At 62.8% G+C, this 91,754-nt stretch carries 82 protein-coding genes and 2 tRNA genes; 31 read left to right on the top strand and 53 right to left on the bottom strand.

What is annotated here, in order from left to right; all coding sequences use genetic code 11:
• The first annotated feature begins 203 nt into the window (after window positions 1–203).
• Window positions 204–1,124, top strand: a complete 921-nt coding sequence (locus U5A65_RS36380; protein WP_321916236.1) for a LysR family transcriptional regulator — start codon at window positions 204–206, stop codon at window positions 1,122–1,124.
• 25 nt (window positions 1,125–1,149) lie between these two features.
• On the opposite strand, the gene U5A65_RS36385 is transcribed toward U5A65_RS36380, so the two are convergent.
• The 3 genes from U5A65_RS36385 to ssuD form a co-directional block, all read right to left on the bottom strand.
• Window positions 1,150–2,475 carry a type II toxin-antitoxin system HipA family toxin gene (locus U5A65_RS36385; protein WP_321938625.1) on the bottom strand — a complete coding sequence of 442 codons (1,326 nt, stop codon included), beginning with the start codon at window positions 2,473–2,475 and terminating at the stop codon, window positions 1,150–1,152.
• 2 nt (window positions 2,476–2,477) lie between these two features.
• Entirely contained in the window at window positions 2,478–2,723 is a 246-nt protein-coding gene (locus U5A65_RS36390) for a helix-turn-helix transcriptional regulator (protein WP_321916234.1), read from the bottom strand.
• 175 nt (window positions 2,724–2,898) lie between these two features.
• Entirely contained in the window at window positions 2,899–4,017 is a 1,119-nt protein-coding gene (ssuD, locus tag U5A65_RS36395; RefSeq protein WP_321938627.1) for an FMNH2-dependent alkanesulfonate monooxygenase, read from the bottom strand.
• 235 nt (window positions 4,018–4,252) lie between these two features.
• Here ssuD and U5A65_RS36400 point away from each other — a divergent pair, with 235 nt between their 5' ends.
• Window positions 4,253–4,630 carry a DUF427 domain-containing protein gene (locus tag U5A65_RS36400; protein ID WP_321916232.1) on the top strand — a complete coding sequence of 126 codons (378 nt, stop codon included), beginning with the start codon at window positions 4,253–4,255 and terminating at the stop codon, window positions 4,628–4,630.
• A 233-nt stretch (window positions 4,631–4,863) separates the two neighbouring features.
• Entirely contained in the window at window positions 4,864–6,366 is a 1,503-nt protein-coding gene (locus U5A65_RS36405; protein WP_321949263.1) for a GGDEF domain-containing protein, read from the top strand.
• A gap of 248 nt (window positions 6,367–6,614) precedes the next feature.
• Here the strand turns inward: U5A65_RS36405 and U5A65_RS36410 are convergent, their stop codons facing one another.
• From U5A65_RS36410 to U5A65_RS36460, 11 genes are all read right to left on the bottom strand, one after another.
• Window positions 6,615–6,893 (bottom strand): HU family DNA-binding protein, encoded by a 279-nt coding sequence (locus U5A65_RS36410; protein ID WP_028207645.1) that lies wholly within the window; start codon window positions 6,891–6,893, stop codon window positions 6,615–6,617.
• 532 nt (window positions 6,894–7,425) lie between these two features.
• Window positions 7,426–7,983 carry an XRE family transcriptional regulator gene (locus U5A65_RS36415; RefSeq protein WP_321949264.1) on the bottom strand — a complete coding sequence of 186 codons (558 nt, stop codon included), beginning with the start codon at window positions 7,981–7,983 and terminating at the stop codon, window positions 7,426–7,428.
• 13 nt (window positions 7,984–7,996) lie between these two features.
• Window positions 7,997–9,292: an FAD-binding oxidoreductase gene (locus tag U5A65_RS36420; protein ID WP_321949265.1), complete on the bottom strand. Its 1,296-nt coding sequence runs from the start codon at window positions 9,290–9,292 to the stop codon at window positions 7,997–7,999.
• 170 nt (window positions 9,293–9,462) lie between these two features.
• A complete protein-coding gene (locus tag U5A65_RS36425; RefSeq protein ID WP_321949266.1) occupies window positions 9,463–10,143 on the bottom strand; it encodes a response regulator in 681 nt (226 codons plus the stop codon).
• Entirely contained in the window at window positions 10,136–11,596 is a 1,461-nt protein-coding gene (locus U5A65_RS36430; protein ID WP_321949267.1) for an ATP-binding protein, read from the bottom strand. Before U5A65_RS36430 ends, U5A65_RS36425 begins: the two co-directional genes overlap by 8 nt.
• 106 nt (window positions 11,597–11,702) lie before the next feature.
• Complete coding sequence (locus tag U5A65_RS36435; protein ID WP_321949268.1) at window positions 11,703–13,181, bottom strand: efflux transporter outer membrane subunit; 1,479 nt, start codon at window positions 13,179–13,181, stop codon at window positions 11,703–11,705.
• Window positions 13,178–16,435 (bottom strand): efflux RND transporter permease subunit, encoded by a 3,258-nt coding sequence (locus U5A65_RS36440; RefSeq protein WP_415766284.1) that lies wholly within the window; start codon window positions 16,433–16,435, stop codon window positions 13,178–13,180. The genes U5A65_RS36435 and U5A65_RS36440 overlap by 4 nt, the downstream gene beginning before the upstream one ends.
• A gap of 17 nt (window positions 16,436–16,452) precedes the next feature.
• Window positions 16,453–17,526, bottom strand: coding sequence for an efflux RND transporter periplasmic adaptor subunit (locus tag U5A65_RS36445; RefSeq protein ID WP_321949270.1), 1,074 nt, complete (start codon window positions 17,524–17,526; stop codon window positions 16,453–16,455).
• A 240-nt stretch (window positions 17,527–17,766) separates the two neighbouring features.
• The gene (locus U5A65_RS36450; RefSeq protein WP_321949271.1) at window positions 17,767–18,387 is read right to left on the bottom strand and encodes an O-methyltransferase; all 621 of its coding nucleotides are present in this window, start codon (window positions 18,385–18,387) and stop codon (window positions 17,767–17,769) included.
• A 30-nt stretch (window positions 18,388–18,417) separates the two neighbouring features.
• On the bottom strand, window positions 18,418–19,410 hold the full coding sequence (locus U5A65_RS36455; RefSeq protein ID WP_321949272.1) for a zinc-binding dehydrogenase: 993 nt from the start codon (window positions 19,408–19,410) through the stop codon (window positions 18,418–18,420).
• A gap of 11 nt (window positions 19,411–19,421) precedes the next feature.
• Window positions 19,422–19,925, bottom strand: a complete 504-nt coding sequence (locus U5A65_RS36460; RefSeq protein WP_321916221.1) for a lactoylglutathione lyase family protein — start codon at window positions 19,923–19,925, stop codon at window positions 19,422–19,424.
• Between the two features lie 94 nt (window positions 19,926–20,019).
• Here U5A65_RS36460 and U5A65_RS36465 point away from each other — a divergent pair, with 94 nt between their 5' ends.
• Window positions 20,020–20,907 (top strand): LysR family transcriptional regulator, encoded by an 888-nt coding sequence (locus U5A65_RS36465; RefSeq protein WP_321949273.1) that lies wholly within the window; start codon window positions 20,020–20,022, stop codon window positions 20,905–20,907.
• A 130-nt stretch (window positions 20,908–21,037) separates the two neighbouring features.
• Here the strand turns inward: U5A65_RS36465 and U5A65_RS36470 are convergent, their stop codons facing one another.
• From U5A65_RS36470 to U5A65_RS36505, 8 genes are all read right to left on the bottom strand, one after another.
• A complete protein-coding gene (locus U5A65_RS36470; RefSeq protein WP_321949274.1) occupies window positions 21,038–21,694 on the bottom strand; it encodes a cytochrome c in 657 nt (218 codons plus the stop codon).
• Between the two features lie 11 nt (window positions 21,695–21,705).
• The gene (locus U5A65_RS36475; protein WP_321916219.1) at window positions 21,706–23,643 is read right to left on the bottom strand and encodes a thiamine pyrophosphate-binding protein; all 1,938 of its coding nucleotides are present in this window, start codon (window positions 23,641–23,643) and stop codon (window positions 21,706–21,708) included.
• Window positions 23,644–23,704: 61 nt separating this feature from the next.
• Window positions 23,705–24,388 carry a 4-carboxy-4-hydroxy-2-oxoadipate aldolase/oxaloacetate decarboxylase gene (ligK, locus tag U5A65_RS36480; RefSeq protein ID WP_321916218.1) on the bottom strand — a complete coding sequence of 228 codons (684 nt, stop codon included), beginning with the start codon at window positions 24,386–24,388 and terminating at the stop codon, window positions 23,705–23,707.
• A 2-nt stretch (window positions 24,389–24,390) separates the two neighbouring features.
• Window positions 24,391–25,416, bottom strand: coding sequence for an amidohydrolase family protein (locus U5A65_RS36485; RefSeq protein ID WP_321949275.1), 1,026 nt, complete (start codon window positions 25,414–25,416; stop codon window positions 24,391–24,393).
• A gap of 62 nt (window positions 25,417–25,478) precedes the next feature.
• Window positions 25,479–26,510 (bottom strand): porin, encoded by a 1,032-nt coding sequence (locus tag U5A65_RS36490; protein ID WP_321916216.1) that lies wholly within the window; start codon window positions 26,508–26,510, stop codon window positions 25,479–25,481.
• Between the two features lie 166 nt (window positions 26,511–26,676).
• The gene (dctA, locus tag U5A65_RS36495) at window positions 26,677–28,044 is read right to left on the bottom strand and encodes a C4-dicarboxylate transporter DctA (RefSeq protein ID WP_321916215.1); all 1,368 of its coding nucleotides are present in this window, start codon (window positions 28,042–28,044) and stop codon (window positions 26,677–26,679) included.
• A 68-nt stretch (window positions 28,045–28,112) separates the two neighbouring features.
• Window positions 28,113–29,024 carry a hypothetical protein gene (locus U5A65_RS36500; protein WP_321949276.1) on the bottom strand — a complete coding sequence of 304 codons (912 nt, stop codon included), beginning with the start codon at window positions 29,022–29,024 and terminating at the stop codon, window positions 28,113–28,115.
• Between the two features lie 35 nt (window positions 29,025–29,059).
• The gene (locus tag U5A65_RS36505; RefSeq protein ID WP_321949277.1) at window positions 29,060–29,911 is read right to left on the bottom strand and encodes an amidohydrolase family protein; all 852 of its coding nucleotides are present in this window, start codon (window positions 29,909–29,911) and stop codon (window positions 29,060–29,062) included.
• Between the two features lie 142 nt (window positions 29,912–30,053).
• Between U5A65_RS36505 and U5A65_RS36510 the strand changes: the two genes are divergently transcribed.
• Window positions 30,054–31,283, top strand: a complete 1,230-nt coding sequence (locus U5A65_RS36510) for a LysR family transcriptional regulator (protein WP_321938644.1) — start codon at window positions 30,054–30,056, stop codon at window positions 31,281–31,283.
• A 72-nt stretch (window positions 31,284–31,355) separates the two neighbouring features.
• Here U5A65_RS36510 and U5A65_RS36515 read toward each other — a convergent pair whose 3' ends face one another.
• Together U5A65_RS36515 and U5A65_RS36520 are read right to left on the bottom strand one after the other, a co-directional pair.
• The gene (locus tag U5A65_RS36515; RefSeq protein ID WP_321949278.1) at window positions 31,356–32,066 is read right to left on the bottom strand and encodes an SDR family oxidoreductase; all 711 of its coding nucleotides are present in this window, start codon (window positions 32,064–32,066) and stop codon (window positions 31,356–31,358) included.
• Between the two features lie 104 nt (window positions 32,067–32,170).
• Window positions 32,171–32,920 carry an SDR family oxidoreductase gene (locus U5A65_RS36520; RefSeq protein WP_321949279.1) on the bottom strand — a complete coding sequence of 250 codons (750 nt, stop codon included), beginning with the start codon at window positions 32,918–32,920 and terminating at the stop codon, window positions 32,171–32,173.
• Window positions 32,921–33,110: 190 nt separating this feature from the next.
• Here U5A65_RS36520 and U5A65_RS36525 point away from each other — a divergent pair, with 190 nt between their 5' ends.
• Both U5A65_RS36525 and U5A65_RS36530 read left to right on the top strand, forming a co-directional pair.
• Complete coding sequence (locus U5A65_RS36525; protein ID WP_321949280.1) at window positions 33,111–34,637, top strand: PLP-dependent aminotransferase family protein; 1,527 nt, start codon at window positions 33,111–33,113, stop codon at window positions 34,635–34,637.
• Between the two features lie 98 nt (window positions 34,638–34,735).
• A complete protein-coding gene (locus U5A65_RS36530; RefSeq protein WP_321916208.1) occupies window positions 34,736–35,719 on the top strand; it encodes a nitronate monooxygenase in 984 nt (327 codons plus the stop codon).
• Window positions 35,720–35,826: 107 nt separating this feature from the next.
• Here U5A65_RS36530 and U5A65_RS36535 read toward each other — a convergent pair whose 3' ends face one another.
• Window positions 35,827–35,976, bottom strand: a complete 150-nt coding sequence (locus U5A65_RS36535; RefSeq protein WP_321916207.1) for a hypothetical protein — start codon at window positions 35,974–35,976, stop codon at window positions 35,827–35,829.
• 36 nt (window positions 35,977–36,012) lie between these two features.
• Complete coding sequence (locus U5A65_RS36540) at window positions 36,013–36,312, bottom strand: hypothetical protein (RefSeq protein WP_321916206.1); 300 nt, start codon at window positions 36,310–36,312, stop codon at window positions 36,013–36,015.
• Window positions 36,313–36,725: 413 nt separating this feature from the next.
• Here U5A65_RS36540 and U5A65_RS36545 point away from each other — a divergent pair, with 413 nt between their 5' ends.
• A complete protein-coding gene (locus tag U5A65_RS36545; RefSeq protein ID WP_321916241.1) occupies window positions 36,726–37,316 on the top strand; it encodes a YSC84-related protein in 591 nt (196 codons plus the stop codon).
• A 258-nt stretch (window positions 37,317–37,574) separates the two neighbouring features.
• Here the strand turns inward: U5A65_RS36545 and U5A65_RS36550 are convergent, their stop codons facing one another.
• Window positions 37,575–38,108 carry an EF-hand domain-containing protein gene (locus U5A65_RS36550; protein ID WP_321949281.1) on the bottom strand — a complete coding sequence of 178 codons (534 nt, stop codon included), beginning with the start codon at window positions 38,106–38,108 and terminating at the stop codon, window positions 37,575–37,577.
• 533 nt (window positions 38,109–38,641) lie between these two features.
• Between U5A65_RS36550 and U5A65_RS36555 the strand changes: the two genes are divergently transcribed.
• Complete coding sequence (locus U5A65_RS36555) at window positions 38,642–39,064, top strand: SRPBCC family protein (protein ID WP_321916204.1); 423 nt, start codon at window positions 38,642–38,644, stop codon at window positions 39,062–39,064.
• Window positions 39,065–39,077: 13 nt separating this feature from the next.
• On the opposite strand, the gene U5A65_RS36560 is transcribed toward U5A65_RS36555, so the two are convergent.
• Window positions 39,078–39,698, bottom strand: coding sequence for an HAD family hydrolase (locus tag U5A65_RS36560; protein ID WP_415766267.1), 621 nt, complete (start codon window positions 39,696–39,698; stop codon window positions 39,078–39,080).
• Window positions 39,699–40,235: 537 nt separating this feature from the next.
• Here U5A65_RS36560 and U5A65_RS41035 point away from each other — a divergent pair.
• The 4 genes from U5A65_RS41035 to U5A65_RS36580 all read left to right on the top strand — a co-directional run bounded on the left by U5A65_RS41035 (window position 40,236) and on the right by U5A65_RS36580 (window position 45,460).
• The gene (locus tag U5A65_RS41035; protein ID WP_415766269.1) at window positions 40,236–40,907 is read left to right on the top strand and encodes a hypothetical protein; all 672 of its coding nucleotides are present in this window, start codon (window positions 40,236–40,238) and stop codon (window positions 40,905–40,907) included.
• Between the two features lie 276 nt (window positions 40,908–41,183).
• Window positions 41,184–42,362, top strand: a complete 1,179-nt coding sequence (locus tag U5A65_RS36570) for a DUF4382 domain-containing protein (RefSeq protein WP_321949303.1) — start codon at window positions 41,184–41,186, stop codon at window positions 42,360–42,362.
• A 714-nt stretch (window positions 42,363–43,076) separates the two neighbouring features.
• Window positions 43,077–44,489 (top strand): hypothetical protein, encoded by a 1,413-nt coding sequence (locus U5A65_RS36575; RefSeq protein WP_321916202.1) that lies wholly within the window; start codon window positions 43,077–43,079, stop codon window positions 44,487–44,489.
• Entirely contained in the window at window positions 44,486–45,460 is a 975-nt protein-coding gene (locus U5A65_RS36580; protein ID WP_321949283.1) for an alpha/beta hydrolase, read from the top strand. Before U5A65_RS36575 ends, U5A65_RS36580 begins: the two co-directional genes overlap by 4 nt.
• 79 nt (window positions 45,461–45,539) lie before the next feature.
• Here U5A65_RS36580 and U5A65_RS36585 read toward each other — a convergent pair whose 3' ends face one another.
• From U5A65_RS36585 to U5A65_RS36600, 4 genes are all read right to left on the bottom strand, one after another.
• A complete protein-coding gene (locus tag U5A65_RS36585) occupies window positions 45,540–45,899 on the bottom strand; it encodes a hypothetical protein (protein ID WP_321916200.1) in 360 nt (119 codons plus the stop codon).
• Between the two features lie 304 nt (window positions 45,900–46,203).
• On the bottom strand, window positions 46,204–46,914 hold the full coding sequence (locus tag U5A65_RS36590; RefSeq protein ID WP_321916199.1) for an amino acid ABC transporter permease: 711 nt from the start codon (window positions 46,912–46,914) through the stop codon (window positions 46,204–46,206).
• Window positions 46,911–47,642: an amino acid ABC transporter permease gene (locus tag U5A65_RS36595; RefSeq protein WP_321916198.1), complete on the bottom strand. Its 732-nt coding sequence runs from the start codon at window positions 47,640–47,642 to the stop codon at window positions 46,911–46,913. The genes U5A65_RS36590 and U5A65_RS36595 overlap by 4 nt, the downstream gene beginning before the upstream one ends.
• A 16-nt stretch (window positions 47,643–47,658) precedes the next feature.
• The gene (locus U5A65_RS36600; protein ID WP_321949284.1) at window positions 47,659–48,492 is read right to left on the bottom strand and encodes an ABC transporter substrate-binding protein; all 834 of its coding nucleotides are present in this window, start codon (window positions 48,490–48,492) and stop codon (window positions 47,659–47,661) included.
• 473 nt (window positions 48,493–48,965) lie between these two features.
• On the opposite strand from U5A65_RS36600, the gene U5A65_RS36605 reads away from it, so the two are divergent.
• Window positions 48,966–49,475 (top strand): hypothetical protein, encoded by a 510-nt coding sequence (locus U5A65_RS36605; RefSeq protein WP_321916196.1) that lies wholly within the window; start codon window positions 48,966–48,968, stop codon window positions 49,473–49,475.
• A 33-nt stretch (window positions 49,476–49,508) separates the two neighbouring features.
• On the opposite strand, the gene U5A65_RS36610 is transcribed toward U5A65_RS36605, so the two are convergent.
• Complete coding sequence (locus U5A65_RS36610; protein WP_415766272.1) at window positions 49,509–50,252, bottom strand: pyridoxamine 5'-phosphate oxidase family protein; 744 nt, start codon at window positions 50,250–50,252, stop codon at window positions 49,509–49,511.
• Window positions 50,253–50,434: 182 nt separating this feature from the next.
• Between U5A65_RS36610 and U5A65_RS36615 the strand changes: the two genes are divergently transcribed.
• Together U5A65_RS36615 and U5A65_RS36620 are read left to right on the top strand one after the other, a co-directional pair.
• A tRNA-Asn gene (locus U5A65_RS36615) sits at window positions 50,435–50,510 on the top strand.
• Between the two features lie 5 nt (window positions 50,511–50,515).
• A tRNA-Gly gene (locus U5A65_RS36620) sits at window positions 50,516–50,591 on the top strand.
• Window positions 50,592–50,689: 98 nt separating this feature from the next.
• On the opposite strand, the gene U5A65_RS36625 is transcribed toward U5A65_RS36620, so the two are convergent.
• Complete coding sequence (locus U5A65_RS36625; RefSeq protein WP_321949285.1) at window positions 50,690–50,992, bottom strand: hypothetical protein; 303 nt, start codon at window positions 50,990–50,992, stop codon at window positions 50,690–50,692.
• 163 nt (window positions 50,993–51,155) lie between these two features.
• On the opposite strand from U5A65_RS36625, the gene U5A65_RS36630 reads away from it, so the two are divergent.
• Window positions 51,156–52,463 (top strand): MFS transporter, encoded by a 1,308-nt coding sequence (locus U5A65_RS36630; RefSeq protein WP_321949286.1) that lies wholly within the window; start codon window positions 51,156–51,158, stop codon window positions 52,461–52,463.
• 240 nt (window positions 52,464–52,703) lie between these two features.
• Entirely contained in the window at window positions 52,704–53,078 is a 375-nt protein-coding gene (locus U5A65_RS36635) for a response regulator (protein ID WP_321938662.1), read from the top strand.
• On the opposite strand, the gene U5A65_RS36640 is transcribed toward U5A65_RS36635, so the two are convergent.
• Genes U5A65_RS36640 through U5A65_RS36655 form a run of 4 tightly spaced genes read right to left on the bottom strand, consistent with a single transcriptional unit; the run spans window position 53,075 to window position 65,572 of the window.
• Window positions 53,075–58,240, bottom strand: a complete 5,166-nt coding sequence (locus U5A65_RS36640; RefSeq protein ID WP_321949287.1) for an AAA family ATPase — start codon at window positions 58,238–58,240, stop codon at window positions 53,075–53,077. The genes U5A65_RS36635 and U5A65_RS36640 overlap by 4 nt on opposite strands.
• Window positions 58,237–64,236: an AAA family ATPase gene (locus tag U5A65_RS36645; protein WP_321949288.1), complete on the bottom strand. Its 6,000-nt coding sequence runs from the start codon at window positions 64,234–64,236 to the stop codon at window positions 58,237–58,239. The genes U5A65_RS36640 and U5A65_RS36645 overlap by 4 nt, the downstream gene beginning before the upstream one ends.
• 60 nt (window positions 64,237–64,296) lie before the next feature.
• Window positions 64,297–64,953, bottom strand: coding sequence for a response regulator transcription factor (locus tag U5A65_RS36650; RefSeq protein WP_321916189.1), 657 nt, complete (start codon window positions 64,951–64,953; stop codon window positions 64,297–64,299).
• Between the two features lie 46 nt (window positions 64,954–64,999).
• Window positions 65,000–65,572 carry a response regulator transcription factor gene (locus tag U5A65_RS36655; protein ID WP_321949304.1) on the bottom strand — a complete coding sequence of 191 codons (573 nt, stop codon included), beginning with the start codon at window positions 65,570–65,572 and terminating at the stop codon, window positions 65,000–65,002.
• Here U5A65_RS36655 and U5A65_RS36660 point away from each other — a divergent pair.
• The 3 genes from U5A65_RS36660 to U5A65_RS36670 all read left to right on the top strand — a co-directional run bounded on the left by U5A65_RS36660 (window position 65,561) and on the right by U5A65_RS36670 (window position 66,899).
• Window positions 65,561–65,791: a hypothetical protein gene (locus U5A65_RS36660; RefSeq protein ID WP_321938699.1), complete on the top strand. Its 231-nt coding sequence runs from the start codon at window positions 65,561–65,563 to the stop codon at window positions 65,789–65,791. The two genes, U5A65_RS36655 and U5A65_RS36660, sit on opposite strands and share 12 nt — an antisense overlap.
• Before the next feature lie 200 nt (window positions 65,792–65,991).
• The gene (locus U5A65_RS36665; protein ID WP_321916188.1) at window positions 65,992–66,366 is read left to right on the top strand and encodes a response regulator transcription factor; all 375 of its coding nucleotides are present in this window, start codon (window positions 65,992–65,994) and stop codon (window positions 66,364–66,366) included.
• A 170-nt stretch (window positions 66,367–66,536) separates the two neighbouring features.
• Window positions 66,537–66,899 (top strand): BON domain-containing protein, encoded by a 363-nt coding sequence (locus U5A65_RS36670; protein WP_321949289.1) that lies wholly within the window; start codon window positions 66,537–66,539, stop codon window positions 66,897–66,899.
• Between the two features lie 87 nt (window positions 66,900–66,986).
• Here the strand turns inward: U5A65_RS36670 and U5A65_RS36675 are convergent, their stop codons facing one another.
• Window positions 66,987–68,255 (bottom strand): condensation domain-containing protein, encoded by a 1,269-nt coding sequence (locus U5A65_RS36675; RefSeq protein ID WP_321949290.1) that lies wholly within the window; start codon window positions 68,253–68,255, stop codon window positions 66,987–66,989.
• 89 nt (window positions 68,256–68,344) lie between these two features.
• Between U5A65_RS36675 and U5A65_RS36680 the strand changes: the two genes are divergently transcribed.
• The 4 genes from U5A65_RS36680 (at window position 68,345) to U5A65_RS36695 (ending at window position 70,790) form a co-directional block, all read left to right on the top strand.
• Window positions 68,345–68,611: a hypothetical protein gene (locus U5A65_RS36680; RefSeq protein ID WP_321949291.1), complete on the top strand. Its 267-nt coding sequence runs from the start codon at window positions 68,345–68,347 to the stop codon at window positions 68,609–68,611.
• 14 nt (window positions 68,612–68,625) lie between these two features.
• The gene (locus tag U5A65_RS36685) at window positions 68,626–69,177 is read left to right on the top strand and encodes an RNA polymerase sigma factor (protein ID WP_321916185.1); all 552 of its coding nucleotides are present in this window, start codon (window positions 68,626–68,628) and stop codon (window positions 69,175–69,177) included.
• A complete protein-coding gene (locus tag U5A65_RS36690; RefSeq protein WP_321916184.1) occupies window positions 69,174–70,112 on the top strand; it encodes an anti-sigma factor in 939 nt (312 codons plus the stop codon). Before U5A65_RS36685 ends, U5A65_RS36690 begins: the two co-directional genes overlap by 4 nt.
• A 228-nt stretch (window positions 70,113–70,340) precedes the next feature.
• Window positions 70,341–70,790 (top strand): universal stress protein, encoded by a 450-nt coding sequence (locus tag U5A65_RS36695; protein WP_321916183.1) that lies wholly within the window; start codon window positions 70,341–70,343, stop codon window positions 70,788–70,790.
• 47 nt (window positions 70,791–70,837) lie between these two features.
• Here the strand turns inward: U5A65_RS36695 and U5A65_RS36700 are convergent, their stop codons facing one another.
• Both U5A65_RS36700 and U5A65_RS36705 read right to left on the bottom strand, forming a co-directional pair.
• Window positions 70,838–71,881 (bottom strand): sensor histidine kinase, encoded by a 1,044-nt coding sequence (locus U5A65_RS36700; RefSeq protein ID WP_321949292.1) that lies wholly within the window; start codon window positions 71,879–71,881, stop codon window positions 70,838–70,840.
• A gap of 261 nt (window positions 71,882–72,142) precedes the next feature.
• Window positions 72,143–73,423, bottom strand: a complete 1,281-nt coding sequence (locus U5A65_RS36705) for an epoxide hydrolase (protein ID WP_321949293.1) — start codon at window positions 73,421–73,423, stop codon at window positions 72,143–72,145.
• Between the two features lie 337 nt (window positions 73,424–73,760).
• Here U5A65_RS36705 and U5A65_RS36710 point away from each other — a divergent pair, with 337 nt between their 5' ends.
• The gene (locus tag U5A65_RS36710; protein ID WP_321949294.1) at window positions 73,761–74,552 is read left to right on the top strand and encodes a response regulator; all 792 of its coding nucleotides are present in this window, start codon (window positions 73,761–73,763) and stop codon (window positions 74,550–74,552) included.
• A 299-nt stretch (window positions 74,553–74,851) separates the two neighbouring features.
• Window positions 74,852–76,054: a cytochrome P450 gene (locus tag U5A65_RS36715; RefSeq protein ID WP_321949295.1), complete on the top strand. Its 1,203-nt coding sequence runs from the start codon at window positions 74,852–74,854 to the stop codon at window positions 76,052–76,054.
• A gap of 32 nt (window positions 76,055–76,086) precedes the next feature.
• On the opposite strand, the gene U5A65_RS36720 is transcribed toward U5A65_RS36715, so the two are convergent.
• The 9 genes from U5A65_RS36720 to U5A65_RS36760 all read right to left on the bottom strand — a co-directional run bounded on the left by U5A65_RS36720 (window position 76,087) and on the right by U5A65_RS36760 (window position 85,009).
• Window positions 76,087–76,920, bottom strand: a complete 834-nt coding sequence (locus U5A65_RS36720) for an alpha/beta hydrolase (protein ID WP_321949296.1) — start codon at window positions 76,918–76,920, stop codon at window positions 76,087–76,089.
• A gap of 183 nt (window positions 76,921–77,103) precedes the next feature.
• A complete protein-coding gene (locus U5A65_RS36725; protein ID WP_321916177.1) occupies window positions 77,104–78,120 on the bottom strand; it encodes an alpha/beta hydrolase in 1,017 nt (338 codons plus the stop codon).
• 244 nt (window positions 78,121–78,364) lie between these two features.
• Entirely contained in the window at window positions 78,365–79,012 is a 648-nt protein-coding gene (locus U5A65_RS36730; RefSeq protein ID WP_321949305.1) for a response regulator transcription factor, read from the bottom strand.
• A gap of 77 nt (window positions 79,013–79,089) precedes the next feature.
• The gene (locus U5A65_RS36735) at window positions 79,090–79,461 is read right to left on the bottom strand and encodes a response regulator (protein ID WP_321916176.1); all 372 of its coding nucleotides are present in this window, start codon (window positions 79,459–79,461) and stop codon (window positions 79,090–79,092) included.
• A 130-nt stretch (window positions 79,462–79,591) separates the two neighbouring features.
• Window positions 79,592–80,323, bottom strand: coding sequence for a response regulator transcription factor (locus tag U5A65_RS36740; protein ID WP_321949297.1), 732 nt, complete (start codon window positions 80,321–80,323; stop codon window positions 79,592–79,594).
• Window positions 80,324–80,467: 144 nt separating this feature from the next.
• Window positions 80,468–82,705, bottom strand: a complete 2,238-nt coding sequence (locus U5A65_RS36745) for a PAS domain-containing protein (RefSeq protein WP_321949298.1) — start codon at window positions 82,703–82,705, stop codon at window positions 80,468–80,470.
• Between the two features lie 233 nt (window positions 82,706–82,938).
• On the bottom strand, window positions 82,939–83,406 hold the full coding sequence (locus U5A65_RS36750) for a RidA family protein (RefSeq protein ID WP_321949299.1): 468 nt from the start codon (window positions 83,404–83,406) through the stop codon (window positions 82,939–82,941).
• Between the two features lie 130 nt (window positions 83,407–83,536).
• Window positions 83,537–84,205 (bottom strand): response regulator transcription factor, encoded by a 669-nt coding sequence (locus U5A65_RS36755; protein ID WP_321916172.1) that lies wholly within the window; start codon window positions 84,203–84,205, stop codon window positions 83,537–83,539.
• 333 nt (window positions 84,206–84,538) lie between these two features.
• On the bottom strand, window positions 84,539–85,009 hold the full coding sequence (locus U5A65_RS36760) for a DUF3331 domain-containing protein (RefSeq protein ID WP_321916171.1): 471 nt from the start codon (window positions 85,007–85,009) through the stop codon (window positions 84,539–84,541).
• A gap of 418 nt (window positions 85,010–85,427) precedes the next feature.
• On the opposite strand from U5A65_RS36760, the gene U5A65_RS36765 reads away from it, so the two are divergent.
• From U5A65_RS36765 to U5A65_RS36775, 3 genes are all read left to right on the top strand, one after another.
• A complete protein-coding gene (locus U5A65_RS36765) occupies window positions 85,428–86,519 on the top strand; it encodes a catalase family peroxidase (RefSeq protein ID WP_321949300.1) in 1,092 nt (363 codons plus the stop codon).
• A gap of 184 nt (window positions 86,520–86,703) precedes the next feature.
• Window positions 86,704–87,249: an RNA polymerase sigma factor gene (locus tag U5A65_RS36770; protein ID WP_321916169.1), complete on the top strand. Its 546-nt coding sequence runs from the start codon at window positions 86,704–86,706 to the stop codon at window positions 87,247–87,249.
• Window positions 87,246–88,151: an anti-sigma factor gene (locus U5A65_RS36775; RefSeq protein ID WP_321949301.1), complete on the top strand. Its 906-nt coding sequence runs from the start codon at window positions 87,246–87,248 to the stop codon at window positions 88,149–88,151. Before U5A65_RS36770 ends, U5A65_RS36775 begins: the two co-directional genes overlap by 4 nt.
• Before the next feature lie 51 nt (window positions 88,152–88,202).
• On the opposite strand, the gene U5A65_RS36780 is transcribed toward U5A65_RS36775, so the two are convergent.
• Entirely contained in the window at window positions 88,203–88,706 is a 504-nt protein-coding gene (locus U5A65_RS36780; RefSeq protein WP_321938690.1) for a DUF3455 domain-containing protein, read from the bottom strand.
• Window positions 88,707–88,999: 293 nt separating this feature from the next.
• Between U5A65_RS36780 and U5A65_RS36785 the strand changes: the two genes are divergently transcribed.
• A complete protein-coding gene (locus tag U5A65_RS36785) occupies window positions 89,000–89,353 on the top strand; it encodes a BON domain-containing protein (protein ID WP_321949302.1) in 354 nt (117 codons plus the stop codon).
• A 75-nt stretch (window positions 89,354–89,428) separates the two neighbouring features.
• On the opposite strand, the gene U5A65_RS36790 is transcribed toward U5A65_RS36785, so the two are convergent.
• Window positions 89,429–90,442, bottom strand: a complete 1,014-nt coding sequence (locus tag U5A65_RS36790) for a lysylphosphatidylglycerol synthase domain-containing protein (protein WP_321916165.1) — start codon at window positions 90,440–90,442, stop codon at window positions 89,429–89,431.
• Between the two features lie 58 nt (window positions 90,443–90,500).
• A partial coding sequence (hpnI, locus tag U5A65_RS36795; protein ID WP_415766282.1) for a bacteriohopanetetrol glucosamine biosynthesis glycosyltransferase HpnI occupies window positions 90,501–91,754 on the bottom strand: 1,254 nt, incomplete at its 5' end.

Genomic DNA, 91,754 nt, shown 5'->3' on the forward strand with positions numbered 1-91,754 from the left:
GGAAGTCATGTCGGATGCTGCGTAAGTGAAGAAGGTATGGTCGTTTTATACACGCCGCGCCTGAGCAAGATCCAATACTATTTGCGTCCAATTCCATACCTTTATAATATGGAGAACCCGCAATCCCTGATAAATCGGCCGATATTGCGGTGCATCATATTTTCAGAGTATTGAAAATTGGATGCTTCTTCCGGGAACAGACCATGGATCTTCGCCAGCTTCGTTACTTCGTAGCCGTTGTCCGCGAGCGCAATTTCACGCGTGCGGCGGAACAGCTTTGCATCGCTCAACCGCCCCTGAGCCGGCAGATTCAACTGCTCGAACAGGAGATCGGCGTGCCTCTGCTGATTCGCAATACGAGGCCCGTGCGCACGACCGATGCGGGGCGTCTCGTCTACGAGCAGGCCATGCAGATCCTTGGGCGCGTCGAACAACTGCAAGCGACCGCCAAGCACGTGGGGCTGCATCACCGCACCGTGCTGTCGATCGGCTTTGTCGCCTCCGTTCTCTACTCAGGGCTGCCGCCATTGATGCGCAAGCTGCGCCAGAATGCGCCGGAACTCGACATCCAGATGGTCGAACTCATGTCGGTGCAGCAGGTCGAGGCCTTGAAGGAAGGCCGCATCGACATCGGCTTCGGACGCGTGCGCCACAGCGACCCCAACGTGGCCGGCATCATCCTGCGCGAAGAGCCGCTGGCCGTGGTGGTGCCGACCGGCAGCGAGATGGCACAGGAGTCGACGCCGATTCCCATCGAACAACTGGCCGGGCAAAAGCTGATTGTTTATCCCAAGGAGCCTCGCCCCAGTTTCGCCGACCAGGTGCTCAGCATCTTGCACGGCGACGGCGTGCAACCAGGCGAAGTGCTGGAGGTGCGGGAGATCCAGACGGCGCTCGGCCTCGTCGCGGCCGAGTTCGGCATATGCGTGATCCCGGCTTCGGCGCGGCAATTGCGCCAGGACGTGCACTACCGGCTGATAGACAGCGACCACGCGACTTCGCCGATCATCCTGAATCATCGTGTGAACGACAATTCGGTCTACGTCGATCTCGTGAAGCAACTGGTCAAGGAAATGTATGCCGAGCCACAAACGTGGCTGCCGGCGAAGAAAAAGAACGCGTGAACTGGGTGCGCCGTTTTTTGCGCCGTTATTGCGCCGCGAGCCGCTCCGCGGAAAAACGCAGGCCGTCGAACAGACGCGCGGCTACCCGCTCGGGAAAGCCTTCAGGCAACGCGCCCGCGACTTCTTCTATTGCACCGGGCGTACGCGCCAGCACGCGCTCGATCAACGGCCCGGCGTCCGGCCCGTAGTGGCACAGGCGCGCGGTAGCGTCGAAATGCGTGCGCTTCACGTCGCGCATGCGATAGTGGCGCGCCCGGCCCCACACCGCCATGGCGAGCGACGCCTTGTGCCACGACCATTGATTGCCGCCGTCGCCCTCCACGGGCCAGATCGACATGACGTCATAGAGCGGCGCGAGCTGAAAGCGCCCTGCAGGCAGCAGGCGGATGCTGAAATTCTTCGCGTGTCCGTCTGGTGCCGCGAGCATCCAGAAGACGATTTGCGCAGTGAGAAACGTTTCGAGGTCCTCCCGCGCCTGCTGCGACTGGCGCAACAGACCCGCAATCTCGCGCACGCCGGGACCGCCATGCGCTTCGTACTTGCGATGCGGCGGCACGCCGAGCGCCTGGCAGAAGTCCTCCTGCGGCAGGCGCAGCAAGCCGCCCGTGCGCGAACGCGTACGATCGAAGCGCTCGACACACAGCACCTTCTGCGCGCCGAACCTGAGGATCTGCGCCTGTGAAGCGGGCAAACCGTAGGCCCTCAGCAGTGCCAGGCAAAGCCATTCGTTTTCGACCGAGGTATTGAAATCCACCTTGCGATGGCCGATCAGCCCCAGCGGCAGCTTGAAAATGTGCGTAGTGGGCGTGGCGCCACGCGGCAGCAGCCACTTGCCGCGGTGGCGCAAGAGCGCGGTCTTCTCCTGCGCGCCCGCCAGCGAAATGCGCAGATCGTCGGCCTCCAGCGCGCCACCGGGCAGCGCACCGGCCGTTTCGAGCAGCAGGCGTTCGATGACGGCATCGCTTAACGCCGTGCCTTCAATGCGGTCGACGCGGCCCGGCATTTCGTCCTCGCCCAGCAGTTGCACCGCGCCCACGCAATCGCGCCCGATGGCCTTGAGCAGGTCGAAGGCGTCGAGCGTATCCGTGCGAAAACGCGCGGCGATGCGGCGACGGATAGGCTCGCTGTCGGGCAGGAGATTGTCGAAGTAGTACTGCACGCGCTCGCCGCGCAATGGCACATCGCCAATGCCGAATGGCAGCGAGAGCGAAAGCGGACGGCCCAGGGCCGAGCGCTTCCAGGCGTCGTCATAGCGCAGTTCGGTGTCGCCGGAGGGCGTCATGACCCACGTGCCCACACGCTCGCCGTTGGCCCAGACCGATAGCGCGCGCGAATGCGATTTGCGGCCCATCGTCACCACTCCGGCGTGCCGGCCGCCGCGTCGCGCGACTGCACGCAGAGTTCCAGCCCGTAGAGCGCGAAAAGCGCGAGCATCTGCTCGAGCGAAAGGCTGGCGGCGCCCGTGGTTTCGAGCGCGGAGAGGCGCGGCTGGCCGATGCCGAGATTCGCCGCGGCCTGCGCCTGGGTCATGCCGCGCGCCTTGCGCGCCGATTGCAGAATTTCGCCAAGCCCGCCGGGTGTCTGGACGATGATGTTCATGACGTATTCCTGTGAGGCATAAACCGATTATATGCCTGTGGGGAATATTTCGCCAATATCACTCACACGAATAAAACCGAATTATCGCTCACACGAATAATTGGCCGGTGGACCTCCGGTATGCGACCCGGTCGCCGCGCACGGCGGCCCTCACGCACGCGGCGTCCTGCGCCCGCTAGCGCGCGCGCACGTCGAACGCGCCGCCCGTCAAGGCCTGATCGCGTAACGTCACCGGTTTCTTGCCCGGCAGCAGCGGGAACACCAGTTCGGCAAAGCGGATCGACTCCTCGAGGTGCGGATAGCCGGAGAGCACGAAGCTGTCCGCGCCGGCGTCCACGTATTCCTTAAGGCGCGCCGCCACGGTTTGCGGGTCGCCCACCAGCGCCGTACCCGCGCCGCCGCGCACGAGGCCCACGCCGGCCCACAGGTTCGGGCTGATCTCGAGCTTGTCGCGGCTGCCGCCGTGCAGCTCGGCCATGCGGCGCTGCCCCACCGAATCCATGCGCGCGTAGTTTTCCTGGGCGCGGCGGATATCGTCGTCGTCAAGCTTGCTGATGAGGCGCTCAGCGGCGGCCCAAGCCTCGTCGTTGGTCTCGCGCACGATCACGTGCAGGCGCACGCCCAGCTTGAGCGTGCGCCCGTGGCGCGCCGCCCGCGCGCGGATATCGGCGAACTTCTGCGCCACGGCCTCGGGCGGTTCGCCCCACGTGAGATAGGCATCCACATGCTTTGCCGCCAGTTCGTGCGCCGCCGGCGACGAGCCGCCGAAATACAGCGGCGGATGCGGCGTCTGGACCGGCGCGTGAAAGTTCTGCGCGCCCTGCACGCGCAAATGCTTGCCCTCGAAGTTCACCGTCTCGCCGCGCAGCAGGTCGCGCCAGATCGTGAGGAATTCGTCGGCGGCTTCGTAGCGCTCGTCATGCCCGAGGAACACGCCGTCTGCCGCGAGTTCGGTGGCGTCGCCGCCCGGCACGACGTTGAGCAGCAAACGGCCGTTCAGCGCCTGGTCGAGCGTGGCCGCCTGGCGCGCCGAAGCGGTGGGACCGCCAAGCGACGTGCGCAGCGCGACGAGCAGCTTGATGCGCTGCGTGACGGGCGCAAGGCTCGCCGCTGTCACCCACGGGTCGAGGCAACTGCTGCCGGTGGGAATAAGGAGACCGTCGTAGCCGAGTTCTTCGGCGGTAACGGCAATCTGGCGCATATAGGCGTTGGTCGGCGCACGGCCGAAATCGGATTTGCCGAGGTAGCGGGTGTCGCCGGAAGTCGGCAAGAACCAGAAAATATCGAGGCTCATCAGTGATCCTGCTGCGGGTAAATAAAGGCGCGGCTGGTGACTTGAAGCGCGCAGGCTGGCGGCGCAATCGCGTGACTATCGCCGCCTGTGCGTCGAATTCAGTCGCGCCCTCATTGAAACAGCCTGCAGCGCTTTCCCCTACCAGTTAATCTGCAATTGCATATCATGTATTCGGCTAAACGCCGGCCTCTTCAACCCTTCCCCCCGTTCCACACCTTGCGCGAGGAACCCAGTCATGGACACACGGACCGTCAAGATTCCCGGGCCCGATCATCCGATCACGGTCGAACCGGCGCGCACGCGCGTGGTGGTGAAAGCAGGCGGGCGCGTAGTGGCCGACACGCGCCGCGCGCTCACGCTGCGCGAGGCGAGCTATCCGGCGGTGTTTTACATACCGCGAGAGGACGCCGACATGTCGCTGCTCTCGCGCACGGAACATAAAAGCTGGTGCCCATACAAGGGCGAGGCTTCGTACTACTCGATCACGCCAGGCGGCGCGCGAGCCGTGAACGCGATATGGACCTATGAAACACCGCATGAAGCGGTGTCGGCGATCAAGGATCACCTTGCGTTCTACCCGGATCGCGTCGATTCGATCGAAACGTCCGATTAAGCGCGCCGGCCTTGAGATGCGAAACACATTGGCGCGCGCAGCGATCCCCTCAAGTTTTCGCCCGCGCCGGCCGTTATGCATGTTGGCTTACTGGACAACGAATCGGACACAACCGACGCCGCAGCAACGTAACATCTGCAGCGCTGATGCCCACCCGGGCCCCAAGGTGTGCCAGGATTCGGTTATTCGTGCGGCGCAGCCCGCCGCGCCCTGCTCCCTTACATCCAACCGACATGCAACAAGGCACCCCGGCCACCGCGGCCAGCTTTGCCAACATGGGCGTCGATCTGCTCGACTTCTTCGACGTGACGCCCACCTCCTTGTGGCTCGAAGACTATAGCCAGTTGCGTGCGCTCTTCGATCGCTGGCGCGCGCAAGGCGTGACCAACCTGCGCAGTTTCCTCGAAGACGATCCGCGCCGCGTGGCCGAATGCTCGGCCTGCATCCGTGTGCTCAAGGTCAACCGCCATACGCTCGATCTTTACGGTGCGCGCGACTACGAAGAACTCGCCGCGCACCTGGCGCAGGTGCTGCGCGACGACATGTTCCAGGCGCACGTGGGCGAACTCGAGCAGATGTGGGACGGCCACAGCACGTTCGAGAGCAAGAGCGTGAACTACACGCTGCGCGGCCGGCGCATGGACATCCTGTTGCGCGGCGTGATCCTGCCGGGCCACGAAGCCGACTGGAGCCGCGTGCTCGTGGCCATCGAAGACGTCTCGGCGCTCGAAGAAGCCCGTCATCGTGCGGCCGCGAGCGAGCAATACGCGCTCGGCATTTTCGAGCACGCGCCGGTTTCGCTGTGGGTCGAAAACTTCTCCGCCATTCGCGAACTGCTCAATGAAGTTCGCGAACAGGGCATCATCGACTTCCGCACCTTTACCGACGTCCACCCTGAATTCGTCGAGCGCTGCATGAGCGAGATCGAGGTGCTCGATGTGAATCACTACACGCTGGGCATGTTTCGCGCACCGGACAAAGCCACGCTGCTCGCGCGCCTGCCCGAGGTGTTCCGCGACGAAATGCGCCCGCATTTCCGCGAGCAATTGCTCGATCTATGGGAAGGCCGGCTGTTCCAGCAGCGTGAAGTGGTGAACTACGCGCTCGACGGCAGCGAAGTCAACGTGCACCTGCAGTTTTCGGTGTTTCCGGGCCACGAGGCGCAATGGGACCTCGTGCTGCTCGCGCTCACCGACATCACGGCGCGCAAGAAGGCCGAGGCCTACCTCGAATTCCTCGGCAAGCACGACGTGCTCACGAAGCTCAAGAACCGCTCGTTCTACGTGGACGAACTCAATCGTTTGCATCGCAAGGGGCCGTTCCCGGTGAGCGCGATCGTCGTCGACATGGACAACCTGAAGACGGTGAACGACCAGCTTGGCCACGCGGCCGGCGACGCGTTGCTGCGCCGCGCGGGCGAAGTGCTCGCGAAAGCGATTCAGAAGCCGTATCAGGCCGCGCGCATTGGCGGCGACGAATTTGCCGTGCTGATGCCCGGCGCCGACGCGCGCGATGCGGAAACCGTGGTGGACAGCATCACTAAACTCGTGGAGTTGAACAACCAGTTTTACGGCGGACCGAAACTGAGCTTTTCAATGGGTTTTGCGAGTTGCGAGGAAGGCGAAAGCGTGGAAGCGATGCTGCGTGAAGCCGATACGGCGATGTACGAGGCCAAGCGCCGCCGCAACGAAATGAGCCGCACGTCGATGGAAGCCGACGCAGCGCGCGATGCGTGAGCTTCGACACACGAGGCGTGAGAAACGCTTCGGATACCGTAGGAGAATCGGGGAAGAAAAAGCGGCCGGCATGTGAGCATGCCGGCTTGCCGAAGGCCTTGCGCCCTCGTCTCACACACTCGGGCGAGCGGCGTGACGCCACGTGCCCAAGCGCGTGCCACCGCCCTGGCGTGATACTGCGCCGCGCACCAGCCAATGAGCCAGCGGAGCCAGCAGCGCGCGTATCCGCCATGACGGCGGACCTGGCATCACGACGCGTTGACAGCGTCCTTGAATGCCTTGCCGGCGGTGAACTTCACCGTCTTGGCAGCGGCAATCTGGATCTCCGCGCCCGTGGCCGGGTTGCGGCCCACGCGGGCGGCACGCTGGCCAGTCGAGAACGAGCCGAAGCCGACGAGTTGCACGGAGTCACCCGAGGTGACCGCGCGCGTGACGACGTCGAGAATCGCGTCGATGGCGGCGCCCGTGGCTGCCTTGGTCTCGCCCGTGCTAGCGGCGACTGCGTCAATGAGTTCCTGTTTGTTCATCTGCTACCTGTGTTGAGTTGAGAAAACCTGCATACCCTACCTCACGCGGGCAAAACAGGCAAATCGCGTTGCATATGGAAACGCCTCGATCGCCCGCCCGGCACGTGTTTTGCGGTTGCCGCGCATGAGGGCGAAAGCCGAATCAATAGCACAACGCGGAGTCACTGTGTAGACAAAATTACGTTAAAAATTGGCAAAAATGCACAAAAACGACATTACGGCGGTTTTAAGCGGGTTTATACAGGAACGATTCGTGCAGATGGCCGCTGGCGGATAACGAAAATCAGCGATATTTCCGATTTTGACCAGGTCAGAAAAAAATGCCTCGCCGGAGCAGCCGCCGGTCATACTTCCCCTGCGGGAACGCCGCCAGCAAGGTTCCGGGCACCCGGCCGAATCGCATCCTGTCTTTCAATTGCGCAACGTCAGGCAGCATAAACGCCTTTCGCCCGGCGTGTCGTCAACGCGTAACTTTACGGCATAATCAATCGATATATTGCTCAGTCATGCTGATTATCTATCGAGTCGCCGCTCAGGTGAAAACCCATAGCACGCGCGCGGGCGCATCGGCGAGATTGGCATAACGGAAACGGCAGCGCGCCGGTAGCTGAAAGCTGTCGTTGGCCCGCAACGTCACGGGGTCTTCGTTGTCCTCCAGCCAGATCGTCAGCTCGCCTTCGAGCACGAAGCCGCCCTGCTCGTCGCTGTCGTCCACGGGGCGCTCGCCGCTTGTCGCGCCGGGGTCGAGCCGGCTCTCCAGCATCGAGAAACCCGACGACATGCTGGGCGAAACAAGCACGTCCGTAATGCCGCCGCCATAGTAGAGCGTGCGCCGCTCGCCTGGCCTCGTGACCCACGGCAACTCGCGCGGCATGCTCACGTTGTAGAAGTACGTAGTAGGCGTTTGCAGCGCCTCGCCGATAGCGGTGAGATCCGCCACCGTGGGCCGCGAGAGACCGCGTTCGACCTGCGAAAGAAAGCCCACCGAACGGCCGATTTTTCGTGCGAGATCGGTGAGCGTCACCTTCTTGTGTTTGCGCAGATCGCGAATGAGGATCGCGAGGCCTTCTATTTCGTCCTGCCGGTCCATGCGTTTCTCTCTGTCACACGACGTCGCGCAGGCGGTACCACAACTTGCCGAGCGCTTCGAGCGGCGCGGCGAAGCGCTCGCCGCCCGGAAAACGCGGATTATGAATGCGCTCATAGAGCGAAAGCAAGCGCGGCTCGCCGAGGATGGCGTCGGCAACGGCGCGCGCCGCCGCGAGCGTCGGCAGGATGCCGTGCCCGGAAAAGCCCTGCAGCCAGTAGCGATTGCGTGCGTGACCAACGTCGGGCGTGCGGCGAATGCTGATGTCGATATGACCACCCCACGCGTAGTCGAATTCGACGCCGCGCAACTGCGGGAACGCGCGCTCGAGGCTCGGGCGGATCGCCGCGCCAATGTCCTTCGGGATGCCGCCAAGGTAGGTGCACGCACCGCCAAAAAGCAGGCGATGGTCCGGGCTCAGCCGAAAGTAGTCCGGCACGAACTGATTGTCGATCACGCAACTGTTGCGCGGTAGCAGCAAGCGAGCAAGCTCAGGATCGAGCCTGCGCGTGGCGACCTGCCAGGTGCCCACGGGCAGCACGCGCCCCGCGAGATCGCTATCGAGCCGGTCGATGTAGGCGTTGCAGGCGAGCACCAGCGTGCCGGCGCGCACCGTGCCTTCCCGTGTGGTCGCCACATAGCCGCTCGGCGTTTCGCGATACGCGAGCACACGGCTTTGCTCGAAGATGGCGCCGCCCGCGCGCTCGATGGCGTCCGCGAGGCCAAGCGCAAGCTTGAGCGGATCGAGATGCCCCGCCTCGGGATCGTAGAGCGCCGCGCGATAACGGCGGCTGCCGATCCACTCCGGCATCTCCGCTTCAGGTATGAACCGCAGGCGCTCGTAGCCCCACTTTTGCGCGGCCTCGTCGCGCGCGGCTTCCAGCATCGCGACACGCGAGCGCCGGACTGCCGCCCACAGGCTGCCTGGCCGGTAGTCGATGTCGAAGCCGTGCCGCGCGGGCAACTCGCGCACTTCGGCGGCGGCCCAGCGCATGCTCTCCCACAACTCTCGCGCGCCCGCCAAGCCCAGCGCCTGTTCGAACGGGGGCATGTCGCATGACCAGCCGAGCAGCGCCTGACCGCCGTTGCGCCCCGAGGCGGCCCACGCCACACGGCTCGCCTCGACGAGCGCCACGCGCCGCCCGGCCAGCGCCAGACGCAACGCCGTGTGCAGCCCGCTGAAGCCCGCGCCGATGATCAGGACGTCCGCACTGTAGTCGCCCGCCAGCGCGGGGCGCTCGGGCAGCGCGCCGCTTTCGGCGTAGTGACGTGCGTAATAGCTTTCGATATGGCGGGTCGATTCGGCGAACATGGGGCGCGTACGTGAAATTTATCATGCTGAATTTCATGAAAAATTATCATGGCAATTTCATGCACGCAACCTGGGTGTAGTGCGCACTGCGGTAGTCGCCCGGGTCCGGAGAAAGTCCGGCGAACTTCGGCTGCGCTCCCTTCCGCACGATTGACCGGTGCGGGCGCACCCTACAATGCCAGGCGAAAACCCGCGCCGTACACGGACTGGATCACGTCTTCGCCAGGCGCAACCGCCTCGAACTTGCGGCGGATCTTCTTGACGTGGCTGTCGATCGTCCGATCCTCTACGATGCGGCCGTCCGGATAAAGCCGGTCCATCAGCACGTCGCGCGAAAACACCCGGCCTGGCCGCCCCGCGAGCGTCTTGAGCAGCCGGAATTCGATCGGCGTGAATTCGATCGCCACGCCGCGAAACGTCGCCTGAAAACGTTCTTCGTCGAGCGTGAGCGGCACGCTCTCGGGAAAGCGTTCGAAGCGCGCGCGGCGCAGGATCGCCTTCACGCGCGCGACCAGTTCGAGCAAGCTGAAGGGCTTGCAGATATAGTCGTCCGCGCCGAGTTCGAGGCCGATCAAACGATCGACCTCTTCGACCTGCGCCGTCACCATGATGATCGGCACGTCACTATAGGTCCGCAAATCACGGCAGATATCGCGCCCGTCGCGGCCGGGCAGCATCAGGTCCAGCACGATCAGACCCGGCATCTGCCGCGCCACTTCGTTCGCCACCGCGCGCCCGTCGCTCACGCAACGCGTCGTGAAGCCGGCCGCCTGCAAAAAATCCGCCATCACACTCGCGAGCTTCGGCTCATCTTCGACGATGAGAATGTCGATTGGCGTTTCGTTACTCATGATCAAGTCGGTTCCTGATGCTGTCCTTCAGGCGCGGTAATTCGATGGCAATGCGCAAGCCGCCCAGCGGCGCGTGCGCGGCTTCGATACGGCCGTTGTGCGCCTCGACAATGCCGCGGCAGATCGGCAGGCCGAGACCCGCGCCGCCGGTCGCGCGGCTACGCGACGCCTCGACGCGATAGAAACGCTCGAAGAGCGACGGCAGCGTCGCATCGGGTACGCCCGCGCCGCTGTCGTCGAAATCGATACGCACCGTGTGTGCATCTTCGCGGGCTGTCACGTAGACGAAGGCGCCCACATCGACATAGCGCACCGCGTTTTCGAGAATATTGGTGAAGACCTGCTGCAGCCGCCGCTCGTCGCCGCGCACCCACAACGGCGCATCCGGCAGATCGGTGCGCAGGAGGAGACCCGCATCGTCGAGCCGCCGTGCGCTACGGCGCAACACCGATCTCAGCGTTTCGCACACGTCGATCCGCTCGTGGTGATAGCGCAGCGCGCCGACATCGGCGAGCGAAAGATCGTAGAGGTCGTCCACGAGGCGGCTCAGGCGCTTGACCTCTCCGCCGAGTGATCGCACGGCCTCCACGCTCACGGGCCGCACGCCCACTTCGATCGCTTCGATCTCGCCGCTCATTACCGCGAGCGGCGTACGCAGTTCGTGCGAGATATCGGCGACCAGCGCGGAGCGCATGCGCTCGGTGCTTTCCAGCGTTTGCGCAAGATGATTGAAATCGTGTTCGAGCTGACCGATGTCGCCACTGGAGACTGTCGGTACGCGCGCGCTCAGATCGCCGCCCGCAAGCGTGTGCGTCGCGTTCGCGATGCGGCGCAGCGGCGACGCGAGTGCGCGCGCCATCCACAAGGTCGTGAGCACCGCCAGCAGCGTGGCCACAATCGTGATGATCCAGCTCGACTCGCGCTGCGTCTTCTGGAAGCGCAGGTCGCCCGCTTCCGTGGCGCGCTCGAACGGCACCATCAGCAGCCAGCCAACGGTCTTGCCATTGACGACGATGGGACGGCGCGGCGAAGCCGCCGCGAAGGCCGGATTGCCGAACACATACGCGCCGTTCGCATCGAGCAGGGTAAAACGCGTGTTGGTGCCGATCAGCGACGACACCGGAAGGCGCGGCAGTGGCGCGCGACTCGAAACCGGATACGATGCCGGCGCATACGGCCGCATGATCTCGTGCCAGAGGCTGCGATTCTGCAGCAGAAAATCCCAGCTGCCGTGGTCGCGATACGCCGCGGCCAGCGGTCCGACACTCGACTCGAGCCGCTTGATTTCCTGCTGTTCGAGATAGCCGAGGAAGCCGCGCTCGAAGCTCAGCCGCGCGCCCACCGTCATCGCGCCGATCACGAGCACGTTGACGACGAGCATGGCGGCAAACAGCTTGCCGGTGAGGCTCGCCCGGCGAATCGCGCGCATCACGCGTGTCAGTGCTTGCGGCATGACATCGACTCCTGGCGCATGACCTTGCTACCCCACCGTTCTTTCTGGAAACGTCCGGACATCATATCTACCTCGGCAGACGCCACTCAGTGCGTCTTCATGCTCCTTAGTGCTGGCCCGCAGCGGCCGTCGCGTCACCGGAATCCGCGGGATCGAGACCACCGCCCAACGCCGCGTAAAGCGTGATGAGACTGGTTTGCGCCGAAAGCTGCGTGGCAACCAGCGATTGCTGCGCAGAATACAGCAAGCGCTGTTGCGTCAGCGCGTCGATCAGGCTGTCGCCGCCCTGCTGGTAAAGCGCCATCGTCAGGTCGTAGGCGTGCTGATCGGCCTTCACTGTGCGCGTCTGGGCGTCGAGCTGTTCGTCGATGGTCTCGCGCGTGGCCAGCGCGTTCGCCACTTCCTCGAAGGCGGTTTGAATCGTCTTCTCGTAGGTCGCGATATCGATTTTCACGGTCACCTTGGCGGCGTCGAGCGTGGCGCGATTCTCGCCGGCATTGAAGATTGGAATGACCGCCGAAGGCTCGAACGACCAGCTGCGATTGCCGCCCGTGAAAAGCTGCGCCAGCGCGGGACTTTCGAAACCCAGCGCGGCAGTCAGGCTGATGGTCGGGAAAAAGTTCGCGCGCGCGGCGCCAATGTCGGCGTTATCGGCCTTCAACGTGTGTTCGGCAGCCAGCACGTCGGGGCGACGTTGCAGCACGGACGATGGGATGCCCGCGGGAATTGTCGTGATGCTGGAGACCGGATCGACCTGCGCATCCGGCAGATCGGCGTCCGGCACACGTGCGCCCACGACGAGTTCGAGCGCGTTGCGCGCCTGTGCCGCCGTGGTCTGCGCCTGCGCGACTGAGTTGCGCGCGGATTGCAGACTTGCCTGCGCCTGCTCGACGTCGAGCGCGCTCGCCGCACCGAGTGCATGCTCGCGATCCACCAGATCGAACGTGCGCTGCTGGCTCGTCAAGGTTTCCTGTGCGATCACCAGCAGGCGTTTGTCCGAGGCCAGCGTCAGCCAGTCGCTCGCCACATCCGAAACCAGGCTGATCTGCGTGCTGCGGCGTGTTTCGATCGACGAGAGGTAGGTCTCCAACGCTGCCTTGCTCAGATTGCGCACGCGTCCGAACAGATCGAGTTCGTACGAGGTAAAGCCCAGACTCGCGCTGTAGATGTGCGAGGTCTTGCCCGTCGCGCCGCTCGTCGTGGCCGACTCGCCGGATTGCGCCCGGCTCACGGAGGTGGGCGTGCGGCCAGCGTCTTCGGAGCCGCCAAGGTCGATTTCCGGAAACAGCGAAGCCCGCTCGATCCGGTACTCCGCGCGCTCCTTTTCGATGTCGAGAATTGCGATACGCAGGTCGCGGTTGTTCGTCAGCGCGAGCGCGATCGTGCGTTGCAGGCGCGGATTGACGAAGAACGTACGCCAGCCGATATCGGCAGCGGCCGTGCCGGACGCTGGCGCAGAGGCTGCCTCCGGCCACGCCGCCGCGACCGGCGCGGCGGGCCGCTGATACGAGGGCGACAGGTCGATACACGCGCTCAGCGCCGCGGCGGCCGCGCCGGCCAGCATCCAGTGGACTGCGCGCTTCATGCCTCACCTCCGTTCACCGACAACGCATATGCCTCGCTCTCTGCGGTTTCCTGCGCAGCGTGCTCCGGGACGCCCGCCTGAGCTTGCGCGCCCGTCGAACCCGAATCGCCTTCGGGCGCACCGGCCCCGCCACGACCACCCGGACCACCGCGGCCGCCTGGCGAGCCGCCCTTGCCGCTCAGCTTGCGCACCATGAAATACGACAGCGGCGTGAAGAAAATGGCGAGTACCGTGCCAACCAGTGTCCCGCCGAACACACCCGTGCCGATCGACTGGCGCGCGGCCGCGCCCGCACCGGTCGCCACGACCAGCGGCGCGACGCCGAGCAGAAACGCCAGCGAGGTCATGATGATCGGCCGAATCCGCAATGCGACCGCCTGCTCGACGGCCTTGAGCGTGCTGGCGCCCTGCTTTTCGAGCATCGTGGCGAATTCAACGATCAGAATCGCGTTTTTCGACGACAGGCCCACCGTCACGAGCAGCCCCACCTGGAAGTAAACATCGTTGGACAGACCGCGCAGCGTCGTGCCGAGCGCCGCGCCAAACACCCCGAGCGGCACGATCAGCAGCACGGCCAGCGGCACCGACCAGCTTTCATAGAGCGCTGCGAGACACAGGAATACGAACAGCACGGAAACCGCGTAAAGATACGGCGCCTGCCCGCCTGACAACTGCTCCTGATACGACAGCCCCGTCCACGCGAACGAGATACCCTTGGGCAGTTTGGCCACGAGATCCGCCATGGTTTTCATCGCCTGACCGGAACTCACGCCGGGCGCCGGATCGCCGACAATCTCGAACGACGATTCGGCGTTGTAGCGGTCGAGTTCGGGCGGCCCGAAGGTCCAGTGCGAAGTCGCGAACGCGGAGAACGGCACCATCGTGCCCGACGCATTGCGCACGTACCATTGTTCCAGCGACTCCGGCGTCATGCGAAAAGGCGCGTCGCCCTGCACGTAGACCTTCTTGATGCGCTGGTTATCGAGGAATTCGTCGACATATTCGCCACCCAGCGCGTCTTCGATCGTCGTGTTGACGTCGCTGAGCGTGAGTCCCATTGCGCTCGCCTTGTGGTCGTCGATGTCGAGCGACAGTTGCGGCGTGTCGGCCAGACCGTTGAAGCGCACCTGACGCACAACGCCGCTTTGATTCGCCATCCTGATGAGCTTGTCGCGCGCGGCGGCCAGCGCCGTGTGACCAAGACCGCCTTCATCGACGAGCTGCATATCGAAGCCCGAACTGATACCCAGCCCGCGCACCGTCGGCGGTTGCAGCACGAACACCTTGGCGTCGCGAATCTGCTGCGACAGATCGCGCGAAGCCTTGGCGACGAAGCCCTGCGCCGTGTCGTTGACCGCTGTGCGCTGGCTCCAGTCCTTGAGCTTCACCCACATCATGCCGACGTTCTGGCCGTTACTGCCGACCGCGTAACCGGCGACGTTGAACACCTCGGACACGGCCGGCTGTTTGAGCAGATAGTCTTCGACTTTCGCCATCGTCGCTTCAGTGCGCTCGCGCGTTGCGCCAACGGGCGCGGTCACCGTCACCATCAGCACGCCTTGATCCTCGGTCGGCAGAAACGACGTCGGCAACCGCACGAACAGCAGCCCAGCGCCCACAACGAGCAACGCGTAGACGATAATCGCGGGCTTGCGATGGTGGAGCATCTTGTCGACGGCGCGGCGGTACTTGCTCGTCGAGGCGTCGAAGCCGCGATTGAAGCTGCTGAAGAACCGGCCCTTGGGCTTCTCGTGCCCGTCTTTCAGAATCGTTGCGCACAGCGCGGGCGTGAACGTCAACGCCACCACCACGGAAAGCGCCATCGCCGAAACCACGGACACCGAAAACTGACGATAAATGATGCCGGTCGAGCCGCCGAAGAACGCCATCGGCAACAGCACGGCGGAGAGCACCATCGCAATGGCGACCAGCGCGCTGCTGATTTCCGTCATCGACTTCTTCGTCGCGTCGCGCGGCGAGAGGTGCTCTTCTGTCATGAGGCGCTCGACGTTCTCGACCACGACGATCGCGTCGTCCACCAGCAGGCCGATCGCGAGCACCACGCCGAACATCGTCAGCATGTTGATCGAATAACCCAGCACGTCCAGGATGCCGAAGGTGCCGAGCAGCACGACCGGCACCGCAATGGCCGGAATCAGCGTGGTGCGCAGGTTCTGCAGGAACAGGAACATGATCGCGACCACGAGCACGATGGCCTCGGCGAGCGTCTTCACCACTTCCTCGATGGAGGTCTTGATGAACGGCACCATCTCGTAGGGATATTCGACCTTCAGCCCCGCCGGAAAGCTTGCTGCGCGCTTGCTCAGGAAGGCGTGCACTTCCTTGTCGACCTGCACTTCGTTCGCACCCGGCGCGAGTTGCAGACCCAGACCCGAAGCAGGCTTGTTGTTGAAGTTGGTTTCCACCGTGTAGGCCTGCGGGCCGAGCGAGACGCGCGCGACGTCGCCAAGCAGCACCTGCGAGCCATTGGTCCCGGTCTTGAGCACGATGTCCCGGAACTGCTGTGCGGTCGTCAGGCGGCTGCGCGCCGTGATCGTCGCGTCGAGTTCCTGGCCCTTGACCGCCGGCGTATTGCCGACTTCGCCCGCCGCCACGTCGGTGTTCTGCGCGTCGATCGCCGTGACGACGTCGGAGGGCATCAGCGCGTACTTTTGCAGCTTGTTCGGATCGAGCCAGATCCGCATCGCGTATTCGTACCCGAACTGCTGCGCCTGGCCGACGCCCGGCAGGCGCTCGATCTGCTCTTCGAGGTTGCTGTACAGGTAGTCGGCAATGGCCGCCTTGCTCATCTTGCCGTCCTCGGACACGAGGTTGAAGACGAGGAAGGTATCGGGCGACGCCTTGCGCACCGTCACGCCGCTTTCCTGCACCTCTTCCGGCAGCAGCGCATTGGCCGATTGGAGCTGGTCCTGCACCTGCACCTGCGCGGTGTCCGGATTCGTGCCCGCCGAGAACGTCAGCTTGATCGAGATATTGCCCTCGGAGTTCGCTGACGAGGACATGTACATCAGATTGTCGAGCCCGACCATCTGCTGTTCGATGACCTGCACGACCGCGTCCTGATTGGTCTGCGCAGACGCGCCGTTATAGGTCGCGGTGATCTGGATGGTCGGCGGGGCGATGTCCGGATACTGGTCGAGCGGCAATTGCGTGATCGCAAACGCGCCGGCCAACGACACCAGAATCGCGAGCACCCACGCAAAAACCGGCCGATCGATAAAGAAATGAGCGATACGCATGCTTTCGCTCCTCAGTTCGCCACGGGCGTGGACGCCGCGTCGGCCGCGGCTTCCTGACTGGATTCGGATGCCTCAACCGCCTTCACCGTATCGCCGACGCTCACGAACTGCGACCCGGCGACGACGATGCGCTCGCCCGCCGCGAGGCCGCCCGTCACGACCCACTCGTTGTTGTTCGCCGTGCCCGCGAGCATCAGCGTACGCTGCTCGATCCTGTTCTCGCCGTCGACGATCAGCGCCGTCGCGTTGCCGCGCTGATCGTGGGCCACCGCCTGTTGCGGCACGAGGATTGCGTTTTCGTTGATGCCCTGATCGATGACGGCGTGCAGATATTCGCCCGGCAACAGCAGCTTTTCCGGATTCGGCACGATCACGCGCAACGTCACGGTGCCCGTGGTTTCATCGACGCCCACGCCCGCGAATTGCAGCGTGCCTTCGTGTGCGTAGGCGGTGCCGTCCTCCAGCGTGATCCTGACTTTGGCGTTGCCGTTCGCGTCGGTCTTGTAGGCGCCGCTCGCGAGCTTTTTGCGCAGCGCGAGCACGTCCGTACTGGACTCGGTGACGTCGAGATACATCGGGTCGTAGGCGTAGATGGTCGCCAGCGCCGTGGTCTGGTCCGCCGTCACCAGCGCGCCGGGCGTATAGGTCGACGCGCTGATCGTGCCCGTCACGGGCGCCGTCACGCGCGTGTAGTTGAGATTGATGCGCGCGCTTTCCAGCGCGGCCTTGTCCTCGTCGATCGTCGCCTCGTCCTGCTTGAGCGTCGCTTCCGCGTCTTCGAGCGTTTCCTTGCTGATCGCGTCGATGGCGGCCAGAGAGCGGTCGCGCTCGGCGATCGGCCGAGCCGACAGCAGTGCCGCCTGCGCTTTTTCGAGGTTGGCCTTGTCGGCGTCGTAGGTCGCCTGATACGGCGCGGGATCGATCTGATAGAGCACCTGGCCTTCGTGCACCACGCTGCCTTCGGTGAACAGACGCTTCTGGATCACGCCGGTCACTTGAGGCGTGACCGGCGAGGTCAGGAACGACGTCGCACGCCCTGGCAGCGACGCAGACTGCGCAAAAGGCACGGTTTTGACCGTTTCCACGGACACCGTCTGAACTTTTTTCTGAGCGCTCTTTTGCTCGTGCGAACACGCCGCCAACGCACAAGCCAGAAACAGAACGCTGGTCCAACGAGGCACGGAAAGCAGGATTTGCATAGGAAAGGCCTTAATACCGAGAGCGCGGTCCACGCCCGATTGCGGCATTATGCAAATCAAATTCGCAAGAAATTAGGAACGGCGGAGAACGGGTCCGATCGCTACATCGAGGCATGCCGGCTATCGTCAGAAGCCGGCTTCGTAGCGGCTGACCTCCATGCCGGTGCCCACAGGCAGCAGCACGCTGCGCATGCCGGGCTTCGCGCGAATTGCCTGCCCGTAGGCGCGCACGTCCTCGGACCCGGGGCGCAGCATGTTGTCCGCGACGACGATCGCGCCGGGATTGAGCTTCGGATAGAACGCTTCGAGGCAAGGCACGTAGAGATCCTTCCACAGGTCCACGAACACGAAGTCGACCTTACCCGCAAGCTCGCCGATCAGCTGCACGGCGTCGCCGATCCGGAAGTCGATCCAGTCCGCGAGCCCCGCTTTCGCCGCCATGTCCTGGGCGTAGTGCGACTTGTAGTCGTGCAGCTCCATCGTGATGAGCCGGCCACCGCTGGCGCGCGCCGCTTCGGCCAGCCAGATGCCGGAATACCCGAACGAGGTGCCGAGTTCGAGGATGACGGGTTCAGCAAGACTCTTCGCGAGAATGTTGAGCAGTTGCCCGGCTTCCGGCGAAACGGCCCGCATGCGCTGGTCGTGACCACCGTCGCGCCCGCCGGGCGCTTCGACTCGCGGCTGGCTGCGCTCTTGCTGCATACGGGCGTGGTACAGCGCCAGAACTTCTGTGACTCGAACATCCATCGAATTCTCCTTGCGGTCGAGTGATGGCGACTACGACACGCGGATCACCGGTTTACCGGAGAAATTCCGGTTCCTCAGCGTATCGAGCAGTTGGGCCAGCTCGTCGAACTTGTGCACGACGCGCCCCTGTGGCTGCATGCGTCCCTCGGACACTTCACCCAGCATCCGTTCGCCCGCGCGCCGTAACTGCAACCATGCACCGTCGTCGCCATGCACGTGCAGCGCACCCAACGCCACTTCGTGCATCGACAACGTCAAACCGAATGGCTCGCACGGCCATTGCGGCACGCGGTCCTGGATGCAGACCAGATGACCGTTGGCCCGCAGCGCGGCCGCCATACGCGTGGCGTGATCGCCGCTGACCGTGTCGAGGACTGCGAAATAACGCCGCCCCCCCGTCCATGCTTCGCCGTCGGGGAGCGGCCCGTCGACGCAATCTTTCGCCCCGAGCGCAAGCAGACGGTCCCGATGCCGAGCATTGGCCATGGCGGTCACGGCAAAGCCACGCGCGGCGGCGAGTTGAATCACGTACTGTCCGACCGCGCCGCCTGCACCGCTCACGAGCAGCGGCTGCCCGGGCTTCACCGGCACCTTGTCGATCGCGAGCCAGGCGGTCAGCGCCGGACAGGGGAAGCTCGCTGCCGTTTCGAAGTCGAGCGCATGGGGGAGACACAGTAGCGCTCGCGCGTCCACCAGCGTGTGCTCCGCGAAGCTGCCGTCGCGATGCAGACTCGTGTGATAGGCCACGCGTTGGCCGAGTCGGTCAGCGCTGACGCCCTCGCCGAGCGCCACCACTTCGCCAGCGCCATCGACGCCCGGCACGTGGCCTGCCTGCCAGTTCACGAGCGCGCCGCCCAGCACTTTCCAGTCGACCGGATTCAGCCCGATCGCAGCATTACGCACGAGGACCTGGCCCGCCGCAGGAACCGGCACAGGAACCCGCGCCAGTTTCAGGCCCAGCGGCTCCGGGCTGGTGTGCCAGGTCCACGCCCGGTGCTCCGCGCGTTGCGTCGCGCCATGCATGCCCGGCCCTGTCATTGCTGGTAGGCGCCGGCCGAGTAGGTCAACTCGTAGCTATGGCTGTAGATTTCCAGGATGTTGCCGAACGGGTCTTCCATGTAGACCATCCGGTAGGGCTTCTCGCCCGGGAAATATTCGCGCACCGGCATGCGCTGCTTGCCGCCGGCGGCGACGATCTTTGCGGCCAGCCCCTCCACATCCGGGTCCTGAACGCAGAAATGAAAGACGCCCGTCTTCCAGTACTCGAAGTTGTTCTCAGGCTTCTGCGCGTTGCGGAACTCGAAGATTTCCACGCCGATACGGTCCCCCGTCGAAAGGTGCGCAATGCGGAACGAACCCCAGCCCGCACCAAACACGTCGGTGCACATCACGCCGATCGCACTGTCGTCCTCCGTGATCGTGGTCGGCGGCATGATCAGATACCACCCCATGACATCGGTATAGAAGCGGACGGCGGCGTCGAGGTCGGTCACGGAAAGACCAATGTGGGAAAAACTGCGCGGATAGGGTCGAGACATGATCAAAGCTCCTGAAACGTCGATCCCACAAGCGTAGCCCCTGTCCGCTAAAATCTGCTCTAATGCATTCTTATCGATTGGATAAGAATTCGTTATGCTCAACCCCCAATGGCTGCGCTCGTTCGCTTGCGTGGCGGAACTGGGCGGCTTCACGCGCGCCGCCAACCAGCTGGGACTGACGCAGGCAGCCGTCAGCCAGCACGTGCAGCACCTCGAGGCACAATTGGGACCGCTGCTGATCCGGCGCGGTCGCCAGTTCGAACTGATGCCGGCCGGGGCCGCGCTGCTCGACTACTACAACGAGGTCGAAGCGTCACATAAGCGTCTGCAGGCGCGGCTGTCCGACGCCACGGTCGACAGCGGCGAAGTCAGCCTCATCACGCCGGGCAGCGTGGGACTGGCGCTTTATCCGTTGCTGCTCGATTTGCAACGGGCCCATCCGGGCCTCGTGATCCGCCATCGGTTCGCGCCCGATCCCGAAACGCGCGAAGCGGTGCTCGACAAGCGATACGAACTCGGCCTCGTCACGCTCCGGCCCGACGACGCACGCCTTGCCGCCGAACCCTTCGCCGAGGAGCCGCTCGAGCTCGTGGTTCCTGCCGGTGAGGACGTGAAAGGCTGGGCGGATCTCGAGCGGCTGGGCTTTATCGATCATCCGGACGGACAAGCCATGGCCACACGACACCTGGCCCGCCACTTTCCCGCCAATCCGGGTGTGCTGAGCCTGCCGCAGCATGGGTTCAGCAACCAGATCTCGTTGATCCTCGAACCTGTCGCGCGCGGACTGGGATTTACGGTGATTCCCCGGCACGCGCGTGAAGCGTTCGCACAGGCAGGCGCCATTCGCGTGATCGAATGTGGCGCGCCAGTCGTCGATACCTTGTGGCTGATCCATCGTGCCGAGTGGCCGCTCTCGTCCCGTGCGATCTGGGTGCTGAACGAAATTCGTAGAATGCCGACGTTTCGCGCCGGGTCGTCATAGATTGATCTGTGCACAAAATTCGCATGTCGAATTAATGTGCATCGTGAATGCGGTCACGATGCGCGAACGGTGGGAAACACGGTCAGTTCCACGTGCTGACCGATCGCGCATATTCCCGATACGGGGCACCTTATTGCGAGCCCTTCAAGGACGCCACATAACGTGCGACCTCCCGCACATCTCCAGCATTGAGAGGCGCGGGAAACAATGTGGGCATGATGCCGGTTGGTTCCCGAATACGCGCTTCGATATCCGATATTTGAAAGCGGCTCGAAATGCCGATCAGCGCAGGACCGATTCCGCCCTCTCCGCTCTGGCCATGGCACGCGGCACAATTCGCTGCATAGATCGATGGGCCTCGCTCAGACGGCTTGGCAACCGATGCTTCGCTGCTGGGGTGGCTTCCTAAAGACGCTCCGTTGCTCAATAACGCAATGCTGTCGGCAGGCGGATTCTGCGGCACCGACGCGAGATACGCGTGAATGCGTGCAATATCGTCATCGGAGAGAATCTTTGCGCTGAAGACCGGCATCTGGCCTTTGGGATTGCGCACATAAGCCTGCATGGCCGACAGCGGTATCGGATGCGGCGCCAGCGCAGGTCCGGTCGTGATACTGCCTTGCCCGAACATGCCGTGGCATTCGTAGCAGCCCTTCTGCATGTATAGCGCGCGCCCGGCCTCGATTTCGGCATTCGCATCGGCGCGCGACGCAATCGGCCATGCGCAGCCAATCGCTGCTGCAAGTGTCATTGCCGCGCGCACGGTTGAACGGTCATGCACTTTCATCGGCACCTCGGTTATCTGGGTTGAGTCAGCACATCGACGAGTGCAGGCTTGCCGCTTTTGACCTGTTCCATCGCGCGTGCGAGTGCCGGTCCGAGATCGGCGGGCTCCGATATCGGGCCCTCGGCCCACATGCCCATGCTTCGCGCCATTGCGGCGTAGTCGATTGGCGGATCGTGAAGCACGGTGCCGATGGTCCCTCTTTCCGGATGCCTGTCGCGGCGGCTCGCCATGCGCTGGATATGCATGGTCTCCTGATGCCAGGCGCGATTGTTGTGCATCACGGTGAGCAACGGAAGGCGATGATGCGCTGCCGTCCAGAGGGCACCCGGCAGCACCATCAAATCGCCGTCGGTCTGGATATTGACCGCGATACGGCCAGCGTCGCGATGCGCGAGCGCTGCGCCGACGGCGGCGGGTGCGCCATAGCCAACGCCGTAGCCGCCGCCGGAACCGATGAACTGCCAGGTCTTCGTGAAATCCCATAGCCGTTGCGGCCACATGCTGATCGGGTTGGGCGGCGAGACCATTGCCCAGTCCTCATGCCGGATCACATTCCACACCTCCTGACACAGCCGGGCGGTGCTGATGGGGCTGCCATCCCATGCGCGCGTCGCGGCCTCGCGTGCATCATTGCGCATCTTTTCAAACGCCAGTTTCAGTGGCTGTTCGCGTGCGGCGGCGGCGCTGCGTTGCGCCGGTGTCATCGCAGCGAGGACGGCGCGCAACAATCCGGGCAACGACGCTTGCGCGTCACCGGCTATGGGTAACGTGGCCGCGAAATAGCGCTCTGCGTCCTGCATGTTCGACTTGCCGTACAGGTAGGCCGTGGAAATGCTGATGACCTGGGTGTCGCCCTTCGTGCGCGGCTTCGAGGGGCGGCTAATGGTGTCGGGCACCGTTGCCGTCAATCCCCAGACATCGGCGACTTCCAGCGCAAGAATGACGTCCGCCTGAGCGAGCAGCCGCGCCTGATGCGACGAATGATTGAGGTAGTGGTTGGTCGGGAAATTCATGCGCCCGAGCAGATCGATCACGGGTGCGTTCAGCGCCTGGGCGATCTGGACGAGCGTGTCCATCGCGTCCTGCGTTCTGACCGCCCGATCGGCCACGATGACCGGCGCTTTCGCGCCGCACAGGAGCGACGCGGCCGCCGCGAGCGCATCCGGGCTGCCAACGGGTGGCGTGGCTTCGCGCAGCGGCGGTACGCGCATATCGCGCGGATCGGCAATGGGCTGCTCCTGGAGTTCGGTATCGGCGACGATCAACACGGGCTCCATCGGCGGCGTGACGGACATCGTGTAAGCGCGCATGAACGACTCGGCGTAGTGCTGGAGCGACACGGGGTAATCGTCCCACTTCGTATAGTCGCGCACGAGCGCGCCAAGGTCCTGCGCCGTGTGATACCACTCCACGCCAGGGCGGCGCTTCGTGGCGTCGGCAATATTGCCCGCGAGCACCATTATGGGCACACGGTCGCACCACGCGTTGTAGATCGCCATCGAGGCGTGCTGCAACCCGACCGTGCTATGGACGAGGCACGCCATGGGCTTGCCCGCGACTTTCGCGTAACCATGCGCGATCGCCGCGGACGCCTCCTCGTGCGTACACACGATCAATTGCGGATGCGTGTCGCCCGCGTAGTTGACGATCGACTCGTGGATGCCGCGAAAGGTCGATCCCGGCATGGCCGCCACATAGTCGATACCGGCGATGCGCAGCAAATCCACCATGAAATCCGAGCCCGGATTGCCGATGTGCGCGGAATCGGCGGCGGGCGCTTCGTCGAGCGAAGGCGCCAGTGTCTCGGCCGCGGCCAGCGCAGCGTGCGGGCGCTCCACCGCCGGGGCCTTGTCTGCCGCGGACTGCGCAGCGCTGGCGCCAGGCTTTGCCAGCACGGCAGCCGTGCCCGTAACGATTGCCTCTTTCAGAAACTTGCGTCGGCCAGTCATGTTCCTGCTTCCTTTTTCTTGTTCGTCACGGCGGATCTGATGCGCCTGCTGGCCGTGCGGGTCAGTCGATGTAGCGCAGCCCCAGTTTTTCCAGCGGCTCGCGCATCTGGTATAGGTCGAGTCCCAGTACACCGGAGGCGAGCAGAGCGCGCTTCTGACCTTCGTTCGCCTCGCGCCTGCTTGCGTTCTCGAGCGTTTGCGCCGCCATGGCTTGCGGCACCACGACCACGCCGTCGTGATCCGCCACGACGACATCGCCGGGCGTGACCAGCGCGCCCGCGCAAACCACCGGCACATTGACCGAACCCAGCGTGGCCTTGATCGTGCCTTTCGACGAGATCGCACGGCTCCACACCGGGAAGCGCATGTCGGTCAGCACGTTGACATCGCGCACGCCCGCATCGATGACGAGTCCGCGCGCGCCACGCGCCTTGAAACTGGTGGCGAGCAGATCGCCAAAATAGCCGTCCGTACAATCGGCACTCAGCGCGGCCACCACGATGTCGCCAGGCCGAATCTGTTCGGCGGCCACATGCAGCATCCAGTTGTCGCCGGGATGCAGCAGCACGGTGACGGCGGTGCCCGACGCGCTCGCGCCGGGATAAATCGGCCGCATATAAGGCTTGAGCAGGCCGCTGCGGCCCATCGCTTCGTGCACCGTGGCGCTGCCGAGCGCGCCAAGCGCCTCGGCGGCACGGCTGTCCGCACGCGTGATGTTGCGATACACCACTCCGGGTTCATACATGGTCAACGTCCTTGGGCAGTGAGGGCGGCGTCCAGCCGCGGATAGACACGGCGTGCATTGCCTTCGTAAATCTTGAAGCGCTGATCGGGTGTCATGTCGGCGGCTTCGATATAGCGTTTCGTGTCGTCGAAATAGTGCTGCGTGTATGGGTCGATGCCGCGCACGGCACCGATCATTTCACTCGCGAACAGGATGTTGTCGACGGGAATCACTTCGGTTAGCAAATTGATTCCGGGCTGGTGATAGACACAGGTATCGAAAAACACGTTGTTGAGCAGATGCGCTTCCAGCGGCGGCTTTTTCATTTCCTGCGCGAGGCCGCGAAAACGGCCCCAGTGATACGGCACCGCACCGCCGCCATGCGGAATGATGAAACGCAGCGTGGGAAAGTCGTTAAACAGGTCCGACGTCAGGCATTGCATGAATGCCGTCGTATCCGCGTTGAGATAGTGCGCACCGGTGGTGTGAAAACACGCGTTGCAGCTCGTGCTCACGTGAATCATGGCCGGAATGTCGTACTCGACCATCTTCTCGTAGATGGGGTACCAGTAGCGGTCGGAGAGCGGCGGGCTCGTCCAGTGCCCGCCGGAAGGATCGGGGTTCAGGTTGATCGCGACGTTGCCGTATTGCTCGACACATTTCACGAGTTCGGGAATGCATGTCGCCGTATCCACACCGGGACTTTGCGGCAACATCGCGGCGGGAATGAAATGCCGCGGAAACAACTCGCTCACGCGATAGCACAACTCGTAGCAGATCGCCGCCCAGGTGCTCGACACCTCGAAGTCGCCGACGTGATGCGCCATGAAGCTCGCGCGCGGGCTGAACACGGTGAGATCGAGCCCGCGTTCGCGCATCAGCCGCAACTGGTTGGTTTCGATCGAGTCGCGCAGTTCGTCGTCGCTGATATGCAGCTCGGAGGGACTCGGGCCGCGCGACGATTGACCGATCGCCGCGATCTGCTTGTTGCGCCAGGCTTCCAGCGCTTTGGGCGCGGTCGTGTAGTGGCCGTGGATGTCGATGATCATGATGGGTTCCTGGGAAATTCGGCGCGTGCGTGTCTTACACGCGCCCTGCTGTGTCACTGCGGCTAGAACAGCACGTCCAGGCCAACGGTCACGGCGGTCTGGCTCGACGCGCCGGCCGGGTTCAACGTGCTGACCACCGCGTGCTTGTACGACGTGTAGTCGATTGCGCTGTAAAGCGTCGTGCGCTTGGAGAGCAAATAGGCGAGCGAAATGATCGAAATGCCGCGGCGGCTCGCCTTGTCGGTCGACACGGTGGTCTGGTAGTAGCCGCCATCGAAAATCAGGTTCGGCAAGATCGTCCAGGACAGACCGCCGAACGCGTTGTTTGTCACCTGGTGCGGTGCGGCGGGGTTTTGCAGGTCCTCGGACATGAAGCCGCCCGACACCCGAACCGGACCGATGCTGTAGGCCACGCCGCCCATGTAGTAGCTGTCCGGAACATAAGCCGTGCCGGTCAGAATGCTGCGATGTCCGTACACGCCGCCCACGCTAACCGGGCCCGCGCTATAACTCATGCCGACCGAGCGCGTTGCGCCGCTGGCGAAATTTCCCGCCACGCCGCCAAACGAATTGTCTACCTCGAACAACAGCGGCCCGAAGTCGTTCTTGTACTTGATGGCGTTGTTGTTGCGCGTGCCGTCCGACGCCTGGGTCAGCGGCAGGATCGGCGTGTAGTGAAAGCCGAACGGGTCGTAAATGCTGATGATGTCGTGCGAAATCGTGTACTGGCGCCCGAGGTCGATCGACCCGTATTTTCTGTTTCCGATGCCAACATAGGACTGGCGATTGAACAAGGTGTTAGTCGTGTTGTCCAGTTGTCCATTGCCAAGGTTGAAGCCGCTTTCCAGCCGGAAGTGAGCATTCCACCCGTCACCCAGGTCTTCCGTGCCCAGGAATCCCAGTTTGTTCGAACTGTAGTAGCCGTTCGAATTCATGGTCACCACCGTGCCACCGCCCTTTACCGCGTTCGTCTGGTAACGCACGCCGCCGTCTGCCGTGCCATAAATCTGGACACTGCTCTGTGCATAAGCGGGCACCGCGCCGGCGGCCAGTGACAGTCCAACCCCAACGCTTCTCCACGCGGCTATTTTCATCGTATGTCTCCAAGATTGTGATTTTTTTGCATCGCATGAGATACGCAAGATCTCCCATACGATTCGTATAACTAACTACATAACATGACTTCAACCCTTCGTGACGGTGACTTCGCGCTGGCGGGATCGGGTCGCCGGTTCCGCCAGCGCACGCGCTCACATGCGGCTAATTGCCCGCGTGACCGCTGCTGGTCTGATTGAGGCGTCCCGACGAGGCGACAACGGGTTTGAAGCCTGTTTTCAGTTCCCGGCGCAGTGCGACGCGGTCCAGCGCTTTTTCCCAGTTCGCGACAACGATAGTCGCCACGGTATTGCCGACGATGTTGGTGAACACAAACCCGCTGGAAAGCGCCTTATGGATGCCGAGAATCAATGCGATGGATTCGACCGGAATGGTGTTCGATGCGGTAAGCGTCGCTGCGAGCACCGCAATGGCCGCACCGGACACGCCTGCCGCCCCCTTCGACGTGAGCAGCAACACTGCGAGCAGGACGAGCTGATCGTGCCAGCTCATCGGCGTATTGGTAGCCTGCGCGAGGAACACCGCCGCGGCGGCGAAATACAGGCACGTGCCGTCGTGATTGAACGTGTATGCCGTCGGCAGAACCAGACCGACCACCGACTTCTCGCAGCCGAGGCGCTCGAGCTTGTCGATCAGTTGCGGGAACACGGTTTCCGACGAACTCGTACCGATCACGAGCAGCAACTCCGCGCCGATATAGCGCATCAGCCGCAGCAGGCTGAAGCCATTGACCTTCGCGATCGGCCAGAGAATGAGCAGAATGAACAGCGCACAGGTCAGATAGAACTCGAGCACGAGTTTGCCGAGCGAGATCAGCGTGCCGAATCCGAATTTGCTGACCGTGAATGCGATCGCACCGAACGCGGCGAGCGGCGCGATCTTCATCGTCAGCCCGATGATCCAGAAGAGCGCGCCCGACACCGACTCGATCAGATTCAGCGCGGGCTGCGCACGTTCGCCGATTGCGGCCAGCCCGAACGCGAACAGCACCGAGAAGAACAGCACCTGCAGCACGTCGCCACCGGCGAACGCGCTGATCGCCGTGTGCGGAATCACGTTGAGCAGAAATTCGCTGGTCGTGACGACGTGATGCGCCTTGGCAACGTAGGTATCGACAGCGGCCGAGTGAATGCCGTGCAAGTCCACATTCATGCCCACGCCGGGCTTGAGCACATTGACGACCACGAGGCCCAGCACCAGTGCGAGCGAGGTCACCACTTCGAAGTAGAAGAGGGCCTTGATCGCAACACGGCCGACCTTCTTGAAGTCATTCACGCCCGCAATGCCGCTGCATACGGTACAGAAAATGATCGGGCCGATCAGCATCTGGATGATGCGGATAAAGGCGTCGCCTACGGGTTGCAGATTGATGCCGAACTTCGGGAAGAAGTACCCCGTGGCCACACCCAGCGCCATACCGGCCAGCACCTGGAACGACAGGTCGAGATAGAACGGACGACGTTCCCTGGATTCCCCCGTTTTCGCGGCGGTGGATTTGCCCGGCAGGCTCATGGTGTCTCCTTGACAGACTGCGGCGAATTCAGATTCGCTCAAAACTCGTGAAGCGGACGAACGGCGCATTAGTACGCGGCGTCGCCCAGAATGGCCAGACTGTCGGCAAATATTTCATCGACGGTCAGCTTGCGCGGCAGCAGCCCCTGCTGCTCGCAAAACCCAAGGGTTTCTTCGAGCGGCCCGCGCAGTGCGTCATAGCCGAACAGCAGCTTGTCGGCTTTCCCGGCGTTATCTGCAGCGACCGATTCCTTGCCGCGCTTGAGCAGGTCGTACACCGCACGAACGGCTTGCGGGTTCGACTCCGCCAGCGCACGCGTCACCACGACCACGTGATTGATCGGCACATAGCGGTGAAGCCCGTACCACTCGAGGTCGGCTGCCGCCGCGTTGTCGATCAGCGGCTTGAATTCCGGTCCTTCCGGCAGATCGTTGCCGAGGATCGCTGCGTCGATCTCGCCCGCACGAAGCATCGGCAACAACTGCTTGCCCGCTTCGGCGCGGCGCACAAAGGCGGGATCAGCATACTCTTCCAGATGCCCGCCCTCGATTGTCACCCATTCGATCTTCTCGAGCGGCACGCCGTACCTTTCACCGAGAATGGCGCGCACCCACATGCCCGTGGTCTGCGCATAGGTACGCACACCGATGCGCTTCCCTGCGAGTTGGGCGATGTCCGGTTTGGCCCGCTGCGCATCGTAAATGAGGCAGCCTTGCTGGAAACGCGCGGCCACCACGGCGGGCAGCAGCACAACCGGTTTGCCGTACGCTTTCGCCTGAAGATAGGTGACGATGGCCAATTCGCTGACATCGAACACCTGGCGGCGCGCCATCGGTGCGAACGCGCGGTGAATGGGCTCGACGTCCTCGAAACGAAGGTCGACGGCCGGATCGGTCAATTCGCCCGCTTTCAGCGCTCGCGTATGCGGATAGGTTTTCAGCGCGGCCTTCAAGACCAGCGGTTGCGTTGGAGTGCTCACGATCGGGTATTCCTGTTGCAAACGAAATCGGCGAATCAAGCGGCGAGCGCCGGATAGACGGTTCGCGCCGTGCCGCCGAAAATCGCCTCCTGCGCGTCGGCGGGCAGCATGGAGAGGCTCTCGCGAGCTTGGGCGAGCAGCTCCGGCAGCGCGCCTTCGGCGGCCGGAAAATTCGAACCCCACGCAATGCGGCTCGCACCGAATGCGTCGAGCACGCGCGGGAAAAACGCGGCCGGCGTGGAGGCGCCACGGCCCGCTTCGGCGATCGTGCGGTTCGTGAGCTTCAGGTACACGCCGTGATGCGAGGCGAGGCTGAAGAGCGGCGCGGCGGCTTCATAGGGCGGGCCCCCGGCGAGTTCGGGGCGCGCGAGGTGGTCGAGCAGCACGCGGATGTCCGGAAAGCGCGCGAGCATGTTCAGCAGCGCCGGAATGCCTTGCGCGGTCATTTGCAGGCAAATCGACACGTTGTGACGCTGCGCGTAGTCCCAAACCGGGAACGAGCGCTCGTCGTCCAGCCACCCCGCCTGCCCCGGCATCGTGCTGCCGGTCGTGAAAAGACGCAGACCGGAGAGACCCGCGTCGAGCCAGCGCTGCATCTGGGCGACGGCGTCGCTCGCCAGCACGTCGATCGAAAATACGCCGGCGAAACGGTCCGGATGGCTGCGCACCGCCTCGACCACATAACTATTGTCGTTGCCGTAGACCGTCGACGCTTGCACCACCACGGCGCGGTCGATGCCCGCTTCGTCCATCGATGCGAGCAGACCTTCAAAGCTGACTGGGCGCTTCGCCGACCACTCGGACTGGTGGCCGCCGACCGGCGCGAGCGGATAGCGTTGTTTATCCGGGGAAATTGCGTGCGTGTGCGTGTCGATGACGACGGACATGAAGTGCTCCTGACTGGAAATGCCCTGCTGAATTGAACGTAACTGTAATCGCGATCGGGTCCGAGACCTCAATTGGAAGTAAGGCCCAGCTCATAAATTTGCGTTAAGCTAAGGGTTTTGGATTGGTGTATCGGGAGGCGCGATGGGGGCGGACGGACAGGCATCATCGGACGATGATCTGGCGCGTTTAAGGCGTCTTTTTCTGTTCGATGCGGTGTGCGAAGCCGGTGGAATCGGACAGGCTGCAGTGCGCGCGGGACGCACCCAGCCGGCGGTCAGCATGGCGATCAACAAGCTCGAGACAAGCTTTGGCGGTCAACTGTTCGAACGCGGCTTCGGCGGCAGCGAGTTGACCGGCGAGGGCCTCATCGTGCAGCGGCGCGTGCGCCGCATGCTCGATCAGATGGAGCGCGCCGTGATGAACCTGACCGATGAGCCGCAGGCGAACGCAGCAAAGATCTGCCGCCGCCTGACCGACGCGCAGGTCCGCTGCCACATCGCGATCGCCGAAGCGGGTTCGGCAGCCGAGGCCGCGCTGTCACTGGGGATCTCGCAGCCCGCGGTGCATCGGGCCGCGCGGCAAATCGAGCAGAACGTCGGCGTGGCGCTTTACCGGCGGCGCGTGCATAGCGTGTCGGCGAACCCCGCGGGCATCGAGTTCGCCCGCTGTTTGAGCCTTGCGCTCTATGAAGTCGCACAGGCGGTGGACGAACTGGCGTACGCCCGCGGGCAACTGACCGGCAAGGTCGCGATTGGCGTCTTGCCGTTGTTGCCGCCGCGCCTCGTTGCACGGGCCATCCAGAGGCTGCGCGAGCGTTACCCCGCCGCACGCGTCACGGTCGAAGAAAGCTCCCACGCACAATTGCTGCGCGAACTGCGCGGCGGCGGGATCGACATTATCGTGGGCGGGCTGCGCGAGCCCCGCCTCGCGGGGTCGGTGCAGGAAACGGAGCTCTTTGCGGACCCCTATGTGGTAGCCGTGCGCAAGGGGCACCGGCTGGCGCGGCGCAAGACCGTTGCCCTGGCCGATCTCGCCGACCACGACTGGGTCATGCCGCAGCACAACGTACCGCGCCGCGCGGTGATCGATTCGATCTTTGCGCAGTTGCCGGTCAAGCCGCCTCCGGTGCTCGAAACGAGTTCGCTCGCCATGATGCTGGCCATGCTCATGGAAAGCGATTGCCTGACGCTGCTCTCGCGCGCGCAGATTCGCGACGCTTACCCGGGGCGCGAGTTGGTCGCGCTGGACCTGGCGTTGCCGGGAGCAAGCCGCGAGGTCGGCTATACGGTGCGCACCGACTGGCTCGGCACGGCCGTCCAGCAGACTTTCGTCGAAGTGCTGCGCGCGGAGAGCGAGAGCGAACTGGGCTGACTTTGGCGGCGTCACGACAATTGATCAGCAGGCCGTATCGAAAAGCGGCACCGGCTTGCGAGCCCGTAGACTTCAGTGGCCTGCGCTCTGGCCGCCGTCGACGTGCAGAATTTCGCCCGTGATGAACGGTGCACGATCAAGGAAGAGAATCGCATCGGCGATATCGCTCATCTCGCCCATGCGCCCCAGTGGATGAAAGGCGCCCAGTGCCACATGGGTTTGCGGTGCGTGCATCGGCGACTTGATGATCCCCGGTGCGACTGCGTTCACGCGTATCCCTTTCTTCGCATACTCGATCGCCAGCGACTTTGTGGCCGCGTTCAGACCGCCTTTCGTCAGCGCTGCCAGCACCGAATACACGCCGCTGTGCGCTGCATCGACGACGCTGGCGGTCACGCTGACCACATGGCCGCCAGAATGCCTCTCCATTTCAGCAATGGCGAGTTGTGTAATGTGATAGAAGCCCGCCATATTCACGTTCATCACCGCAGCGTAGTCTTCGGCAGTGTGTTCGGTGAACGGTTTGCCGATGTATATGCCAGCGTTGTTGACCAGCGTGTCGATCCGTCCAAACCGGGCGATGCCCTCGGAAATCACGCGTTGGGCGGTTGCCGGGTCACCGATATCGCCCGCGACGCTCAAAATGTCGGGGTCGTGCGACGGCTTGATCGAGCGTGCGGTCGCGACAATGCGATAGTCAAGCTTGCGAAACGCCTTGACGACTTCAGCGCCTATGCCTTGTGAGGCGCCGGTCACGACGACAACTTTTCTTGATGTGCTCATGCTTCACCCAAAGCTTATTCTCCTGGCTTCGACGCCTGTCGATTCGACGGTCCCGGCCAAGGCAGTTGCGAACATGTTGATTCAGGTTTTGTGTCGCCCCGAAATCAACCCTGGTTATGCGCCAGCCACTGGTCCAGACTCAGACGGCCAATTCGCGCGTCGCCGAGCGGGACTAGCGACTGCTCCTCGACGCGACCGCCGTAATACAGCGCATCCTGATCCGTCATCACTGGGCGCGGGTCGCCAACCGACTTCAAATAGCGTCTGACGATCCCGGCGAACGGCTCACGGTCCGGGCCCGCAATATCGATCGTGCCGTTCAGCGGCACGGCAAGCGCGACCTGCGCGAGGGCCGCCGCGACGTCATCCGCGGCTATCGGCTGAAACAGTCCGTCGCCAACACGCACCGTCCCGCCTTCGGTGCCGAAATCCGCAATGGCGCCGATGAATTCCATGAACTGGGTCGCGCGCACGATCGTGTAGGGCACGCCCGCCGCTTCAACCCCCTCTTCCTGCGCGACCTTGGCGACGAAATACGCGTTCTCCGGTGTGCGGTCGCAGCCGACGATGGAAAGCGCGACGTGATGGCGTACCCCTGCGGCCACTTCGGCTTTGCCGAGGTTGCGCGTCGCGGTACGGAAGAAGTCGAGCACCGCCTGAGGCTCCCACGAAGGCGCATTCGCCACATCCACGACGACGTCCGCGCCTGCCAGCGCGTTGCTCAAGCCCTCGCCCGTCACGGCGTTCACGCCGCTACGCGGCGACGCAGCGAGCGCTTCGTGACCCGCCTCGCGAAGCAGCGTGACGACACGCGAGCCGATCAGGCCGGAACCACCGATTACGACGATCTTCATGACACATTCTCCAGATGAGAGTCAGTCGACACGCGAAAGAGCGGCTGGCGGGTGTCGAATCGCGTGAAGGACACGCCGCCATCGCATCGCGTGAGGCTATTGTGGGAAAATCATGAACTACCGAAAAGTGCCAAGAAATGGCGAGTGGACCAGGACATCCCGATTCCGCTCCGCTCGCCGGCAAACCTTCATGACCGCGCCGCCCACCGCATTCACCGTCGACATCGATCGGCAACTGCAGTTGCCGGTCTACCAGCAGATCTGCGCGCGCTTCAGAACCGCGATCGCCGCAGGGCATCTGCGTCCAGGCGATCGCGTGCCCGCGCTGCGCAGCCTCGCCACGCAGCTGAACACGGCGCGCGGCACGGTCGAGCTGGCCTATACGATCCTGGTCGACGAGGGCTACCTCCAGATGCGTGGTGCGGCCGGCACGTTCGTATCGCCCTCGCTGCCGCCATCGGTAACGCGCTCGCGTGCGCAAGGCGCGAAGGATTCGAGCGGGACGCAAAGTATCAAGCGCGCCATCACACCTCAAACATCAGGCGAATCGCGCGGCGTTCAACCTCCGCCGCGCCAGCTTGCCATTGCGGCCGCGATGAGTGGCGAGCCCCGGCCATTGCAACCGGGGCTGCCCGCGCTCGACGCGTTTCCGGTCAAGGCATGGAACCGGCTCGTTGCGCATCGCGCTCGCAGCGGCGAGCGCGCGATGCTCGCCTACCCGGACCCAGCCGGCTACCGGCCGCTGCGCGAACACATCGCCACGTATCTCGGGCTGTCGCGCGGCGTAACCTGCCTGCCGGACCAGGTGTTCGTCACCAGCGGCTACCGTGCAACGCTCGAACTCGTGTTGCGCAGTCTCGCCCGCCCGAATGACAGCGTCTGGTACGAAGACCCAGGCTATCTTCTCGCGCGCGGTTTTCTGGCCGAAACCGGCGTACAGCTTGTCGCGGTGCCGGTCGATGACGAAGGGATCGACGTCGAGCGCGGCACACAACTGGCCGCGCAGGCGCGCTTCGCGCTGGTCACGCCGTCGCACCAGAGCCCGCTCGGACACACGTTGTCGCTCGCCCGTCGTATGGCGCTGCTGGACTGGGCTGAGCAGGCATCTAGCTGGATCGTCGAAGACGACTACGACAGTGAGTTCCGCTATCTGGGCCGGCCGTTGCCGGCTTTGAAGAGCCTCGACCGGCACGATCATGTGATCTATTGCGGCACATTCAGCAAGGTGATGTTTCCCGGCTTGCGGCTGGCCTACGCGGTGGTGCCGGAGCGGGCCGTCGAGCGTGTCGGGCGCGTGGCTCGCAGCATGAACGCTGGTTCGCCAACGTTGTTGCAGGCCGCTTTGGCGGACTTCATCGAGCAGGGGCGTTTTGCACGGCATCTGAAGCGCATGCGTGCGTTATACGCCGAGCGGCGCGTGCTGATCGTGCGCGCACTGGAGCGGGCATTCGGCGAACGGCTGATCGTCGAATTGCCGCCAGGGGGAATCCAGTTCGCGGCGCAGTTCGCCGAAGGCCCTGATGGCCCGGTCGACGACGTCGCCGTTGCTGCGCGCGCCCGCGAAGCAGGACTGGCCGTACTGCCGCTTTCGATCTGGTACGCGAACGGCCGCACGCGGCGCTCGCCGCGCGGCCTTGTGATGGGCTTCGCAAACATCGCCGATCCGGGTGAAGCGGCCAGTCTCGCGCGGACGTTGCGCGCGTGTCTGGACGGCTAACGAGTGGGTAGCGCCGGCTAGTCGCCTGACCTTGACGCTTGAAGCTTCGATGTTCCACCATTGACAGGAGCCGCTTCCTCATCGATGTGGGGTGCTATATGTCAATCGCCACCGCAGTGACAGAACGTCTGGGAATTCGACACCCCGTTCTGCTGGCGCCAATGGACCTCGTTGCCAACGCGCGTCTAACCGCGGCGGTCAGCGCTGCCGGCGGGCTGGGGATTCTGGGCGGCGCGTATGGAGATGAGGTGTGGCTACGCCGGGAACTGGAGTCGCTACGGCACATCGGGACGCGCTTCGGTGTTGGCTTCATTACGTGGAGCCTCGCGAAAAGTCCGCATCTGCTTGAGCTTGCCCTGGAACACAAGCCCTTGGCGGTCGTGCTCTCCTTCGGGGACCCGGCGCCCTTTGCGGCAAAGATCAAGGGAGCCGGCTCCATCCTCATCTGCCAGGTTCAGTCGTTGGCCTATGCAAAGGAGGCATTCGCGGCGGGCGCGGACATCCTCGTTGCACAGGGCACGGAAGGCGGTGGTCACGGAGCTTCGCGTGGCCTGTTCTCGCTTGTGCCGGAAATTGTCGACGCGCTTGGCACGACGATTCCCGTTGTAGCTGCAGGTGGCATTGCTGACGGGCGGGGCCTCGCGGCCGCGCTAGCCCTTGGCGCGTCAGGCGTGCTGATGGGTACGCGCTTCTATGCAACCCGGGAGTCCGCAGGAAAAGATGCTGCGAAAGCGAGAATTCTCGCCGCGACTGGCGACGACACCTTGCGAAGCATCGTATTCGACGTTTCCCGTCGCAACGTTTGGCCCGCTCCGTTTACCGGCCGGTGCCTCCGCAATGGGCATCTGGATCGCTGGTATGGCCGGGAGATTGAGCTGCTGCGTCACCTCGACGAGGAGTCAGCGAAATACGCGAACGCCCGCGAGGCTGGGGATTTCGACATCGCCGCCGTGATTGCAGGCGAAAGTGCCGGGTTGATTCAGGATATCCCGACTGCCCAGGAGGTCGTCGAGAGGACCGTGCGAGAGGCTTCGGCAATTCTTGCGAATGGCGTTCACCGGATTCGTTTGGACCAGGATTGAGGCGTTGGCCATTGCGGTCGCCGGGTAGCACGACAGCTCAGCCGCTTCAACGTCTCACCGCCTTTGTCAACAGGCGCCCCCTCCTCGATACCACCAGGCGCACTCTGCTACGTCGCCTTCTTGACATCGTCGCTCGACGGATTTGTCAGGATGGCGCTCGCAATCACGTGAACAAGATGATCCCCCCGTGGCGCGAATGCGGGTTGGCCGACGACCCAGCCGAGCACCGGCATCAGGGCGGGGTCGACATGACCCATTCGCCTTCCCGCAAACGCGACATCGGCTCGAAACGATCAATGCAGGGTCTGGACGCTGCTGACGGCCTCCCCATCGGCGTCATCGGACGCGGCTTGATCGAGGATTGCGCACCTAAAGTCGAACTTGACGCGAAGGATCGCCGATTCAACACGAGCGTCGCCGCGATAGCCCTTCAGGCGAGTATCGATCGCCTCCTCGACGGCGAGGATCGCCTGCTCGATGCTCTCAGGGTCATCGCTATCGAAACCGACCTCAATCTCAATGCTCTCCAGTAGATTCAGCGCTGTTGCCATGTCCTCGGAAGCGACGAATAGCGTCTCGGCGTTTTCTCTCATCTTCCCTCCCCGTTGGGTTGTCTTGAGTCTTCAGACAAGTGCGAGTTGCACGGCTATCGTTGCATATCCGGAGCAAGCCTGCAGGGCGACCGAGGCGGGTGTTGCGTTCGAAACAACGGGAGGGTTGCCGAACGTTGTGAAGCGAATAGAATTGAATGTTCCAGCTCGATCCATGGTCGTTGCGCTCGACCCGAAGCCGTCGTTCGCCGAAATCCGTGACAAGACCGTTCTGTTCGGCGCAGGCCGCTAGCCGCCGGTCAACCAGCGAGCTTCGCGTGACTCGTTTCCCGACCAAAAATGACGAGCCGGTTCCACCATGTCATGCTCTCGACATAGCCAACGCATGGATTGCTTGCACCACGCCGGATGATTGCCGGAGGCAGCGAATTCGACCGTAACCCTTGTTGGAGGTGATGATGCGCAGACGTTCTGTTCTGAAGACCGGTGCTGCAACGCTAGCCATTGCGGGACTGTCGCTGACCCGATTCCCGGCGGCAATGACTGAGGCCGTTGCCGCAGAGTCCAATGCAGCGAAGCGTCACGAAATCGACGCGAAGGTCAACGCGACACTGTCGAGGCTGTACGAGACAGTCAAAGGCTCAAAGGAACTTGTCGCCAAGGCGGATGGCGTACTTGTCTTCCCGGCTGTGATCAAGGCTGGGTTCGTCGCCGGGGGAGAATACGGTCAAGGCGCTTTGCGGGTGGGCGGGAAAACGGTTGGCTACTACAGCACCGCGGCGGGCTCATTCGGCTTGCAGGCAGGTGCGCAATCCAAGGCTGTCATCTTCCTTTTCATGACCCATGATTCGCTTAACAGCTTCCGCAACTCGAAAGGCTGGTCAGTCGGTGGCGAAGGATCGGTTGCGCTGCTGAAGGTTGGAGCAAACGGCCAGATCGATACGACAACGGCTAGCGCACCGGTTCAAGCCATTGTGATGACCAACGCCGGGCTGATGGGCGATGTGTCGCTGTCCGGCACCAAGGTCTCCCGGCTGAAAATCTGAAGTCGCTCGCATCGTCCTTGAGGCCGCAACTACCCGTGCGGCCTTATCGGGTCGGCGTGGTGCGTCGCCGTCGGCCCGCGTTCGCCCAGTTACCGACGTTGACAAGCGCTTGAATCTGCATTGAAGCACAACAAGGCGCGATCGTCGTTAGTCGGCAATGATTTTACGGTTGGATTTAAGGCTGCGCCGGCTCGAACGGCATCGCAATGTCTATTGCGGCGCGATCCGGGTTGGTATGCGGCCGGCGCGTTTTTGTGGCTAGCCGAGATTTTTCCAGAACGTTTCGGCCAGGCTCAGTCCGGCACTCAGGAAATTATCGGTTTTGGTTTGATCCAGATTGCCGTCTGCATCGCGTGTATAGGAATCCAGAAGATCGTTGAACACCTGGCTTCCGCTCGAAATGCTCTTGCTCACGCCCGTCACGAACTCGGTAAGCGATACCTGACCGTCATCGGACGTGTCGAAGCTGCTAAAAAGCTGCTTTGCGTCGTCGGCCCCTACGCCGGCGCGCGAAAGTTGAGCCTGGAATTCGTCGAGCGACAGGGCATCGTCGTTGTTCTTGTCGCCCTGCACGAACATCTGGGGCGCCCATGCAACCGCGAGCGGCGTCGCGCGCAGTGTCTGCGTTTCAGCCGCGCCGGTGCTCGTATTGATGGCCGTGACCGTTTTCTGGGTCGAAAAGCTGTTGAGCGTGGCACGATCGGGGGAGTCCGACGAAGCTGACTGCTTTTGCGCGAAGCTGGAATAAGCGTCGTAAGCAGAAGTCGAACCGTTCACTGAGGACATGGACATCACAGAATCCTTTGACGAATTGTGTTTGGTGGGCCGCAAAATGTCGTACGGCCGTGCAGACATTCATTCTGGATTACGGTTGCATTTCATCTGACTTTAGACGTTGTACAAATCTGTACAAATCTCTACAAAGGCACACGCGATCGACACATGAGGTCGGCGCGCGATGCGACCAGGAGGCGTCATTCACCAGCGCCGTCGCCCAGCGACACAGATGTCCGCTCCGCATCAAGCAAGCGACCGAACCATTTGCGACGGTGAACTACAGCACGTGCCTATCGATTCGCCGGTTGTATGATTCCTGCCTCACTGCCGACAGCGGCCAGTCCAGTTATTTCTGACTGTTTGTGCAAGGTTGATGGTTACTTGCACAACGGTATAACGCGCCGCGGCCACGACGGCGGATTGCCAATGCGCGGTATCGGACTCGGCCGGCGGGAACTTTCATTTCGCAATCCTGGCCATTGCAATGTTGACGACGTATCTTTTCAAAGAATAATATGCGCACATATTATTCTTTGAACGGAGCTGGCATGTGGTCAGTCGAGGTCACGGGTGAATGTACAGCGACACCAGCAAAGGTTTTTGGCGTCCTGGCGGAACCGGAGAAGTGGTCGGAGTGGAACAAAGGTGTCCTTAGCATCGAAATGCACGGACCGTTCCAGGCTGGCACAACTGCGGTGATGGTCTTGCCAGACCTGACGAGGTTGCCGTTCCGCTTCGGGTGGGTTGAGGCTGACAAGGGTTTCGAGGATATCACTGAAGTACCCGACGCTGGCGTGGTGGTTCGTGTTCGTCACGAGCTATCGCCGACCGAACGCGGCACCCGGATCACGTATCGCTGCGAGGTCGATGGCCCTGAACCCGTAGCCCGTGAGGTGGGCACCCTTGTTACGTCTGATTTCGCCGATGTCATCGCCGCCCTTGGTTTGCGGGCAGAGCAACCAGGTGAGTGAGGTCCGCTGGACCTCATGCCGCGCAAATTAGCCCACGAAGTGCCAAAGCGTCGGCAAGTGAACGATGACCAGTAAAGTGATGAGCGTTAAGGCCGGCTAGCCCGGCGCCTGCAATATTGTCCGGAAGGTCGTCGACGAAAAGCGTTTCGTGCGGCAAAGCACGAAGCTTCTCGAGACATCGACGGAATACCTCGACGTCCGGCTTTGCGGCCGAGAACGATGCAGATGCGTACACGTGATTGCCAAATACGCTGGCGATTTCCGGGCAAAGGTACTCGATGTTTGACGACACGATCTCCGGATTATTTGTCAATACGGCGATCTGACAACGATTCGCTGCTTCCTTTGCCAATTTCAAGACCTCGTAATTGGGCGACATCGCTGCCTTGCGGGCGCTCAACCAGTCCTTCTCCGAGATCTCGCACCCAGGCAGTTTTCCCGTCGCAAACAGGTATTCGGCATCGGTCACCGCGCCAGCGTCGGCCTTTGCTTCGAGCCCGGAATCCCAGATCGCATTCGCAACCTCTCGCTCGGTTCGGCCGGAGAGCGCGGCCAACCTGCGGACCCGCAACGATCTGTCGTAGTGACAGAGAACGTCGTCCATGTCGAACAACGCCAGGGAGATTGAATTCATTGGATTGTGGATATCAGGCGTTCAGGGCCTGCGGGACGTTCCCGTATCAGCAAGCTGTCGAACTTACAACAGCAGCCCCCTAGTTGGCAATGGCGTCTGCACCTGTCGCGACATGTTGCACAGTCCTGCACGGTGGAAACCCGGTGCTTCGTAGCGGATCGTCAATTCAAGGAACTCGCCGGACGGCCGTTTAGTGCCGCGAAGCCGTCACACGAACCACATCGCGGGCAATAGCGGCAATGGGTCGTTCAGCGACCACTGGCAGTATAGGGCCACCTCACAACGCTAAACATTTGTCCACTGTAAATTTGAATTGACAATCTTTAAATATAGTCAGTTGTTCTCGCAACGAAAGTTATGATTAAATTAGCACGATCGTTAGTCTGGCTGTTCACTCCATTTAACATGCGTGCACCGGACGATAAAAGAAGTTAAAAACTTAAATCCCATCTTCAACGGCGGTATTGACTGGCCACGAATGCGTCCAACCAGTCGCGCATGCCCGGCACCGCCAAAGTGGCCTGATCCGCGAACCAGATGTTGGCCGCCACTCTTGCTGTGACGGGCCTGAACAGCAAAGCGCTCGAAAATCCCCCAATCAATAATTCATTGCGCATGCACTGTTGTGCAGCCGCCGCAAGCTCATTTTTCGCTAAAAAAATTACCAATTCTTCTTATATCTTTCGTGCCGAAAATTTTAAGGCAATTAACGTAAGTAATCGTGCACGAAGTAGCGAATTGGAGTTTCCGGAAATGCGAAATGGTGTCAATGCGGCGGCATCGGGAAATGGAGTGAAACAATATCCGCCGGTGGAAACTGGCTGGGGCATCGAGCGAGGTGAGCTTTTCCTGCTCTCGCGCAGCCGAATCTCCATCGCGATCATGCTGGCCGTTGCAGGGAGCTTCGCATTGGGCAGCGGCTCAGTTCGAGCGAACGGCGGTAACGGCGCCACTGTCCTGGGCGTTGGACTGAGTGGTACAGGCGGCACGGACGGCAGCCCATCGAGCGCCACGGGTCAGGACGGCGCCGCGGGTGGTGCACCGGCCACGACAGGTCCGGTTGCGTACCGTCCCGCAGTGGTCGGTTATTCCGTCACTCCGCTGCTCAACGCGGAATATGGCTTCAGCGTTCTCGATCGCCTGCAGGAGCGCGTTGGAGACGTGGCAAGCGTCGATTCGGCGGAACCTGCACACGGCAACGGTGTGTGAGGCCGCATTGGCGGACAGAATCTCGACGCCGACGCAGGCGAGCGATTCTCCACCGACGAGCGTACGTTCTTCGCGCGGCGACTTCGCCGTGACAGTCGGCCGTCGTTGCGGGTCGCGACGACGGATCTCGAGCACACGTCTCGTGCTGTACAAAGGCTCGCAACGAACTTTAAACAGCGAGCACAAAAATTACCAATTGTTTCAATGTCGCAAGATAACTTGCAACCCGTCGAGCGTATGCTTCGCGCACCAGGGACAAAACAAAAGGTGCTCGATATGAACGGCATGCATAAAACACTAATGGCCGCTGTTTTCGGGGCGGCCGCTCTCACGGCTTGCGGCGGTGGAGGCGGCAGCAGCAGTAACAGTAGCGGCGGCAACCCGACCGGCACCGTGAACGTCCAGATGACCGACGCCCCATCGTGCGGCTTCGACCACGTCTACGTAACGGTGAGCCAGGTCGGCATTAACGCAAGCTCGAGCGCCGGCGACAACGACAGCGGATGGACCAACATCACGCTCGCTGCCCCGCAGAAAATCGATCTACTTTCGCTGACGAACGGCACGATGGCGACGCTCGGTCAAGCAACCCTGACCGCGGGCCAATATCAGCAGGTACGGCTTGTCCTTGCCCAGAACCAGGGGAACACGGTGGCCAATTCGGTCGTGGTGTCGGGAACGACCAACGAACAGCCACTGGCGACGCCAAGCGCAACCCAAAGCGGCCTCAAGATCATTCGCCCCTTCGACGTGGCCGCGAACTCGACCGTCGATCTCGTGCTCGACTTCAACGCCTGCAAGTCAGTCGTTCAGAAGGGCAACGGCTCGTATGCGTTGAAGCCGGTGATTACCGCCACGCCGACGACCGTCACAGGCTTGATTGATGGCTACGTCGCAGCGGCCGAAGCTGGCGCTACGGTGTATGCCGAGCAGAACGGCAAGGTGGTGAGCGGCACGGTGGCGGACAGCACAGGCCACTTCGTGTTTTCGACGCTGGTCCAGAGTTCGACCAACGGCAACTACGATATCGTGATCGTGCAACCCAACGAGACAACGGGGATCATTTCGTCAGTGCCTGTCGTCGTAGGCGCTACGACCCACGTGTCAACGGCAGGCCAACCCATTGCGCTTCCCGCCTCGGCGATGAATACCGTGAGCGGCACCGTCACGGTGTCGGCGGATGCCAGTGTGCGTGCGATTCAGACCACATCAGCGGGCGTCTACGAAATCGCAGCGGCGAATGCCAACCTGGACACGGGCGTCTATACAACGAGCCTGCCCGTTGCGGCGCCGATGGCCGGCGCCTATAACGGAACACTGCCCGTTAGCCTGACCGCGGTGACCTCAGCGGCGGGCCAGTACACAATCGAAGCGGATGCGGCTTCCGGCACCACGCAATCGACGGCCGTCAACGTGACGAGCGGCAGTCAGACCAGCGTGAATTTCACTTTCTGATAACGGCAGGAATAACGAAGGGGCGAATCGCCTCTTCTCTTCGGGGGACGGTCATGAAAAGAATCATCATCGCTTTGGCGATTGCTTCCGGCACACTGGCCGGGTGTGCCGTGTACGTGCCGGGCGAACCCGCCGTGGCCCCGCCGCCGCAAGGCGGTCCTGGCAACGGGTTCTGTCCGCCCGGACAGGCCAAGAAAGGAAACTGCTGAGACGATTCTCTTGTATGCGGGAAAGGTGCCGAGGGCCATGTCTGAGGCGAGACCGAACCGCCGCGCGGAGAACCAGTCACGTGTCTCCAGATATGGCGACGCGCAGTAACGAGCCCGGCACCGTGCCCATCAAAAGTGTGTGCGGTAGCGTACAGACACGATGTAACCCCGGCACCCCGGCAACCGTATAAGGCGTTATAACCATCCCAAGGACTTTCCATTTTGCGAAGATCGCTGCGCGCAATGCAAGGACCTCATTCGATAACAGATATCGTTAGGAAACCTTGACGAATGCGTTGGCGCAATTCTACTTTGGATGAGCATCCCGAGACTTTAAAAATTCAAACGCTCTCTCGTTGAACGCTCGAGAAGCCCGCGGCCCAGTTTTCCCACCCTTACGTCGAACGCCCGTTGCGTCCCAGCTGTTTGACCAAGTCGGTTGACAGCCGGCGGAAAGCCTCTGGCGCGGAAATTCAGATCAATGTCTCCCATTTAGGAGAGTGACATGGCATGCATCGAGTCCGACTACTTCGTGACAGGAACGGGCGCTACCGCCATGGCATTCGTCGACACGCTGCTCACCGAGTCGCCCGATGCGCGAGTCGTGATGGTGGATCGCCACCACCGTCCCGGCGGCCATTGGAACGACACTTATTCGTACGTGCGGCTGCACCAGCCGTCTGCCTGGTATGGCGTGGCCTCGCGTGAACTGAGCGACTGGTCGCATGAAGCGACGGGCTTTAACGAAGGGATGCTTGGGCTTTCCTCGGGAGCCGAGGTGCTCGCGCATTTTGAGCAGGTAATGAAACAGCGCTTCATGCCCTCTGGCCGCGTGCAGTGGTTCCCGAAATGCGATCACTTCGCGAGCGAAGGCCGCACGCACCGCTTCCGCTCGCTGCTGACCGGCGCCGAGCACGAGGTGCGCGCGCGGCGCAAATGGGTGAATGCCACGCATGCGAAAACCGAGGTGCCGTCCACTCACCCGCCAAAATACAGCTTGGCCGCGGGTGTGCAGTGCATTGCCTGCAACGAATTGCCGAAGGTTACGCGGCCGTACTCGTGCTATACCGTCGTCGGCTCCGGCAAGACCGGCATGGATGCGTGCATCTGGCTGATCGAGAACGGTGTGCCGCACGAGCGCATCCGCTGGATCATGCCGCGCGACGCATGGGTGATGGATCGTGCCAACATGCAGCCCGGCCCGACCGGCTGGCGGCGTTATTTCGAGAACAGCGTGGTGCAATTCGATGCGATCCGCGACGCACGCGACGTCCCCGACCTGTTCCGGCGACTCGAAGCGGGCGGCGCGCTCATGCGGATCGACCCGGCCATCGAACCCACGACCTACCGCTGCGCACTCGTTTCGCGAGGCGAGATGGCCCAGTTGCGCAAGGTTGGTGAAATCGTTCGGCTGGGCCGTGTGCGCGCAATCGAGCCGTCGCGCATCGTGCTGGAGAAAGGCGAACTCAGCGCCGATCCTGACACGCTGTACATCGACTGCACGGCCTGCGCGATCCAGCCATTGCCGGGCGTACCGGTGTTCCAGGAGGAAGCCATCAACCTCCTGATGGTCCGCTGGTGCCAGCCGCTCTTCTCGGGCAGCGTGATCGCCTGGGTCGAGGCGCACATGGAAAATCTGCAGGAACAGAACGCGATGTGCATGCCCGTGCCCGTGCCCGAACTGCCGATCGATTACCTACGGATGTGGCTGCCGACGCTCGCCAATGCCGCGCACTGGCAGCAGAACCCCGACTTGAGCGCCTGGCTCAGACAGTGTCGCCTCAACGGGCAGGTTGTGATTCTCAAAGGTGTGGAGTTGGACGCTGCCGTGCAGGACCTTCTCAAGACCGTCGGGGCCAAAGCTTCGGATGCGGCGCAGTGCATTGCGCAATTGCTGGCAACAGCGGAGGCAGCGTGAGCGGCCCCCGCGAGCTGCAACTCGAAACGCTACAGGTCGGTGCCATCCGCATGCGTGTCGCGCTGCAGGGCGCTGGGCCACTCGTGGTGTTTTGCCACGGATTTCCGGAGTCGTGGGTATCCTGGCGCGCGCAGATGGCTGCGGTCGCGGACGCTGGCTATCGCGCCGCGGCGCCGGACATGCGCGGCTACGGCGGCACCGACGCGCCGGCGGACCCCGCACAGTACACGATGCTGCACCACGCAGGCGACATGGTGGAACTGGTCCGCGTCCTTGGTGCCGATACGGCGGTGATCGTCGGCCACGACTGGGGAGCGCCTGCAGCCTGGAACAGTGCGTTGCTACGGCCCGATGTCTTCCGCGCCGTCGTCGGCCTGAGCGTACCGTATGTCCCGCCCGCGAAAATCGACCTGCTGACGGCACTCGAACGGCAGGGTGTGACGACCTTCTACATGCAGTACTTCCAGCGAGAGGGTGTGGCCGAGGAGGAACTTCAAGCCGATGTCGAAGCGACCCTACGCCGCGTCACGTTCAGCATGTCGGGCGACGGCCCGGGCCGCATGGTCGCAGGCATCCTCGCGCCGGGCGCCGGCCTCCTCGATAACACCGTGGACCCCGACGTCTTGCCGGGCTGGCTTCTTCAGGACGACCTCGACTATGTCGTCGGTGAGTTCCGGCGCACCGGCTTCCGTGGCGGATTGAACTGGTACCGCGCGATCCGCCGGAGCGCGGAATTGCTCGCCCCCTGGTATGGTTGCCCAATTCGTCAACCTTCGCTCTTCATTGGCGGCTCGCGGGACGATGTACTCAGGTTTCCCGGCATGCAGCAGCGTGTCGCCGCGTTGCCGCAAGTGCTGCCGGGTTTGCGCGGCGCTCACGTGCTGGAAGGCGCAGGCCACTGGCTGCAGCGCGAGCGCGCCGAGGAAGTGAACCGGTTGCTGCTCTCCTTCCTGAGCGAACTCGACGGATGACCTGCACAATCGCGCGACATGGAAGCGCCAGCGCCGACAAGCGACTTCTGTCAGCGCAACCGCAAAACCACGCTTGACGCTATTGCCCGGGGGCTTGCGGCGGGTCACATAGCCTGGCCACGCATCGCCAGAACTCGTGCTCGTGCGGTGCGTTGTCGAAGAAGCCTGGCGTTGCCTGCCACAAGGAGGCGCTTTGAATTCGCCCTTCCGGGGTTTTGCAGTCGTTGGCTGCTTGCTCAACCGATTTTGCTGCGCCATCAAGACAGCGCGGATCACCTTGTGAGCACATTGCCGCGGCCTCTTTTTCGCAGGCAGCAAAAGCACAACCCGCAGTGAGATACAGTGCGGCTGCCATTATTTGCGCCGCAATTTTAATCGGGAAATGCGTAAAAAGACGCGGGTCTGGAATAGCCCACTGCTGCGTGGTCTGGACGTTCACGGTAGCCTCCCTCGGCGTATTCGCCATTCACTGCATTCACAACGATGGGGAGAAAAGACCTGAGTAGTCCGGCGATGGCCTGACCGTTGAGCATGCATCGGACAGGATTATTATTTGTTATCCTAAGTGATTTTCGTATTCTAGTTCGCCGCACTTACGTATCAATTAAACTGAAATTTACGGATAGCAGAAAAGGCGCTGACCGTAGGCTTTCCGCGCCGCCGGAATCGTTGAGTTTTGGATCGGGAGCTTGGCGTGCCGCCCTCCTCACCCCTCATAGGGCGAGCGCCTTTAACCCGGCGAACTACAATGGCGCGCCTTTACACCCATGCAGCCCCGGCAGCTTGCGCCGCACGAGCAGCGCATTGGCCCCCCACTGCAGCGCACCGCACAGCAGCAGATAAACGAGCCCGACGAACAGGAAGATCTGCGCCGGATACACCAGCAGCCGGTTATTGAGTTGATTGGCGAGGAACGTGAATTCCGGCACGCCGACGATATAGGCGAGCGACGTATCCTTGATCAACGCCACCCACTGATTGACGAACGACGGCATCATCACGCGCACCGCTTGCGGCAGGATGACTTCGCGTAATGCCTGCCAGCGCGTCAAGCCAAGCGAAAGCGCGGCCTGCCGCTGCCCTTCGCTGATCGACGTGATGCCCGCATAAACCGAATGCGACAGATACGCGCCGCCAATCAGCGCCAGCGCACACACGACGGTCGCGAGGCCCGGAACGTCGACGTGCAGCAGGATCGGCATCAGGAAGAAAGTCCAGAAAATCAGCATGAGCACAGGTATCGCGCGAAAGAACGCGACGCCGGCGGTCAGTGCGAGACGCACGGCGCCTCGCGTCATGGCGAGCGCAACGCCAAGCGCGAGTCCGATCAACGCCGCGAGCAGCGCGGATATCACGGAGAGCGCAATCGTCAGCGCAATGCCGCCCAGCGGTCCAGCCGGAAACGCGCCGAGCATCAGGTAGCGCAACGCAGGCAGCCACTCGAATCCGTTCACGCGCGGCCTCGCTGCAAACCGCGCAGACCGGCGCGTTGCCACAACACCAGCGCGACCTCGATCACCGCGATAGCCAGCACATAGAACATAGTGGCCGTGCCGAATGCCTGAAACGTCCTGAAGCTTTCCGTATCGACCTGACGCGACATGTACGACAGCTCCCCAACGCCAATCGCCATCGTCAGCGACGAGTTTTTTATCACGTTCATGTATTGGCCGGCGAGCGGCGGTGTCGCAATGCGCAACGCCTGAGGGAGGATCACATAGCGCAGGGTCGCGTAACGGCCCATGCCGAGCGCCGCAGCGGCATGCCACTGTGCGGGGTTCACGCCGCGCATGCCGGCCAGGAACTCTTCGCCGATGAACGCCGTGGTGTAGCAGGTCAGTCCGACCCAGCCCGCGAACAGTTCGAAACTCGGCCAGCGCAGCGTGAGCGGCCCGAACGTTGCCAGGTGCGGCGTGTTAAGCCAGTCCATCAATCCGGACGGCAACACAGCCGCGGCGCCGAAATACCAGAACAGCAGTTGAACGAGCAGCGGCGAATTGCGGAAGACGAACACGTAAAGCGCCGCCACCCGCGCAATTGCACGGGTAGGGGCGCTGCGCGCGACCGCCAGCAAAAAACCCAGCGGCGTCGCGAACGACGCCGCGCAGGCGGAGAGCATCAACGTAACGAAGAAACCCTGTTCGAGCCACGCAAGATACTTCGGTTCAAGCCAGTTATGCATGAATCAACCGCGGCGCTCAACTGTTCTTTTGCGGATCGCCGATCTTGAAGAGACGGGGCAGCGGCGCCGCACTCTTCGGGCCGAACCACTTGTCATAAATCTGCGCGGCTTCGCCGTCGGTTTCCAGGTGCGTCAGCGTGCTGTTCACCGCATCGAGCAAACGCGTTTCGCCTTCGGGCACGCCAACGCCTTCGTAATCGTTCGAGATCGTGAACGGGGAAATCTCATAGTTCGCCTTGTCCGGCGCGCGTGCAAGCAGCGCGACGAGTTTCGGACCGTCCTGCGTAATGGCTTGCACGTTGCCCGTGCGCAGCGCGGCGAAAGCGAAAGGCGTGTCGTCGTAGGCGACGATCGTTGCGCTCGGGAATTTCGCGCGCACCTGCTGTTCGTTGGTCGTGCCTTTGTCTGCGCCAATGCGCAGGCCATTGATCTGTTCCGCAGACGTCAGCACGCCCTTCTTCGCAATGAACTGGGTGCCGGAAGCAAAATACGGGGTGCTGAAATCCACCTCCTTCTTGCGATCGTCGGTAATCGTAAAGTTGGCGAAGACCAGATCGACCTTGCCCGACTTCAGAAACGCAATGCGATCGGCGGGGTTGGTGGGTTGGATTTCGAGCTTCACGCCAAGGCTTTTGGCCACGGCGCGCGCGTAGTCCACGTCGAGCCCGACGATCTGATTGTCTTTCTGATCGACGAAACCGAACGGCGGGTTGCTGTCGAATGCAGCCACGCGCAATACGCCCGCGCGCTTGATATCGTCCAGACGATCCGCATGCGCGGTGGTCGATGCCACGACCAGAAGTGCCGTCAACAGTGCGCCTGGCACTGCGCCCCAGATGCTGCTTTTCATTATTGAGTTTCCTTCTTCTTTTGTTGCCCTTGCGCTGCCACACTGAATATTCGCGCTGGCGAAGTACGCAGGCTATCGGTATGACGCGCACGAAGGAACCAAGCATTTCTCAGATCGAAAGCGCTACGGGCGATATGGACCGCTGGGACAGTGCTGCATTCGCGGGGTGCTCCACGTTATAAGCACCCGGATATAGCGACGTAGCGACCCGATTCGCTCGACAGGAAGCGGAAGTCATGTTGACGCACGCCGCTTCACACATGTGACCTGCGTCGCAACTCTTGCCGGGTAAATCGCCGCGACCCGGTAATGTCGACTATCGCCCATGTCGTCGATGCGTATTTCTTTCGCGCGAGAAACCTAAATGTGAATGCGTTGCGAAGTGCTTACAAATTCAAGGGCTTATCTCCCTTGACCTGGGCACAGGGGCTGCTTACGCTCGACCAGGGACTTTGCTCTCAGGTTCTTCATCGATGAGCCACCTGGTCGGGCCGCGCAGTCAGATTCAGACTGCAGCCATGCCCGCTGCAAAGCCCGGCTTTTCTGCATTTTGGGGGACTTTTATGTCTTACCGCCGCTGGACCTCTCCTGCCGAGACGGCAGAATGGATCATCCTCGTCGGCGCAGCGTTCGCCGTGCTGGGCGGGTGGATCCCCTGGATGGGCCACGCGCCTTACTACTTCGTTGCCGGCGTTGCATTGATCGGCGCCGGCATCCTCATGCTTTGGAACCGCTCCGCGGGACTCTGGTGGTATTTCGCCATGTTCGCCGCTGCCGTGATCTGGTCGATCTTCAAGGTTGGGCTGGATGGCTGGAGTCTTCTGCCGCGGCTCCTCGTGCTCGCCCTGATCGGCATCGGGATAAGCCTCGTCATTATCACCAGCACTTCGACAGTTGGCCGGCCGCTACGCGTAGCGGCCATCATCACGGCGGTGATCTACGCCCTCGCCATTGCCAGCATGCTCTGGTCCGCCATCTACTGAGCGCGACCGCGAGCTTCCCGTTTGTCCTGGCCGTCACGTTGCCCAGGCCTTCACATACGCGGGCGCCTCGCGCTCCGGCGTTGCCGTGTCGGCCTCGGGCGGCAACGGTGCGAGCGTGAGTGGCAGCACGCCTGCCCAGACGGGCCGGTCCATGTCCTCCTCGTCGTCCTTCGGGCCGCCCGCGCGGATCTTCGTCACGGACTCCGCGAGCGCAATGCGCATGACCGTGGTCGCCGCCAGCTCCTTGCTATTGCCCGCGCGCACTTCATGCCTGCGCCCCGGCGCAATGTGCTCCATGAAGGCGTCCAGCACGGCAGCCTTGTGCTCATGGGCCACCACCTCGAATACGCCGTAGATCACCGCGGAACGATAGTTCATCGAATGATTGAACGCCGAGCGCGCTAGCACGAGCCCATCCAGATGCGTAACGGTCACGCAAACCTGGGCGCCTTCGGCTGCGAGGCGCAACATGCGGCTGCCGTTCGAACCGTGAATGTAGAGATAATCGCCCTCGCGCCAGCATGCGGTGGGAATGCAATGCACGCCGTGCTCGTCGGCGAACGCCACGTGGCAGACGTAGGCTTCGTCAAGAATCGCGTGCAACGTTGCCGCGTCGTAGTGCGCGCGTTGCGCGACCCGGCGCACGCGCGTGCGTTGCGAAGGTGCCGCGCTGGTGTCGGCGGAGGATTCGTTGACGGCATCGGCGAGGGACATCGTTGTGCTTCCTCTACGGTTGGGGTTGAGATGCCGTCTACGATAGTCAAGCTGTGGCCCCATGGGTAGATCCAGACTTCCATTGCGCAATGGAGCCACGAGCGGGCCAAACCTTCTCCGCGAGTAGGTAATACACCATAAACCGTTAGATTTCTACCTTACTTGCCCGCAAAGGCCCTTGTTGAAATTTGTCAGGAAAAAGCTGCAACTTCGAAAAATCTCCTGTACAATCCGGCCTCCTTGATTCCCCGATAGCTCAGTCGGTAGAGCGCCGGACTGTTAATCCGTAGGTCCCTGGTTCGAGCCCAGGTCGGGGAGCCAGACATGCGGGAGTAGCTCAGTTGGTAGAGCGCAACCTTGCCAAGGTTGAGGTCGCGAGTTCGAGACTCGTCTCCCGCTCCAGCACCCAGGCGGGCCATCCGCCTGCGATCGAGGCAGCAAGTCGGCGCACTTGCCCTTGCCTTACGGTAGTGAAGACCTCAAGCACGTCCCCTGCCCAATCAGCGAAGTCGCTTCGATCTGTCCGCCATGCCGGATGCGGTCGCCTTCAATGAGCCACGCCTGTGTCGCGAAGTTGCCGATAACAACGTCGCGCGCTCGACATCCCAGCCTTTCGCACCATTGCAGTTAGTTGCCAGCGCAACGACATTGAGCGTGCCCTGTTCGGGCACACGTAGCCCGACGCGCTCGGTGCAGGCGTTTTGAAACGCAATGTCCCGCTGCACTTCCACTCCATCAACCTGCACTGCGCCGTCGCGCAACAACGCGCGCTCGCTCGATGCGCTTCTCTGTCTTTTGTACACGACCCAAAGCGCCAACTCCGCCTGCCCCGCGGCGGGAATAGTGCGAATCGCTCAGGTGTTTTGATGGCCTGGGACGTTATCGGAGCCGAGGTCGGTTCATCGCTCGCCCATTGCGCCCGCGCGCACCGAACGTGCCCTCCATCAACCCAACCTGGCCTCGCCGATGAATTCCCTAAATTCGCCTCAAATTCCCTTCGTGCCGCACCGCCCGCTAGCGGGTAGCGATCACCGCACGCTCACATTAGCCGCGCTTGGCGGCGCACTCGAGTTTTATGATTTCGTCATCTACGTATTTTTCGCCGCCGCCATCGGCCAATTGTTCTTTCCCCCCACGATTCCCGACTGGCTGCGCCAGATGCAGACCTTCGGCATTTTCGCGGCAGGCTACCTCGCGCGGCCGCTCGGCGGCGTGATCCTCGCGCATTTCGGCGACCTGGTCGGGCGCAAGCGCATGTTCACGCTGAGCGTGATGTTGATGGCGCTGCCCACGCTCCTCATGGGCCTGCTGCCGACCTACGATGCCATCGGCATTGCCGCGCCTGTCCTGCTGTTGTTGTGCCGCGTGCTGCAAGGCGCCGCCGTGGGCGGTGAGGTGCCGGGCGCATGGGTCTTCGTTTCCGAGCACGTGCCGCCTCGCTATATCGGCTATGCGTGCGGCCTGCTCACCGGTGGCCTGACGCTCGGCATCCTGCTCGGCTCGTTGCTCGCCTCAGGCATCAATCATCATTATTCGCAGGCGGAAATCGCCGCCTACGCATGGCGCATTCCCTTCGTCACTGGCGGCCTGTTTGGCATTCTCGCGGCCTTCTTGCGGCGCTGGCTCAACGAAACGCCGGTATTCGTCGAGATGAAGGCACGCCGCTCGCTCGCCACCGAAGTGCCGCTCAAGACCGTGCTGCGCAAGCACGGCCGCGCTGTAGTCGTCTCGATGCTGCTCACGTGGACGCTCACCGCCGCGATCGTCGTCGTGATCCTGATGACACCCACGCTCGTGGCGAGGCGCTTTCCTATCGACGCCGCCACCGCGCTACAGGCGAATTCGGCGGCAACGTTCTGCCTGACTATCGGCTGCGTGGTGGCGGGATCGATTGCGGGCCGCATCGGCACGCGGCGCACGATCTTCGTTGGATGCCTGCTGCTCGGCGCATCGTACTTCGCGATGCTCCGGCACCTTGCCGTCGATCCGGGCGCGCTGCTGCCGCTCTATGCCGTAGCAGGCTTTTTTGTCGGCGCGGTTGCGGCAATTCCTGTGGCAATGGTCAACGCCTTTCCGCCCGCCGTGCGCTTTTCCGGCATCTCGTTCTCGTACAACGTGGCCTACGCGGTATTTGGCGGCCTCACGCCCGTTCTGGTTTCGCTGATGCTGAAGTGGAACCCGTCCGCCCCCGAGCTCTATGTGGCCGCGCTGTGCGTCATCGGCGCGTTGACGAGTCTTGCGCTGCCTCGCGCGTCCGGCGCCACGGCAAAATAACTTTCCATTCCGAAATGACTCGAAATGAATCACCGGTAACCTGCGCGGCCTGCACGCTCATTACGTGCACCGCGCAGCGTTCTCTCCAGCAAGCACACGCATGGTTGCCGGTGTTGTAAATAATCACACCCGCTATACAAGCGTATGATTCCGCCCGGCGAATTCCGTCATTACTATCAGCGCTGTCGACCCGCGCTGGAGTGCTGGTCCATCGCGCCGTTGTTGCTCAGGAGATCATGCGTGTCCGCCGCTCATCACGTCTGTGTGGTCGACGACGATCAGTCAGTTCGGCTTGCACTTGCCAGCTTGCTTCGTTCGCTCGGCTATGAAGTCGAAACCTTCGAATCGGGGAATGACCTCCTGCGATGGCTTGCGCACAATCGCACTGCGTGCGTCGTCTCCGATCTCCAGATGCCCGGCATGTCCGGCCTGCAAATGTTCGAGGGCATGATCGACATGGGCGTCGATGCGCCGTTCGTGCTCATCACGGCGTATCCGACTGCCGAAGCCGAGGCGCGGGCCATGTCGATCGGCGTTCGCGCGTTCCTCACCAAACCGGTCAGCGCACAGGCGCTGGCCATGCACGTCAAGCAGGCGGTGAATCGGGCCGGCTAGCGCTCGAGCGCCGCGTTTCCCCCCGCCGCTTCAAACGCGGCGGCGAGCGAGAAAACGAAACGCGCGCCATGCGGCGTGTTGGGCTCGAACTCCAGCGTGCCGCCATGCCGCTCGATAATCGAACGGCAGATCGACAAGCCCAAACCCATGCCCGTTGCCTTGGTCGTCACGAACGGCTCGAACAGCGACCCCTCGACGCAGGCTTGCAGCCCAGGCCCCGAGTCGGCCACGGTGATTTCCGCCCGGCCGCCGCCCACATGGCGACTGGAAAGTTCGAGTACGCGGGCGCGCGAATCGACGCCGGCCATCGCCTCCACGGCGTTGACAATGAGATTGAGCGCGACCTGCTGAACCTGCACGCGATCGCCCTTCACGAAGAACTCCGGCGCGATGGCGTTATCGACTTCGACCTGGTGATTCTCGACTTCCGCGCCCGCAAGCAGCAGCGCTTCGGCGACCGCGCGCCTCAAATCGAACACGGTTAGCGTGGGCGGCGCGTTCTTCGCCAATTCACGTATGCCGTGAATGATGCTCGATGCACGCAGGCTCTCGCCCGCCACGAGCGTCAGCATCTTGCGCGCCTCCTCGAGTGCGGGCGGTTCGCGCTCGAGCCAGTGCACGGCCGCCGAGGCCGATGAATGAATCGCGCTCACAGGCTGACTGATTTCGTGCGCAATGGATGCCACCAGTTGGCCCATGGTCGTGAGGCGCGTCACGCGCGCAAGCTCGGCCATGGCGTTGCGCAACGCTTCCTCCGTATGCGCGATGCGCTGATTCTGCTCCACGAGATCCTGATAGAGGCGCGCGTTTTCGAGTGCGATGGCGGCCTGTGCGCCGAGCACGGAAAGCACGGCGATCTTGTCCTCGGTAAATGCGCTTTCGCTAAGCCGGTTCTCCAGAAAGATCACGCCCACCAGACCGCCTTGTTTGAGCAGCGGCAGGCAGAGTACCGACTTCGCCTGGGTCCTTCGCACATAGTCATCGCGCGTATAGCCGCCCTCTGTCGCGGCGCTGCCGAGCGCGAGCGGCTGCCCCGTGCGGATCGCCGTGCGAACCAGCGTAAGCGGCAAGTCCTCGCTCGAAATCTCGCGCCGCACGACATTGACTTCGGCGAGTTCGGCGCGCGTCACGGCCTCCGCATGAATCTGCAAGCCGCCCTCGTCGTTCAGCGCGAGCACGCAACGCTGGGCGCCTGCGTGCTCGAGCGTCACGAGCGCGAGCGTTTCGATCAGACGGCTCAGCACGATTTCGCTGGACAGCGCGCTCGAAGCCTTGATGATCGCAGCAATATCGAGCTGTTGCGACGGGTAGTCGAATGCCGGCATCGGCGCAGCGGCCGACGGCTCCGTTTTCAGGCCTCGCTCCGTCATGGCGCGCACCTTGGCGTTCGCGCCCCACCATGCATAGGCATGCGAAGCATCGCGCAAGTAGGCGTCGGCAATCGTGCCGCGCCCTTGCTGGCGATGAAATCCTGCCGCGAGTTCGCACGCCAGCGCCTCGACATGCAGAATCCGCCGTTCGTGGGCGTGACGAATCGCCTTGTTGTAGAGGTGCTCCGCTTCGCGGGCGCGGCCGTCGAGCCGCGCGATCTCGGCATCGACGAGCGCGGCCCGGCCCGTGAGATTCGCGGGACCGACGTGCGCCCATGCGCTCAGCGCCGCGCAATGCGCGTCGAGGGCTTCACGGTGTGCGGCCCGTTCGTGCTGCGTCGCTGCCATTTCGCACAGCTTCGCGCGCGTGAGCGCGCCAAAGAAGCGATATTCGATCAATTCGAGGAACATTCTCGACGCGCCGATCGATCGCCTCGCCGCCACCTCTGCCTCGAGCGCCGCTTCGAAATCGCCGGAAATGAAGCTCGCCTGCAGCATGCACGTCCAGTAGGCAAAGCCAACGCTCGTGTTATTCGCGCGCACCGCGTCGATGTCCCGCTGATATTCCTCGTCGCCGGCATGATCCGCCGTGTCGCGCCGCCCCGCGTCGCCCAGTTGTTCGACAAGCTGGATCTGCGCGCGGAAAACGCCGGAATACAGAAAGAAACGCGACAACCTCGCAACGTTCAGACCGTTCTTCGCCTCCGCGAGAACTTCGTCCAGCGGCCGGCCGGCGAGAAGCAGCACGCTCACGACATTACGCGCGCCCGACACGTCGAATACCAGATCGCCGTCCGCTTTCGCCACCTTCTTCGCTTGCTCGATATACGGCATGGCGTCCTGGGCCGGCCGGCTCCACGGAATCACGAGACTGCCAAAGCGCATGTAGATGCGCGCCTTGTAGCGCGAGCGCTTGCAACGATCGACCACGTCGACGGCCAGTTGCGCAAACTCATAGCCCGTCCTGTAGTCCCCATAGCGCTCGGCAAACACGAGATTCAGGCAAACGAAACCATACGCCGCGGAATCGGAAAGACCATGCCGCAAACTCAGCAAGGCCAGGTTCAGCAGAATCACGTCGAGCAGATTGGCATTGAAAAAGAGCGCGGGCGGAATGAGATCGGCGAGCACATCGAGCGCGCAGCGCCACACCGGGTCTTCGACCCACGCGTTTTCGCCAAGCTGGGCAATCGACCTGTCGCCCAACTCGCTGCGCAACTGCCGATAAAGGCGATCGACTTCACTGTCCGACGGGCGCTCTTCGATGTTGACACCGAGCCGGGCCAGAAAGTCGAGCCCCGTGGTCAGCGCCTGAATTTGCCGGTTCTGCGCGGTTTGCAGGCTCGCCGTCAAGCGCGTCAATTCCGCCCGCAGCGCCATGCTCACCGGCTTGCGGCCGAGCGCCGCGAGCCGCGCCTCGGCGGGCGCGAGCGTGCCGATCAAGCACTCCACGTCAGCCCGGTGAAATTCCGTCCATTGTGCCGTGTCTTCGTCGGTGCTTTCGTCGATCAGCGCCGCCGCCGTTTCGAAATAGACCAGCGCCGACGTGTACGCGGTCGCCGCCTTCGCACGTTCCCCCGCGAGCAGATTGAGGTAGGCAAAGCGCTTGCGCTCCTCGGGCGAAACGACATGCGAAGCCCCACGATTGATCTGATTCGCGACGACGAAAAGTTCGTCGCTCGGCTCGTCCTCGCGCAAACGCGTGGCGAGCCTGCGCCCGATCTCGAGGTGCAGGGCCGCTTGTTCACTTTCGCGCATCGAAGCGTAGGCGGCCTCGCGAATGCGGTCGTGCGTAAAGCGCAGCCTGTCCGCATCGCGGTCGATGAGCGAAGCGTTGATGGCCTCGCGCAGGCTTGCCTCCAACGCTTGCTTCGTGAGGCTTGCCGCCGCCGCGAGATCGGCGATCTTCGCAGCGGCTCCCAGACAGGCAAAGACCTGCAACGCGTCACGCGCGGCCTCGCCCAGCCGTGCGAAGCGCAGCAGCATGAGGTCCGCTACGTTGTCCGAATACAGCTTGGCGCGAATGCGATCGACGTCGCGCAGGCGCAACGCGCCCTTTTCCTCGAATTCAATCAGCCCTTCGCTCGCGAGTTCCGCAGCCAGCTGAATCGTGAAAAACGGATTGCCACCCGTCTTTTCCCGAATGATGTCGATCACCGGCAGCGACGCGTCGAGCTTGCAGCCCAGCGTGTCGCCAACGAGGCGCGCCATGTCGCCGCGGTCAAGCGGCTCGACTGCAATGACCTGATGCCGGTCTTTGGTCTCGGCAATGAGCCGCTCGAGCGCATGCCCCGGCGTCACTTCGTTGCTGCGAAACGCTGCGATGAGCATGACATGCGAGAGGTCGCTGTCGCGGGTCAGATAGTCGAGGACCGTCAGCGTGCCTTCATCGACCCACTGCATGTCATCGAAAAACAGCACGAGCGGGCGCTCGGGCTGCAACACGCTTTTGAGCAGATCGGCAATTGTGCGCAAATAAACCGCTCTGTCGACATTGAATTGCGTTTCGTCGTCGCTCGACAGAGTGCCCAGTATCAGTTTCAGGTCGGGCAAAAGGCCATAGAGAATTTCCGCGCGAGCGCCCATGCACGCCGTGAGGCGATTGCGCGTCGCGGTGAAGCTCGCGTCCTCCTGACCGAGAATCGGGCGGATGAGCCGCTCGAGCGCGCGGGCCAGCGCCCCATAAGGTTGGGTCGAATCGAGCTGTTCGCACACGCCTCGCGCATACGAGATCGATGTCGTGCCGATTGCGCTTGCCCATTGATCGACCAGCGCGGACTTTCCGCTACCCGAATAGCCGGCGACGAAGACCAGCTCGACCGCGCCGCTCGTGCTCACGCGGCGCAAGGTTGCGTCGAGCGCATCCATCTGGCCACGGCGGCCGTATAGCGCCCCGGCGTGCCGGCTGATCGCAACGCTTGCGTGCAAGTCCAGCGGAAACACGGCGGCGGCATTGCGCTCCGGCCCGGCGTTCAGGCAGCGCATCAAGTCGGCCAGCAGCCCGGCCGCTGACTGATAGCGGTCGTTGGGATTCTTGGCGAGCAATTTCATGACGACCGCTTCGACCTGGCGCGGCAATCCAGGCGCGTAAGCGGAAGGACGCATGGGTTGCTTGGCGAGCTGCGCATGCGCGAGCGCCATTCTGTCGACGCCCGTGAACGGCAGCACGCCGGTGAGCATTTCGTAGAACAGGCAGCCCAGCGAATAGAGGTCGGCGCGACAGTCCAGCAGGCGCTCCATCCGGCCGCAAAGTTCGGGCGCCATGTATTCGATCGCCCCGCTGCTGGCACGATGAAGATTGGTTTCGCGGTCCGAACGATCGGCCATCATCGCGTGACCAAAGCCAAGGAGGCACGCCGATTCGTCGGCGTTATCGAGCAGAATACAATCGGGATTCAGGTCGCAATGGACCAGCCCGGCTTCATGCAGCGATTCCACGGCGGTGGCAATCGCCATTGCGGCGCGCAGAAAGCGCTCGAGCTTTTGCGGCGAACGCCAGCGCGCGCGCAAGAGCGTGCCGCCGGGGTCGCGCAGCGCGAGCGCAACGAAGCCGTTTTCCCGCAATAGCGCATAGGGCCGTGCAGCCCACGGCGCCGCGAGGCGCGTGCGCAACGCATAAGCGTGCTCTAACCGCGCGCACCGCTCGTGCTCTTTCGGGCCGTCCTCCGTCACCATGAACAGCACGTGCGCGCCTTCCTTGTTCACGCCGCGATAGAGCGCCGGCGGCCCCGCGACCAGTTGCGTGACATCGTAATCGGCGAGTTGGTCGAGAATGGGCGCGTAATGGCTCATGCGGTCGTTCCGTTCGCGCGTGCCGCGACAGTGCCTTCGGCGCCGCTTCCTGCCGCGCGAAGCTCGAAGCAGAACGTCGCGCCCGCGTCCTGATTATTGAACGCCCAGATCGAACCGCGATGTTCCTCGATGATCGAGCGGCAAATGGACAGGCCAAGCCCCATGCCGTCCGACTTCGTCGTGAAGAACGGCTCGAATAGCCGCTCGACGATATCGGCATCGATACCCGTGCCCGAATCGCACACACACACGCGCACGGACTCCGCGCCAGCGAATTCGGCCGAGATTTTCAGCACCCGCGTACTGCCCGGACACTTCAGGATCGAATGCATGCCATTGAAGATCAGGTTCATGACCACCTGCTGGATCTGGATCTTGTCGGCGGCCACCTTGGGCAAACCGTCTTCCGACACGACACGCAGGCGAATGTTGTTCTTTTCCATTTCCTGCCGAACGAGTGCAACGACTTCACTGACGGTTTGCGTCAAATCGATCGCGGCGCGATTCGGGCGCTCCTTGCGCGCGAGCGCGCGCAGGCGGTTGATCACTTCGCTCGCGCGGTCCGCGTCGCTCACGATGCGCGCGAGATTGTTGCGCGCTTCGGCAACCGAAGGCACCGCGCGGTCCAGCCAGCGCATGCCCGCCTCGCCATGCGTGATGATCGCCATGAGCGGCTGCTTGAGGTCGTGCGCAAGCGATGCCGTCAATTCGCCCAGCGTCGACACGCGCGTGACGTGCGTGAGTTCCGCCTGCGCGCGCAACAGCGCGTTTTGCGCCTGGTGAATTTCGGTCATGTCGGCAAGGGCGCCGACGTATTCCACGGCACGGCTCGCCGAAGCGATTGGTCTCGCCACCATGCGCAGGTACTTCACCGCGCCCGTTTCCACGCGCACGCGATACTCGGCCTCGATGATCGACGCGCCTGCCTCCCCCTCGCACAGCGCGCGCCTCACCTGATCGACGTCGTCGGGATGAATGCGTTCCAGCATGAGATCCATATGCGGCCGCGAGGGTTCGTCCATTTCGAGGATCCGGTAGGTTTGCGCGGAGCACGTCAAGTCGCGCGATTCGACATTCCAGCCAATGCTGCCGATATTGCTGAGGCGCTGGGCTTCGGAGAGATACATCTCGCCGCGCCGCAACGCGTCTTCGAAGGCGCGCCGGTCCGTGACATCGATCGTCGCGCCGATATATTCGCGCGCACCGCTCTCGTCGCTCGACCACGGCCGGAAAATCACCTGCAGGCGGCGCACGCTGCCGTCGCTTTGCCGTGTCGAGAATTCGTGGCTATGCATGCCGTCTTCGCAAATTGCGTTGACGAAGACTTCCTTGAAACGCAGGCGGTCCGCCTCCAGCACACGCTCGAGGCACATTTCGATGGTCGGCCGCTCGCACGTGAATTCCACGCCCCACAGCTCGTAATTCTCACGCGACCACAGCAATTGGCCCGTGGTCGTGTTCCAGATCCAGGTACCCGTCTTGCTGATGCGCTGGCCCTCTTCGAGGAACGCCTCGCTGCGCCGCAGCCGCGCTTCGGTTTGACGGCGCTCCACGTTCTCGCGCTTGAGCGCGGAATAGAGCCGTGCGTTCTCGATGGAAATGGCGGCCTGGGCGGCCAGCATGTTCATGAGGTTGATGCGCGCGAGATCGAACACATACGGCGTGACGCTGTTCTCCATATACAGCACGCCAACCAGCCCCGCGTGGCGCAACAAGGGCAGGCAGAGCAGCGAACGGCAGCGGCCCTCGCTCAGGTAACGGTCGTCGCGGAAGTCGTTCGGCTCCGCGCCGTCGTCGATGACGACGTTCTCGTGAACCCGCATGACATGGCGAATCACGGTAAGCGGGACCGCCGACTCGCACAGGCCCATGTCGCTCGCTTCCACGGTAATGCCGTTTGCCCTGGAACCGGCCTGGGCCACGATGCGAAAGCTCTCGCCCGACCAGAGAATGAGCAGCGCACGCTGCGCGCCGCTGTGGCGCACGGCAATCTGCATGAACGCCTGCACCAGCTTGTCGAGGTCGATCTCGCTTGAAACGGCCTGGGACAACTGGACCATCGCGGCGACATCGACCGTTCCCTGTGGCGCCGCGTGAGCGCCGGAACTGCGCGCGGCAGGCGCACCGTCACGCAGATGGTGAAAGGCCTGCTCGAGACTGCGCACCTTGGCGTCGGCGCCCCAGCGCGCATAGGCGTCGCGAGCCGAGCGCAAACACGCCTGGGACACCGAAACTAAACCGCGTTGCCGGTAGAAGTGCGCCGAGCATTCGCGCGCCATGGCCTCATAGTGCGGCTGCCCATTCTCACGCGCCAGTTCGATCGCGCGCTCGTATTCCTGCTCGGCCTGCGCATAATCGCCCACGAGCCGCGCATATTCGGCCGTGACGAGCGCGCAGCGGCTGCCGAAGTTCTCCGGTGCGCTATGTGCCCATGATTCAAGCCGCTCGATGGCGCCGATCAGTTCGCGCTCCATCAATTCGTGCGCGGCTTCCTGCCCGGCTTCCTGCGGCAATTCGTCGATCACGCGCACGAGCGCAAGCGCCCGCAAAAAGTAGTACGTCACCTCGATCGGCATGGCCATCACCGCGCCGAGCAGTGGCTCGATCTCTCTTGCGCGCGCAATCGTGGCAGCGAAGCGGCTGTGCAGAAAGTCCAGCTTCATTTCCATGATCGCCGCATAGGCGATGCCGCAGCCGAACTGGCTCTCACGCACGAACGAGACGAGTGCTTCGTGCGTGGAGGCAATGCCCAGGTCTGCCGCATCGACGCCCTGCAAGCGCAACAGGAACATCAATTCGAGTTCGATCGTGACGCTGATGGTCTTGTTGCGCAGTTCGTTCGCAAAGCGCAGATTCTCGCGGCACAGGTTAGTCACCTCGTTGAGGTGCTCGCCGCGCTCATAGGCCTGCCAGATACTCTCGAACGCGATATAGCCCGCGTAGATGAAGTCGCCCGCTTCGACGCACTGGCTCATCGCACGGCCCAGCACCGGAATGGCCGCGCGAAACGGCCGCCGCCAGATCAGGATATGGTCGCCGTGCAAATGCAGCAGCGTGCCGCTCAAACGCGGTTCGCCATAGCGCTCGTTCACGGCAAGCGCAAGCTCGGAAAAGCGCAACGCAAGATCGAAGTCGCGCGTGGTGCCGACCAGCAGCAGCGCGTAGATGGCGTACACATAGCCTGCCAGCCGCGTGTTGCCATGCGCGAGGCACAACTCGGCTGCCTTGAGCACGAGAATCGGGAACAGCTTTTGTACGCCGATATACGCACTCGGAATCGCGTCGATGATGAGGCCGATCACGGCCTCGTGCATGGGGTCGTCGAGGCAGCCGCGCGTAAGCAGCGCCGCGACCCGGTGCGGCGGGCACAATTCGCGCAACGCCGCGAGCTTTTGCGCGACTAGCGCATCGTCAATGGCTTCGCCCTGCACCTCGACATTCAGCAACGAAAGCGCGCTGAGCGTCGTTTCGACCGCCAGACGATAGTCGCCGGACGCCTGGTGAATGCGGATTTCCATGCGCAGCGCGCTAGCGCGCTTGAGCAGACCGCCCGCACAATCACACGCCTTGCGCGCCGTTTCCAGCGCCTGGCTGAAACCGCCGGTGAGGTACTCGCATTCCGCCATGTCGAGCAGCAGCCGGAATACGTCGATACGCGCCTCGCTCACGCCGTACTGCTCGATAAGCTTTTCCGCCTGGGCGAAATACTCGCGCGCGGAACTCCACGCAGCCGCCGCTTTCGCCACGTTGCCCGCCAGCACGTCAAGCTCCGCAAGTCGCGTGCGGTCGGCTTGCGAAAGAATGCGCTGCGCGCGGTTCAGGTGGCCGACCACCTCGAACACTTCGGCCGTGCTCGGGGCCGTCGGCATGGCAAAGAGCAGGTTGGTGCCGATCTGCGCGTGCGCGAGTTCGCGTGCCGTTTCGCCGAGCATCGCGTACGAGGCTTCCTGCACGCGGTCGTGCGCGAAGCGGTAGGCTTCCCCCTTGCGCGACACGAGGCCCGCCGTCTCCGCTTCGCGCATCGTCGCCAGCACGCGGCGGCTATCGGTGCCGAGCACGCGGGAGAGCGCGCCCACGCGCGCCGTTCCCCCCACGCACGCGAAAACCGCCAGAACATGCTTCGTTTCATCGTTCAGGCGCGTGAGACGCAGCGTGAGCAGGTCGACCACATTGTCGGTGTAGCCCTTGTCGCGAATCTTGTCGATGTCCCACGTCCAGCCCACGCTGTACGCGTCCGGCACGATGAGCCGGTCCTGTATCAGCTCGCGCAGGAATTCGATCGTGAAGAACGGATTGCCGCCCGTCCTTTCGAAGATCACCGAAGCGAGCGGCGCGACGGCCTCGGGCGGCTCGACCAGCGTCTCGGCAATCATCGTCACGATGTCCGCGAGCGTGAGCGGCAACAGGCCGATCTTTTCGGTCACCTTCCTGCCGAACAGAATGCCGTTGAGCCGTTCGCTCGCCACCCGCGAGCGGCCCAGATCGATGCTGCGGTGCGCGAGCACGAGCAGCAGGTGCTTCAGTTCGGCGTCCGTTGCGAGGCCATCGATGATTTCCAGCGTGCCGGAATCGAGCCATTGCACATCGTCCAGAAAGAGCACGAGCGGCCGCTGCTTGTCCGAAAACAGCATGAGAAAGCGCTTGACGACCAGCAGAAAACGGTTGGTCGCTTCCTGCGGCGGCAGGGTTTCGATTGCGGGCTGCGGCCCCACCATCGCGCCGATTTCCGGCACCAGATTGACGATCAGTTGGCCGCCCTTGCCCACGGCTTCCTCGAAGCGCCCCTTCCATAGCGCGATTTCCGGGCCGGTCTTTCTGAGCAGCGGGCGCACGAGCCCGCGCAGCACCTGGACAAACGCCGCATACGGCACATTGTCGTTGTACTGATCGAATTTTCCGAGCGTGAAATGCACGCCGGCCGACCCGATATTGCGTTTGAATTCCTCGATGAAAAACGTCTTGCCGACGCCGGGCTCGCCCTCGACGATCACCGCCATGGCGTCGCCGGTCTGGCGCACGCGTTCCAGCGCGCCGTGCAGCTGTTCGAGTTCGCGCTGCCGCCCGTACGTACGCATGGGAAACACGGCCTGCGATTGACGGTCGCCCCGGCCGAGCAGTGCGGGCGATATCTGTGCGCCGTAGGTCATTTCATCGAAGCAAAGCTGCAGGTCGGCCTCGACGCCCGCCGCACTCTGATAGCGGTCGTCGGCGGCTTTCGCCAGCAGCTTGTTGATGATGAATTCGATCTCGGGACGGATTTCAGGAACGAGATTGCCGAGCGGCCGCGGCGTACTCACGAGATGCGAATAGACCCATTCCTCGCGCTCGCGCGCGTCAAAGGGCAACTGCCCGGAGAGCAGTTGGTAAAGCAGCACGCCCAGCGCATACAGGTCGCTGCGCGGATCGTTACGCTGGCTCGCGGCGCTGGTGCGCTCGGGCGCGAGATACGGAAGCTGGCTCATGGGCACGATACCGATCTCGCCGCCGCCCGCGTAGCTGCCCTCGATACCGCAAGCGCTGCCGAAGCCCGTGATCCACACGCGCTGCTCGCGATCCACGAACAGGTTGGCGGGGCTCAGGTTGTGATGAACGAGTCCATGCGAGTGCATGTCCTTGAGCGCCGAGGCGAGCGACACCGCGAGCGCAAGAAAGCGCCGCAGCGAGCGGCCATGCGCCATGTCGCCGCTGAGCGATGCCCCCTCGCAATTGTGCAGCGTGAGCAGAAACTGGCCGCCCGAACGAAACAACTCGCGCGGACGAATGCCCCATTGCGCGTCGATCGATTCGCGCAGACTGTATTCTTTCTCGAACGATGCGAGGAGTTCACGCGAAGCGCGTGCCTCGAACGGCGCTTTCACGATGAGCGGCTGTTCGCACGCCTCGGTGCTCACGCGGTATAGCACCAGGTCGTCGTCGCGATGAAGCCGTTGCGCGCAGGTAATGCGCCCGTGAATTTCCGCGGCGCCTGTCGCCTCCCAGCCCGGGATCTCTGCCATCGAGTGCCGACCCGCTCTAGCTGCCATGCCTCTCCCCATCCATGTCGTGCCGGTGCGCCATTAATTGCGCGCGTGCCCGGCTGCGCTAATGACCTCCATCTTCCTCACGAGATCGGCGACCGACTGCGCTTCGAGCTTGCGCATGGCGGAACTGCGATGAATCTTGATCGTGATCTCGCTCAGCTTCAATTCGCCCGCAATCTGCTTGTTCAGAAAGCCTTCCACCACGTACGACACGACTTCGCGCTCGCGCGCGGTCAACTGGTCGTAGCGCGCGCGTAGCGCCGCCTCCGAGCGGGCGCGTTCGCGCCACGCGGCATGGCTCGCGATGGCGGTCGTTACGGCATCGATCACGCGCTGCTCGCGCACAGGTTTCGTAAGAAAGTCGATCGCGCCCGCCTTCATGGCACGCACCGACATTTCAATGTCGCCGTGCGCCGTCATGAAGATAATGGGCATGTCCACTTCATAGCGGTGCGCGCTCTGCTGAAAGGTCAGGCCGCTCTCGCCGCGCAGGCGCACGTCCAGCAGCAAACAGCCCGGCACGTCTTCTTTCGGCGCCAGCAGGAATTCGTCGATGCGCGTGAACGTGCGCGTGGCGAAGCCGGACGAGCGCAGCAGGCTCGAAAGCGCCGCGCAAATCGACTCGTCGTCGTCGATCACGTAGACAACCGCACCCTCCCCCCCTGGCGCAATACGAACCGCGTCTTTCTCCATTACCGTTCCCCTGCAACCATGCACGTTATCTCCGGCGAATCGTTCATCAATCGTGGGTAAGCGGATCGGCTATCGACCCGGCGTCGCCTCCGATCTGCAGCGTCCGGATTTTTCGCACCAGGTCCGCCGTCGTGCGCGCGGCAAGCTTCTTCATCGCTCTCGCGCGGTAAATCTTCACGGTCATCTCGCTGAGTGCGAGTTTGCTCGCCGCCGCCTTGTTCATATACCCCGCGGCAACGAGCACGGCGATATCGCGCTCTCGCGGCGTCAAAGTCGAAAACCGCTCTCTGAGCGTGCTCGACTGGCTCAGCCTCATCAAACGCGCCGCGTCGCGCTGCAACGCCTCGGTCACGGACTCGATCATGTCCTGCTCGCGAAACGGCTTGGTCAGGAAATTGATGGCGCCGCCTTTCATGGCGCGAACCGACATTTCAATATCGCCATAGCCGCTCATGAAAATAATCGGCATGACGATTTCATTTTCCGCCGCCCATGCCTGAAACTCGAGACCGCTCTCGCCTTTTAACCGCACATCGAGTATCAGGCAACTCGGAATATCGGCCTGCACGCGCTCGCAAAATTGCGCTGTGGCCGGGAAGGTCTCGACATGAAACCCCACCGATTCGAGCAGGCTCTTGAGTCCTTCCCGAAGCTTTTCGTCATCGTCGACGACAAAGACTTTCGATGCAGCGTGCTCCGTGCAAGCCCGGCTCGCCTCCACGGACGCGCGCTTGCCACGATCGCTCTCGATTTGGTACATGCCAAACTCCACCGGTTGCTGATTTCAGGCGTCAACCCAAAGGGAATGCCGCGCGCGAGGCGCGCGATTGCGCAATGATTGGTAAGCGTTGTGTGCTCGGCGAGGGGCGTGCGGTGGGTGAACCCTCATTTCCCCCTTGCATCTTACCTACGGATTGCGGCAAACCCTATCTATACCTCCGTATGATTTCGGCGGCTTGGGGGCTCCGGTAAGCTTATGCCGCGTACACGCGACGGATCACAGCCATACCGCCTCCAGCACGCCACGGGAGATATTCATTGTGTACGCCACAAGTCATCTGGGTGGTTGACGACGACCCTTCGGTCCGTTCCGGCCTTTCCAGCTTGCTACGCTCGCTCGATTACGACGTCGTGACATTCGAGTCCGGCATGGATCTGCTGGCCGCCGTGGGCGAGCGGCACCCGCGCTGCATCATTTCGGATGTCCAGATGCCCGGCATGACCGGCGTCGACATGTTTTTGCGCCTGATTGGCGCGGGCATACGCATACCCACGATTTTCGTCACGGCCTACCCCATGCCCGAACTCCAGAGCCTGGCGCTGGACAATGGCGCGAGCGCATTCCTCATCAAGCCCGTCAGGGCCAGGGATCTCGCCGCCGCCGTCGCCGTGGCAGCCGGTAGCGCAGCGTAAATCGTCGCGGATCGCCGCAGCATCCCAAGGTATAGTGCGCCGTTGACATTCGTATAGGACGAACCACCTAACGTCTGATAGAGCCAGGACGGCCCGCGGTCTATGCTTCCCACCGGGCAAGACCCGCTTCGACAACTCCTCGTTCATACTCAACGTCAACAGGTGATTCCATGACGCTTCGCTCCAAGGCACTTACGGCCGCACTCGCCGCGCTGCTCTCCTCCGCCGCTCTCGCACAAACCACGACGACCGGCGACACGCCCGCACTGACCAAGCAGCAGATCCGCGCACAAATGCGTGCCGACCGCGCCGCCAATCACGCATTGGCGAAAAAGGTCCGCGAAGCCCTGTACAAGGACCACGACCTGAACGACACGGACATCGCCGTGTTCGCCAATACGCGCACGGGCAAGGTCATCCTGGCGGGCACGATTCTCGACGAATCGCAGGACCAGGTCGCTCAGGACGTCGCAGCGAAAGTGCCGGGCGTTCAGCAGGTCGCAACCAAACTGACGCTGTACGCAGCACCGTGATCAGCACTACCCCAACGCTCCCGGTTTCACCGTAAGCGAGTGCGCCGGCCATGCCGGCGCACGTCAGGTTTCACCTCGGCCGCAACACTAGGCAGCAACGGCCTCGCTCAGCACGGCGCACACTTCATCGAGCAGTCCTGGCATGGCCGTGTAGCTCGCCTGCGTGAGACGCAACACCCCCCCTTGCGTGCAGACGCCCACGACCTGATCGTCCTTGAAGCCCGAACTCACGATCGGCCCCCATAGCGCCTTCAGCGCAAAACCTTCGTAGGCCGAAGCGACCGGCTCGCGGCCCAGGTTCGAAAGCAGCACGTCGAACGCCAGCATGTGCGAAAGAAAACCCGCGGTGTCTTCAACGGAAGGATTCGACGACATGAATGCATCCAGCGCTTTCGTTTCCTGTACGACCGATGCGTGCGTTTGCGCGGGTGCGAGCCGGGCCTTGACCTCGCGTGCCGCGTCCCAGAACGGTGCGCCTTGCGGACGATCGTCGACCGTCACGGTCTGTGTGATGTACACGCCGTTGGCCTGGCCCATGCCGCCCACGGTTCGGCGCACGTCGATCGGCGAAACGGTACGCACCGAACGCTCGCGCCACGCCTGCGACAAGCGCCGCCCCGCTTCATTGACCGCTGCCGCGAGCGCGCCGTGCACTGTCGTGCGCTCCATGCGCGATCGCTCCACAACGGCCCGCGTGAGCGGCGCGCTGAGCGCAAGCGCGGCGACCTCGGCACGCGCGCCCGACGCCGCGCGGAACACCTTGGGCTCGGGCGCCGGCGCCATCGCGCCGGGCACGGTGGCCGTGGCCATTTGCGCTCTCAACAGGCTTTCCAGCGGCTGCACGAGGGGCAGACTCATGAGCGAGCCGCCCGCGAGCGCGCACAACAGATCCTCCATCACATAGGCGCCGCCCATGCCATCGAGCACCGAGTGATGCGCGGCGAGAATGACCGTCGAGCCGCGTTCACCTTGCAGCAAGGTTGCACGCACAAGCGGTGCAGTTGACCAGTCGAACGGTGCGTTCATTTCGCTCGCCGCCTCGACTTGCCACGAAGCCCTCGCATTTTCCACTACGCGCAGGGGAATTCGCGCGTCGGGATCGCGATGAAACGCAGGGGCGCCGTCACGGCCGGCGACGATACGCGTGGAGAGCAACGGATGCCGCTGCTGGATCGCAAGCAATGCCGCATGCCACGCGCTGGGCTCGAACACGCGGTCGATTTCCGCGACGAGCGCGAAATGAATCGCCCGATTGCGGTCGAGCAGCCAGAACAAGTGTTCCGTACCGCCAAGCGCCCGCACCCAAGCGGGCTCCTGTTTCATGGTGTTTTCGCTATCCGCTTGCTGATTTCGCATGTGAATTCCGTGTTTTTGAAAAGGGAGTGAAACGTTGAACGCAATCGCTTCCCCAACAAGAACACCTGTAAAGCGCGCCGCATTCCACGATGCATGCGCCGATCAGCACGACGTTTTGTGTCGCAATGTGTATGGCTTCCGGCATTGATACAAACACTTTCAATCAGCAGCCGGCCGGAAATATGGCAGATACCTTCTCCGGTTGTAATTCGTTTTGTCTCCTGCCCGTGAGGCGCCCGGCCCGTCAAGAAGATGAAGGCGGCCGGCGATATCTGCGCGTATGGAATTTCAATCGCCCGCCGGGTGTTCTCGTCAAGGCGACGGTTTTGCCGCTTAACCCTATCGTCGAAAAATGAAAGCTACCGAGACGATGACTGTCGCCGAATTGTCGGCGCTCCTGCCTTCCATGCTTCCGCGATTGTGGGCGTTCGCGCTACGCATTTCGGGCGATCAGCATGATGCCGAAGACCTCGTGCAGCGGGCATGCGTGCGCGCGCTCGAACGCGCGCATCAACTCGAACCCGGAACCGCGCCGCTCAGCTGGATGTTCTCCATCGTTCAGTCCACGTGGCTCAACGAACTGCGCGCCCGCAATGTGCGCAACCGTTCGGGCATGGAATGGGATGACGGGTTTCTCGAAACTGTTCCCGATCCTTCCGCGAGAACGCCGGAAGAACAGGTCATGAATGGACAGATCATCCGCGCCGTTGAGCGATTACCCGAGGCGCAGCGCATTGTCATGCTGCTTGTCGCGGTGGAAGGGTTAAGCTACGGCGAAGCCGCCGAGGTGCTGGACGTACCGATCGGCACGATCATGAGCCGCCTTTCGCGGGCACGCCAGGCGATCGGCGCCCTGTTCAACGATCAGAAAAAAGAAAAGCGCGCGCCAAGCGCGGAGAACAGCAAGGAAATTGGGGCATGACTATGGATGACATCCTGCTCATGGCTTATGTCGACGGCGAACTCACGCCGCGTGAGCGCGAAGATGTGGAGAAGACAATTAGCGCGTCGCCCGAGATCGCGGAGCGCGTGGCGCTATTCACGGCGTCGGCGCTAAGGTATCGGCACGCCTTCGCACACCAGAAACTGCCGCCCGTTCCCAAGCGGCTCACGCTCAAGATCGAGCAGCTCAGCCGCGCGCATTTGGGCATGCCCGAGGCGGCGAGCAGCACGGACACCGCGCGCCGCGGCGCCACGGAACCTGCCTGGTTTGCGCGGCTTATCTCGCGTTGGCCGTTTCGCGTTGCGCTGCATCTGTCGCTGCCGGGTTTAGCCATGACATTCGCCGCGGGCGTGCTGAGCTGCGCGCTCGTGCTGCGACATGCAACAGACTGGGCGCGCAGCGACGGTGGTGCAGGCACCGGCGCGTTGCACACCGCGGCCGCGAGCGTCTCGCCATGGGTTGCCGCGGCGGTGAACTATCAGCAGCTTTACACGCGTGATACGGTTGCCTTCGACGCGCTTACGCCGGAAGTGGTCTCGCAGGTGATCGCGCAGATTCACGTCGACGACGGCGTACCGATACGTGTGCCGGACCTGCGTCCAGCGGGGCTTACATTCACGCGCATTCAACGATTGCGTTTTCACAACAGACCGCTCGTGCAGATCGTGTATCTACCCAAAACGGGTTTGCCGGTTGCCCTGTGCGTGATGAAGGACGAAAAACCGGACGCGAGCATGACGCACGAGCGTGTTGAAAGCATGAATGTGTTGACATGGCGGCGTGCCAACCTCAGCTACGCGCTAATTGCGTCGCTCGACGACGATCAGTTGCTCGCAATCGGCACAGCGATTGCAAAGGGCCAGAGGATCGAAACCGTGGGCCAGGTTGCGCCTGCTGGCCATGCTTCGGGTTGACGGCTTGCACGTTTTGTCGACCACTCTGGATTCCGAAATATTCCGAAATAATCTTGTTGCCGCAAACATCTCGGCGTCACGCGAACGAGCACGCCGCCGGGAATAAACACCGATAACGGACTGTTCTGATTGCGCGGCCGGACAATTCACCCTTTGGGACGATTGCGCTGGCCGACCTTCATGTTCAATCAGGCGCCGCCAGCGGCTCCGTTACGTTATCGGCACACCATGTCTTCCTTTTCCCGCATGCTGCTCGTGTACGACGGCACGAGCGAGGCCCAGGCCGCTCTGCAACGCTGCTCGCAACTCTCGCTCGCCTTGTCCGCTCTCGTCGATGTCGTCGCCGTCGTCGATTCCGAAAGCGTGAACGCAAGCTGCGCTGGCCTGCTTACCGACGTTGCCTATACTCACCTCGAGGAAATGGCCCGCAACACGCTCAGCGACGCCGTCACGCGGCTGGCCAATATCGGCATTACCGCAAACGGCTTCGTCAAATTCGGGCGAATCGCCGATGTCGTGGCGCGCCACGCGCAAACGTTCAACCCCGACCTCATCGTGCTCGGCCACCGCTCGAGAGCCGGCCGCTCGCGGTGGTGGAACGTGCGTCCCGCTCATGTCGATCTCGCCGAGCGCTTGTGCGGAACGACCATCGTTACCGTGACGCTGGCGTCTGCCTAGACATGTGCAACACAGCGCCGATGCCCCGGCAATTCGACTTGCCCGCCTCACGCTGCTGTCAACGGCAGCGTGAGGCGCGCCTCGAGGCCGCCTGTGTGCCGGTTTTCGAGTTCCAGCTCGCCGCGCATGGCGAGCGTGAGGCGTCGCGCAATCGCGAGCCCGAGCCCCGAGCCCGACGCCGAAGCCGCCGTTTCGGGCGCGCGATACCAGGCCGCGAACACCGTTTCCAGACGGGCGGGCGCGATGCCCGGCCCCGAGTCGAGTACGGCCAGCACGAGACGTTGCGCCTCGACTCTCACGTTCAGGCGGACATCCACACCGTAGCGCAGCGCATTGTCGATGAGATTCACAAGCACGCGGCGCAGCGCATGGGGACACGTCACCACGGGACGCCCCACCTGCCCCTCGAGTTCAACGGTGCGCCCGGCGTCCCGATAGTCGGCAATCAGCGCGCCGAGCAAACTGTCCGCATCGACCGAACGCATGGGCTCCTGGGCGCTGCATTGCATGCGCGCGCAGGAAAGACTGCCCTCGACCAGCTCGGTCATCTCCGCAAGATCGCGGGCGAGCGCGTCTCTTACTGCCGCTTCCTCCACGAGTTCCGCGCGCATGATCATGCGCGTAAGCGGCGTGCGCAAATCGTGCGCATAGGCGGCAAGCACGTGAAGCAACTCGGCCTGGCGGCGCGCGCGATGGCGCGCGCACACATTGAACGCGCGAGCGAGACGCGCAATGACAGCAGGCCCCGCGTCTTCGGACAGGACCGCTTGAGCATCTTCGCCGAGGCCGCGCTCGACCATGGCCGCCATGCGCTGAACGGATACCTGCAACTCGGCGAACTTCAGCGCCACGAGTGCCGCCACGAGTATGGCGGGCAGCATCATGGGCAAGCCGTAGCGCGCAAGCTCCTGCCACGGTACGGCATGCGTTGCGTACGAGGCGTAGGCGCAGGCCGCCGCAAGCAACACCCATAAAGGCCGCGACCATGCCTCGAAAGAGCGCCACGCGCCGCCGGGGGACGAAGCGCGCACCGCGCTTGCGTGCAGCGACGCCTTTGGCGTATTCGATGGGTCGATGGCGTGCGCGTTCATATTCGTTCTCCTGTACTGGCCGGGCCTCACCCGGCCGGGCCACTTTGCACCACAGGGGAACGCGCGTATTAGACAGACAGCTGGCACGCTGCCTGGCAACATCGGCTTCGCGGTACGCCCTGCCCGGCAGCGCCAGAATAGGCCACCTCAGGCGTACGGCGCCATTATATGAACGTATATCTTCAAACCTACGGATGGGTAAAACGGCGCGGCTCGCGTCCCGCACGCCAGGAACGACGAGCGTGCGGGACACAGCGGTTTTTACGCGAGCTTGCGCATCGGCCTGAACCCGGCGCGAACCTCCTGTGCGAACAGGAGCGGTTCTTCCCAGGCCGCGAAATGGCCGCCCTTATCGACTGTGTTGAAGTAGACGAGATTGTGATAACTGCGCTCCGCCCAGCTGCGCGGCGCCTGATAAATTTCTCCCGGAAACACGGTAATCGCCGCTGGCAAGCTGATATCGACCGCGTTGAAGTTATTCGAGTGATCTTCCCAGTAAATCTGTGCGGACGACGTCGCGCTGTTGGTGAGCCAGTACAGCGAAATATCGTCGAGAATCTCGTCGCGGGTCAGCGAACGTTCGGGAACACCGCCGCTATAAGTCCATTGGGAAATCTTGTCGTACATCCATGCCGCCTGGCCCACGGGCGAATCGGCGAGCGCGTAGCCCACCGTCTGCGGGCGCGTCACCATCATGGCCGAATAACCGCAGTTGTCGCGATAGAACACATTCAGCTTTTCGTACGCACGTGCCTCGTCCGGGGAAAGGTTCGCGGGTGCGGGCTCGCCCAGCGCAAGCAGCCGCGCAATATCCGGCGGCACGGTTGCCGGCATGTTCACGTGGATGCCGATCAAGCCCTTCACATGCTGCATGGCCATACGGTGCGAGACGACCGAGCCGCAATCGCCACCTTGGGAAACGAAACGTGCGTAGCCAAGGCGCGCCATCAGCTCACCCCAGGCCCGCGCAATATGATCGGAGCCCCAACCCGGCGTGGTCGGCTTTCCAGAAAAGCCGAAGCCGGGCAAGGACGGCACGACCACATGGAAAGCGTCGTCGGCGCTGCCGCCGAAAGCCGTGGGATCGGTCAGCGGTTTGATGGCCTTGGTTAGTTCGAGAATCGAGCCGGGCCAACCGTGCGTCATGATCATCGGCAACGCATTCTCGTGTTTCGAGCGCACATGAATGAACTGAATATCGAGCCCGTCTATTTCCGTCACGAACATGGGAAATTCATTGAGTTTCGCTTCGCCCTTGCGCCAGTCATAATCGGTGCCCCAATACTCGACCAACTGCTGCATGCGCGCGAGGCGAACACCTTGCGATTCGTCGGCCACGGTTTCTTTTCCAGGCCAACGCGTATTGGCAAGACGCCGCCGCAAATCGACAAGCGCAGCGTCAGGAATGTTCGCCTTGAATGGACGGATTTTCGCATTCGGCGTGTCGGCGTAAATTGCCTTGGGAAAGAGCGCAAATGCACCAGCCGCCGCCGATGCGGCTAGCAGGTGGCGTCGCATCGGAGAAAAATCATTCGAAGACATCGTTGGCTTCCTGTTCATGAGGGATAGTCGAATTGACGCGGCGACACGGCAACGCTTGTTTATTCGCGCTGACGATCGTTTCCGGAAAGTCGTCCCTCATTAAAGTCAGGCAATGTATCTCGTGTATGTCGGCAATGTAATCTTTCGTAAGCCGCACATAAACGCGGTCCACCCGGTTATATTTTTTATTACGGTGAAATACCCCTATACCAAGGTATATGACCTACTATCCTTAATCATCTGTCGACTCAATCCAGAATGGAATGGTCCGATCGTCTGCATCCGGTTACGCTGCTGGCAGCGGTAAATAGGCGCCGCTGCTCCGCTTATGACGATCATGGAAAAAATCGATCACATACTGCTTGTTGACGACGACCGCGGCATACGCGAACTGGTTGCCGGTTATCTCCAGCGAAACGGCATGCAGGTCGCGACAGCCTGCAACGGCAGGGAGATGCATGAGTATCTGGGAAGGCATGCACCCGACCTCATCCTGCTCGACCTGATTCTGCCCGGCGAAGACGGTCTCGCGCTCTACCGCGGATTGCGCGAAAGCCGCCATCGCGCACTGCCCGTCGTCATGCTCACGGCCCGCTGCGATGTCACCGACCGCATTGTCGGGCTCGAAATGGGCGCGGACGACTATATGGCCAAGCCGTTTCAGGCGCGCGAACTGCTCGCCCGCATCCGTGCGGTGCTGCGCCGCACGCGCATGCTGCCGCCCGACCTGCAGCCCGTGGACGACACGCCGGTGCTCGGCTTCGGAGACTGGCGCCTCGACACCACCGCGCGCCATCTGCTCGAATCCGACGACACGGTCGTCGCGCTCAGCGGCGCCGAATATCGCTTGTTGCGCGTGTTTCTCGACCACGCGCAACGCGTATTGACACGCGACCAGTTGCTCAATCTCACGCAGCGGCGCAACGCCGACCCGTTCGACCGCTCGATCGATTTGCTGGTGAGCCGGCTGCGGCAGAAGTTGAACGACACGGCACGCGCGGCCCGTTACATCAAGACACTGCGTAACGAGGGCTACATTCTTTCCACGCCAGTGACGGTTCACCACGACGCGCGCGAAGCCTCGCCCGGCAACCGTGCAAGCGTTGAAAGCGAAGCGCTCTGTTTTTAGCGGCCCCTGCCTCTCAACAGGACGTCGTTGGGCTCGAGCCGATCTACGCGCACGCCTGACCGCCGCGGCGCCCGGTGCAAACGCGGCACGGAATAAACGCCGGGGCTCGGGTGTTCCAGTGAGATCGGCGCATTCGGGCGCGATGGGAGGCATGATGCGGTTTTCGGTACTCGGCGCCGGCGCGATCGTGCGATCGCGGTATGATCGCGGGCATCGCTACGCCTGCCAATCGCCTACACCACACGCTCGTCAAGCTGCTCGAAAAACCCGCCACTCACGCCTGACGACCTCTCACGCCCATGCAATTTTCCGACTTCTCCTCGCCTGCCTTCTACGCCAATCCGTATCCCCTTTACGAAAAGATTCGCGCAGCAGGGCCGATTCTGCCGGTTGGCCCCAAAGCCTTCGTGACCGGGCGCTTCGAGATCGTCGACGCCCTGTTGCGCGACCCGCGCATGGGCAAGACCTATCTGCAAAGCGTGGCCGCGCGCTATGGCGCCGAGGCGACGGCGCAACCGGTGTTCCAGTCGCTCAGCCGTACCTTGCTGATGATGAATCCGCCCGCGCATACACGGTTACGCGCTTTGTTGATGAAGACCTTCAACGCGCGCGGCATCGAGAAGCTCACATCGATTGTCGAGGCGACAACGCATGAACTGCTCGAACGCGTGGCCTCGCACGCCGAATTCGATCTGGTCAGCGACTACGCGTTCCCGTTGCCCGTGCAGATCATCTGCCGGCTGCTCGACGTGCCCGTTACGGACGCGACCGCGCTAGGCGGCGCAGCAAGCCAGCTCGTCGCCGCATTCGATCTCGCGCCGCTCGACGAAAACGGCTTGCGCGCGGCCAACGAAGCCGCGCTCACGCTCGAGTGTTACTTTCACGGCGTGATCGAGCGTCGCCGCGCCCACCCCGGCGACGATCTGATTTCCGCCATGCTCGGCGTGGAAGACGAAGGGTCGCGGCTAACTGACGAAGAAGTCGTGTCGAATGCGGTGCTGCTCTTCATTGCCGGGCACGAAACGACGTCGAACATGATTGGCAATATGATGATCGCGCTCTTTCGCCATCCGCAGCAAATGGACGCGTTAAAGCATGACCCGAAGCTATTGCCGCGGGCGATCGCGGAGTGCATGCGTTACGACGGTGCGGTGCAAATGCTGGTCCGCACCACGCTCGAAGACATCACGCTTGGCGAAGCCTCGCTCGCGCGCGGCTCCGTCGTGTTCATGCTGATCGGCTCGGCGAACCGCGATCCGGCCGCGTTTCCCGCGCCCGACACGCTGGACTTCGCGCGCGGCACGAGCACGCCAGCGGTCGCGTTCGGCGCGGGCATTCACTATTGCCTGGGCGCGCGGCTCGCCGCACTCGAAATGGATGTCGCGATGCGCTCCCTGCTTGCCCGCTTCCCCGAGATCCGTCCTGTGAATCTGGACGGACTGGTCTGGCATCGCCGCAACAACCTGCGCGGCGTGACGTCCTTGCGCGTGCACACGCGCTGACGCAGTACGGTGCGCCGGGCTGCAATGGCTTGCTATCCGGCGGCCCGGTTTGCCTCGATGTCCGCGAGAAACCGCGTAAGTACCGGGTCGAATGTCTCCGGCGACTGCCAAAACGGCGCATGACCGAGCCCGGGCAAGCGCACGCATTGGCCGCCCCACAGGTTCCCATAGGATACCGAATCGAAATAGTCGAGATTGACGATTCGATCCGCGCCGCCGTTCACGACCGCGAGCGGTATCACGCTCGTTTCCACGATCTCGCGCTGGTCTGCATTGAGCCCCGCACGCAGGCCCTCGAACAAGCGCTTTCTCATGCGTCCATCGGCACGCGCTACGGCGTCGCGCAGGAACGGCTCGGCCGAGTCGCCGAAAATGCCTTGAACAAACGCGTCGATTTCCGCGCCGGAGAGATGTTCCCGGCTGGCCGCGCCCGCCTGTGGGAGACCCGTGAAGCCTTGTGCCATGGTGTCACGCCCGACCGGCGGCGTGCCGCTGATCATCAAACCCTTCAAGCCTGGAAAACGCGCGATCATGTCGATGCCGATATGACCGCCGAGCGACCAGCCGAGCACCACCGCTTCGTCAATGCCGAGTTCGCCAAGCAATTCGACCGCAGCGTCAGCCAATCCACCGCGCAAATAGGTGCGGTTCGGGTCCGGCGCATTGCTCGACTCGCCGTGACCGGGCAGATCGAATGCGATCAAACGATGGCGCGCAGCAAGCGGGCCGTCCAGTTGATGGCGAAAAACGCCCCGGCACGAAGAATTTCCGTGAATGAGCAGTACCGGCAAGCCTTCCTGCACGCTCTCCTCCAGCGCGATATCGCCATGCGACGTCTTGACGACGCGCCGAATCAGCTTCGTCATACGCGCTCCCTGAACTGCGCCGAATCGTGCGGTCGCCGCACTCGTCCGGCGCCAGCGTTCCACGCCGCACGCGCACTGCTCAATCCCGGATAGCGATGCAAACGCAGATTGCGAATACCCAAAACCTTGCCTCCTTACGGTACGTCGAGCCCCTCATCGCGGCCCACAGCGCTTCACGAGCCGCTACAGATGCTGGACTTGCAGCACGGCATCGGCAAACGCCTTCGGCGCTTCCTGCGGCAGATTGTGGCCAATGCCGCCGCTGATGTCGCGATGCTGGTATTTGCCCGTGAATTTTCCGGCATATGCTGCCGGCTGCGGATGCGGCGCGCCGTTGGCATCGCCTTCCATCGTGATCGTGGGTACTGAAATTGCCGGCGACTGCGCCAGCTTCTTTTCGATGTCGTCGTATTTCGCCTCGCCCTGGACGAGACCCAGCCGCCAGCGATAGTTGTGAATCACCACCGCAACATGATCGGGGTTCTCGAAGGAGGCGGCCGTGCGATCGTAGGTGGCGTCGTCGAAATGCCATTGCGGCGAAGCGAGGCGCCAGATCAGCTTGTTGAAATCGTGGCGATTCTGCTCGTAGCCCGCCACGCCGCGCGCCGTGGCGAAGTAGAACTGATACCACCATGCCAGTTCGGCTTGCGGCGGCAACGGCTTCGCGTTGGCGGCCTGGCTGCCGATCAGATAGCCGCTCACGGAAACGAGCGCCTTGCAACGTTCGGGCCACAACGCCGCGATGATGTTGGCGGTGCGCGCGCCCCAGTCGAACGCGCCGAACACGGCCTGCTTGACCTTCAATGCGTCCATGAACGCGACGATATCGACGGCAACAACGGCTTGCTGGCCGTTGCGCGGCGTATCGGCGGACAGGAAGCGCGTCGAGCCATAGCCGCGCAAATACGGCACGAGCACGCGATGCCCGGCCGCCACGAGTATTGGCGTGACCTCGGCAAAGCTGTAGATATCGTAGGGCCAGCCGTGCAATAGCACAACGGGCGGCCCGTCCTTCGGCCCGGCATCGACGTAGCCGATGCTCAAGCCGTTTGCCTGCACTTGCTTGATCTCGCCGAATGAAGCTGCACCCGCCGCCGATTGCGCACGGGCCAGTTCGCTCAAACCCGCGCCCACTAGCGCAGCGCCCGCAAGGCCCGTTCCGAGAATACGCCGGCGGCGTTCGTTGATCGGTTCCGACATGATCGCTTTTCTCCTGATAATCGAAGTCAAGGGAAAATTCTTGCGCGTGCTCACGCAAATTCGCCGCTCGTAAGCTAACTGGCGACTCATTCGTTGTCCCCAATAATTTCCTTGAGCTTACTCGCGCGGCGCAGCTCGAAGCGGGGAAACAAGAGACGCGATAGCGTACCACCCCGGCAAGAGACCGCACGATACGGCGATCGGTTTAGCGCACTATACGCAGGTATATCTGCGCAATGGCTTGCTAGCGCTTGCGATCGCGCGGCGGCGTCAAGCGCAGCATCGCCGCCATATTGACGAGTTCCGGCAGCGAATCGGCGCTCATCTTCTGCATGACCTTGCCGCGGTGCATCTTCACGGTAATTTCGCTGATACCGAGTTCCGCGCCTATCTGCTTGTTCAGCAACCCCGAAACCACGAGCGCCATGACTTCCTGCTCGCGCGGCGTGAGCGTTGCATGGCTGTCGTGGAGCGCGCACAACGCCAGATAGCTTTCGAGGGCTTCACGGCTGCGCGCAATGGCGTCGTGAATGGCGTCGAGCAAGGTTTCGCCGTTGAACGGTTTGGTCAGGAATTCGACTGCACCGGCTTTCATCGCCTTCACGGTCATGGGCACGTCCCCGTGACCGGTGATGAAGATGATCGGCATATCGGGCCGGTCGGCGGCAATGCGCTGCTGCAGTTCCAGACCGTTGACCTGCGGCAGCGATACGTCCAGAACGAGGCAAGTGGGTGCGAAAACGCGCGGGTGGGCGAGGAAATCTTCGGCGCAAGCGAATATCTGCGCGTGCAGACCTGCACTGCGCAGCAATAGTTCCAGCGATTCGCGCACGGAAATGTCGTCGTCGATAACAAAGACGATGGGCTCGGCTTGCGAACCGCCCGACGGCATGGCGCCCTGACTTGCTCCACCTGCGTGACCTTGAGGCACGTTATTCCTCTTTAATGCCCCGAAGCACTGAATCGCGCTCAGTTCTCGCCCAGCGCAACCTTGAGCGCCGCGAGAAGCGCCGTATCGCTGAAGGGCTTGAACAGGCAATCGCACGCGCCCTGCGCGATCAGACGGTCGCGAACGGCTGCGTCTTTGTGAGCGGTAATGAAAATGACCGGCACGTTCTTGCCAAGACGCTTCAACTCGCGAAAAAGCCCCAGGCCGCCCATACCGGGCATGTTGATGTCGAGAACCAGACAATGGGTTTGATCGACGGCTTCAGACGCAAGAAAAGCCTCGGCAGACGAGAACACACTCACGGCATAGCCGAACACTCTCACCAGATCTGGAAGCGACTCCCGCACTGCTTCGTCATCATCGACCAACGTTACCAGCATGATTGCCCGCAATCAAGTCTCGTTGAGACCACTACTCCGCCCTCTGAGGATGCACCAGGCCGCGTGGGGAATCTACGGTACCTTGGTATCACTCAACTCAAAATCTGTCCGCAAGGAGCGCTAACACTCGCCATGCACCGCGTCAAAGCCGCGCTGAAGCGACGGCTGCCGCAAGGCGGCCCCTTGCACGCGTACCACCGGGCTGCCACGCAGCCGGGGCCTGCGGGCAAACCTTCGCGGCCATGATCACGAGTTCAGGCAAGGACCCTGCCTCCATTTTTTCCATCAGCCTGCCGCGATGCCCCTTGACCGTGATCTCGCTAATGCCTAGTTCCGCCGCCACCTGCTTGTTGAGCAAACCGCGCACCACGAGCGTCATCACTTCCCGTTCGCGCGGCGTGAGCGCGGCATAGCGCGCCTCCAGCACGCGGCTTTCGCTCTGCGTGTCGATCGCCTCGCGGCTGCGCTCGATACCGTCGCGAATGGCGTCCAGCAACGCTTCGCCGTTGAACGGCTTGGTGAAGAATTCAATGGCGCCGGCTTTCATGGCCCGCACCGTCACCGGTACATCGGGGTAGCCGGTGATAAAAATGATCGGCATGTCCGCACGCTCGGCCACGATCCGGCGCTGCAGATCCAGGCCGTGCAGATCCGGAAGCGAAACATCGAGCAGCAGGCAACTCGGCCCGCAAACGCGAGGGTGAGCAAGGAATTGTTGCGCGGCGCCGAACACCTGCGGCTGCCATCCCGCGCTGCGAATGAGCAATTCCAGCGATTCGCGCACGGACACGTCGTCGTCCACCACGAACACGACCGGAAGCGCCTGCGAGACGTTCGCGCACGCCTGTCCTTCAGTTTCGCCAGGTCTTTGCATGGCCTCCTCGCTAATCTCCGCGCCCCATATACGTCAAGGCGCCAGACGCCCCTGAAGCAAACACCGCACGATGCCCGATCCCGTCGTACGCGTCCATCATACGGAGGTATGTATACGCGCCGCTCGCGGGCGCGCAGGCGTCATTTACGCGCCATACACGGACAGCGAGAACGAAAAGATTGCGCCGGGACCATTCGTCGGGATCTCGGCCCAAAGACGCCCGTTCTGGCTTTCGATGATCGACCGGCTAATCGCGAGACCAATGCCCATACCGTCTTGCCTCGTCGTATAGAAGGCATCGAAAAGCCGCTCCGCGTCTTGCGGGTCGAAGCCGATTCCCGAGTCCCGCACGCTCAGGCGGACCGTTTCGTCCGAACCGGCCTCCGTCTTCACCGTCACGTGCCGGGGCCGGTCGTCCACCGTGCGCATGGCGTCCGCCGCGTTGCGCAACAGGTTCATGATGACCTGCTGCACCTGCACGCGGTCGCAGCCCGCGCAAGGCAGGCCCTCTGCGAACTCCATGCGCATGACGACACGCGCGCGGTCGAGATCGCTCTGCATGAGAGCGATGATGTCGCGCGCGGTGTGAGCGAGATCGACCGGTTCAATCGTGGCGCTGCGCCTCGTGAAAAGCGCGCGCAGCCGCGTAATGACGTCGGCGGCGCGGTTGCCGTCGCGGATCGTGCGCCGCGCCGTTTCCTGCGCGCCTTCGATATTGGGCGGCACGGCCGCCAGCATGCGCAGGCAGGTGCTCGCATTGGTCACGATACCGGCGAGCGGCTGATTGACTTCATGGGCAATCGAAGCCGTCAGTGCGCCAAGACTCATCACCCGCGCGACATGCGAAAGCTCCGCGCGTGCGCGGTCGAGCGCCTCTTCCGAACTGCGGCGCTGGCTAATATCGAGCGTCGTGCCGCTATATTCCTTGCGGCCCGGACGGTCCGTCATGCGGTGCGCGATCAGATGCAGATGCTTGATGCGCTGGTCCGGCATCAATAGCCGGTGCTGGCATTCGATATCGCTTTCGCCGCGCCGCCCCTGCTCGATGAACTGCGCGACGAACCCCATATCCTCCGGGTGCGCGCGCTCGGCAATACGCGCGAGCGTCACGGGCGTGCCGGGCTCGAACTCGAAGATGTGGTAGATCTGCTCCGACCAGGCAATCTCATCCGTGTCGGCGTCCCATGAGAAGTTGCCCATTCTGGCCAGCGCCTGACCTTCGGCCAGAAAGGCCTCGCTGCGCCGCAACTCTTCCTCGGCGCGCTTGCGATCGTCGATGTCGATGTTGATGCCATACCACTTGACGACGTTTCCATCCTGGTCCCGCAATGGGCTCGTGCGAAACAGAAACCAGCGGTACTGGCCGTCGTAGCGCTGCATGCGCGCTTCCGCGGCGCCCGGCATACGGCTCGCCATGATGTCGGTCCACGCGGCCATGAGCCCCGGGAGGTCGTCCGGATGAACCGCCTTGGTCCACTCGTGGTCCTTCACCTGCGAGAGCGTTCGCCCGAGATAGTCGAGGTAGTACTGGTTATAAAATTCGCCCGTTCCGTCCGGGCGCGCTGACCAGACGAGCGCGGGCAGTGCGTTGATGGTCTCGTTGAGGTGGCGCTCGCTCTCCGCGAGCGTGATCTCGGCTCGCTTCCTGTCTTCGATATCGATGCACAGCAGAAACCAGCGCAGAATGCTGCCGGTGCGATCGCGCAGCGGAAATCCGCGCACGTTGACCCAGCGGTACACGCCGTCTGCGCGACGATGACGGCTTTCGACGTTGTACGTTTTGCCGCTTGCAAGCGAGGCTTCCTGCGCGGCAACCGCCTCGTCGAGATCGTCCGGATGAACGATCTCGTGATTGCGCCAGTCCCTGAGTTCCTCGAAGGACTTGCCAAAATAATCGAGCGTGAGCTGGTTTTGCCCTTCGACCTCGCCTGTCGGCGACGTCACGGTAACCGGTACGGGAATGCATTCGACGACCAACTGCAGATCGAGCGCTTGCCGGTCGAGCGCTTCCTGCGCGCGCCGCAAGTCATCGATATCGCTGCACGTCGCGCACCAGCGAACGATTTGCCCTTCGGCGTCGCGAACCGGACTGATTTGAATATCGAACCAGCGATGCTGGCCGTCGAAGCGCCGCAGGCGCGCCGCGATGCCCCCAGGCTCGCCGCAAGCGAGAATGGCGCGACGCTGCTCGAGCAGTTCCGGCAAGTCGTTGGCGCTTACCGCGTCCAGCCACTGCGAGCCCGATGACACCGCAAGGCCAAGGCCCGTGTATTCGGACCATTTCCGGTTGACGAAGTCGACCCGGCCGTCGGGTAGCGCAGTCCATGCCATAACAGACAGCGCATCCAGCACGAGGCCGGGATCAAGGGCCGATCCCATCATTTTTCTGATAATTACGAGCAGGCGTCAGCGTTTCAAACATACGCAAAAGCTCGCGCTCAGGCATGTTTTACGCGGATTATCCGGTCTGACCAGAGGATTTTGGGATTATTGCATGCGAAAACAGGCGTCGCAACCGCCCATTGTTCCGGAAAAGCCGGCTAATTTCGTTGCGCACGCATCGGACGGACGCCGCGCCACGCGGCGCAGCCCCGGGGCCGCAATGGCCTGATTGCTCAGTCTGCGATTTCGACGGTCAATTCGATCTCGACGCAGGCATTGAGCGGCAACTCCGCAACGCCCACCGCCGAGCGCGCGTGCACGCCCGCCTCGCCAAACACCTTCGCAAGCAATTCCGAAGCGCCGTTCGTCACGAGATGCTGCTCGAAGAATCCCGCCGCCGAATTGACGAAGCTCGTGAGCTTCACGATTTGCTTGACGTGGTTCAGGTCGCCGATTTTCGCATGCAGCGTCGCGAGAAGATCGATGGCGATCTTGCGCGCGGCCTCACGGCCCGCTTCGGTGCTCAGCGTGGCGCCCAGCTTGCCGGTCACGACCGCGCCGGCATCGCGGGCAAGGTGGCCCGCCAGATAGACGGTACCGCCGCTGCGAACGCTCATGGTGTAGGCCGCAGCCGGCGAACTGACCTGCGGCAACTCGATGCTCATCGACTTGATCGTCTCGTAGACGTCACGCTTTTCCATCGCACTCTCTCCAATTGGATAATTTCAAGGTGGAGTGCAAAAGATAACGGCAAAGGCAGAAAATAAACGCTAGATCATTGGGTGATGAACGCATCCAAAAGATTGGGAGAATATAAACCGTGGTATTAACTTACTCCCCGGACGGTTCGATCCCGAGTGCGACGATCTTGCGCACCAACTCGGCAACGGAGCGCACATTCATTTTGCGCATGGCCTGTCCGCGGTGGATCTTCACCGTGACCTCCGCAATGCCCATTCTCGAAGCGATCTGCTTGTTCATCAGCCCCGCCGCAACGTTGAGCAGCACTTCGCGCTCGCGCGGCGTCAGTGCGTCCCAGCGCTCGCGCGTTTCGACGAGCGAGCTGTCCGCTTCCAGACGTTGCGCGTCGCGCTGCAGCGCGGCGACCACGGCGTCGATCATGTCCTGATCGCGAAAGGGCTTGGTGAGGAAGTCGATTGCGCCCGCCTTCATCGCTTCGACCGTCATGGCAATGTCGCCGTAGCCCGTCATGAAAACGACCGGCATGGGCGAGCGTTCCTGCATGAGGAGCGACTTCTGCAGCGCCAGGCCGCTTTGACCGCGCAGGCGTACGTCAAGCACAACACACGATGGCCCCGCTCGCCTGGGCGCCGCGAGGAACGCTTCGGCGGAGTGAAAGGCGTGAACCTCCAGGTCGATCGAGCGCAGCAGGCTCGTGAGTGCGTCGCGCACCGAATCGTCGTCATCCACGATATAGACGATTCCGGCAGGAGTGTTGACGCAAAGGGCAGCCGACCGGTCGGTCACAGTGTTTAGCATCTACGATAGTGTTCTGCAGTGTTACGTTGTGCGAATCGAACCAGCATGGACACCGCCCAATACCCATGGGACGCCAATGGTCGACTCACCCGCTGAAGCGCCAGCCGAGCGGCCGACGTCAGCCGCTAGCTAGCGCAATCCTTGCAATGCCAAGCCTGAAGCTTACATCGCGCGTTCATGCGAGGCTGTAGTACTTTGGTATTGGGGAAGTCCGGCTGCGTCGATGCAGCCCGATCACTGGCGGGAAAAACTGACGGGAAGAAAAAATCCCAAATAATGAATTTCAGGCGCCTGATTTTATTGTTTATACGGCGCAATGCTCGCTATTTGAGCTTATTCGGGGTCGGCCAGACGAGCGCCCAACGCTTCCAGCGACACGGCCAGTATCATCGCTCCAGAATTCAAAGGGACCATGTAGCGCCGCGCTAACGGCCGGAAAACGGCATCGCCTCGCTTGATACGCTCTCCGGAAAGTACGCAGACGCCCGATTTTCTGGCGATTGCCCGTTTCCAGACCTGTTCGCGGTAGCTGCAGCGCGTCGGATCGCTCCACGACAACGTGAACGAAGAATTGGCCAGTCGCTCTTCGATTGTGACCGTGCAGCTTGCGTAGGTGTTGTCATCCGCGGGCCGGAGGTCGTTTCGCGTGCGCGTCGCGCTTGCGCGGCGCGAAACACTCGTCCGCGAAGCCGGGGAGGCAAGCAGGCCGGAGACCACGTGTGCCCACGGATTGTGCGGGCAGTCGGGCGTTGCCGCGTCCACGCAGTCGCGTGGTGCATGGGTTTCGTCGTTGGCATCGTCCACACCACGGGGCCGCGCGAGACGCATGCTTTCGCCCGGGCCTGCGCCATCGAGTGCGGTTCCCGCGTATGTCGACCTCCACGAATCCAATCTCACCACGGCTAACTCCCATGTTCTGGATGAGCGTGACTGTCACGCGTGCCCCGTCTCGCGAAGCCGGAACGTCCTGTGTATTGCGCCGACCGATTTCCAATAACTGAAGCTTAAGGAGAAGCGCGGCAACCAGGTATTCTTCCCGCGCATAGGCTGAGTGACGCTTTTGGATGGCGACCCCATACCTTGGTATACATTCAACCTTCAGTACGCACTGAATAGCAGGAAGCGGATTACCATATCGGCCTCGCCGCACAACGGCAAAGCACGAGATGCATAGCGGGCCTTTCAATTCGCCGGCGGCGGCGCGAGGCTCCTGCGCCGATTTATGTCCCGTCTTTCGCATTCGCAAGTTCTTTTCCGGTACGCATGCATTGCGCTCACGCTTGCGGCGCTTGCCGCGGCGTTCGCCTGGACCGCGGGCTGGATACATTGGCCCGGCGCCCAGGCCGCGCTCACGCCCAGCCGGCTCATCGACGCGTTCGAACGCAGCGCGGGCAAGCACCCCGGCTTTCGCCGCAACCACGCGAAAGGTATCTGCGTGAGCGGCTATTTCGACAGCAACGGCAATGGCGCCGCGTTGTCCCGCGCGAGCGTATTCGAGCGTGGACGTACGCCGCTGATTGGCCGCTTCTCCGCGCCTGGCGGCAATCCCGCCGAAGACGACGCAAACACGACCGTGCGCAGTTTCGCACTGCTTTTCGCGATGCGCGACGGCGAGCAATGGCGCACCGGCATGAATTCCGCGCCAGTATTCGCGGTGCGCACACCACAAGCGGTGTACGAACTGCAAGAGGCCATGCAGAACGACAAGCGCACCGGGCGCCCCGACGCCGCGAGGCTCGATGCGTTCTTTGCGCAGCACCCCGAAACCAACGCGCTGCGCGACTGGCTCGCCGCGCATCCGCCGGCTTCCGCGTTTTATAACGCGCGTTATTACAGCATCGATGCGTTCCGTTTCACGAACGCAAGCGGCGACGTGCGATTCGTGCGCTGGAGCGTCGTGCCCGATGCGCCCTATGCGCCCTATGCGCCCTACGCGCCGGTAGACACGCGCAGTCCGAGCGCAAGCGACCCCGACTTTCTCGCGCACGGCCTGAGGGTGCGATTGCAGTCGGGGCCGGTCAGCTGGCATCTCATGCTGACACCTGCGGGCGCGGGCGACCCGGTGGACGACGCCACACGCGCCTGGCCCGCCGAACGCGAGCGGCATCGTGTCGACGCGGGTACGATCGTCATCGATCATGCGCAAGCGCAGATCGATGGCGCCTGCCGCGACATCAATTTCGACCCAACGGTGCTGCCGGTGGGCATTGCGCCCTCTGACGACCCGCTGCTCGCCGCGCGCGCCGCCGCTTACGCAGAGTCGTTCGACCGGCGTACGAGCGAAGAAGCGCAAGCTGGCGTGAAAGGCCACTGAAGGCCGTTGAGCGTCGCCCCTTCACAACCCAAACGCCGGCATGGAATAAAGCGCATCGCCCACGTGTTTCGTTACAAGTTCACCCAAAAGGCCCGAGCCGCGCCCCCCCTGATCAGACGGTCGCACACGACCGCGTCGCGCGCGCCAGTCCGGATTGAACGGGGATCGTGGAGAAAACCCTTCGATGAGCGGTACAGACTTACCGGCCATGCTACCCGCGATGATTCCGCGGCTGTGGGCGTTTGCGCTGCGCCTTTGCGGGGATCAGCACGACGCGGAAGATCTCGTGCAGCGCGCCTGCCTGCGCGGGCTGGAACGCGCGCATCAGCTTCAACCAGGCACGGCTGCGTTGAGCTGGATGTACTCCATCATGCATTCCACATGGATCAACGAGCTGCGAGCCCGCAGCGTGCGCAAGCGCGCGAGCTTCGAGTGGGACGACGATTTCCTCGAGAATCTCCCCAATCCCGTCGATAATGGCCCCGAAATGCAACTGATGCACAGCCAGATCATCGAGGCAGTCGAGCGCCTGCCCGAAGCTCAGCGCGTGGTGATGCTGCTCGTCGCAGTCGAAGGCATGACGTATCAGCAAGCCGCCGACGTGCTCAAGGTACCCATTGGCACCGTGATGAGCCGGCTTTCGCGGGCGCGCCAATCGGTCGGCGTCATGTTCAGCGGGAGAGCGCCCAAGGCGCCGCCTGCCCCGCAGCACAAGGACTCAATCGCATGATTGCCGACGACGCCCAGTTACTCGCCTATGTGGACGGCCGCCTGTCGCCCGACGAGCGCGCCGCGATCGAAGCGCAGTTGCGCGAGTCCGACGAGGCGCGCAAGAAGGTTTCGCTGCTGCGCGCCTCGCAGGTCGACTTCGCAGGTGCCTTCGCTGAGCAAGCGCTGCCGCCCGTGCCCGAATCGCTGCGCCTGAGTATCGATGAAATGGTGCGCGCGCAACCTTCTGCGAGCGCAAACGACAAGACGATGCCGTTCTCCGAACAGCACCCTTCCGCGCCCGTGAGATCGCGCCTGCGCCGCGTGCCGGTCTGGCTCGCGGCGGCGTGCGTGGCGGGTGCGTTCGTGGCCGGCCAGCTCGTGCGCTTCGACTCGCTGCTCGGGCCTGCGGGCCCAGGCTCCGGCTCCGCACAACTGGCGAGCGCCTCGGAGATGTCGCCGTGGGTGCAGGCGGCGGTTGGCTACCAGAGGCTCTATACGCGCGAGACCGTTGCGTACCGGCAGGACGATCCAGTGCTCGCCGCGAAGGTCGTGGAAGACATCCGCCGCGACGACCGCCTCGCGCTGCGCGTGCCGGACCTGAGCAGCGCCGGGCTCACCTTCAAATCGGTGCAGCGCCTTCATTTTCACAACAAGCCGCTCGTGCAGATTGTTTATCTGCCGCGCAGCGGGCCGCCCGTCGCGCTGTGTGTGATGAAGGACGCGCGCCCGGACGAAGCGGTCGCTTCCCGCACCGTCGACTCGATGGGCGTCACCACATGGCGGCAGAACGAGTTGACGTACGCACTCATCGGGCAGACCAGCGACGTCGATCTGGCGCAAATCGGCAAACGCATTTCCAACCTCGATACGGCTGCGCTATTCAGCGAGGCGCAGCAAGCCGGGCCGATGCGCAGCGGGTAACGGATAACGGCAACGCGTCATGCCAGCAAGACCGTTCAGTGATGAGCCTTCTTACTGATAAAAGAGGTAAGTCGCGAGATAAGGCGAACTACCCGACTCATGCTCGGCCGTGCACGGCGCAGCCGGCTTGACGCCGCCAACCGTCCTGACCCGCTGCACGTAGCGCACGGATTCGAGCAGGCCCTGCGTGCCTGTGGAGTGCGTCGCGAGCAGAAGTTGCGGCACGCTATCCGGCGTATCGCTGGGCTTTTGCGCGACGAGTTTTCCTTCGACGCGGCTGCCGTCGCGTGCTTGCCACGCGGGTCCGGCGGAATGTTCGATCACGGCCGCGCCGTGCGCGTCGTAGAGCGTTGCGCGCGGCTGCTGGAACACCCATCCGAGCGTGTGATCCGCGCCGTATTCGCAGGTGTAAATCTGCACGCCCGCAGCATTCGCGGTCAGAAACGGCTGTGCGCCCGGGATATCGAACGATTGCGCTTGCGCGAGCGCCGCGCTCATCATCAAAACCAGCCCTGCCCCGATTGCAATCGGCTTCCCGCGTGAAAGGTGATTCATGGAGAGGCTCCTTTAGGCTGCGCGGCCGACCCAGTGCGGTGCGCTCTTGCTCAACAGCCCGGCGCGGAAAACTATTCCATCGCTATCGGGTTGGGCTTTGAGGCTCAGCGCGTGAGTCTGATTTGTATCCCAGTGTATATAAGGCCCTTTTTGATACGCAAGATTGCACAGGCCACTTTTCTCGACACATGCGCGATACGTCCTGCAGTTCTAATGCATTCCACATTGATCACGCTTTCCCAAGGTCGTTTGACTGAACACGTTAGTCCAACCGCAACGTCAAGAGGTGAACCATGAACCTTCGTAACCAGGCCCTCACGGGCGTATTCGCCGTGCTGCTTTCTACTTCCGTTCTCGCGCAAACCGCGGCGCCCGCGGCTCCCACGAAGGAGCAGGTTCGCGCGCAAATGAAGGCCGACAAAGCAGCGAACAAGGCCTTCTCCAAGACCGTCTGGCAAGCCGTCTACAAGACGAAGGGTCTGGAAGACACAGACATCGCCGTGTTTTCCGAAGCGCGTACGGGCAAGGTCATTCTCGCTGGGATGATTATGGACGCTTCGCAGGAACAGATCGCGCAGGACGCCGCGGCGAAGGTGCCGGGCGTTCAGGCGGTCACCAGCAAGCTGACCGTGTACGAAGCGCACTGAACGTCGACTGCGCGTCGATTGCGCGGCGCACGCCGAATCCGGCGTTCCTTCACGCTCGCCCGGCGGCCAGTGCCTTTATTGGACGCGCCGGGCGCGTGTGGCCGCGCCCTCTGTGCGGCGCCTTGACGGCCAGCCATATTCGGCGGCCTGCCAGGCAAGCAGCCCGGGCAAATAGAACATCAGATCGCGTACGCGCCTTGCGCCCGCGAGTGCGAGGCAGGTGGGCGCGTCGAATCCGAGCAGTCCGCCTATCACGACGAAACCGCCTTCCTGCACGCCGAGGCCGGCGGGCACGAGAAACGCAATGCTGCTGAGCATCTGGATCAGCGCTTCGATTACGAACGCCTGCATGAAGGTCGCATCCGTGCCGAGCACACGCAACGCGATCCAGATTTCAAGCGCGTAGCCGAGGCATTGAAGCGTTTGCCAGATGAGCACGTAGCGCACGACCACGCCGGTCTGCCGCCAGATCAGCTTGAGCGATAAGTCGACGCGTACCGACTTGCCCACGAGATCCACGACCTTGCCGCTCGTAACGCGGTTGAGCGTGCGTGCCGCCCGCTCGAACGGCCGCGCGTGCTGCACGAGCGCAAAGAGCACGAGCAATGGGATGAACCCAGCGAGACCCCATGCGAAACGCCCCACGAAGCGCGCGGTATCGGAAGAGGAATGTTCGAGCAGATAGCCTGCAGCGATCAGCGCATAGAGAACCTGGCTGATCAGCGTGAGCTGCATGTCGGCGATCAGGCTCGCGACTGCCGTGGCCGGCCGCACGCCCGCACGGCCGAGCAGGCGAAACGAAACGAGCTCTCCGCCCACGCGCGCAACGGGCAGCAAACCGTTGATCGACTCGCGTATCCATACGAGTTTGAGCATCGCCGCGAACGACGGACGCTGCGCCGCGCGAATCAGGCTGCGCCAGTCCCACGCATTCGCGCACATCGGCAGGATATGCACGGCGGCCGCCAGCACGAGGCCCATGCCCGCGCCGCGCAACAGTTGCAGCACCGCCGCAGGATGTTCGCGCCATACGAGCCACACGGCGATCGCGAGACCGACCAGGGCGGCGATACGTCCCATGTGCTTCATCTGCGGGTGCTCTCCAGGCTCTGCTCCCGTCTCATTGTGCCCCCCTCAACTGTGACGCTCAGGTCTCGTGGACTGGCGAAAGCATGCCATTCCTGTCGACGCGAAAGCGCGTGCCGCGCCAAACGACGCCAGACGAACAAAAGCTCGCAACGTAGATCGCGAACTGGACCATTTCCCAAAGGGGTAAGCATAACAGTCCGCTGGACTTGTCACCGGTCGCGCGATCGGTTCTCCAGATCAGCCACGCGCGCGCGCAGAGCGCCACGGCGGCCAGCATCCACGCCGGCGCGGCCCCGCCGGACAACGCCACCGCCAGCATGGCGAGCGCGAACGGATGCATCAGCACGGCGCCCAGATGCCCCGAGCGGTCTGCCGCGCGCACGGTGCGGCTCCAGCGCAATTCATGCGCAAAGAGCTGAGCGAACGTATTTTCCACGCACGCGTGCCGCACGAGAATGGGCGGAACGGAAACTTCCGCGCCGGCACGGCGCACGGCCTCGCCAATCGCATGATCTTCGGCGAGGTGATGCGCGAATTGCGCAAGGCCGCCAATGCGTTCGAGCGTGTCACGCGTCATGGCGATGGACTGGCCGAAACACGGCCGCGCGCGCCCGATTGCGAGCCCCGTGACAACGCCGGGCAGGAAGTGATAGTTCGTCAACGCCGCCGCCACGCGAGGCCAGAATCCGGGCGCGCACAGGCCGCGATAGACGGCGGTCACGAGACCGACGCCGGGCTGCTGCAGCGCGCCGACCACCTGGCGAAGATAGTTTCGATCGACGAGCACGTCGCTATCGGCAAAGCACAGCACGTCGTGCTCGGCCTTCTCCAGCATGTTCACGAGATTGGCGATCTTGCGGTTGGGACCGTACAGGCGCGAGTCGGCGACGACCGTGATGTGCGCGCCGGGGTAGCGCACGCGTAGCCGCTCGATCGCTTCGAGGGCTTCATCGCGCGCGTCGTGAACGCCGAAGAGATACTGGACTTGTCCAGGATAATCCTGCTCGAAGAAGCTGGCGAGATGTTCCTCGAGGTGCCATTCGTCGCCGTGCAGCGGCTTGGCGATCGTGATTGCCGGAAAGTCGCGCGGCGCAGCCACCTCACGCGCGAAGAAACGGCCGACCAGCGCGCTGGCCGTGCACGTATAGATAATGCCGAGCGCCGCGCAAAGACCGATTAGCACCGCTAGCGAATCGAAGAGCAGATGCGAGAACCCGGGCAGTGCAGTGCGCATGACTTCAATTGCCGCAGCGGCAACGGCAAGCGCCGTCACGGCCATCGCAACGATGGCGCCCGTTCGCCCCGTCGCGTG

This window comes from Paraburkholderia sp. J10-1 (genome assembly GCF_905220165.1).
GTDB lineage: Bacteria > Pseudomonadota > Gammaproteobacteria > Burkholderiales > Burkholderiaceae > Paraburkholderia.

Bases quoted from the DNA above. Each gene is read 5' to 3' on its own strand.
- U5A65_RS36380 (WP_321916236.1), top strand. From the start codon at position 204: ATGGATCTTCGCCAGCTTCGTTACTTCGTAGCCGTTGTCCGCGAGCGC.
- U5A65_RS36385 (WP_321938625.1), bottom strand. From the start codon at position 2,475: ATGGGCCGCAAATCGCATTCGCGCGCGCTATCGGTCTGGGCCAACGGC.
- U5A65_RS36390 (WP_321916234.1), bottom strand. From the start codon at position 2,723: ATGAACATCATCGTCCAGACACCCGGCGGGCTTGGCGAAATTCTGCAA.
- ssuD (WP_321938627.1), bottom strand. From the start codon at position 4,017: ATGAGCCTCGATATTTTCTGGTTCTTGCCGACTTCCGGCGACACCCGC.
- U5A65_RS36400 (WP_321916232.1), top strand. From the start codon at position 4,253: ATGGACACACGGACCGTCAAGATTCCCGGGCCCGATCATCCGATCACG.
- U5A65_RS36405 (WP_321949263.1), top strand. From the start codon at position 4,864: ATGCAACAAGGCACCCCGGCCACCGCGGCCAGCTTTGCCAACATGGGC.
- U5A65_RS36410 (WP_028207645.1), bottom strand. From the start codon at position 6,893: ATGAACAAACAGGAACTCATTGACGCAGTCGCCGCTAGCACGGGCGAG.
- U5A65_RS36415 (WP_321949264.1), bottom strand. From the start codon at position 7,983: ATGGACCGGCAGGACGAAATAGAAGGCCTCGCGATCCTCATTCGCGAT.
- U5A65_RS36420 (WP_321949265.1), bottom strand. From the start codon at position 9,292: ATGTTCGCCGAATCGACCCGCCATATCGAAAGCTATTACGCACGTCAC.
- U5A65_RS36425 (WP_321949266.1), bottom strand. From the start codon at position 10,143: ATGAGTAACGAAACGCCAATCGACATTCTCATCGTCGAAGATGAGCCG.
- U5A65_RS36430 (WP_321949267.1), bottom strand. From the start codon at position 11,596: ATGCCGCAAGCACTGACACGCGTGATGCGCGCGATTCGCCGGGCGAGC.
- U5A65_RS36435 (WP_321949268.1), bottom strand. From the start codon at position 13,181: ATGAAGCGCGCAGTCCACTGGATGCTGGCCGGCGCGGCCGCCGCGGCG.
- U5A65_RS36450 (WP_321949271.1), bottom strand. From the start codon at position 18,387: ATGGATGTTCGAGTCACAGAAGTTCTGGCGCTGTACCACGCCCGTATG.
- U5A65_RS36455 (WP_321949272.1), bottom strand. From the start codon at position 19,410: ATGCATGGCGCGACGCAACGCGCGGAGCACCGGGCGTGGACCTGGCAC.
- U5A65_RS36460 (WP_321916221.1), bottom strand. From the start codon at position 19,925: ATGTCTCGACCCTATCCGCGCAGTTTTTCCCACATTGGTCTTTCCGTG.
- U5A65_RS36465 (WP_321949273.1), top strand. From the start codon at position 20,020: ATGCTCAACCCCCAATGGCTGCGCTCGTTCGCTTGCGTGGCGGAACTG.
- U5A65_RS36470 (WP_321949274.1), bottom strand. From the start codon at position 21,694: ATGAAAGTGCATGACCGTTCAACCGTGCGCGCGGCAATGACACTTGCA.
- U5A65_RS36475 (WP_321916219.1), bottom strand. From the start codon at position 23,643: ATGACTGGCCGACGCAAGTTTCTGAAAGAGGCAATCGTTACGGGCACG.
- ligK (WP_321916218.1), bottom strand. From the start codon at position 24,388: ATGTATGAACCCGGAGTGGTGTATCGCAACATCACGCGTGCGGACAGC.
- U5A65_RS36485 (WP_321949275.1), bottom strand. From the start codon at position 25,416: ATGATCATCGACATCCACGGCCACTACACGACCGCGCCCAAAGCGCTG.
- U5A65_RS36490 (WP_321916216.1), bottom strand. From the start codon at position 26,510: ATGAAAATAGCCGCGTGGAGAAGCGTTGGGGTTGGACTGTCACTGGCC.
- dctA (WP_321916215.1), bottom strand. From the start codon at position 28,044: ATGAGCCTGCCGGGCAAATCCACCGCCGCGAAAACGGGGGAATCCAGG.
- U5A65_RS36505 (WP_321949277.1), bottom strand. From the start codon at position 29,911: ATGTCCGTCGTCATCGACACGCACACGCACGCAATTTCCCCGGATAAA.
- U5A65_RS36510 (WP_321938644.1), top strand. From the start codon at position 30,054: ATGGGGGCGGACGGACAGGCATCATCGGACGATGATCTGGCGCGTTTA.
- U5A65_RS36515 (WP_321949278.1), bottom strand. From the start codon at position 32,066: ATGAGCACATCAAGAAAAGTTGTCGTCGTGACCGGCGCCTCACAAGGC.
- U5A65_RS36520 (WP_321949279.1), bottom strand. From the start codon at position 32,920: ATGAAGATCGTCGTAATCGGTGGTTCCGGCCTGATCGGCTCGCGTGTC.
- U5A65_RS36525 (WP_321949280.1), top strand. From the start codon at position 33,111: ATGACCGCGCCGCCCACCGCATTCACCGTCGACATCGATCGGCAACTG.
- U5A65_RS36530 (WP_321916208.1), top strand. From the start codon at position 34,736: ATGTCAATCGCCACCGCAGTGACAGAACGTCTGGGAATTCGACACCCC.
- U5A65_RS36535 (WP_321916207.1), bottom strand. From the start codon at position 35,976: ATGGGTCATGTCGACCCCGCCCTGATGCCGGTGCTCGGCTGGGTCGTC.
- U5A65_RS36540 (WP_321916206.1), bottom strand. From the start codon at position 36,312: ATGAGAGAAAACGCCGAGACGCTATTCGTCGCTTCCGAGGACATGGCA.
- U5A65_RS36545 (WP_321916241.1), top strand. From the start codon at position 36,726: ATGATGCGCAGACGTTCTGTTCTGAAGACCGGTGCTGCAACGCTAGCC.
- U5A65_RS36550 (WP_321949281.1), bottom strand. From the start codon at position 38,108: ATGTCCATGTCCTCAGTGAACGGTTCGACTTCTGCTTACGACGCTTAT.
- U5A65_RS36555 (WP_321916204.1), top strand. From the start codon at position 38,642: ATGTGGTCAGTCGAGGTCACGGGTGAATGTACAGCGACACCAGCAAAG.
- U5A65_RS36560 (WP_415766267.1), bottom strand. From the start codon at position 39,698: ATGAATTCAATCTCCCTGGCGTTGTTCGACATGGACGACGTTCTCTGT.
- U5A65_RS41035 (WP_415766269.1), top strand. From the start codon at position 40,236: ATGTTGGCCGCCACTCTTGCTGTGACGGGCCTGAACAGCAAAGCGCTC.
- U5A65_RS36570 (WP_321949303.1), top strand. From the start codon at position 41,184: ATGAACGGCATGCATAAAACACTAATGGCCGCTGTTTTCGGGGCGGCC.
- U5A65_RS36575 (WP_321916202.1), top strand. From the start codon at position 43,077: ATGGCATGCATCGAGTCCGACTACTTCGTGACAGGAACGGGCGCTACC.
- U5A65_RS36595 (WP_321916198.1), bottom strand. From the start codon at position 47,642: ATGCATAACTGGCTTGAACCGAAGTATCTTGCGTGGCTCGAACAGGGT.
- U5A65_RS36600 (WP_321949284.1), bottom strand. From the start codon at position 48,492: ATGAAAAGCAGCATCTGGGGCGCAGTGCCAGGCGCACTGTTGACGGCA.
- U5A65_RS36605 (WP_321916196.1), top strand. From the start codon at position 48,966: ATGAGCCACCTGGTCGGGCCGCGCAGTCAGATTCAGACTGCAGCCATG.
- U5A65_RS36610 (WP_415766272.1), bottom strand. From the start codon at position 50,252: ATGGGGCCACAGCTTGACTATCGTAGACGGCATCTCAACCCCAACCGT.
- U5A65_RS36630 (WP_321949286.1), top strand. From the start codon at position 51,156: ATGAATTCCCTAAATTCGCCTCAAATTCCCTTCGTGCCGCACCGCCCG.
- U5A65_RS36640 (WP_321949287.1), bottom strand. From the start codon at position 58,240: ATGAGCCATTACGCGCCCATTCTCGACCAACTCGCCGATTACGATGTC.
- U5A65_RS36645 (WP_321949288.1), bottom strand. From the start codon at position 64,236: ATGGCAGAGATCCCGGGCTGGGAGGCGACAGGCGCCGCGGAAATTCAC.
- U5A65_RS36650 (WP_321916189.1), bottom strand. From the start codon at position 64,953: ATGGAGAAAGACGCGGTTCGTATTGCGCCAGGGGGGGAGGGTGCGGTT.
- U5A65_RS36660 (WP_321938699.1), top strand. From the start codon at position 65,561: ATGAAACCCCACCGATTCGAGCAGGCTCTTGAGTCCTTCCCGAAGCTT.
- U5A65_RS36670 (WP_321949289.1), top strand. From the start codon at position 66,537: ATGACGCTTCGCTCCAAGGCACTTACGGCCGCACTCGCCGCGCTGCTC.
- U5A65_RS36675 (WP_321949290.1), bottom strand. From the start codon at position 68,255: ATGCGAAATCAGCAAGCGGATAGCGAAAACACCATGAAACAGGAGCCC.
- U5A65_RS36680 (WP_321949291.1), top strand. From the start codon at position 68,345: ATGCATGCGCCGATCAGCACGACGTTTTGTGTCGCAATGTGTATGGCT.
- U5A65_RS36685 (WP_321916185.1), top strand. From the start codon at position 68,626: ATGACTGTCGCCGAATTGTCGGCGCTCCTGCCTTCCATGCTTCCGCGA.
- U5A65_RS36690 (WP_321916184.1), top strand. From the start codon at position 69,174: ATGACTATGGATGACATCCTGCTCATGGCTTATGTCGACGGCGAACTC.
- U5A65_RS36695 (WP_321916183.1), top strand. From the start codon at position 70,341: ATGTCTTCCTTTTCCCGCATGCTGCTCGTGTACGACGGCACGAGCGAG.
- U5A65_RS36700 (WP_321949292.1), bottom strand. From the start codon at position 71,881: ATGAACGCGCACGCCATCGACCCATCGAATACGCCAAAGGCGTCGCTG.
- U5A65_RS36705 (WP_321949293.1), bottom strand. From the start codon at position 73,423: ATGTCTTCGAATGATTTTTCTCCGATGCGACGCCACCTGCTAGCCGCA.
- U5A65_RS36710 (WP_321949294.1), top strand. From the start codon at position 73,761: ATGGAAAAAATCGATCACATACTGCTTGTTGACGACGACCGCGGCATA.
- U5A65_RS36715 (WP_321949295.1), top strand. From the start codon at position 74,852: ATGCAATTTTCCGACTTCTCCTCGCCTGCCTTCTACGCCAATCCGTAT.
- U5A65_RS36720 (WP_321949296.1), bottom strand. From the start codon at position 76,920: ATGACGAAGCTGATTCGGCGCGTCGTCAAGACGTCGCATGGCGATATC.
- U5A65_RS36725 (WP_321916177.1), bottom strand. From the start codon at position 78,120: ATGTCGGAACCGATCAACGAACGCCGCCGGCGTATTCTCGGAACGGGC.
- U5A65_RS36730 (WP_321949305.1), bottom strand. From the start codon at position 79,012: ATGCCGTCGGGCGGTTCGCAAGCCGAGCCCATCGTCTTTGTTATCGAC.
- U5A65_RS36740 (WP_321949297.1), bottom strand. From the start codon at position 80,323: ATGCAAAGACCTGGCGAAACTGAAGGACAGGCGTGCGCGAACGTCTCG.
- U5A65_RS36745 (WP_321949298.1), bottom strand. From the start codon at position 82,705: ATGATGGGATCGGCCCTTGATCCCGGCCTCGTGCTGGATGCGCTGTCT.
- U5A65_RS36750 (WP_321949299.1), bottom strand. From the start codon at position 83,406: ATGGAAAAGCGTGACGTCTACGAGACGATCAAGTCGATGAGCATCGAG.
- U5A65_RS36755 (WP_321916172.1), bottom strand. From the start codon at position 84,205: ATGCTAAACACTGTGACCGACCGGTCGGCTGCCCTTTGCGTCAACACT.
- U5A65_RS36765 (WP_321949300.1), top strand. From the start codon at position 85,428: ATGTCCCGTCTTTCGCATTCGCAAGTTCTTTTCCGGTACGCATGCATT.
- U5A65_RS36770 (WP_321916169.1), top strand. From the start codon at position 86,704: ATGAGCGGTACAGACTTACCGGCCATGCTACCCGCGATGATTCCGCGG.
- U5A65_RS36775 (WP_321949301.1), top strand. From the start codon at position 87,246: ATGATTGCCGACGACGCCCAGTTACTCGCCTATGTGGACGGCCGCCTG.
- U5A65_RS36780 (WP_321938690.1), bottom strand. From the start codon at position 88,706: ATGAATCACCTTTCACGCGGGAAGCCGATTGCAATCGGGGCAGGGCTG.
- U5A65_RS36785 (WP_321949302.1), top strand. From the start codon at position 89,000: ATGAACCTTCGTAACCAGGCCCTCACGGGCGTATTCGCCGTGCTGCTT.
- U5A65_RS36790 (WP_321916165.1), bottom strand. From the start codon at position 90,442: ATGAAGCACATGGGACGTATCGCCGCCCTGGTCGGTCTCGCGATCGCC.